The organism is Mycobacterium sp., from assembly GCF_965277065.1.
GTDB lineage: Bacteria > Actinomycetota > Actinomycetes > Mycobacteriales > Mycobacteriaceae > Mycobacterium.
The window spans coordinates 168,484-281,951 of record NZ_CBDIBT010000015.1; the positions used below are offsets into that span (position 1 = coordinate 168,484).

Consider the following 113,468-nt stretch of genomic DNA (forward strand, 5'->3'; position numbering starts at 1 on the left):
CTCGTATCCGAGCCACGTCAACAGCGTGGTGTTCACGTTTCTGAGGCGTCGGTCCGGACCCGCGACAACATAGCCGCACGGCGCGTTCTCAAAGAGGTCCACGGCGCTTTCGCTGAGGATCGGCTCCGATGTCACGGCGTGCCGGCGAACGCCGCGATGGCCTGTGCGGTGCTGTCGGGGGCACTGAGCTGAGGGCAATGTCCAATGGCGTCGAGCGTCACCAACTCGCTGCCTGTGATCCGCTGCTGGATGTAGGCGCCGACCTCGCGGGGCGCCAACGTGTCGTGTGCGCATTCGATCACCAACGTCGGTACCGTTACCCGAGCCAGATCGGCACGGTTGTCGGAGAGGAACGTGGTACGCGCGAACACCCGGGCGTACGCCGGGTCGGTGCGACAGAAGCTCTCCGTGAGCTCCTCGGCAAGTTCAGGCTGATCCGGCGTTCCCATGATCACCGGTGCCATCGATCGCGACCACCCCAGGTAGTTGCTTTCGAGCGAGTCCAAAAGCTCGTCGATGTCGTTGCGGGAGAAGCCACCGCGGTAGTCGCCATCGTCGATGTAGCACGGTGAGGGGGTGAGCAGCACGAGTCTGGCGAACCGGCCCGGATCGGTGGCGACGGCGAGCACTCCCATCATGGCGGCAACCGAGTGGCCCACGAATGTCACGTCGCACACGTCCAATTCGTCAACGATGCCGAGGATATCGTCGGCATAACCCTGTAGGGACTCGTACCGCGTCGGGTCCCACGCCGACGGATCCGAAGCACCGCAGCCGACGTGATCGAACAAAATCAGTCGGAACCTGGATGCCAGACGAGCTTCGACCAGTCGCCACAGATTCTGGTCGCACCCGAAGCCGTGAGCGAGCATGATCAATGGACCGCCCTCTACTCCGGCGATCCGCACGTTGTTCTGCGCCTGCGAGCTCACGCCCTCATACTGCCACCGCGGTATCTCGGTACCGTCGGCACTGTGCGGTGGATCGTCGACGCCATGAACGTCATCGGGACTCGACCGGATGGCTGGTGGAAAGACCGCGCACGCGCCAGAGAACGGCTGGTCGAACACCTCGAGCGCTGGGCGGTGCCACCCGCCCATGTCGTGACCGTGGTGTTCGAGCATCCGACGTCCATTCACTCGTCGGCGATCGACATCCATTACGCGCCGAAAGCCGCAGCGAATTCGGCTGACGATGAGATCGTTCGGCTGGTCGGATCCGATGATCGCCCCAACGAGATCAACGTCGTGACCTCAGACGCCACATTGGCCCAGCGGGTCCGACATGCGGGCGCCGTTGTCTACCCGGCGGCGAAATTCCGCGATCTCATCGATCCGCTCAACGCCACTTGATGCCGCATCCGATCGACGGTCGTTGGTCGGCGTCGACGGCCTTGAGGCGAGTCCGATGCTGCCGCCGGCCGCGTCGTTGGGTTTGACCTTCTCCTACCACGTCACGATCGGGATCCCGCTGTACGTGGAAATCTCGCGTCCGTCGGGCATTGGTTCGGGGTTTCCTGAGAAGCTGAAGTCGCTGTAATGCACTGCGCCCCGCGAACTTTCGCTCGCGGGGCGCAGTCTCTATCGAAGGCTACTTCAGGTCGAACCGATCGTTGTTGACGACCTTGACCCAAGCGGCGACGAAGTCCTCGACGAACTTGCCCTTATTGTCGTCCTGGGCGTACACCTCGGCCACCGCGCGCAGCACCGAGTTAGAGCCGAACACAAGGTCGTTCGCGGTCGCCGTCCACTTGAGCGCGCCGGTGGCCCGGTCGTGGCCCTCGTAGACGTTCTCCTGGTTTTCCGACGGCTTCCACTCGGTGCTCATGTCGAGCAGATTGATGAAGAAGTCGTTGGTCAACACGCCCGGCCGGTCGGTGAACACGCCGTGCTTGCTGCCACCGTGGTTGGCGCCGATAGCCCGCAGCCCACCGATGAGCACGGTCAGCTCCGGCCCGTAGACGCCCAGCTGATAGGCCCGCTCCAGCAGAAGCTGCTCCACTGGGGCCTTTTCGCCCGGTCGTACATAGTTCCGGAACCCGTCGCCCCTGGGTTCGAGCACCGCGAACGCCTCTGCGTCGGTGTTCTCCTGAGAGGCGTCGGTACGACCCGGCGCGAAATGCACGTCGATGTCGTAACCCGCCTCCCTGGCTGCCTTTTCGACTGCCGCCGAGCCGGCCAGGATGATCAGGTCGGCCAACGAGATCTTCGTGCCTCCGGAAGCAGAGTCGTTGAACTCGTGCTGGATCTTCTCCAGCGCCGCCAGCGCCTTGCTGAGCTCGGAGGGCTCGTTGACCTCCCAGTTCTTCTGCGGCTCGAGGCGAATCCTCGCACCGTTGGCACCGCCGCGCTTGTCGGTGTTGCGATAGCTACTTGCCGACCCCCACGCCGTCTTGACCAGTTGCGGTACCGACAGGCCGGACGACTCGAGGATCTTCTTCTTCAACGCCGCGATGTCTTTGTCGTCGACCAGCGGGTGATCCACCTCCGGCACCGGGTCCTGCCACAGTTGCGGCTCGGGAATCCACGGCCCGAGGAACCGGGTGATCGGCCCCATGTCGCGGTGCAGGAGCTTGTACCACGCCTTGGCGAATGCCTCGGACAACTCCTCGGGGTGGTCCAACCAGCGCTTGGTGATCTCGCGGTAGATCGGGTCTTCCCGCAGCGAGAGGTCGGTGACCAGCATCGTGGGTGCCCGACCCGACCCGCCGAACGGATCGGGGATGGTGCCCGCCCCGGCACCGTCCTTCGCGGTGAACTGCCACGCTCCCGCGGGGCTCTTGGTGAGCTCCCACTCGTAGCCGTACAGGTTCTGCAGGTACCCGTTGCCCCACTTGGTCGGAGTCGAGGTCCACACCACTTCCAGCCCACTGGTGATGGAGTCTTCGCCCTTGCCGCTGCCGTAGGAGCTCTTCCACCCGAGCGCCTGCTGTTCGATCGGGGCGCCCTCCGGCTCGGGGCCGACCAGGTCGCCGTTGCCGGCGCCGTGGGTCTTGCCGAAGCTGTGGCCGCCGACGATCAGCGCTGCCGTCTCCTCGTCGTTCATGGCCATCCGGCCGAACGTCTCGCGGATGTCGTGGGCGGCGGCGACCGGATCGGGCTTGCCTTCTGGCCCTTCGGGATTGACGTAGATGAGGCCCATGGTGGTCGCGCCGTAGGGCTCCGCGAGCTCGCGTTTACCGGTGTAACGCTTGTCGGTGCCCAACCACTCGCCCTCTTCGCCGAAGATGACCTCCTCGGGCTCCCAGATGTCCTCGCGGCCGAATGCGAATCCGAAGGTCTGGAAGCCCATCGACTCGAGCGCAACGTTGCCGGCCAGCAGCAACAGGTCGGCCCAGGAGATCTTGTTGCCGTACTTCTGCTTGAGCGGCCACAACAGGCGACGGGCCTTGTCCAGGTTCGCGTTGTCCGGCCAGCTGTTGAGCGGAGCGAAACGCTGCAGACCCTGGCCGCCGCCACCACGGCCGTCGAAGATCCGGTAGGTGCCCGCCGCATGCCAGCTCAACCGGATGAACAGGCCGCCGTAGTGGCCATAGTCCGCCGGCCACCAGTCCTGCGATGTCGTGAGCACCGAGATCAGGTCGGCCTTCAGAGCGTCGACGTCAAGTCCGGCAAACGCCTCGGCGTAGTCGAAATCGTCGCCGAGCGGGTCGGATTGCGGGTGGTGTGGGTGCAGTCGCGACACGTCAAGCTGGTTGGGCCACCAGTCCTGGTTGGTGCGAGGGCCCGAATTTTTCGGCTCGGGCGCGTCGATCGCCGGATTTTCGCTCTCGCTGCCCTTGTGGGCGGTATCGGAGGACACTGAATTCCTTTCAGGGGTGGGGGGTTGGGCCGTGATCACGGGTGTGATCGGGGGTTGCATTCGAACAGTTGGGACACAAACCCCAGTAGATGACTTCGGCCTCGTCGAGAACGAAGCCCTCCAGGACGTTGTCGTCGTCGGACGGAGTCAGGCATGGCGCATCGCCAACCGCGCAGTCGATGTCGGCGATAACGCCGCACGACCGACACACGACGTGGTGGTGGTTGTCGCCGACCCGAGATTCATACCGGGCAACCATCCCCAACGGCTGGATCCGGCGGACCAGGCCGACGGCGGTGAATGCGTTCAGAACGTCGTACACGGCTTGGCGGGAGACGTCGGGAAGTCCGGTGCGGACCGCCGACAGGATCGTCTCGGTGTCGGCATGCGGATGGGCGCTGACCGCTTCGAGCACGGCGACCCGCGGGCGGGTCACGCGCAGATCGGCCATTCGCAGCTGAGCCGAGTAATCCGTCGACGTCGACGACACGACTCCAAATATGCCGCTCTTATCTGGAGTCAGTCAAGACCTGAATTGGAATTGATCAAGAAATAAGCGATCAGGTTCGCGCATCGGCGCAAAAAAGACGATCGACGCGAAATATACCGGCGTCTGGGAACTTCCGGCCCTTCGCGTAATTACCGGCCCGGCGGCGGTGTTGGTCCGGCCCGACGGCTATGTGGCCTGGGGGGGGATGGCACACCGACGCCGGATTGACCGACGCGCTCGCCACCTGGCTGGGACCGCCTACTTAGCGCTCTGCACTTGCAAGACTCGCTTCCGCAAGCCGTCGGTGGCCGTCTCCATCAGTCCCTTGGCTCCCTTTTTGATCAGGAACCCAGGGATGGGAATGGTCGGATCGACCGTCAGCTCGAAGTGGACCGTGGTGGAGTCCCTGTTGGGAGTCAACGTGTAGCGACCTTCCTGTGCACGCTGCTGCTTGGAGCTGACCAACGTCCAGCTGATGCCGTCGTCGTGGACGGCATAGTCCAGCACCTGCTCATCGGTGATTCCGACGATCTTGACGACCTGACGAGATTTGGTCGGGTGTCCGTCTTCGTCCCGCGCGAGTACCTCGACCTCCTGATGAGTCGAGGACCATTCGGTCAACGACTCGAGGTCGAACAGCACATCCATGATCTCGTCGGCCGATGCCTCGATGACAACCTGGCGAGATTCCGTGACAGCCACGCCGCCAATACTGCCAGCGGCTGGTCGCGCACAGCGCGTCAGCCCTCGATCGAACGCTTGAGGACGAACCAGTACGTTCTGTGGGAGGCGCCAGCCCGCGACGCGGGCCGCAATACCCAGCAGCGGTGCTGGTTGGATGTATTCCGGAACAAGCACGAGGGAGACAAGGTGGGCAAACCCGCGGCCATGCCCGAGTCCGACCGCGCGTGGATGATCGATACGCTGCTGGCTCTGCTGCAGACCCCCAGCCCGTCCGGGCGCACCGACGCGGTGATGCAACTGATCGGCGACATCTTCAACGACTTCGGCGTGCCGTTCTCGCTGACCCGTCGTGGCGCACTCATCGCCGAACTCCCGGGTAAGTCGAAGAACACCGACCGTGCACTGGTGGTTCACGCCGACACCATCGGCTGCATGGTGCGCCGGCTCAAAGACAACGGCCGCCTCGAGCTCATCCCGGTCGGAACCTTCTCGGCCCGATTCGCGACGGGTGCCCGGGTACGCATTTTCAGCGACGACCCTGACGAATTCATCACCGGAACGGTGATGCCGCTCAAGGCCAGCGGCCACGCCTTCGGCGATGAGATCGATACCCAACCCACCGACTGGGAGCACGTCGAGGTCCGCATCGACCGCAAGGTCTCATCGAGGGAAGACCTGATCAAGCTCGGCCTCGCCGTCGGGGACTTCGTCGGGCTGATCACCAGCCCGGAGCTCGCCGCGGACGGCTTCATCGTCTCGCGTCATCTCGACGGGAAGGCTGGCGTCGCGGTGGCGCTCGCCCTGGCCCGGAACTTCTCCGAGCAGAAGACCGTGCTGCCGCACCGCACCACGATCATGGTCACGATCACCGAGGAAGTCGGCCACGGAGCAAGCGACGGGCTGCCTTCTGATGTCGCCGAGCTTGTCTCGGTCGACAATGCGGTGTGCGCCCCGGGCCAGCACTCGATCGAGGACGGCGTGACGATCCCGATGGCGGATCTGCACGGCCCGTTCGACTATCACCTGACCCGCAAGCTGTGCCGCCTCGCCGAGGAACAGAAGATTCCCTATGCGCGAGATGTGTTCCGCTACTACCGATCTGATGCCGCCGCCGCCATCGAAGCCGGGGCCGGAACGCGCGCTGCGCTGGTCGGCTTCGGGCTGGACGGCAGCCACGGCTGGGAGCGCACCCACATCGAGTCGCTAGAAGCGACCTACAACCTGCTGCATGCCTGGCTGCAGACGCCGCTGACCTTCGCGAAATGGGATGCGCAGCCGTCGGGCAAGCTGCGGGACTTCCCATCGTCGAAGCAACCCGCTCCCTCCGAGCAGTGGGTGCCGTTGGCGCGCGGCGAGCATGCCGAACCCGGCCACGTGTCCCCAGGCTCGCACTGGCCGCCGTCAGACGTGCCCTAGTCCGGCGGCGACCTTCACGGATTTATGGCGCTGACCCTAGATATACTAGACTATACTCAGCTATTGGGCTCGACAACCCGAGGCAGCGCCGGCCACATTCGAGGAACCCGTTAAGCGACAACACATCACGGCACTTGTCATGTCCCGTCAACCCGACGTTCATGACGGAGCGCGACATCAGCTGCGGTCTGGATTATGACCGTGGTTTCCATCAGGATGAACTCATGCGAATTCGCGTGGCACTTCTGTGCTCGGCCCTGTTGGTCGGGGTCGCCGCACCGGCGCACGCCGACCCCACGGACCCCGACGCACGGTTCCTGCGCGGGCTCAACAACGCCGGAATCACCTACCACAACCCGCCTGACGCCATGGCCACCGGTCATCGGGTGTGCGAATTGATGGACCAGGGAGCCCCGGAAGCTAATGTGATCACTGCCATGACGCAGCAGAATTCCGGGTTCAACAACGACCTCGCGGCGAAATTCGCCAAAGTCGCGGAGGCCGTCTACTGCCCAGTGCACCTCGGGGGAGCACCAACACCGCCGGTTCCGTGGTCCCCGCCGATAGATTTTCCGTGGTTCCCACTACCCGCGGCGCTGTAGGGCGGTGACCGTGCTCGCCAGTAGTTCGGCACCGCGCCTCGCGCCGTTGGCCCTCGGCACCGTGATGCTGCTTCTTGCCGGCTGCTCGCACCCGGCGGGGCCGCGGGTGCCGACAGCGGCGGCGGACCCCATCCCGCCGAACACCATGACGGTGGCCGCGACACCGAAGACGCCCGACGGTGCGCAGCCCCGGCTCGCGCCGAATCCTGCACAGATCGCTGACGACCTCGTCGCCGACGACCATGCGTTGCGCGACCCGTCGACAGGGGAGCCGGCGCTCGCGGCGGCGGCGCATCGGCAACAGGCCGCGTATCGCGCCATCGGGCAGCATCCCGAGTGGGATGCCACCACGCGGCCGCACATCCCCGCGGCGCTGCTCGACACCTACGATCGCAACGTCGACGCCCGCCGCGCTCTCAACGCGATAACCCCGGCCCGCACAACGTTGCCCGCCTGGCGCATCGTGCCGCCGGCTCCAGCCGAGGAGTTACTAGGCTTCTATCACCAAGCGGAGTCGGAAACCGGCGTCGCGTGGAACTATTTGGCCGCGATCAACCTCGTCGAGACCCGTCTGGGCAGCATCGACGGTGTGAGCACGGCTGACGCCCAAGGCCCGATGCAGTTCTTACCGTCGACATTCGCGGCCTACGGTCAGGGCGGCGACATCCACTCGCCGCACGACAGCATCATCGCGGCGGGCCGCTATCTGGCCGCGAACAACTTCGCCAACGATCACGACCACGCCATCTTCCGTTACAACCACGCCAGCGACTACGTTCGCGCGGTCAATCAGTACGCGGCGTTGATCGGCGGTGACCCTGCGGCGTTCGCCGGATACTACCGGTGGGACGTCTACTGCCGCACGACGGCGGGAGATGTGTTGCTGCCCATCGGTTATGCCGTGGCAGCACCGATTCCGGCCGCGGACTACGTCGCCTCTCACCCGCAGTGAGCTAGACGCTGGCCGGATCCTTGGTCAGTGCTTCGTCGGTCAGCTCTTCTAGCTCCTTGCCCTTTGTCTCGGGTCCGAGCAGATAGCCGATCAACGTCAAGACCCAGAGACCTCCCAGCGCCAGGTACGGCGTTTGCAGTCCGTAGCGAGTGATCGCCCAGCCGATGACCGTCGGCGCGGCGATCGAAACGACCCGACCGCCGCCGACCGCGATCCCAAAGCCGGTGCCGCGCAATATCGTTGGAAACAGCTCTGAGATGTACGTATCGCCGACTCCCCACAACCAGCCGAGCGTGGCGATCGCGACCGCCCCGTATATCTGGTACTGCGCCAGCGAGTCAGAGGTCGCCGCCAAGATGGTGGAGGTGACTTCGATGACCACCGCCACTACCGCCGAAGGCCTTCGCCCCACCCAGTCGGCCAACGCGGTTCCGAGAAAGGCGAAGACGGCCTGCAGCAAAAAGAACACCAGTGCGTAGCGAATCGCCTCGATCGGCGAGGCATGAAACCTCTTTACGATGTAGGTGGTCAGAAACAGCGTCATACCCCAGTAGCCGACCGCGTTGGCGGTGTAGATCAGCCAGCCGGCTACCAGTCGCCGCCGTACGCCGGGAAGCTGCCAGAGTCGAGGCTTCGTCGTCGTGTGGGCCCGGACATCGACGTAGCGATGCGACTCGGCGATGCCGCGTCGGACGAGGAACAGGATCAGTGCGGGGAAGATGGCGACGATGAATGCGGACTGCCAGCCGAACCGCGGCACCAGCACCAGCGCAACGGCCGCGGCCAGAACATAACCCAGCGAAAACAGTGAAAAAATCACGCCGCCAACGCCGATCGCGCGGGTTTTGGCCGGCCAGACCTCGGCGGTGTAAGGCGCGCCGACGGCAAGTTCACCGGCGCCTCCCACACCGGTCAGAAATCGCAGTCCGGCGAAAGCGGCGATGTTGCTGGTGAGTCCGGCCAGGGATGTCGTCACGCCGTACAGCAGAATCGACGCGCCCAGCGTGGCTTTGCGTCCCCACCGGTCAGCCGCAAGGCCGAATCCGATGGTCCCGATCGTGTAACCGAGCAGGAAGATCGATCCGATGTATCCGGCCTGAGCGTCGGTGATGTGCAACGTCCGCTTGATCTCGGGCAACACCAAGCCGTAGATGTTCACCGCGTAGGAGTCGAAGCCGTAGCCGAGACCCGCTGTCACGGCGACGAACAGCGCTTGCCTGAACGTGGCGGGTGTCGCTCGGGGGACACGGGCCGGGATCCTGCCGACGCTTAAAGCCACGCGAGCACGGTATGCGGCGGTTCAGCCTGACAGAAGATTCACGATCTTGATGATCGGAACGAACCGAACCCCGATGCCTCACAGCGACTCTAGGACCCAGCGCCGCCCGGCGCCGCAGCCGGGTCCGGACACCGTTCAGCACGCGCAACTGGTCCACTTGGGCGGCGGCGGCCGAGGACCTGGTTGGGGAGGGCGCGGTTTCCGCGGCGGACCTAGCTGGGGCGGCCCGGGCTTGGGTCCCGGGTTCGGTGGGCCCGGACCGATCGGGTGGGGTGGCCCGCTGGTTCCGCCGTGCCTGATCGGGCTCTGCATCTGAGTCCAGAACGCGACAGACTCCTGAATACTGAAGTCGCCGTGCCGAATACGTCGGCACGGCGACTTTTGCCGGGGTAGGGTGCCGCCGTGTCTGTATACGCGTTGAACCTTTTCGATGTTGCCGATCGCGCTGAGTACCTGGAATACGCCCGACGTTCTCCCGCCGCGGTGACGGCTCACGGTGGACGTGTGGTGGCGTTGGGGGATTTTCACGAGGCGATAGTCGGTGACATCACCCCGCGCCGGGTGTTGATCCTCGTCGAGTGGGAGTCGAGGGACGCCTTCGACTCATACTGCAACGACCCACTGCTCGCGGATTTGCATCCGCACCGCGAAGACGGTTCTTCGGGCTACATCTGGCACCTGTTCGACCGACTGGATGACCTCCGGCCGATCCTCAAACAGAGCGACTAGCCGGCTCAGGCGCCGGCGCTGAGGATTCTGATCGCGAAGATAAGGCTGTCGCCCTTCTGGATCCCCGCCTGGGGTTGACCTTCGGGGTAGCCATCCGCCGAACTGATCGCCACGCCGACGGTCGAGCCGACCTTTTGCCCGGCGATCGCCTTTTGAAAACCGGGTACGACCCCATCGAGCGGAAATTGGGCAGGGGTGCCGCGTTCGTAAGAGCTGTCGAACACTTTGCCGTCGCGTCCGTCGACGCCCATGTAGCAGACCGAGACGGTGGCGGTGGGTGCCACGACCGGGCCGTCGCCCGGGTGCAGGGTGTGCACCTGGGTCTCGGTCACGCTGAACGGTTGCGTCACGGTGATGAGCGGCGCGGCCGTATCCGTCGAACCCGTCACGGCGACGCTGCCGGTGGCCCCGCCCAGCGTCCAGTCCGGCGTGCCGGCGTTGCCGGGCGCCTGGGTGGGGCAGCCGCTGTCCGCGGTGGCAGGCGGGGACTCGGCTGCCGTCATCGCCGGAGCGGCCGCCAGGGATGTCGTGCTCGGCGACGAAGCCGGCTTGTCGGATGTGCATGCGGCGGTGGCAAGGACGGCCGATGCGGCGTACGCCGCGAGCCCAACCGAGGACCAGGTACGGGGGAGATTCACGGTCGTCACGTTACAGCTGAGCTTGTGATCGGCGGTGTCGGAGGGCCGCCCATGCCCCGGTGCACCATAAAGCCCATATCACCAGCAGCGGCTGAAACAGCAGGCGGATTCCGCGCGACAGGTCAGAGTTGAGGCCGAAAGCTTTTGCATGCGTGATGAATTGAGAGATGTTCCCGGGAAAGATCAGAACGAAGAAGAGTGCGACAATGCATCCGACCGGCACTCGCCAACGCGTCAACGCCGCCAGGCCGACTGCGAGCAGGATCTCCACGACGCCTGAGGCAATGATGACGAAGTCGACGTTGAGCGGCAGCCACGGCGGCACTTGAGCACGGAAGGCGCTCCTGGCGAAGGTGAGATGGCTGACGCCGGTGTAACCCAGGAAAGCGCCAAGCACAAGACGTGCGATGGTTCGCGCGGGGGAGTACGCGCGTCGATCAGGGGCGGGATGGCTCATCGGAACATTTTCCCTCGCATCGTGGATTGCAACACGGACTGCGGCGCGCCTCGAGGCAGCTGTGGTGCGAAATGGGCATGATGACAAACCGAGACGGTCCCACCTTGGTCTGGATCTCCGTGCTTGCGGCTGGGCGTCGGGCCCGCCGATCGCATACTCGTCACCTCAGGAGAGGCAGATCATGTCAACGTCAACACTGGGCCGGTCAACGTCCGCCCAGAGTGGGTCCACACCGGCCGGTGCGCCGCGCCTGCCCAGCGTGGCGAGGCTGAGTTCGCTGGCGCTCCTGGTCATTACGCTCACCGTCTTGAGCATCTCGCTGTATTGGATGGAGCATCATAAAGCCCGCCACGCGCTGGTTCTGGGCGAGACGACCAACCCGGACTACATGACCGTCACCGTCCTGATCCAGAACATCGACCCGTCCACGGCACGCATCAGCGCTCAGGTGGAACTCAAGGGAGCAGGGTCACTGGTCGACGACCGCACCCACGATCTCACACAAGACGCAACGCTCATCAGCAACGCGGTAACGAACCCCACCGTGGTGGCCAAGGCCAGCGAGCGCCCAGAATTCGTCTCGGTCCAGTTCGCGCTTCGTGATGGGATCATCACCGACTACCCGCTCGACAGCTACACGACGAACTTCCACTTCCGGGTACTTGTCGGCACTGGGGCGAATCAGCACTCGGTCCCGATCCGGGCGGTGTTCGACAACATCGACGCCTTCTTCAAAGTGAACCCGCACCAAGAAGAATCCATCCAGGTACACCGCGATGGCGGAACAGCCAAGACCATCGCCACACCCCAATCACTTTTCGCCGCAACGGCAACGGTGGACCGCTCGACCAGCACCGTCATGTTCGCCGTATTCATCATGGTGTTCATGTGGTGCCTCACCATCGCCGCGCTCATCGCGGCCTGGTACGTCGCCAGCGGCAGGCTCGGCTTGTTCTGGTCCGCGCTCGGCTTCCTGGGCACACTGCTGTTCGCGCTCATCCCGTTGCGGAATGCGGTTCCGGGCGACCCGCCGATCGGTTCGCTCATCGATTTCGCGGCCTTCTTCATCGCCGAAGGCGTCGTCTCGATCTCGATGATCGTGACCGTTCTGCACGGCTACCACATCGAGATCTCCAACAAGAAGCAGAAAGCAGCGCCCGACGACGACTGATCTCGGCGCGAAAAACGGGTATGTTTCGAACGCGTGTGCGAAGGCTATTCAGACGCCGGAGGTGATCGCATGAGCGACGACGCGCAGCAAGCGCCGAACGAAACGGCGGAGAAGGACCCCGCAGATTGGGTGACGGGCAACGAGCCCATGACCGGGCCGCAGCGAAGCTACCTGCACACGCTGGGGCAAGAGGCGGGCAGCGACATTCCGGATGATCTGAACAAAGCTCAAGCATCCGAGCTCATCGACAAGCTTCAGGAGAGCACTGGTCGCGGAGGGGACTGAGCCATGAGCGGCCCTGCGACCACCGAGGACGGTCACTACGTCGTCATCAACGGTCGCAGGTGGCGTGCCACCGATCCGGCAATTCCCGAGGACCGCCGCGACGAACTCGTACGGACACTGATGGCGTGGCGCCGAGAAGTGCGCACGGCCAAGGGAACACCGCGGGAGTCGGACGCCCGGGCGGGTGTGCAAGCCGCGAAAGTTGCTCTCGGCGAGCGCGGCTCGCCGCCGTGGTGGGAGCGGACCAACGAGCAACGCCGCAATCGGTGGCAGGCCCACGTGGCGATGCCCGGCTAGGGGTGAGATCAGCCGGTCAGCTCAATGCATTCGTAAGGCGCCGATCCCGTGCCGCGCGCCGTAGGGTCGGGGTAATGGCCCTGAAAACTGACATCCGAGGCATGGAGTGGCCCTATCCCGACCCATTCGTCGTTGGACGGGAAGATGTGCGCGTCTTTGCCCAAGCGGTGAAGGCGACTGATCCCGCCACCCTTGACGATCAGGCTGCTGGGGAGTTGGGCTACTCGGCGGTCGTCGCCTCACCAACGTTCCCGGCGGTCTTCGCAGCCCTTATCCAGCGGCATTTTCTGAGCAACGTCGACTTGGGCATGGACCAGATTCAGATGATCCAGGTCGAGCAACGCTTCCGCTATCACCGGCCGATCGTTGCCGGCGACGTGCTGCGCGGGACGATGTACGTGGAGTCCGTCGACGAGCGTTTCGGCGCCGACATCGTCACCACGCGAAGCGTCTGCACCGACCAACACGGCGATGTCGTCCTCGAAGCATCGACGACCATGATGGGTCGCCACGAAGACATGTCGGAATATCTGACCTGGGATCCAGATAGTGGCCGGCACATGAGAACGCCGGGCTGGCACGGGCCCGACTCACAGTAGCGCCCTCCATCGCTCGTTCCATCATCTCGTGCGATGAGGCGAAATCCTCACGGCTGATAGCGGTTACGAAGGCTCGTCGTCGACAGGGGAGTCGTAGTTGTTGGCCATGTGGTGCAGGACGCGTTCATTCAGGGCGGCGAGCGGGTCGAACTCAGCCGGGGTCAGCACGTCGACGAAATTCCTGCGGAGGGTCCGGCTGGCAAATATCGGCACGCGGTTGCGGAAGGGAAATCCCGTTCCGCGGGATCGCCGAGGCCATTGGCAGCCATCTGGACCTGCCCGCCGTGAGCGTTCCCATGGACGTCCTGATGCTGCCCGGATACTTCGGGCAATTCACGAATCTGGTCACAATGGACCTCCCGGCAACGAACCTCATCACCCGCCAGACCTTTGGCTGGGAACCCGCTCAGTCCACGCTGTTGACCGATTTGGACAACGGCAATTACTTCTCCGGCCAGCGAACGGCCTAGGCGTGCCGGGCCGTTCGTCTATCCCGTAATCGCCCGCGCTGCGCGCTCCGCGATGAGCATGACCGGCGCATTGGTATTGCCGGAGATAATGGTGGGCATCGCCGACGCATCAACCACTCGAAGGCCGGCGACGCGATACACGCGGCAGTCGGTGTCGAGCACCGTGGCGGCCGACCGTGGCCGACCGCGGGCGTCGAAGCTTCCCATCGCGCTGGTGCCCACCGGGTGGAAAATGGTCGTACCGAGTTCACCGGCCGCTTGCTGGAGCTCTTCGTCGCTCACCAGTTGCGGGCCGGGAAGCAACTCTTGCGGGCCGTAGCGGGCCAGAGCAGGCGCGGCCATGATCTGGCGGGTCATCCGGAGGCCCCGCACGGCGATTTGCCGATCGGCGTCAGTCGACAAGTAGTTGCAGAAAATCTTGGGGTAAGTCAGGGGATCTGCACTGGCCACGCGCACATGTCCTCGCGAGGTGGGTCTCAAATTGCAGACCGAGGGAGTGATCGCTCCGAAGGGGTGCAGCGGTTCGCCGAACTTCGGCAAAGACAAGGGCTGCACATGCCACTCCAGATCGGCGCTGTCGAGCGCGGGGTCGCTTTTGGCGAAAGCCCCCAGGGTGGAAGGCGGCATGGTCATGGGTCCCGATCGCGACAGCAGGTACTGGAGTCCCATGCCCGCACGGCTGATCCAGTTCCGGTACAGCGTATTGACGGTCCGGGCACCCCGGATCCGGTAGACCGTTCGAAGCTGCAGATGGTCCTGGAGGTTTTCGCCCACTCCTGGCAGATCGACGGCCACCGGCACTTGATGCCGGGCAAGCAGACCTGCCGGTCCCAGGCCCGAGACTTGCATCAGATGCGGCGATCCGATCGTTCCGGCGCTGAGGATCACCTCCTGGCGGGCTCGGACTTCGACGATGTGTTCGCCTCTGAGGAGTTGCAGGCCGGTGACGCGTTGCTGCGCCGTGGTCCAGGCGCCGCGACGCTGATCCTCGTGGACCTGGTCGTCCATCACGAGCCTTACAGCCTGCGTCTGTGTGTAGACGGTGAGGTTGGGTCGGTGGGCGATGGGATGCAGGAAGGCATCGGCCATCGACCAGCGACGACCACGTCGTTGGTTCACGTGAAAGTACGCAGAGCCGGCGTTGACACCCCGGTTGAACTCATCGATCGGCGCGATGCCCAGCTGAGCGGCGGCGGCCTGCCAGGCGTCCAGAATCTTCCAGCGCACGCGAGGCCGCTCGACGCGGATCTCACCACCGACGCCGTGCCAGTCGTCGGCGCCGCCGAAGTAGTCCTCCAACTTCTTGTAGATCGCCAGCGTTTCGCCGGGAGAGTCCGAGCCACCCCAGCGCCATCTTTCGTCACCGGTCGCCTGGGCCCACAGGTCGTAGTCGCTTGCCTGTCCGCGCATGTGGATCATCGCGTTGATCGACGAGCAGCCGCCGACCACCCGACCTCGCGCGTAGTGAATGCTGCGGCCGGCCAGGCCGGGGTCGGGCTCCGTCGTGAAGCACCAATCGGTGCGAGGGTTGGCGATTGTGTACAGATAGCCCACTGGCACCTTGATCCAGAACCAGTCATCTTTGCCGCCGGCCTCGACAAGGAGCACGCGGCGGTCAGGATTAGCGCTGAGCCGATTGGCGAGCAAGCAGCCTGCGCTGCCTGCTCCCACGATGATGTAGTCGAATTCGGCGGCCGGGCTCATTCCGGTTTCAGCCCTCCCGGCGTCGGATGCGTGTCCTAGTGTGCGCGATGACCACGTCATCTCGTCGGGGAATGATTGGCCCGAACAGATGCAGACGTCGACCACGCACAGCGCGTTGCCTGCGAAGTCTGAAAAATTTTGGGCCACAACCGAAACGGGGTAGGTCTACCGGTAACCGGCCATATTTGATTTCGCCGTATTCCTCCTTGAGCGACCTGGCGATGCTGGTGCGCCGGGGAAGACTGGAGCCGAGGCCCTGCAAGTGCTGCGCGACATGGAGACGCTGCGTGCGTGGTGAGGTCTTTCGGTTGCATGCCCCGCGGGGGAGTCGAAGTCACGAGCAATCCGGGTCCCGATACGCCGTAGTAGTCCAATCAGATCACTTGCCGCTGTCGACCTGGCTAATTGCGCCAACATCGACGTCGGCTCGCGCCGCCAGCTTCCGACCCGAGGTTGAGATCGACGGCGTCAACACCCGGGTTCTTGCCGAGCAGACTACTGCGGTCGACCCGGGCCGGCTCGGCAAGAGCGTCGGGTTCCTAAGCTTCAACGAACTGCGCCGCGTTGATGCGGCCTTACGCGTCATCCTCGATCCGTGAGCGCTACACAGTGCGACAGTGCTCGATCCATCCCTGGATGGAGTTATCGGTGATCACAGCAAACACAAAATATGTTGGGGCACAACATAATAGGGAATGCGCGGTACTCTGCCGGTAAAGCCGCATATTCGGTTTCCGGATAAACTCTGACCGGCAGTCGGGGGCCGGGTTCTCCGTCGTAGAGGCGTTGCAGTCCCTGACAGTGTATATACTAAATCGAATTCGGGTATATACACATGGAGGCTTGTGACATGACAAAGCGCCTAATCGACCTAGACGACGACCTGTTGGCCGCCGCGCAAAAGGAACTGAGCACAAGCGGTGTATCGGACACCGTGCGCATCGCCTTGCAGCAAGCAGCAGCATCGTCTGCTCGCGCACGCCAGGTCGCATGGTTGCAAGCTGGTGGCCTAGGGAAGATGGCTGATCCCGATCAACGTGGTGACGTGTGGCGCTGATCGCCCGCCACCTCATCGATACCAGTGCCGCAGCACGCATGACACAGCCTGAGGTCGCCGCCTGGCTTGCCCCACTCATCGAGGCCGGATTGGTTGCGACCACAGCTCAGCTCGATGCCGAGGCGCTCTACAGCGCCCGCAATGCTGCCCATTACGAGCAGCTCCGGTCGGATCGTCGGTTGGCGTACGAATATCTGCCAACCAACGACGAAGACTGGCAGACCGCATTGGAGGCGCAACAGCAGTTAGCCAGCACTGGCCGCCACCGTGCGGTCGGCATGGCCGACCTCCTGATCGCCACTCTCGCCAGTACCCACGACGTGACACTGGTTCACTATCATGCCGATTTTGAGATTGCCGCAGAAGTACTGCCGTTCCGGCATCAATGGGTGGTGGAGCGGGGCGCCATCTGAGCCGGAAACCTCAACGGGCGGCGGCATACGGCTCGCAATCCCTTGGCGCACAACGTAATATGCGGGATGATTACTGGTAAAGCCGCATATTCGATTCCCGCATATTCGCGTGATAGTTGGTGCAGCCAAGTCCCTGCGCCAGCCGTCTCACCGGTGATACACTTGCCGTATGGACACGGTGACGGTGCGCGATCTTCGGAACAATGGGGGAGAAGTCCTGCGACGCGTCGAGCACGGCGAACACATCGTCGTTACTCGCGACGGCACGCCGGTGGCCGAGCTCCGCCCCTTGCCCCGATCCAGCGCCGGCCCGGCAGAACTCATTCGTCGCCGCAAGAATCTTCCGCAGGTGAACCCAGATGCGCTCCGGCGCGACATCGACAACCTGATCAACCCGTCGGCGTGACGGAGACTTCGGGCCAGGGGATGCTGGACACGTCCACGGTGATCCTCCTCGGCCAGATATCCGACCCAACCGAGCTTCCCGACGAATCGGTGATCAGCGCGATAACGCTGGCCGAGCTTTCCGTAGGTCCGCATGTAGCGCTCGACGATGCCGAGCGCAGTGCGCGTCAGCAGCATCTGCAGCAGGCCGAGGTCGACTTTGATGTTCTTCCGTTCGATGGTGATTGCGCGCGGGCATTTGGCGCTGTGGCGGCGGCACTGCGCGCATCAGGGCGCAAACCGGCGGCGCGCGCGTATGACGCGCTCATCGCGGCGAGCGCGATCGCGCGTGCGCTGCCGCTCTACACGTGCAATCCAACCGACTTTGCAGGAATCCCGCGGCTTGAGCTCCGGTCGGTCACCCATCCTCATCACCAGTAGGGATGCTGCTGGGCTGCTGCTCGATGTCGAAAAGCGTTGGGCAACAGGGCAATATGCGGGAGCATGACTTGACATAATGTCGCTTATCGGCAAAGAACTGTTGAGGGTTGCATCAGATGAAAGCGCTCGCACCCCTTGACGGTTGGCCGACCTGAGGCACGTCACGGCACTGATTCTCTGTACTCATTCCCTGACGGGTTTGCAGCTTGTCTCGTGATTTCATTCCGACACCGTGGGTCGCATGTCCCGCTGCTCGGTTTGCCGCATTCACCCAACGCCCCTGTGGGCCGGCGCCTTTCTTAATTCTTAGCATACGTCACTGTGACGTTTTTGAGGCTGGAAGACGATGACGCGCAACCGCTTTGCAAATGGTCAGTGACCCCCTCTTAGGACGTCGATCATGCAGGTCGGTCCATGCGCGCGCGCAAGCCGCTCATCCATCGTCACCAGAGTCGCATCGAATGCCTCCGCGAGTGCCACGTAGAAGGCGTCCCATCCCCGCACCGAATCCCGCAGCTGCCACGCACGCTCCAACAGCCACCGGTGCCCGACACGCTCACCCGGCCAATCGCGCAAGTCCGTGACGGCCTGCCGCGCAGCCGTGCCGTCCAATCGCCCCCGCAAGTACTGGGCCCGGACGACCCCCATCACCTCGACGTCGATCACGTGCGGTGCCATCTGATCGACGTCTGCCGCCAAACGCGCCCCGATCGCGCCCGCTCGGGGCGTGTCCGCGACGACCTCGAATAAACAGGACGCGTCAACGACCAGCATTGGGCCACTCGCCGCGCCACTCATCCAAACTCTCCAACACCTCAGCCGTGGACACCTCCGAGGGTCGACGACCGGTCCGCGTCAACCACTGCGCAATCGAGGGCCGCGCCGCCAGCCGGGCCGCCTCACGGCGCAGCAACTCGGGCACCGTGATCCCCTCTTCCGCGGCACGACGGACCAACGCCGCATATATATCGTCGTCTATGTCGCGAATCTGAACCGTCTTAGGCATAGCAGCATCGTATCATGCATATACGCATGTGCTTATGCGATGACGCATGATTATCCTCAGCAGTTCGCACCAGTCGAGCACGCAATCGTGTCCGGTTAAAGGACGAGGTAGCCCAAACGCTTTGCGGCAGCTGTGATTCGGGGAGCGAGTCCTGGGTGGGTCAGGGGTAGTGACAGTGCGGGTCTGGTGGGCATGGCGTTGCTGGCCGATGTGAAGAGGGCCATGCATCCTTGGCCGGAGAAGCGGCTGTTGTAGTGGATTCCGTCGAGGTCGGGGAAGGCTTCGACGATGCGCCGGGCCCAGCGTTGGGCGATTGAGTGCGGCCCGGTGGATAGTGCGTAGGCGCCTCCGGAGCGGATGGCCCAGGAGCCGGTGCTGTGGGTGGACAGGTCGAGGAGTCGGATTTCGCGGGTAAATTGCAGTCCGGTCAGGAACGGCATTTCGCGGAATCGGTCCATGGTGCGGTCGGTTTGGAAGGCTTCCGCGAGTGCGGCGAGGGGGTTGGACGCGCCGTACCAGATGCCGTGGGTGGCGTGGGTGCGGGCCGGCGGTGGGTGCGGGTCGAATCGCAGCACTGGGCCGTAGCTGCGAAAGGCGTTCCACGCCAACACATGCGCGCCCTGGGTGCGGTGGATGCGCCACCATATCTCGGCTGGTGTGATCGTGAGGTATTCGTCGGCGAGGATGCCGATGGCACGGAGGTCTGAGGTGCGTGGTGGACCGGGTAGGCCGGAGGTCAACGGCTGTACCAGTCGGCCGCGGTGGCGGACGCGACTACGGCGTCGACGTCGCCGCCGTCGCGGAGCCAGTCCAGTGGTGATTGTGGCTGGCCTTGGTACAGGTCGGGTTGCGGTGTGTGGAGGAATCCGTCGACGGCGACTGGGTGTAGGTCGGGCGGAAGTGCTTTGAATACTTCGGCGAGGCCGCGGACCTGGCGCAGTGGGGCGCCGGTTTCGCGGTCGACGTCGAATTGAGACGCTGGGAACAGCCAGGATTGGCCGTCGGGGATTGCCCAGAGTTCGCCGGCTGCTCGCTTTTGGCGGACTCGAGAGTCGCTGATGCCCAGGCCGGTGCGGACTTTCTCGGGGGTGAAAGCGGTGACTGCGAGGCGGCCGGTGTGGCCGGCGATCTCGGCGCTGGCCGCGATGTAGGAGTCGGGATCTTCGGAGAAGTCGGCGTGGTCGAGGAGTCGGGCTTCCTCGGCGGTCAGGGTTGTGGCCCATGGCCGCAGGGCCGGGAGGGTTTTCAGTGCGTCAACGAAGTCTGCGCGGCTGATCTCGAACCGATCGCGGATGATCTCGTCGAGTTCTTCGCTTGTGCTCACCGGGCGCCACCTCTCTTGCTAACGTAGATTGACGGTACGCTATCGCCGTGAGTTTCGCTATTGATGCAGTTCACAACTACTCGGAGCTGTCCAAACCTATTTTGATGCCAAGTGCACACATCGAAGATTGGCAGGAGCGCCTCCTGTTTCCGCGGTTCGACACCGGGGCCAATCAGTTCGAAGGTCTACCCGACGATGGCTACCCAGGGTGGCAGCTGAGAACCCTTAAAGTCCCGGCTTACTCCTCGTCAGCGCAAACACAGGTTCGTGGATAACCGGGATTACCAGTAAACCGGCTGCGAGTTACGCTGTGGCAGAAGCTAGGGGTGCCACCAAGGGCGCAGTGGCAGGGCGTCGGTGCCGTGCTCGGCGAGCTTGGACGCCAGCACATGGTGTAGCTGAATATTGTTCTGTTCAAACGCCACCCGGGATGCCGCCATGTACAGGCCCCACACCTTCGCTGTGGCGATGCCAACCTCGGCGACAGCGTCGTCCCAGTGCGCGACGAGGTTGCGGGACCAGTCACGCAACGTCATGGCGTAGTGGTGACGAAAATTCTCGGTGTGCAACACCTCGAATCCGGTGTCTTGGATGTGCGAGAGGATGCGGCCTGAGCCGGTCAGCTCGCCGTCCGGGAAGACGTAGCGATCGGTGAAGCTGCTCGCGCGATAGTTCGACTTGTTGTTGTTGCGGGTGATGCAATGGTTGAGCAGCAATCCGTCGGTGCGCAACTTGGACTTGAGGAACTCAAAATAGCTGGGATAGTTCTTGACGCCGATGTGCTCGGTCAATCCGATCGAAGAGACTGCGTCGAAACCGGTTTCGCCGACGTCGCGATAGTCACAGTGACGCACCGCGGCCAGGTTGCCCAGGCCTTCGGACTCGATGGCTTTTTGAGCCCAGGCAGCCTGCTCCGCGGACAGAGTCGCGCCGATCACGTGGACACCGCGTCGGGCCGCGTAGCGCACCATGCCACCCCAGCCGCAGCCGACGTCGAGTAGCCGGTCCCCCGCCCGCAGCCTCAGCTTCTCGAAGATCAGCCGGTACTTGTTGTCCTGGGCGACCTCCAGCGTTGCTCCGGACTCCGGGTAGACCGCACACGTGTACGTCATCGACGGCCCCAAGACCCACTCATAAAAGAGGTTGGAGACGTCGTAGTGGTGTTGGATCGCCCCGGCGTCGCGAGTCTTGCTGTGCCGCAGGCCCTCGGCCATTCGGCGCCACCGGGGCAGCATCTCCTGCGGTGGCGGCGCTGCCGGCAGAAGATGCTCGATACCGACCGCGCGGATGATGCTGGCCATCAGACGCGCTGAGGGCCTGGTGAATTCGACCTTTTCGGCTAGCAACTTGAGTACGTCGTAGGGATCGCCTGGGTGGACACCGCGCGCCTCGATGTCACCGGCGACATATGCCCGGGCCAGGCCGAGCTCACCCGGCGCAGTGGCCAGATAGGTCGTACCGCGAGGAGTCAGCAGGTCCATTCCCAGCGCGGCGTCTTCGGCTCCGGCGCAACTGCCGTCGTAGGCAGTGAACCGTAGTGATTCCGTGGCTCCGCGGGTGAAGACCGCCAAGACCTCGGCGAGGCTCAACTTGCCCGTCGCGGTCGACACCGGGTCCTCGGTAGCCGTCATCGTCGTTGCACTGCCTTTGCGTAGAGATCGAGGAAGCGAGAATCCGGATCGTAGGCCTTCTTCGCGGTCTTATAGGTCTCGCCGCCGTAGAGTTCGTCGAACTCTTCTCTGCCGTAGTAGGAGTCGGAGTACAGCGACTTGTGTCCGTCCAGCGACCCGACCTTCTCCTCGATCAATCGATTCGTCGCGCCATCGGTCGCGCCCACTGGAACCGACGACCAGAAGCCGACATTGACGTAGCTGTGACCCGGCCGGATCGGATACAGCGACCATCCTTCGCGATCACGTAAGCGTAACGGGCACAACCAGATCGGGGCGATCGGTACGGTATTGAGGAACCATTCCAAGAACTCTGTCGTGCGTTCCAGTGGGAGCTCCACATCCTGGACCACCCGTTCACGAGGCCGACGGCCATTACGCTTTTCGATGCAGTCAGCGATACCGAACCGACGGTCGAGTGCCACCAGCTTCCAGTACACGCTGCTGCGGCGGTAGCGCCGCGGCCACCATCGTCGCAGACGGGGATTCTGCGCGCCGAAAGCACCTGAGCACCAGAACCAGTCGGTGTCCCATCGCCAGAAGTAGTCGTGCATCGTCAACCAGTCTTCTGTGGTGCCGGTGTCGTGCTGGATGGAGCGGTAGTAGATGCGTTGTCCGGTGTAGTCACTGACCGGGCCGGCAGCCTCGGTGCGCTGACCGAGAGTCAGGTAGCTTTCGGTGGCGCTGAAGACCACGCCGTCGAGATAGTCGACAGAGACATCCTCGAACTCACCGGTGTCAATGATCCGATCCATCGCCGCCATCAGGTGGTCTAGCGAGTGGAACCGCACATGCCGCAGCCCGACGAACGGGTTGACGGCTTCCAACTGGATGCGTAGCCGTGTGGAATATCCCAGCGTGCCATACGAATTCGGGTACGCGCGGAAAAGATCAGGGTGCTGCTGGGGTGAGACCGTGAGCAATTCTCCTGTGCCGGTGAGGATGTCGAGCTCCAGCACCGACTCATGAGGCAGGCCGTTGCGGAATGAGGCCGACTCGATGCCCAACCCGGCGACCGCGCCGCCCAGCGTGATGGTCTTCAACTGCGGGACTACCAGCGGCGAAAGGCCATACGGCAGCGTTGCCGCCACCAGATCTTCGTAAGTGCACATCCCGGCCACATCGGCGGTGCCCGCGTCGGGGTCGACCGAAATGACGTTCGTCAGCCCCGCAACGTCGAGTCCAGGGGTGCTGAGTTTCGCGCGGTCCCGGAACAGATTAGAAGTGGGCTTCGCCAGTCGGACAGCAGCCGTCGAGGGAATCGAACGGTAACTGGTCAAAAACCGTTCGACGCCCTCCACATGAGCCGCGGCTGCGGACGCGGGGACAGGCATCGCGTCAACGATAGCCCCCGACAAGTACCAGCGCAGACACCCAAGCCGTTACGGTCCGTGGCGCGTCGTCGTGGTCTGTCACCAAGCTGCAAGTACGGTCATAGGTATCAGTGTCGTGATGGTTGGAACGGAGAGCGGCTTGCCGCCCGTGGGGTCGCCGGTTGAGAACGGTTTCCGGCTCGCTCGAGCACGCCCACCAGCGACGATATCGTTATGACAGCGCGCCGCGCAGACCCGAAGACAGCTTCTTCAGCGGGCGAGTTGGTGGTCCCGGCCGTCGATGACCTGCCCCAGGGCTTGGCCGATACCGTCGCCGAGCTCATCGGGAGGCCACGTGCACGCGGATGGATCCACCTCTGCTGCGCGGCCATCGCCACAGTGGGTGGACTGGCGCTAGTGTCGGTAGCCGGCATCACGTCGTCTCAGAAGGCCGTATCTGCGACGTTGATCTACGCCGTCACGATTGTCGCGATGTTCAGCGTCAGCGCCATCTATCACCGCAAGCACTGGCACAATCCGGTGGCCTTGAAATGGATGAAACGGCTGGACCATTCGGCGATCTTCATTTTCATCGCCGGTAGTTACACCCCGTTCGCGCTGTTGGCGATGCCGCCGCGCACCGGAGCCGAAGTACTGGCGATCGTATGGACGGGCGCGGCAGCGGGCGTGGCTCTGAAAATGTGGTGGCCGTCCTCGCCGCGGTGGGTTGGGATACCGCTCTACCTTCTGCTCGGCTACGTGGCGCTATGGTTCGCCGGCACCTTGCTCGACGGCGGAGGTCCGATCGTCGTCGGCCTACTTGTCGCGGGGGGGTTGCTCTACAACATCGGCGTTATCTTCTTCGCCCTTCGTTGGCCGAACCCGTGGCCGCGCACCTTCGGCTATCACGAGTTTTTTCACGCCTTCACCGCAGCCGCTGCGGTGAGTCACTACGTCGCCGTGTGGTTCGTCGTCTTGTGATTTCAGCCGCGATCGGTCGCCGTACCTTCTCCCTGGCCGACCATTCGGCAAAGCCATTGCCTCGCAACAGTTCTGATGACTCGACTAACCGCGCGCAAGAGGACCACTGAAGTGGTTCGCCACGGCATCGAATGCGCGCAGCGTGTCCAACAACATGTGCGGGTCGTGCGAATGCTGGGTGGATAACTTGGCGGCGACCACCTCGGCGGCGCGGTTGACGTAGATCGCCTGACCACACATGCCCTGGCACAGCACGACGTCGTTGCCTGGGTAGGGAAACCACACTTGGTTGGGTCGGCCTCTTCAACTCCAGCCTTGACGGAAACACCCGCCGTGCCATCGACATTCATGAAGGCGACCAGATCAACCAAACGGCATTGAAGGCCTTGATCCGCGCGGTCGTAGCGTTGAATATGTCCTGATCACTGGGTGACAATGGCTGAGTGGAAGTTCGGAGCCCACGCCTGCTCGAAGGTCGCGATGGGGACCTTCTCGTCGCGCCCGGTGTCGATGGCGCTGTCGTTGAGATGGACAACCCCGGATCTGGTGTCGATACCGGTCACCACTACGAAGTGATTTCCAGCGTTTCGCTTCCGGGACCGGTTCCAGATGGTTTCGGCGTTGAGAATGGCGATGATCTTGTGGCCATCTCTCAGCTTTTGCTTGAGGGCGTCGATGTCGCTCTGCACATTGTCGGCTTTAATTCCGTAGTGCCAAAGCAGAATCGGAAGGTCTCGTATATCTGTAAATCCCGCTGGCTTCCATATTGGCCCGGGACCGACTGTGCTGGAGGAATTTTCGGCTACGTCAATGATCTGCTGCTCGGTCGGCTGGCGTCCCGTCACCTGGCCAACCACATCGGCTACCGCCATTTCCCCGCAGTCCGAGGCGTGTTGCTCGCGCCAGTACGCCGCGGCGAAAGCGGGCTCGCCATACATCTCCGTAGCACGGCCAACACGCTGCACGGGAGCGCCGGGGTTGGCGTGGACCGCGGCGGGCGATATAACCGGCGCGGCGGCGGTGATGGCGTACAACAATGCGACAAGACCGAGCGTGCGCGCGGTAGCGCCGACCTTGTTAGCCGCGAAGATGGTCAGCCAGTTATCCAAACTCGCTCCAAGGGCAGAATGAGCGACCGACAGAGACGCCGTGAGCGGGTCGATGATCGTGTCCAGGATGTGCCGAAACGTACGGCGCGAGCCTAACAGCCAGAGGGCCGAGACCCCGTGAGCGACGCGCCAGCGTCACGCAGCTTCGTCGATATCGGCTTCGTCCTCGAAATGCTGCACATACGCCGCGGCTCGCACGGCCTCGTCAGGTTCCAACGCCGCACCCAGTGCGCCACCGATCATTGCCAATGACGAAGTAAGCCAAGCTAATCCAAAGTAATCACGCAGCGAGGCCGGATGGCCGACCTGGTCACGCCAGATCTGCGGAACCACGAACCAGTATGCGGCGATCAGCGCCAACAGATACAAGGCGACATACAGCACGGTCACGCCTATCAACACCGTCAGCGCGGTCGCGATGTTGAACAGGATCACCTGCTTGCGCACCGCGCGGCTGACGATGGGTTCCCAGAGCTCTGCGCCGATGATCAGGGTCGCGACCGTCGCGAGGATCGACACCAGCGCCGTACCAGCCAGCCGGTCCCATCCATATGCGTCCGAGAGCCGCCATATGTCTGCGGTCACCAACCCGAACACTCCCGCGGCCACGGCGCCGGTCAATGCGCGTGAGAGTCGCAGTGACAACCGCCACGGCTCATTGGCGGCCACCATCCCGCTGATCAACGTCAGATTGCCGGTCAGCACGCGGGCGGTATAGAAGAAGGCCTCGTCGACCGGATCGCTACCGAGCTCCCGCACCCGCTGCACGGTCACCCGACGTGACCGGCGACCCGCGCGTTGCGCATCGGCACCCCGTTCTTCAGCCGACCCGAGCAGCCGCACCAGCAGTCGGCCGATCACCTCGCGGGTCCGATTGCGCGCCCCCATCGCTCCCAGCGCGGGCACCGACACGATCGCGACGTTGCTGACCGGATTGGCATGAGCCACGACCGGATGTTGGTCAACGTGCAACGGCAGATCCGTCAACACGACGACGACGTCCCACTGCTTGTGGAGCAGTGTCTTGCGGGCGGCTCTGACGATCTCAGCGTCGGTCGCGGGCGGCTGGACCAATCGCCCTTCCATGACCTCGATGCACCAGCGAGCGCCGGGTAACCGCGTCTCGAGCTCGGCGTGCAGCGCAGTCTCGGCGAGTTCGCGCGCCAGCGCGGCTGCCGCACCGGGATCACCGACCAGCCCGAGCACGATGTGTGGTTCTGAGTCGCGGTGCGCCAGTTCAGGTGTGGACGTCATGGGTCGATCGTTGCATCTGGCCGCTGGTCCGGGCGCGGCGGCAAGACGGCTAGCCACGAATCCGGGAGCAGCTCGAGCAGTTGCCCGTCCGGGTCGCGAATCATCGCCGAGCGATCGGAGACGCTTTCGGGAACAACTGAGCCGCCGAACTCTTCCACTCGCGCCAGCGCCGCACCAAGGTCGGATACCGACAGCGACAGGTGGGTGAGTCCGACCTGATCCATCGTGCGATCCGACCCGGCCTGCAGGGTGCGATGGGAATAGGCAAGCAGTTCGAGCACCAGGCCGTCGCGCACGAGGTAGGTCGCATGCAAGCCGATCGGTGCGTTCAGTTGCAGCAGTTGGCCGGTGCCCTCGTCCGGTGGCGCGAGTTCCCACCAGAAGGTGAAGTCCAGCAGGCCCTCGTAGAAGCGACGCGATCGGGCGGTGTCGGCGACACACAGCCCGATGTGATTGAAAACCGTTCGCTGACCGGCCATTGCAACCTCCTGCGGATAAGCGCCGCCGCTCTACGGAATCTTCGGCGGGAAGGGATCATTGGCAGCGTGCTGCGCGAAATAAGTCGACTGCCGGGCGAGTGGGCGTGAAATTATCTGATAGGTAATGGCTTTCAAGCGCCTGTGCCGCCAGCCCCACGACGGAGGGCCAGTTGAGATGATCGTCGCCCCAGTGGCTTTCGAATTGGGTTGGCTCGAATTCGCCGCTCTCGGCCAGAGTGAAGTGCGCGGGTATCACAGCCAGTCCCCTGTTGTTTCCGCTAGGCCGCGCGGATGAGGTCCACAGCTTTGACCAGCATGCCGCTCAAAAGATCTTCCGCGTCAGGATTTCCGGGAAGAACGCCCTCGGCGGTGACGGCCACGGTATCGCTGAGGAACGCGGCGAAGACGTAGGACTTAGTGGCACCTTGGGCGGCCTCTGCAATGGATTCGGTGGTGACGATTCCATCGATGGGCGGCCCAGGCTGGCGGGTGACGTTCGCGACGACCACCCGCCCGGCTACTCGCTGGGTGACCGCGACCTGCTCACAACCTTTGGGGACGATCGCCTTCCCCAGCGGGGTGGGCGAACTCACGGCGCCGACCAGGATCGCTCCCTTCCCGAGCCCGCCGATCATGGTGTACTGCGCATCCTGGGGCGGCCGCACCGGTTGGAGCACCGATCGGCACAGCGGAGGGTCGACCTTCACGATGTCCCCGACCCCGACGGCGAAGAATTTCTCCGCGTCGGGTCCCAGGGGCGCCAGAGCGGTGTTCTGTATTTGGTCGAAACCCGGCGGGAATTGGCCTTCCAGCTGGCTGAGCCGACTGATGTCGTAGTACTTCGCGTGTTGTGGGGGCGTGATTTTCGCCTTGGGTAATGCTGGTGGCAAGGCGGCGGCGCCGGGCGGGCTCACCGGCGTTCCGTCGACGGAGCGTGCGCATCCGAGCATCAGGGTGAACGCCAGCACCATCGCTGCCCAGAAGAGTGATCGTCGGGAGCATCGCTGCATCAGGCGGCCGGTTTGTCCAGGGTGAAGCTGATGACCACGTCGCTCATCAGCGACGCATACCGGACCACGTGGTCTTTTGCACGACCAGAATCATACCGTCAAGGAATTTCGCAGCTTATTCAGTATGCCTACTGGTATCGGGAGATCGCCGCAGATCGGTTTGCCTCCGTATGGATCGACGAATTCCGCTATCGCCGAGGCATTTCCAGAAATCGCGGACGACCTACTGCATACCCTTCGAACGCATTCGATGCGCAGGCTAACATCAGCCAGATCATCGACCTGCATCCAGAAAGACGAGAGAGCACCTGCATGACACATCGTCAACGGCGACGCGTTCTGGTCGCCGGCGGCACTGCGGCAATGGCGTTGCTGCTCGTGGCGTGCGGCAGTCACACGCCATCGTGGTTTCCGGTGCAGCCGCAGAAAACCTCCAAAACGCACGCTCCCGATGCGGCACCGGCTACCCCGGCGTCATCCCCAAAACCTTTGTCCGCCAGCAGTATCAAAACACTGATCCTTCCGGACGAAGACGTCATCGAGATCGCAGGGCTGCAGCTTCAAGATCGGGCTCAGTTCGACTCCCCCAACGCCTCGTCAGGCGACTACAGCAAACCTGAGTGTGCCCTGACGCTCGGGATCACCAAGGAGGCTCTCGGGGACGGAGAATTCACTGCTTATCGCTCCGTCCGGAACCAAGCGTCTAAAGACGACGGCTTGATTGGGATGTTCTCACAAAACGTCGCGCTTTTCGAAACGTCCGACAAGGCCAGCGAGATTTTTCACAATGCATATGCGTCGCTGGGCCGCTGCGATTCCGCCACCATTGCCGCGAAGAATAATCCCGCCAACTGGAAAATTTTGGCGCCCGGCCCATTCAACGGCGACACCGTGAAATTCGGCGCATTGCAGTTCACTGACAAGAACCAACCCCTCGGATGGCGCTGCGATCATCAGGCGCACGTCAAGGACAACGTCATCGTCGAAGCGTCGATGTGCGCGTGGGCGAACGGCGCGCCCGCTGCGGCGGCCGCTGTCGACCAGATCAGCGCGCGGATACCGCCCCCAGACAAGCCCGCGCCCCCTGCGCCGACAGACTTCCTCTCAGCCAGCAAGATCAAGTCTCTGATCGTGGGAGTGCCCGAGGCCAGCAAGATCCTGGGCGCCAACCTCGGCGATAGCAGCACGGTGTTCTATCCCCCGGCCGCTCGAGACTTGGGCGATAAGTCGAAATGCAGCGTGTTGGTAGGTCCGGATGCGAACTCTTTCGGGCCCGACGTCGATTACACGGCTTATCGCGGCACGGACTACCGCGAGGCGAAAGACAATTACCAGCACATCGTCGACCAACAGGTAGCGACGTATCTTGATGCCGAAACGGCGTCTCGCTATTTCCGCGACGCTTTCGAAGGTCTCGATGGATGCGACGGGGCGTCGGTGTCCAGCGAAACAGGAAGTCATGTCGAGTTTGAGGTAAAGGCCCCCGATATCGCCGACGATCGAGCTCAATGGGTGATCACCGGGATGACCAACGGTCAGCCGGACCCGTGGCGCTGCGCGTTCAATTTCCGCATTCAAAGTAATGTCCTGTTTGTCGCCAAGGTTTGCCAAAACGGCGATCCGGCATTGATCGCCAGTCAGCTGGCCGATCAGATGGCTGCCCACATCCCTAAGTGAGCGGTCAACGCGCTACAGCAGTCGGCCGCCGTCGGCGCCGAAGAAATGCAGGTGCGCCGGTTGTGGATGCACCCGCACCCGGGAACCGCGCGGCGGGGGGTCCTGGCCGTCGGTGCGGGCGACGATTGAGTGGGTCAATGCGTTGTTGGCGTTGGTGATCCGCCCGTACAGATAGGCGTCCGCGCCGAGCTCCTCGACGACATCGATCTGCATCTCGACACCGGTTGCACCGATTTCCAGGTGTTCCGGCCGAACGCCGACGACGATTTGCTCTGCCGCAGAACTGATCTCGCGTGGCAGTGGGATCGACCAGTCTCCCAGGGCAACGCGGTGATCGACCACTGGGACGGTCAGCAAGTTCATGGCCGGCGACCCGATGAACTCCGCCACGAACATGTTGACCGGATTCCGGTACAGCTCACGAGGTGCCGCGCACTGCTGCAGGACCCCGTCACGCAGCACCGCGACCCGATCCCCCATCGTCATCGCCTCGACCTGGTCGTGGGTGACGTAGACGGTGGTGGTGCCCAGCCTACGTTGCAGCCCGGCAATCTGATTGCGGGTCTGCACCCGCAGTTTCGCATCCAGGTTGGACAGCGGTTCATCCATCAAGAAGACCTGCGGTCGGCGAACGATCGCGCGTCCCATGGCAACTCGCTGGCGTTGCCCGCCGGAGAGTTCTTTTGGTTTACGGTCCAGATACGGTTCGAGGTCGAGTAACCGGGCCGCATCCACAACCCGTTCCCGGATTTCACTTTTCGGGATCCCGGCGATCTTGAGGGCGAAGCCCAAGTTCTGCGCGACCGTCATGTGCGGGTAGAGCGCGTAGTTCTGGAAGACCATCGCGACGTCGCGGTCCTTCGGATCGTCGTCGGTGACGTCGCGGGCGCCGATCAGGATGCGCCCGGAGTCGACCGGCTCCAGGCCGGCGATCATCCGCAACGACGTGGTCTTGCCGCACCCGGAGGGTCCGACAAGCACCACGAACTCACCGTCGGCCACGCTCAGGTCCAGGTCGTCGACGGCGGGCGACGCCGCACCCGAATAGCGCCGCGTCGCTTGATCGAAAGTCACCGGAGCCACCGGCTACCCACCCAGCCCGGTGACGGCGATGCCGCGTATGAACGCGCGCTGCGCAATCGCGTACACGAACAGCAGTGGCAGCAGGATCAGGATGGATGCGGCCATCAACACCGGCCACCGCGACACATATTCACCCTGCATTCGAACCAGCCCCAGCGTGAGTGTCGAAATGCTGTTGCGCTGAATCATCAACAGTGGCCAGAGAAAATCGTTCCAGACGTTGACCCAGGTGAGCACCGCCAGCACCATCACCGCCGGCCTTGCATGCGGAAGCAGTATGCGCCAATAGATCTGCCAAGGGGTACAGCCGTCAAGGATTGCGGCCTCTTCGAGTTCGTCGGGCAGGGTGCGGAAGAACTGGCGCATCAGGTAGGTGCCGAACGCACTGCCGAACAACCCGGGCACGATCATCGCCCACGGTGTGTCGGTCAGTCCGGCGATCCGCATCAAGATGAACTGCGGGATGACCGTGACCGTCAGCGGAACCATCAACGTCGCCAAATACAAGATGAATAACGTATCTCGGCCGCGAAATCGCAATCGCGCGAACGCGTAACCGGCCAGCGAGCAGAAAAAGACCTGCCCGGCACTGACACACCCGGCATACAGGACTGAGTTGAAGAACATCCGCCAGAACGGCATGAGGGCGAATACTTCTCGATAGTTCGACCACTGCGGCTGCGCGGGAAACAGTGTCGGTGTGGTCACTTCGCCCGCCCGTTTCAACGACCCCGACACCGCCCACAGGATCGGGAAGAGCGCACAGGTCGCGATGGCCGTTAGGGCCGCGTACACCGCGACACCGCGCAGCGCTTTGGGTCTGAGCACCCGAGCGATCACGCCCACGATTTTTCCTCCTGCGCCGCTCGGCGGCGCCCGAGCCGCAGCTGCACCACGGTCAGGACCAACAAGATGCCGAACATCACCCACGCCAAGGCCGAGGCATAGCCGAATTCCAGAAAAGCGAAGGCATGCTGGAACAACATGATGCCGAGAACATAGGTCGCCGTTTCCGGTCCCCCGTTACGTCCGGTGAGCACGTACACGAGATCGAACGCCTGGAACGCATGAATGATCGAGATGACGACCACGAACGACACGGCCGATTGGATCAACGGCACCGTAATCGACACGAACTGGCGTACCTCCCCCGCACCGTCGAGCCGGGCGGCCTCGTAAAGGTTTTCCGGCACCCCTTGCATGGCGGCCAACAAGATCACGGTCGCGAACGGCACGCTGCGCCAGACGCTGACCATGCACAGGGACGTCATCGCCCACTTCGGATCCACCAGCCACGGGATCGGGCTGATACCGACCCAACCGAGCACAATGTTGAGCAACCCGTTGTTGGTGTTGAAGACGAACTGCCAGACGACGGCAATCACCACCGATGACACCGCCAACGGCGTGAAGATGATCGTCCGGAAAACGCCGATTCCCTTGATGTTCCGGTTGAGCACGCCGGCCACCGCCAGGCTGATGAGGACGGTCGGCACGACCGTGCCCACCACATAGACCACCGTGTTGCGCATGGCGATGCTGAAGAGCGGATCTTCGGTGAACAGGTCGCGGTAATTAGAGAGGCCGGCGAATGTGGCAGGAGTGAACAAGTCCCAGTTGTGCAGGCTCATGTACAACGAAAACCCAAGCGGAAACAGCATGAACACGACGACCGCGACCAGATTCGGTGCGACGAACAAGCGCCCGGCCCGCGCGCGTCGCCTCGACGGCGGGCGACGCTGCGTCACTGCGGTAGACGTATCGGCGGCAGTCATGGAGTTCGGAGCACCTCGTCGATGTGGTTCGACAGCGCGCCGGTCAACGTTGTCGCGGGACGCACACCGCGCAGCACCGGGCTGATATTGCGATCTATCAGTGCCGCGATCTTCGGCCAGTCGGGAGTGACCGGCAGACCCTCGGCGTGTGCCGGCCCACCGGTAAGCACGGCGATATTTCCAATTCGGCTGTGCGCCTTGGCGAAACCTGCCGAGTGAATCGCCGACTTCAACACGGGCACGAATAACCCGGTTTCGGCGATCACGGCCTGTCCCACTGGGCCGGCGGCGAACTTCACGAACTCCCACGCCTGTTTCTTGCGCGGACTGCTCGCTGCGATCGCCAGCCCGGTGGTGCCGATATTCGATTTAGCACCATGCCCTTTCGGCCCGGCCGGCAGGACGGTGATATCAAAATCCAGACCGGTCGCGCGGTCGAGTGTCTGGTAACGCCAATGCCCGCCGAGTGCCATCGCCGCGTGACCGGAGGTGAACAGGTCCGTCGTCGCCATCGACTGCGCCTCCGACGCGGTGGGAGCGACATTGTGCCGATTGGCCAGATCGGCGTAGAACTGAATTCCGTCGATGAACGCGGCGTCATCGAAATTGAGGTGCGTCGGGTTGACCCGCGGATTCGACCACGGGACACCGTTGTTCATGCCGAACAACAGGGCCGAATAGTACGGAGCCCAGGTGTCGACGAATCCCCATTGCGTGACCCGGCCCGTCGTCTCACGCTTGGTGAGCGCCTTGGCCGCGTCGAGAAATTCGCCGAAACTCCACGGCTCATCCCACCGCCCGGGAGGCAGGGGAACACCGGCCTCGGTGAACAGTGTCTTGTTGTAGAACAGGAAATTTCCCGACCACTGCTCCGGAAACGCGTACTGTCCGCCGTTATAGGAGAACGTCTCGTAGAGCGCGGCCACGCTGTCGGACGTGATCTCCGCGGCGAACTTGTTGTCGTGGGCCAGCATGGTGTTGAGGTCGAGTAGCACGCCCCGCTCGGCCAATCCGGAGTAGGTGAATTCCCACGCCATCAACACATCCGGGCACTTACCTCCCGCACAGTAGATCGACTCGTGCAGCAGCGCGTCCGCTCCGGATAGCACCGTCCGTACCTTGATCTCGGGATGCCGGCGCTGAAACGCATCGATCACCCGCAGCCGGGCGTCTGCCTCTTCGGGATTGGCCGCGAAGAAGAACGTGAGCGCGTCGTCATCCGAGCTGCAAGCGGTGGGCCACAGCGCCATCGACGCCGCACCGATCGCGCCGGCACCGCGTAGCAAGGTCCGCCGATCGAAGGGTCTACCGCGACCAAAGCTGGTGTTCGTGATGTCTCTCCGGCTCGCAGTGACGGAAACGTAGTTCTTTCGTAGTAGGTCCGGCTGTGGTGTTCCTGGGTAAGCCGCGGCGGCCGTCACTGCGCGAAATAGCGCACCCGCTGAATTCCGGTGCCACCACGGGCGACGTCGGCGAACAGAATGCCGCGCCGCTGGACCGACGCGACCGAGGCCGCGACGGTGGCGCCCGCGGCGATCAGCTTCGTCACGGCCGCGCCCGAACATCGCCCGATGAGCTCGCTGACATCGGCGGCCTCGTCGTCACCGAAAGTGATTGTCGCACCGGATGACAATGCCTGGAGCGCGGCGAATCTGTCACCTAGTCCCACGGCGTGCGGCCGCGATCCCACCGGATCTTCGACGCGTCCATCATCGGTGAACAGACCTACCCAGCCCCGGCGATCGTGGGCGGCCGCGGCTGCCGGCGAGCGCTCCACTGCAGCCAGCAACGCCGACTCCATCGGGCCCGTCATCGGCTTGCCACGATCGCGACACCCGCCGCGCGCAGGGCGTCAAGAGCCGCCGCGGTGGACTCCTCCCCGACGCCGACGGTCAGATCCACCAGCACTCGGGTGGTCAGGCCCTGCCGCGCCGCGTCCGCCGCGGTCCATCGCACGCAATGATCGGTGGCGATGCCCACCACGTCGACCTGGTCGATCTTCCGCTGCCGCAGCCAGTCGGCGAGCAGCGTGCCGCTGTCGTCGTGGCCGCTGAACCCGCTGTACCCGGCGTCGTAGGCACCCTTGCGAAAGACCGCCTCGAAACGGCCGGCGTCCAGATCAGGGTGGAAATCCGCGCCGACGCTGTCGACCCGGCAGTGCGGCGGCCACGACGAGATGTAATCCGGATGATCGGAGAAGTGGTCTCCCGGATCGACGTGCTGATCCTGCGTGGCGATCACGTGGAGGTAATCAGCGCCATCGGCCAGATAGTCCCGGATCGCGCCCGCCAGTTCAGCCCCGCCGGCCACGGCCATCGAGCCGCCCTCGCAAAAGTCTTTCTGAACGTCGACGACGACCAGCGCGCGCATGACACCACGTTAACGTCGAACAGGACGGTGCTCGACTCACCGCAACCATTCCGCTGGGTAGGATCGGCAAAGCTGACGCCGCTAGCTGCGCGTTGCATCGGGTAGTTTGTCAAACTATAGTCCAGACACGTGTCCAGAAAGCTGGTCGAGGCCCCGCCCGAACGTTTCACGGTGCTGATTCTCGGCACCTCCACTTCAGATCGGGCGTGAGTATGCGGATTGCGCTGTTGTCGTATCGCAGCAAGCCGCACTGCGGCGGCCAGGGCGTTTACGTCCGGCATTTGAGCCGGAGCCTGGTCGACCTGGGACACCACGTCGAGGTGTTTTCCGGCCAGCCCTACCCCGAGGAACTCGACCCACGGGTGGTGCTGACCGAGGTGCCCAGCCTCGACATGTACCGCGAACCCGACCCGTTCCGCATTCCGCATCCCCGCGAAATCCGGGATCGCATCGACCTCCTCGAGTTGGCCGGAGTCTGGACCGCGGGCTTTCCCGAACCACGCACCTTCAGCCTGCGGGCCGCGCGACTGCTGGCCGACCGTCAGGATGACTTCGACGTCGTGCACGACAACCAGAGCCTGGGTGTCGGCCTGCTGAAGATGGCGGCGGCCGGCCTGCCGGTCGTCGCCACCGTGCACCACCCGATCACCCGCGACCGGCTGGTCGACCTCGCCGCGGCACGCTGGTGGCGTAAGCCGTCGGTGCGCCGGTGGTACGGCTTCCTGGGAATGCAGGAACGGGTAGCCCGCGCCATCCCCGAGTTGCTGACAGTTTCATCGTCGTCGGCGACCGATATCGCCGCCGACTTCGGTGTCCACCCGGACCAGCTCCATGTGGTGCCGCTGGGCGTCGACACAGACATGTTCGCGCCGTCATCCGAACCGCGAGTTCCGGGCCGCATCATGGCGATTGCCAGCGCGGACGTGCCGCTCAAGGGCGTCGGGCACCTCCTGCAGGCGGTCGCCAAGCTCCGCCACCACCACGACCTGGAATTGCAGCTGGTCGCCAAACTCGAGCCGAACGGTCCCACCGAGAAGTTGATCGCCGAGCTCGGCATCTCCGACATCGTCCACATCTCCAGCAGACTGTCCGACGACGAATTGGCCCGGCTGTTTGCATCGGCTGAACTTGCTTGTATCCCTTCGCTTTACGAAGGTTTCTCGCTTCCGGCGGTGGAAGCGATGGCGAGCGGAACCCCGATCGTGGCCAGTCGCGCCGGCGCGTTACCCGAGGTGCTGGGTACCGACGGCGGCTGCGCAAGGCTGGTTCCGCCCGGTGACGCCGCCGAGCTGACCCGGGTCATGGGCGAGCTGCTGGACTCCCCCGCCGAGCTCACGCGGATGGGCGCGGCCGGTCGGCGTCGTGCTGTCGAGGTGTTCAGCTGGGGATCGGTGGCCGCACAGACGCTGCGCGTCTACGAGCAGGCCATCGCCCGCACCGGAACGGCCGGTGATCCGAGCGAGCCGGTGGACGAGCCGTGCTGACCGTCGATTTCGACCGCCTCGGCATCGGCCCCGGCTGCAAAGTCATCGACGTCGGCTGCGGTGCGGGTCGGCACAGCTTCGAGGCCTACCGGCGCGGCGCCGACGTCGTGGCATTCGATCAGAGCGCAACCGACATCGCCGACGTCGACACGATGTTCCACGCCATGGCCGACGCCCACGAGGTGCCCGCATCGGGCCACGCGGACGCCGTCGTCGGCGACGCCCGGGCACTGCCCTATCCCGACCAGACCTTCGACTGCGTCATCGCCTCGGAGATCCTCGAACACATTCCCGGCGACGACGCCGTCATCGCCGAGCTGATACGCGTGCTCAAGGTCGGCGGCATGCTGGCGGTCACGGTGCCGCGATGGCTTCCCGAGCAAGTCTGCTGGCTGCTCTCCGACGACTACCACAGCAACGAGGGCGGCCACATCCGCATCTATCGGGCCAACCAGCTGCGCGGCAAAATCACCAACCGCGGCATGACATTCACCCACACCCATCACTCGCACGCGTTGCACTCCCCATTCTGGTGGCTCAAATGCGCTGTGGGAGTTGATAAGTCGGACCATCTTGCCGTTACCGCCTACCACAGATTGTTGGTGTGGGACATGATGCAGCGCCCCCTGCTGACCCGGCTGGCGGAATCGACGTTGAACCCGTTGATCGGCAAGAGCGTCGCGCTGTACTTCGAGAAACCGGTACCCGCCTTTGAGTTGGTCTAAAGTACCGGGCGTCGACGGCGTCCTGTCCCCCGAGCAATGCCGCCAGACGGCTGAATCTATTGCTGCACTTCAGTATTCCTCGGGCGAGATCCCGTGGTCCGCCGGTGGCCATACCGATCCGTGGGACCACGTGGAATGCGCGATGGCGCTCACCGCGGCCGGGCTGATCGAACCGGCACGGCGCGCCTACGACTGGTGTCGCCGTCAACAACGTGCCGACGGGTCCTGGCCGATCCAGCTACGCGCGGGAGTCGTCGAAGACGCCAACAGCGACAGCAACTTCTGCGCGTACGTGGCGGTCGGGGTCTGGCACCACGTGCTGGTCACCGGCGATCGGACTTTCGCGACGACGATGTGGCCGACGGTGCGCGCCGCCGTCGAATTCGTGTTGGATCTTCAGCTTGAGGGTGGTGAGATCGGTTGGGCGCGTAGCCCTTCCGGACCGTTGACGGAGGCCCTGCTGACCGGCTGCGCGAGCATTTTCCACAGCATCCGGTGTGCGCTCGCGTTGGCGAACATGCTCGACGAGCCGCAACCCGAGTGGGAGCTCGCACTCGGCCGGCTCGGACATGCGATCGCCGTTCATCCCTCCGCCTTCACCGAGAAGCCGCATCACTCGATGGATTGGTACTACCCGATCCTCAGTGGCGCGTTGCGTGGCAGCGCCGCGACGGCCCGAATCGCCGACAGGTGGCACGATTTCGTCGTCGACAGGCTTGGCATCAGGTGCGTCGACAACCGGCCGTGGGTGACCGGCGCCGAAACCTGCGAGCTGGTGTTGGCCCTCGACGCGATGGGTGAGCGGCAGGCGGCGCTGACGCAGTTCGCCGCCATGCAGCATCTGCGGGAGAAGGACGGCTCGTACTGGACGGGGCTGGTGTTCAGCGATGGAAAGCGTTGGCCTGTCGAGCGCACCACCTGGACGGGTGCCGCGGTGATCCTCGCCGCCGACGCGCTGTCCCGCACCACCGCGGGCAACGGCATCTTCCGTGGCGCCGATCTGCCGCGTGGCCTGGAAAGCGACTACGACTGCGAGTGCGCGGCCAGCCCGTCGGATCGCTAGACCGCCACCCCGGCGTCGCCGGTGGTCCGATGCAACACCCGCATCGACCCGGTCGCAGATTTCTCCGTGAATGCGCCGCTTTCCAGTGCGCGGCAATAGATCTCGTAAGGTGGCCGTCCGCCGTCGCGCGGATCCGGAAAGACGTCGTGAATGATCAGCGCGCCGCCGGCACCGACCCACTTCGCCCAGCCGTCGTAGTCCTTGCGTGCGGCCTCCTCGCTGTGGCCACCGTCGATGAACAGCAGCTGTAGCGGTGTGCGCCACCCCTGCGCAACCACCGTCGACTTGCCGACCACCGCCACCACGTTGTCGTCCAGCGCGGCATCGTCGAGGGTGTGGCGCAATGCGGGAAGCGTGTCGAACCGCCCGGTGACGGGGTCCACCAACGACGTGTCGTGAAACTCCCATCCGGGCTGATGCTCCTCGGAGCCGTGGTGGTGATCGACGGTGTAGAGCACGCTGTCGCGGGCTCGCGCCGCCGCACCCAGCAGCACTGTCGACTTGCCGCAATAGGTGCCGATCTCCACGCCGACACCGTGGTCGAGATAGCTCATCGCCACGTCGTACAGCGTGCGGCCCTCGTCAGCGGGCATGAAGCCGGTCACCCGATCCGCCAGCGCAAACAACCGGTTGGTCAACTCGTCGGTGGCAGTGCGATCTGCGGAGGACACCATTTACTGAACGTAGTGCACGGAGCCTGTCAGCCAGTTGCCGCACCTAGGTGGGTGTAGTAGTGTCCGGACACGTGTCCAACCCGATGGTTCGGGAATCGACCAGACGGCGCCTGACCGCTAAGCAAGCCGAAACCGTTGACCGGCTGGGCAACGCGGCAATCGGTGTGCTGAGCCGAGAAGGCTTCTCCGGGTTGACGATTCGTATGGTCGCTGCGGAGGCCGGCGTGGGCGCGGCCACGGCCTACACATACTTTTCCTCGAAAGAGCACCTTGTCGCGGAGGTTTTCTGGCGGCGGTTGGCGTCGAGTCCGGTGCAGCCGACTGACTCGCCGGATCTGGACGTCCGCGTGATCGCCGTGCTACGACAGATCGCATTGCTGGTCGCCGACGAACCGTCGCTGGCCGGTGCGGTCACCAACGCGCTGCTCAGCACAGATCCCGAGGTCGAGCATCTACGGCTGCGTATCGGCCGCGAGATACATCAACGCCTGGTCACCGCTTTGGGCGACGGACACGCGCCTGACCTGGTCGAATCACTCGAGCTGCTGTACGCGGGAGCTTTGGTGCGGGCCGGGATGGGCTACGCCTCCTACAGCGAGATCGCCGATCGGCTAGAGACCTCAGCGCGACTCCTGTTGGCCCAGAAGCCATAGCAGGATGTGGCGGGCTGGCATGATCAACGCCCATGGACGCCGCCGACCATCCTGAACGCGATCAGGCCTGGGACACCACGGCGCGATCGGAAACTGAAACCCAACGGTTAGATCGCAACTGGCTCAGTCTGTTGCAGGAATTGCGCGTCGTCCAGACCGGGGTCCAGTTGCTCACCGGCTTCTTGTTGACGCTGCCGTTTCAGCCCCGATTTGACGGGCTGAGCGCGATCATGCGGATCGTCTACCTGGCGACGGTGGGCTGCTCGGTCGGTGCCACCGTGTTGTTGGAAGCTCCGGTCGGGATGCATCGCATATTGTTTCGCCGGCACCAAACCCGGTTCCTGGTATCCGCGGCGGACCGGCTCGCGTATGTCGGTTTGCTGCTGATGGGCTTGGCGCTGATCGGTGTCACCGTGATCATTTTCGGCACGGTGGCCGGTACCCCGGTGGGTGTCATCGCGGGGGCGTGCGCTGCCGTCGCTCAACTCGGTTTCTGGGTAGTGCTGCCGCTGTGGGTGCGCAGTCAAGCACCCCCACCAGCGCCTTAAGCTGTCTGCCGGCCCGGTTTGCATGGGGCACAAGCTGGGTAACACACCCGTCATGTTGATCCGCAGAATCGCGCGCCCTTTGCTGTCCGCAGTGTTCATCGGCCAAGGCATCGAAACGCTACGCAACCCATCGATATCCCTTGAAGCCACCGAGCCCACCGTTGCGGCGCTGCGCAACCTGCCAGAGCCCTACGCAGACAAGGTTCCGTCCGACCCCGAGACGGCTGCGCGGATCAACGCCGCCGTCCAGGTCAGTGGCGGACTGCTGCTCGCAACTGGAAAGCTGCCGCGAATCGCTTCGGCGGCACTCGCGTTCACGGTGATACCGGGCAGTCTTGGCGGACATCTGTTTTGGACCGAGAGCGACCCCGCACGCAAGACCGAAAAGCGCCGCGCCCTGCTGACTGATCTGAGCCTGCTGGGCGGGCTGATCATCGCTGCGGCCGACACCGCGGGTAAACCGTCGCTGGGATGGCGCGGCAGGCAGGCAGCCGGTCGGATCTCAGACAAGGTGACGTCAGCGCTACCACTGGCGGGATCCGATGATTCGGTGTTCGATTCCGAACTGGCCGAGCGGATCTCGCACAGCCTGCACGCCGGCGCCGAGCGCAGCCGGGAACTGGCCAGCGCGGCCGCCGAACGAAGCGCACCGGTGGTCGAGGCCGCGCGCAAACGCGGCGAGGAGCTGGCCAGCACCGCCGCCGAGCGCAGTGCGCCCGTCGTCAAGAAAGCCCGCAAGCGCGCGAAGAAGCGTGGCGCCGAATTGGCCGAAGCGGTGCGCGAACGCGGTGCCGAGTTGGCCGAAACCGCCCGTGATCGCGGCAGTGACCTTGGCGAGAAGGCTCTCGAGCGCGGCACCGAATGGGCCGACATTGCGCGCGATCGTGGCAGCGATTGGGCAGAAGTCGCGCGAGACCGCGGGGTCGAGTGGGCGGACACCGCCCGCGAACGCGGCGCTGAACTCGGCGAGCGCGCTTACGAACGAGGCAGCGAGTTGGCCGACACGGCGCGCGAACGCGGGGGCGATCTCGCCCACAAGGGACGGGTCAAAGCCCGCCGTTGGCACTAGCCCGGCCGCACCCGAGTGATCAAGGTTTAGCCGCTAGATACTGCATCATCGTCTCGACGATGGTGTTGACGCTGTGCCCAACGTCGATCGCCAACCCGTGCTCGTCGGAATCGAGCGGCTCCAGGGCGTCGAATTGTGACTGAACCAGCGACGGCGGCATGAAGTGTCCGCCTCGTTCGGCTTGCCTGCGGACGATCAGCTCCGGTGAACCCGTCACGTGCAGGAACTCGAGAGTCGCTCGGTGCGAACGCAATTGGTCGCGGTATCGGCGTCTGAGCGCAGAACAACTCATTACGCCGCGGTCAAGGTCCGCGAGCCACTGCCCTACGGCGGCCAGCCACGGGTAGCGGTCGTCGTCGTCCAGCGGCACGCCCGCGGACATCTTCGCGATGTTGGCGGCCGAATGAAAGGTGTCGGCATCGGCGAACGGGACACCGAGCCGGTGGGCCAGCGCCGCGCCCACCGTCGACTTGCCGGAGCCGGACACCCCCATCACCACGATCGATGTGCCAGGCGAACAATTCTTTTCAGTGGACACGCGGCTCGCTACGGCAGTGGCAGATTACGGTTCCACTCCAGCCAGCCCACGCCGGCCCGCCCGTCGGCCGTGCTCACGGTGGCCCAGACCCGCGGAAATTGGCTGACCCGGCCGTCTTTGGCGACGAAGCGAAGTGGTGCGTGTCCGAGCACGTCGACCGTCGCCGTGATGCCACCGGGATTGAGCGCCAGGGTCGCGGCAGTCGGCAGACCGTTCGTGTCGAAGGCCTGTGTCGCAGAGATGGACTCCACCTCGGTAACCGTTCCAGGACGGTCCTGGACGTATCCGACACTTATCGGCGGAACCCCAGGGATTGTGAGGTCGACCCCGTGCACGTGTGTTCCGTCGTCGAGGTGCAGCGCGCTCCAGAGCCAGTCCATGCTCCACCAGTCCCGCACTCCCCAGGAGTGGTCACGCTGGCCGGGCACCGCGTCGAGGACGTAGCGACGTCCATCGACGGTAACGGATCCTGTTACCGTGCAGGGAATTTCGTATCGAGTCGCAACCCGGTACTGATACGGCGTGCCGTCGGTGGTCCATTCCAGTTCCAACTCGACGTCGGCGGGTTCGCCGGCCTCGTCTCGCAGCAACGCGGCCGGATCGACATAGGACTGACCGTGGCCGCGGAGCGCTACCCGGTAGGTGCGCAGCGGGTCGGCGGCCGAATGCGTGAAATCGATCGCGCCGGTGCGCACCGCCCACGGGTCCGTCGGCATCGGAACCTCGAAGTCGACGACGGCGACGGTGGGCAGGCCCGGGCCGCACAGCAGGGCATGCAGCCAGGCCGTCTGCTGATTGGGGATCAGCCCGAGACGTATCCAACCGCCGAATCCTTGTGCAGTGTCGGCGAAGTCGGCGTACCAGCTCTCGTTCCACAGCGGCTCACCGGTCGGGGCGTGGGCCGACTCGTCATCGGTCGACGGGCGCAGCGGCTCGACTGGCGCCGGGAGGATGGTCAGTGCGTCGGTATCCAGCACATGCTCGCAATGCCGTTGCAGCATCGTCATGAACATCGCGTCGCCACGTTCGGTGCGCTCCACCAGCATCGACGACACGATGGCCATCATCACCCCGAAGAAGCTCTGCCGGCGCACACCTTCGCGCACATCGGCCAGGCTGATCGGCGCATCCGACCCGAGCGCGCGGTGGTAGGCGTCCAGCAGCGCCTCGTAGTTCTCACGGCGATCCGCGACCGACAGTGCGCAACCCACGAAGTAAGCCAGATCGGTCATCGCGGGACCCCAGGTGACCGTCTGCCAATCAACCACGGTCAGTGGGCGTTCCGCGCCGTCAGCACCGAACAGCAGGTTGTCCAACCGGTAGTCGCCGTGAAGTAAACCGTGAACGCGATCTGGTGCCGCCTCGGCGGCCAGATAGCCGTCGAATCCGCCGACCAGTCGCTCGCACACCAAGCGATGTTGCGGTGAGATCTGGTCGCCATAGCGATCGATGAAGCCAGCGAACAGTGCAGTGATCAACGCCTGGCTGACCGGCGAGTCGCGATTGAGCCACGACGCCTCGGCGAGCGTGGTGTCGCCCAGCAGCGGACCCTGCAAGCGACCCAGTTCTGTGACGGCGGTGTGAGCTTGCTCCAGTGTGGCGCCGCGGATTTCATCGCCGACGACAGCCGGGGTCGCATCGCCCAGTAGCACATCGAAAATGCCGGACGACGCGTCGAACGCAGTGTGGTAGCACGGCGCGACCGGACCGTGCAGGCGTGGAGCGATGTCGCGGTAGAAGCACACTTCGTGCTCGTAGAGGCCCAGCGTCATCCCGGTCTGTCGACTCATCGGGTCGGTGGCCGCGACCTTCAGCACCACCGAGTCGGGCCGGACGGCGTCAGCGGCGTTGTCGGCATAGGTCAACTGAACCCGGTAGCACTCGCTCATCTGGCCCGTGCCGATCCGTTCGGCGGTGAAATCGGCGACGGTTCCGGCGCCCAGGGCTGCCGTCAGCCAGGCAGCGGTGAGGTCGGCCGGCCGTTCGACGACGTTGTCGGTGTGCGGTGTCATGGCTCATTTACGAAACCACATCGACCGTCATCGCGCCAGGGAAAAGCCTTCCCAGGCCAGCCGCCGTTCGGGGTGCGGGTCGAATTCGAGATGGGACTTGCGGTCGAAGACCATCACCGCGCGGTCGGTGTCGGTGTAGGCCGGCCAGTCCTCACCCGGGCTACCCGTGCGACTGAATGATCGCCAGCGCCTTTGCACTTCGCGGGTGACCCGCAAAGCCGACCGGCGATCGACCGGTGCGGTCAGCAACGCGCCGAGCTTGGTGCGGTAGAACCCGAAAACCGCGAGCAGCTCGGTGGCATGTGTAGCCCCCAGCCCCGACCAGCGCAGCACGCGGGGCGCGTAGTCGTACCGGTAGGAGTAAACGGGCGCGTGCCTGCCATGGGCCTCGGCCATCGCCCAGGCCGCCGAACCGAAGGCGAAATCGCCGCCGAGCCGGATGCATGCCGATCGCTCAGGGTAGTCAGGGTAGGCACCGGTAATGCGTTCCCGGGCAATCGGATCGACTCCGGCCAGCAGCGCTTCGATCATCGGCTCGTTCGTCGGCAACAGTTGCAGGAAGCGGGTGAACAGCCGCCCTTCGTCGGCGTTGGTCCCGACGATCAGCGGAACGCGATGCGCCTTGCCCTGTTGCATCGCGTCGACCGGGTCCAATGGCAACACATCGTCACCGAACACCGGCCCGATGGGGAACGCGCCCAACATGTCTCGCACACCGTCGTTGATCAGCCGGTTCTGCGCCGACACCAACTCCGCCGGCGTCGCCTTCATCAGCGCATCGGCGGCGTCCTGCCCGCCGGCTCCCAGCAAGGTGGCGAACCGCGCCGCGAACTCGGCGGCGACATCGGTGGGTCGCGTCATCCCGCTGGCCGGGCTCTCTGAAATCACTTGAGCAAAAAGGCCTTCGGCGTCCGGTGCGGTCATCAATGCCGCGACGGCATGCGCACCGGCGCTTTCGCCGAACACTGTCACATTGGCCGGGTCCCCGCCGAACACCGCGATGTTGTCTTTGACCCAGCGCAGCGACAGGATCAGATCGCGGAGAAACAGGTTGCTGTCGACGGTGACGTCCGCCGTCGACAGCGACGACAGATCCAGACAGCCCAGCGCGCCGAGCCGATAGTTGACCGAGACGTAGATGCACCCGCGCTTGGCCAGCGCCACCCCGTCGTAGATCGGCGTGGCCGAGCTGCCCATGATGTAGCCGCCGCCGTGCACAAAGACCATGACGGGTAGCGATTCGGCGTGCGGTTCCTCGGGCGCCGTGACATTGAGGGTGAGGCAGTCCTCCCCCATCGCCTGATATTTGCCCACGCCGAGGATGGCGTAGCGATGCTCCTGCGGCGCGCATTTGGTGAAGCCGTGGCAATAACGCACACCCCGCCACGGCTGGGCCGGCTCGGGCGCGCGGAACCGCAGCGCACCCACCGGCGGCCGGGCATACGGGATGGATCGCCAGCGGTGGACGCCGTCGCAGGTGAAGCCTTCGACGGTGCCGGCGGCGGTCGTCACGCGAACCGTGTGTTCGTGCATCTCCTGACGGTAGCGAACGTCAGTGGTTGGCGCTCGGCAGGTCCGGTTCGAGCACCCGGATCGTCCCGCTGGTGCCGTCGACCTCGATCAGCGCCCCGGGCGGGAGGCGTCGGGTGGCGTCGTGCACGTCGACCACACAGGGAATCCCGAATTCGCGTGCCACCACGGCGGCGTGGGACATCGGTCCGCCGAGTTCGGTGACGACGGCGCCCGCGTAGGTGAATGCTGCGGTATAGCCGACGTCGGTGACCTCGGCGACGAGGATCTCGCCGGCTTGCAGCTCGTCGATGGTGTCCGGCCGAACGATCCGGACCCGGCCGCGGACCCGGCCGGCACTGACGCCGGCACCGGTCAGACCCTGGCCGGCGGACAGCACGGACGTTGCGGCGGTGGTAGGCCGCCAGTCGCCGCTGAAGACCGCGGGCGGCACCACCCCGGCGAGCCGGCGCTGTTCGGCGCGGCGGCGCGCCACCAGGTCGGTCGTGTCGGTGGGTAGCGCGTCGAGTTCGTCGACCAGCAGATAGAACACGTCATCGACGGTCTCGAGCTGTCCCGCCTCCACCAGCCTGCGTCCGAACTCGCGAAGTAGGTTGCGCAGCAACCAGTTCGCGCGCACCATCCGGTCGCGGCGGACTTCCCGGTCGCGAATCTGATGGGCGGCCAGCAGCGCCACCGGCCGGGCTCGACGCGGGATGAGCGGCCGACGTGTCTCCGAACGGGTCGGTGACTCAAGTGATTTCGAGGCCATGCGGAGCATCAGCTCCGGATCGTCGGCGTAGCTGGATGAGCGCATCTCCAGCTCAGCGGGACCGCGGTGGCCGAATTCTTTCAGTTCGGCGAGCAGGGTGGCATGGAACTCCGGGGCCTGGGCGGACAGCTCGTCGAGGTGGTCACCGGCACCGGCCAGAATCCGGAGCACGTTGGGATCACGTCGCGCGGCATCCGCGATTCGATACACCGCGCTCAGCGGACCCGCACTGGCCAGCTCCTGGCCGACCGGCAACACCATGTCGCGCCCGTTCAAGCCGCGCAGGATCACGCTCAGCGCGGCGAACGCCAGAAATGACCCGGACGCCAGGATCCAGCCATCGACGACGTGGTCGCGCGCCAACAGGATCAGGCTCTGCAGTCGCGGTTCGGAAAGCTGCGAGAGGTCGCCCGCAACAACCTCTTCCAAGCGTTCGACGTCGTCGACGAAGTCACCGGTGTCGCGGCCGGCACCGACGATCAACCCGGCGAGGTTGACGCCGAACACACCCAGGTTGCGGACAATGCGCAGCGGGCCCGCGGCGTTGCGTGATTCGGGGGGTAGCTGCTGCTCGCCGTGTATCGGCATGGAGGCCACGCTCGGGCCGAAGAACTGGCTCTGCCGGACCACCGTGCCCGGCTTGACGAAGGGCACCACCTCGGCCATGTAGTGCGCGGTCGTGATGGCGCCATACAGCCGGTGGGCGAACACTCCGACTGTGCGCGTGGCCATTTCGCGCTGAATGAGTCCACCCGGACGGAGGCGTCCGGCGATGACCGCACCTGATGCGCGTAAACCTTTGACCGTCACCGACGCCGACGACGGCGAGAAAGGCCCGGGCAGCGCCTCGGACAGGTTGGTGGCCAGATACGTCGGGAAGCGGCGGTCGATCGGTGTATCGAACTCACCGTTGCCACCGTCCGGACCGGCCAACTCCGTGGCGAGCCCGTCGGCGGCCGGTACATCGACGGCCGGGATGTCCTGCACGCGCGTCAACCGCCACGGCAGCGATCTCGTCCACCGGCCGATGCTCAGCTGGCCACGCACCGCCAGCGCGACGTCATCCAGACAGCCCTGGGCGGTCCAGGCCGGATCAATGTTCCATTTGTCCTGCAGCAGAGCAGTGTTCATTGGTGGCGCACTCAGCAGGAGGGCGAGCTCGGCCGCCGCGCTCAGCTTTCGAAGCACTCGGGGCGCCACCGGCCGTCCGAGCTTCGCGGCCATCTCACCGAGGGTGAGCTCGCCGGGTGCGGCGAGGTTCACCGCTGCGCTGCCGATGCCCGGGTCGACGGCGGCGCGGACGAAGGTCCGGTGCACGTCGTCGCTGTGCACGACTTGCAGAGTCTGATTCCGGGTACCGGGGAAGAACGCGGAAGCCAATGCTCGTCGTACCCAGTTGTCGACGGCGCGGCCGAAGATCGCCGCGACACGGATCGTCACCCACTCGGCGCCGGATGCGGCGATCAGGTCTTCGGCGCGCGCCTTGTCCAGGCCGAGCGTCGACACCGGCTGCAGCGGATCATTTTCCGACCTCCAGGCACCGGTTTCGCCCGTGCCGTAGACATGGGCGGACGAGGCGAAGACGACGCGCCGGGTCCCGCTGTGGCGCATAGCGTCGAGCACGTTGACCGTGCCGCCGATATTGACCTCATGATGGTGAGGCTGACCCGAAGCGGGGTCGGGCGTCCACGCACAGTGCACGACGACCTCCGCGCCCGCAATGGCCCGCTGCACCGCGGCGGCGTCGCGAATGTCGCCCGGTACCAAGGTCGCTCTGCTCGGCCAGCTTTCGGGCTGATGGCGAGACAGGCCCACGACCTCGTGGCCCGCACTGAGCAGGCGTACCACGAGGCCGCGACCAACTACTCCGCCGGCCCCGGTGACAGCGATCCTCATGGGCTAGTCGTCGTCGTCGAGAAACGCGGCATTGACCAGGTCGTCGAGATCCATTGTCGCCAGGTCTTTTTCCTTGTCCTGATCTGCTTCTGCGCCATCGGCCTCGTTGGACAGACCGAGTAACAGGTCCAGCACACCGGCCTGCCGAAGCCGTTTGACCGGGATGGAGGCCAGCACCCGCTGGATCTCCGCTTCACCGGGTGCAGCTTTGTGAGCTGTCGCGGCCGACGCACCGATCAGCTCCTGACGGAAGTATCCCGCCAGGGCGGCCGAGTTCGGGTAATCGAAGATCAGCGTCGGCGACAGCGGCAGCCCGGTGGCGGTTTTGAGCCGGTTACGCATCTCGACAGCGGTCAGCGAGTCGAAGCCCAGTTCCTGGAACGCCATGTCCGGGTCGATGGCATCCGGGGTGCTGCTGCCCAGCACGGTCGCGATGTGCGAGCGCACCAGATCCAGCAGCACCGACTGCTGCTCGTCCTCCGGAAGACCGTCGAGCCGTTGCAGCAGTGCGGACTTCGATGTGGCGGCGGCCAGCGAGTCGTCAACCTGACGACGCGCCGGCGCGCTGATCAGGTCGACGAACATCGGCGGCAGGGTGCCGCCGTCGAACTTCACCCGAAGGGCGGCGGTGTCGATGTGTGCCGGCAGCAGGAACGGCTCGTCGATCACCATCGCGGTGTCGAGCAGTTGCAGCGCCTGCGTCGAGGACATGGCCACGATGCCGTCGCGGGCGAACCGCGCGAAGTCGACCGCCTCGAGGTCACCCGTCATGCTGCTGGTCTGATCCCATAGGCCCCAGCCCAGCGAGATCGCCGGCAAGCCGCGAGTCCGGCGGTGCACGGCCAGGCCGTCCAGGAAGCTGTTGGCCGCCGAGTAATTCGCCTGGCCCGACGATCCCACCAGACCGGCCATCGACGAGAACATCACGAACGCCGACAGGTTCGAATCCTTGGTCAGCTCATGCAGATTCCAGGCGGTGTCCACCTTGGCCCGCAGCACCGCATCCATCCGCTCCGGCGTCAGCGACGTCACCACTGCGTCGTCGAGCACCCCCGCGGTGTGAATCACCGCGGACAATGGATGCTGGACCGGAATGTCAGCCAGCACCTTGGCCAGCGCCACCCGATCGGCGGTGTCGCAGGCGACGATCGATACCTCGGCACCTCCGGCGGACAATTCCGCGGCCAGCTCCGCGGCACCGGGCGCGTCCGGACCGCGTCGGCCGATCAGTAACAGGTTGCGCACACCATGATTGGCCACCACGTGACGCGCCAGCGACGAACCGGCCATGCCGGTACCGCCGGTGATCACCACGGTGCCCGGCCCAAGGACACCACCTGGCTTGGTAGGAAGGGTCAACACCACCTTGCCGGTGTGGCGGGCCTGGCTCAGGTACCGCAGCGCCGCGGGCGCCCGCCGCACATCGAAAGTGGTTACCGGCAAAGGGCGCAACGTCGCGTCCTCGAACAGCGCGGCGAGGTCGGACAGCATCCGTGCGATCTGATCCGGCCCCGCCTCGAACAGGTCGAAGGCGCGGTAGCGCACGCCGTGTTTCGCGACGACCGCACCGCCGTCGCGGATATCGGTCTTACCCATTTCGAGGAAGACCCCGCCGGGAACGACCAGACGCAACGAGGCGTCGACGAAATCGCCGGCGAGGGAATCCAGCACCACATCCACGCCGCGACCACCCGTCGCGGCACGGAACTTGTCCTCGAACTCCAGCGAGCGGGAGTCACCGATGTGATCGTCGTCAAAGCCCATCGCCCGCAACGTGTCCCACTTGGGTCGGCTGGCCGTTGCGAAGACCTCCAGCCCGAAATGCCGCGCCAGCTGCACCGCGGCCATACCGACCCCACCGGCGGCGGCATGGATCAGAATCCGTTGGCCCGCCTTGACATCGGCCAGCGCGGTCAGCGCATAGTAGGCCGTCGCGAACACCACCGGCACGGTGGCGGCTTCGGTGTAGGACCACCCGGACGGAATGTCCATCAGCAGACGCGCATCGGTGACTGCCATCGTGCCGGTACCCTCGGGGAACAGCCCGGTCACCCGATCACCGACCGCGAAACGTCGCACGTCCGGGGCGGTTTCGATGACGACACCGGACGCCTCCACTCCCATGACGGCGTCTTCGTCAGGGTACAGACCGAGCGCGATCATGACGTCACGGAAGTTGGCCGGCATGGTGCGAACCGCGACCCGTACCTGGCCGGCGCGTAAAGCTGCGTCGGCGTCCGGGATCGGTTCGAGCACCAAGTTCTCGAACGTGCCCTTGGTGGACATGCCCAGTCGCCACGCGTCGCCGCCCGGCGGTACCAGCAGCGCGTCCACCGCCCGGCTGCCGTGCACGCGGCCGGTGTAGACAGTTTCCATGCGGACCACGACCTGCGGCTCACCGACGGCCAGCACCGCCGCGATCGTCGTATCGTTCAGCGGTGCATCGGAATCCACCAGCACGATGTGGCCAGGATGCTCGGTCTGCGCCGCGCGCACCAGGCCCCACACGGCGGCACCGGCCAGGTCGGTGACGTCCTCCCCGGGCAATCCGATCGCACCGCGCGTCGACACCAGCAGCCTGCCGGAGTCGTTCTCGGCGAGCCAGGCTTGCAACGCGGCCAAGGCGTCGTGGGTGCGGGCGTACGTCGAGCCCAGCGCATCGTCGTCGGCCGGCTGAGATTCGAACACGTCGTACGACGGTGTCTCGGCGGCTGATTCGGGCGCCGCAGGTGACCAGACCAGTTCGAAGATCCGGTCGGGGCCAGACCCCGACACCGCGGCCATCAACTGCTGCTGCGACACCGGACGAGCCACCATGGAGGCCACCGACAACACCGGAAGCCCAAGTGCGTCAGCCAGTTCCACCGATACCGAGGACGGGCCGGTGAGCGTGATGCGCGCCCGTACCGACGATGCGCCCGCCGCGTGCAGCGACACGCCCTGCCACGAGAACGGCACCAACACACCGTCGTTGCCGTCGTTGTCGGCCTCGGTGGCGGTGATCATCGCGTGCAGCGTGGCGTCGAGAACCGCCGGGTGCACCCCGAATCCGGCCGGCGACACCCCGGCGTCGTCGGGCAAGGACACGTCGGCGAAGATCTCGTCGCCGCGGCGCCACACAGCGGTCAGCCCTTGGAACGCCGGGCCGTACCCGTAGCCGCGTGCCGCCAGCCGTTCGTAGAGCCCGTCGATGTCGACCGACGTGGCACCAGGTGGCGGCCAGGCACCCAGGTCGGTGCCGGGCTCGGCGACGCCCGGTCGCACGATGCCCTCGGCGTGCAGCGTCCAGCCCGAGTGCACGTCTGCGCGGGACAACACCGACACCGCACGGTGGCCCGATTCGTCGACGCCGTCGACGACCACCTGCACCGCGACCGACCCGGTTGCCGGAATCACCAGCGGCGCCGCCAGCGTCAACTCGTCGACGACCGAGCAGCCGACCTCGTCACCGGCGCGGATGGCCATCTCGACGAAGCCCGCACCGGGGAAGATGACAACGCCGCCGACCGCATGATCGGCCAGCCAGCCCTGCGACCCCGCCGAGAGCCGGCCGGTCAGTGCCACCCCGCCCGAGGTCGGCAGGTCGACCACCGCGCCCAACAGCGCGTGCTCGCTGGCCGCCAAACCGAGACCCGCGGCATCGACCGTGGCGTCATCGGCGGACAGCCAAAAGCGGCGTCGCTCAAAGGCATAGGTCGGCAGTTCGACGAGCGCAGCACCGGGCATCGTGGCACGCCAATCCACGCCGACGCCCGCCACGAACGCCCGGGCAACCCCGGCCATCAGGCTGTCAGCTTCGGGGCGGCCTTTGCGCAGCAACGGCACCGACGCGATGTCGGCCTCGGCCAACGACTCCTCGATCGAGGAGGTGAGACCGCCCCCGGGACCCACCTCCAGGAATCGGCTGGCGCCATTCGAATTCGCGTGACGGATGCTGTCGGCGAACCGCACCGCCGCGCGGATGTGCCGGGTCCAGTAATCGGCCGTCGCGAAGTCGTCGCCGGCCAGTTCTCCGGTCACATTGGAGATCACCGGAATGGTGACCGGGTTGACCGTCAATTCCCGTGCCGCTGCTTTGAATTCGCCGATCATCGGCTCCATCAACGGCGAGTGGAACGCGTGCGACACCGCGAGCTGGTGAACGCGCCGACCTTGCGCACGGAGCTGCCCGGCGACGGCATGCACCGTGTGCTCGTCGCCTGACACCACGACCGACGACGGGCCGTTCACCGCGGCGATCCCGACGTCGTCGGTCAGCAGCGGGCGCACCTCGTCTTCTCCTGCGTGCACGGCGACCATGGCACCGCCGGGCGGCAGGGCCTGCATGAAGCGGCCGCGTGCCACTACCAGCAACGCGGCATTCTCCAACGACAGCGCACCGGCGATGTGCGCCGCGGTCAACTCGCCGACCGAGTGCCCCATCACGAAATCGGGCCGCACTCCCCAGGATTCCAGCAGGCGATACAGCGCAACCTCGATGGCGAACAGCGCCGGCTGGGCGAATTCGGTGGTGTTCAGCAGGTCTTCGTCGTGGCCCCACATCACTTGCCGCAGTGGACGCAGCAGGTGGCGGTCCAGTTCGCCGATCACGGTGTTGAACGCCTCCGCAAAGACCGGGTAGGTGGCGTGCAGCCCCATCCCCATGCCGAGCCATTGCGAACCTTGGCCCGGGAACACGAAGACGGTCTTGCCGGGCAGACCGGTGCCGGTGATCATCGACGCAACGAGCTGACCGTCAGCCAACTCAGACAGACCAGCCAGCAGTTGCTCGCGGTCGGCACCGAGCGCCACGGCGCGATGCTCGAACGCGGCGCGGCCCGCCAGCGACCACCCCACGTCGGCGGCGGCCAACTCGCCACGCGCCCGGACGAATTCGGCCAGCCGCGCGGCCTGCAACTCCAGCGCCGCGGTCGACTTGGCGGTGACCACCCAGGGCACGACGGTCGGAAGCACGGCCGGGCTTTCCTCAGCGGTTGGTTCGACCGGCGGGGCGGACTCGATGATCACGTGCGCGTTGGTCCCGCTGATGCCGAACGACGACACCCCCGCTCGACGCGGATGTCCGTTGGCCGGCCAGGGCTGCTGGTCGGTGAGTAGTTGCACCGCACCCATCGACCAATCCACATGCGGGCTGGGCGCATCCACGTGCAGCGTCGCCGGCAGCACTTCGTGGCGCATCGCCAAAATCATCTTCATCACCCCGGCCACGCCTGCGGCGGCCTGGGTGTGGCCCATGTTCGATTTGATCGAGCCCAACCACAGTGGCGTCTGCCGGTCCTGCCCGTAGGTCGCCAAAATCGCTTGAGCCTCAATCGGATCACCCAGCGTGGTGCCCGTGCCGTGCCCTTCGACCACGTCGACGTCGGCCCCGCTCAGACCCGCGCTGGCCAATGCCGAGCGGACGACCCGCTGCTGCGAGGGACCGTTGGGTGCGGTCAGTCCGTTGGACGCACCGTCCTGGTTGATCGCCGATCCACTCACGACCGCCAGAACCGGGTGCCCCAAGCGTTGCGCGTCGGACAGCCGCTCCAACACCAGCATGCCGCCGCCCTCGGAGAATCCGGTGCCGTCGGCGGCGCCGGCGAAGGATCTGCAGCGGCCATCAGTGGACAAACCGCGCATGCGGCTGAATTCCACGAAGATGTCCGGTGTTGCGTTCACGGTGACGCCACCGGCAAGCGCCAGGTCGCATTCCCCGGACCGCAACGACTGAGCGGCCATGTGCAGCGCCACCAATGACGATGAGCACGCGGTATCCACCGATACCGCCGGGCCTTCCAGCCCCAACACGTACGACACCCGCCCGGATGCCACACTCGACGACTGCCCGGTGAGCCGGAAGCCCTCCGCAGCGCGCGCGGCGCCCATGCCGTAGCCCTGGGCATAGATACCGGCGAATACGCCGGTGGCGCTGCCTATCAAGAGGGTCGGGTCAATGGCGGCCCGTTCCAACGCTTCCCACGTCAGCTCGAGGAACATTCGCTGCTGGGGATCCATTGCCAGCGCTTCTGACGGGCCGATTCCAAAGAATGCCGGGTCGAAGTCCGCGACACCTTCGACGAAGCCTCCGGTGCGCGTGTAGCAGGAGCCGGGAACGTCGGGGTCGGCGTTGTACAGGTTGGCCAGGTCCCAGCCGCGGTCACTCGGGAAGTCGGTGACGACGTCAATGCCGTTGATCACCATGTCCCACAGGTCCTCCGGGGAGTCGACTCCGCCCGGGTAACGGCAGGCCATTCCGACGATCGCGATCCGGTCGTCACCGGTGATCCGCACCGCGGGGACGTTCTTGACTTCCTGCGGGACACCGGCGAGTTCGGTGCGGAAGTAGGACGCCAGCCGGCTCGGTGTCGGGTAGTCGAAGATCAGAGTCGGTGAAAGCGCGAGCCCGGTGGCAGTTTTCAGCCGGTTGCGCATTTCCACGGCGGTCAGCGAGTCGAAGCCCAACTCTTGGAACGCCTTGTCCGGATCGATGGCCTCCGGGGTGGCAGTGCCCAGCACGGTCGCGATGTGCGAGCGCACCAAATCCAGCAGCAGCGCGTGCTGCTCGGCTTCGGGCAGACCGTGAATACGTTGCGTTAGAGCCGACTTGGACTTGCTCGCGGCCAGGGAGTCGTCGACCCGCCGACGAATCGGCGCGTTGATCAGATCGACGAACATCGGTGGGACCATGGCGGCGTTGGCTCGCAGAGCGGCCGTATCGATGTGGGCCGGCAACAGAAGCGGCTCGTCGACGATCATCGCGGTGTCGAACAGCTGTAGCGCGTCCACCGACGACAGCGCCTTCACGCCGGTGCGGGCCAACCGGGCCCGACCGGCGTCGTCGAGCCCGCCGGTCATCTTGCTGGCCTGCTCCCACAGACCCCAGCCCAGCGACATCGCCGGCAGACCGTGTGCGCGACGTTGAGCGGCCAGCGCGTCGAGGAAGCTGTTGGCCGCCGCGTAGTTGGCCTGACCCGACGATCCCACCAGGCCGGCCAGCGAAGAGAACAGCACGAACGCCGACACATTCGAATCTTGGGTCAACTCATGTAGATTCCAGGCCGCGTCCACCTTGGCTCGCAGCACCGCGTCGACCCGATCCGGGGTCAGCGAGGTCAGCACCGCATCGTCGAGCACACCCGCGGCATGGATCACCGCCGACAACGGATGCCGCACCGGAATGTCGGCGATCACTTTCGCCAGCGCAGCGCGGTCCGCGGCGTCACACGCCACCATTGACACGTCGGCTCCGGCGGCCGACAACTCTGCCGTCAGCTCGGCGGCAGCTGGTGCATCCGGGCCGCGGCGGCCGAGCAACAACAGTTGCCGCACACCATGATTGGCCACCAGGTGTCGGGCTACCGCCGAACCGGCCATTCCGGTGCCGCCGGTGATCAGCACCGTGCCCCGTGTCCACGCATCCGGCATGGTCAGTACGACCTTGCCGGTGTGACGGGCTTGGCTGAGGTACCGCAGAGCCGCAGGCGCGCGGCGCACGTCGAAGGTCGTCACTGGCAACGGCCGCAGCACACCAGCGTCGAAGAGCTCGGCAAGGTGCAGCATGTACTGGTGCATGCGTGGCCGGCCGGGCTCGAAAAGGTCGAAGGCGCGGTAGCGCACACCGGGATAGTCTTGGGCGATCTTTCCCGGATCGCGGATGTCAGTCTTACCCATCTCCAGGAAGATCCCACCGGGCTTGACCAGGCGCAGCGAGGCGTCGACGAACTCCCCGGCCAGCGAGTCCAGCACGACGTCGAAGCCGCCGTCCCCGACGATGGCACGGAACTTGTCTTCGAACTCGCACGTCCGGGAATCACCGATGTGGTCGTCGTCAAAGCCCATCGCCCGCAACGTCTCCCACTTGGGTCGGCTGGCTGTGGCGAAGACCTCCAGCCCGAGGTGTCGCGCCAGCTGCACTGCGGCCATTCCCACACCACCGGCACCGGCGTGTAGCAGCAACCGCTGGCCCGGTTTGACGTCGGCGAGGTCGATGAACGCGAAGTAGGCCGTGGTGAATACGGCCGATATCGCGGCGGCTTCGGCGTACGACCAGTCTGACGGCATGGGCAGCAGCAGCCGGACGTCGCCGGCGACCAGCGTGCCGCTGCCGTCCGGGAAGAACCCGTACACGTCATCCCCGACCGCGAAGTCGGTGACGCCGGGGCCGATTTCGGTGACGATGCCGGCACCTTCGCCGCCGATCAACGCGTCGTGGGTGAACATGCCCAGCGTGATCATGACGTCGCGGAAGTTGGTGGCGATCGACCGCAAGGCGACCCGCACCTGGCCGGGCTCGAGCGGCGCATCGGCGTTCGGCACTGGCTCGAGCTGCAGGTTCTCGAACGTGCCCGCGCTGGATAGGCCGAGGCGCCATGGTCCCTCGGCCGGCGGCACCAGCATGCCGTCGACGGCGCGGTTCCCGCGGACCCGCGCCGTGTAGATCGTCTCGTCGCGGACCAGTACCTGTGGCTCGCCGACCGCCAGCACCTTCGCAATCGTCGAATCGTTCAGCGGCGCATCGGAATCCGCCAGAACAATGCGACCCGGATGCTCGGTCTGCGCTGAGCGCACCAACCCCCACACGGCGGCACCGGCGAGATCGGCGACATCCTCACGCGGCAGCCCGACCGCGCGGCGGGTCGACACCACCAAGACCCCCGACTCGTGTTCGGCAAGCCAGGACTGCAGCGCTGCCAGCGCCGCATGCACCTGATCGTAGGTCGCGGTGACCGGATCGCCGGTAGCCGAAGCAGATTCGAACACCTCGTACGCCGGCGTCTCGGCGCGCAACGCTGGCGATGCTGATACCGGCGACCACACCAGCTCGAAAAGCCGATCGCCGGCGGCGCCGGACATCGCCGCCGCCAACTGCTGCTGCGAAATCGGGCGCGCGACCATCGACGTCACCGTCAGTACCGGCAACCCCAGCCCGTCGGCCAGTTCCACCGACACCGCCGACGGGCCCGACGGTGCGATCCGTGCCCGTACCGCGGACGCTCCCGCCGCATGCAGCGACACGCACTGCCACGAGAACGGTAATGCTATCTCTTTGCCACCGGCGCCCAAGTGGGTGACCGCGGCGGCGTGCAACGCCGCGTCGAGCAGCACCGGGTGCACTCCGAATCCGGTTACGCCGCCGGCCGCTTGAGGCAGCGTCACCTCGGCGAAGAACTCGTCGCCGCGCCGCCACACCGCGGTCAGACCCTGGAACGCCGGGCCGTACTGGTAGCCGCGCTCGGCCAGCCGCTGATAGCCGTCGGTCACGTCGACGGCGATCGCGCCCTCCGGCGGCCACACAGAGAGATCCGCTGCCGGCTCGACCACACCGGGCGACAGGATGCCCGTCGCATGGCAGTTCCACGCGGAATCTGCTGTCTCCCGGGCGAACACCGACATGCTGCGCTGGCCGGACTCGTCTGCCGTGCCGACCACCACCTGCACCGCCACCGAGCCCGACGCGGGCAAAAGCAACGGCGACTGCAGATTCAGCTCGTCGACTCTGCCGCAGTCGACTTCGTCGCCGGCGCGGATGGCCAACTCGACGAAGCCCGCACCCGGGAACACCACGACCCCGTCGACGGCGTGGTCGGTCAGCCAGCTCTGGTTGGCCGTCGACAGCCGACCTGTCAGCACCACTGCGCCGGAGTCCGGCAGTTCGACCACCGCGCCCAGCAGGGCGTGCTCGCTGGCGCCGAGCCCCAACCCGGCCGCGTCCACCGCGGCCCCGTCGCCGGAGAGCCAAAAGCGCTTCCGTTCAAAGGCATACGTCGGCAACTCGACGAAGCCGCCCGCCGGAAGCGCCGGACGCCAGTCCACCTTCACGCCCGCCACGAAGGCCAGGGCAGCCGAACTGAGGAAGCGCCGCAGGCCGCCGTCCTCGCGACCTAGAGTCGGAACGACCGTTGCATCCGCGCCGCCCTCGGTGGCGGTGTCCTCGATACCGGCGATCAGCGCCGGATGCGGGCTGGACTCGATGAACGTCCGGTAGCCGCTCTGGGATGCTGTGCGCACCGCAGAGTCAAACTCGACCGTCTGCCGGATGTTTCGGAACCAGTAGTCGGCGTCGAGGCCGGCGGTGTCCTGGATGGCACCGGTGACGGTGGAGAAGAAGACCGTGCGGGCCGACTGCGGTTCGATGCCTGCCAGCGCCTCGGCGAGCTGGTCGCGGATCTCGTCGACGGCCACCGAATGCGACGCGTAATCGACGTCGATGCGACGGGCGCGGATTTCGCCCTCGGTGCACAGCGCGACGATCTCGTCGAGTGCGACTTCCTCACCGGAGAGCACGACGGCAGCTCGCCCGTTGACTGCGGCGATGCTGACTCGATCGCCAAAGGGCACCAACATTTCTCGCGCCTGGTCAGGCCCGCACGCCAGCGACGCCATTCCACCTCGGCCGGACAGCGCCAGCAGCAGTTTGCTGCGCAGCGTCACCACCCGTGCGGCATCGCGCAGCGACAGGCCGCCCGCTACGTAGGCTGCGGCGATCTCGCCCTGGGAGTGCCCGATGACCGCTTCCGGGCGCACACCGATGGAGCGCCACAGTTCGGCCAGCGAAACCATGATCGCGAACAGGGCCGGCTGGACCACGTCGACGCGGTCCAGGCCCGGCGCACCCGGTGCGCCACGCAGGACGTCGATCAACGACCAGTCGACGAACTCGGCGAACGCGTCCGCGCACGCGTTCATCTGCTCGGCGAACACCGGTGCGGTGTCCAGTAGTTCGACACCCATGCCGATCCATTGCGAGCCTTGGCCGGGAAAGACGAAGACGGTTCTACCCGCGGGAATGGCGCGTCCGGCGATCACGGACGCGCCCGGCAACCCCTGCGCTAGTTCGCCCAGGCCGGCCAGCAACGAGCCGCGATCGTCACCGAGCACCACTGCCCGATGTTCGAAGGTCGACCGCCCCGCCAACGACCAGCCCACGTCAGCTGCGGCCAATTGCCCATGGGCGGTGACGAATTCAGCCAGGCGCCGGGCCTGAGCCTCGAGTGCCGCGGCGCTCTTGGCCGACAGCACCCACGGCACCACCGACGGCTGCGCGGCCGCGCTTTCGGCCGGTTCGACCGACGGGGACTCCTCGATGATCACGTGCGCGTTGGTGCCGCTGATCCCGAACGACGACACCGCGGCGCGGCGGGCATGGCCGTTGGGCGACCCGCTCTTCCACGGCTGTGCTTCGGTGAGCAACGACACCGAGCCGACCGACCAATCCACATGCGGGCTGGGCACATCCACGTGCAACGTCGCCGGCAGTACTTCGTGGCGCATCGCCTGCACCATTTTGATCACTCCGGCCACACCAGCGGCGGCCTGGGTGTGACCCATGTTCGACTTGATCGAGCCCAGCCACAAAGGTTTTCCAGGGTTTCCGGCCTCCGCTCGATCCTGACCGTAGGTCGCGAGCAGCGCTTGAGCTTCAATGGGATCGCCCAAAGTCGTTCCGGTGCCGTGGGCCTCGACCACGTCCACATCCCCGGCACTCAGCCCGGCGTTGGCCAACGCCGTGCGCACCACCCGCTGCTGGGAAGGACCGTTGGGCGCGGTGAGCCCGTTGGAGGCGCCGTCTTGGTTGACCGCCGTGCCGCGCACCACCGCGAGCACCCGGTGGCCGAACCGCTGGGCGTCGGAAAGCCTTTCCACGACCAGCATTCCGCCGCCCTCGGACCAGCCGACCCCGTCGGCGGCACCCGCGAAGGGCTTGCACCGGCCATCCGGAGACAGGCCCCGGTGCCGGCTGAATTCGACGAAAACCGTTGGCGTGGCGTTGACGGTCGCGCCGCCGGCCAGCGCCAGATCGCACTCACCGGACCGCAGCGACTGCACCGCCATGTGTAAGGCCACCAACGATGAGGAGCACGCGGTGTCGACTGACACCGCCGGACCCTCCAACCCGAGCACGTAGGCCACCCGGCCGGTCGCGACGCTGGACGTCATACCGGTCAGCCGGTAGCCCTCGATCTCTTCGGCGAGCATCCCGTAGCCCTGCGCGATGATTCCGGCGAACACTCCGGTGGCGCTGCCGCGCAGCGACGTCGGGTCAATCCCGGCCCGTTCCAACGCTTCCCACGACAACTCCAGCAGCATGCGGTGCTGCGGGTCGGTGGCCAATGCCTCGCTGGGAGCCACCCCGAAAAAACTGGCGTCGAAACCGGCCACGTCGTCGACGAACCCGCCGGAGCGGGCGTAGCACTTATGCGGGGCGTCGGGGTCATCGTCGAACAGTCCGGCCAAGTCCCAGCCCCGGTCGGCGGGAAACTCCGACATCACGTCTCGCTGGTCTGCGACCATGTCCCACAGGCTGTCCGGCGAATCCACCCCGCCGGGGAATCGGCACGACATACCGACAATGGCAATCGGCTCACCGGAGCGTTCCAGCAGCGCGCGGTTCTTGCTTTTCAGCCGCTCGACCTGGACCAGCGCCTTACGCAACGCCTCGGTTGCATGCTGAAGTTGGTCAGCCATGTCGTTACCCCTCGCCTAACGTCGGTCGTCGCTCAGCACAAGTGCGGCCCGAGATGAGGAGCAGAGTCACTCGCCGCGAGGACGGCGGCATACCTGCTCTTCGGCCCGAGAACATCGTTGGCGGGCGCCGACTCGCCCACCCCGCCCATGACCTGGCTCCGCAATTGTTTCCGGTGCCCAGCGATCCATGGCGAGACTGTACCCGCCACAAGTCAGCCGAGCCTAAGCCTGGTCAGCGCCACCCGTCGGCGGCCTTGGCGGCCTGCATCAGCACCGTGCAGAGCTCACGCAATTCGGGGGTGCCGGCACCTTCGTCCAAGGCGGTGGCCACGTCCTCGGCGGCACATCTCACCTGATAGACCCGGTCAGAAAGGTCAGCGGCCTCGTCGGCGGACAGCACGACCGCGTCCGCGGGCGGTGACATGCCCTTGACCCCGTGCATCGAGGCCCGCTGCTCGTAAGCGCGCTGTCGGCAGGACTGCCGACAGTATTGCCGGCGGCGACCCAACCCGATGTCAGGGACGTCACGGCCGCACCAGCGGCACGGCTGCGGGCGGACGCGTCGTGGCACGGAGCCGACTTTAGTCGGGGGTCAGCCGAATCCCGGTATCATGGACATTCGAGTCGCCAGGCAGCCCCGGCGACCGCTGGGAACTACGCCGCCCCCGATGACGTTGTTCAAAGCGCTAGCTGCTGAGAAGACATTAAGAGGAGTGCTAACCAATGGCCGATCGCGTCCTGAGAGGCAGTCGCCTTGGAGCCGTAAGCTACGAGACTGACCGCAACCACGACCTGGCGCCGCGTCAGATCGCGCGCTACCGCACCGAGAACGGCGAAGAGTTCGACGTGCCGTTTGCCGACGACGCCGAGATCCCCGGCAACTGGCTGTGCCGCAACGGCATGGAGGGCACCCTGATTGAGGGTGACCTGCCCGAGCCCAAGAAAACCAAGCCGCCCCGCACCCACTGGGACATGCTGCTGGAGCGCCGTTCGGTCGAAGAGCTCGACGAACTGCTCAAAGAGCGTCTCGACCTGATCAAAACCCGCCGGCGCGGCAGCGGCGCCTAGGTCAGAACAGGAAGTCGAACGTCGGCGGAATGAGCCCGTCCGCTGGGAAGCTTCCGATGTCGAAGTACGACGGGTCGAACATCTGGGCAGCCAGGCTCGCCCACGGCGACACGTCGATGTCACCGTACGGAGTCACCAGCCAGGCTCCGACGGCGTCCGAAGACGACCCGGTCAGGTCGAGGTTGATGGAGTCATAGCTGAAGCCATCGCCGAGGCTCTGCAGCGTGATCACGCCGTTGTCGACGTTGGTGCCCTCGATGGCGGGCAGGAAGAGCTGCTGCGCCGAGAACCCGTTGTCGATACCCGTGTAGTTGAGGCTATCGATGATGTTGGCGTGAGACACGTCCAAGGTGCTGGTCGGACCGAACGCCTGGCCGCCGATCGTCACATTCTCGTCAAAGAACTTCTGCGCGAATGGCGCCAGTGAGTCCGACTCGAACTTGACGTCCTGGGAACCGTAGGCAGTGTTACCGAAGACGCCCGCGGTTTGATAGTTGAAATCGGGGTTGCCCGTCAGCTCGATGCCGAACGGGTTCGCCAACGGCTTGGAGAAGTCGAACAGCTGGCTCTCCAGGTAGGCCAGCCCGCCGTAGTCACCACCGTTCTCCACATGCGACACGTCGAAGGTGCCGGTCGGCGTCACCAGGAACGCGCCCACGGCATTGTCGACGCCGTCGCTGTTCACCGAAGTGACGCCGGGGCCGACCAGGTCGATGTAGGCGTACCCGTAGCCGCCGCCGAAGTCGTGGATGCCGATGACGCCGCTCTGTATGTTGGTGTCCGCGATGTGGGGTAGCAGAATTTGTTGCTGGCTTCCGAGGCCGTCCTGCAGCTTGTCGATGACGTCGGTTTGCACATTGCTCGCGGCCAACTCATTCATGCTGGTGATCGGCGCGCCATTCACGGTCACGTTGTTGAGGAAGAACTGTTCGACGGGTTGCGAGAGGTTGGCCGAATCGAAGTCAATCGACTGGTGGCCGTAGGCGATGCCTTCCGCGGCGTCACTGGCCTGGTAGGTGAAAACCGGCGAGCTTGGGAAAGTGACGCCGAATGGGTCGGGCACCGCAACAGTCGTCGCGTCCGGATCCGCCGCGGCAACGGCGGCAGACAGAGACGTCGCTGTTGCAGCGCCCCCGAGGACGAGGAACGTGAGGATGCGCTTCACAACTGACCTCCATTTGCAGGCTGCAAGTACGCAACCCGGGCGTGGACTGAGATTACGGTATGATCTTGTTTTGTTGAGAATCTCAGTTATTGGGTGACCGGAGTCACACGCTTGCCCCTGTGCAGGCGGCCGTCGATCCCCCACTGCGCGACCTTGACTACGGCTTCGCGGATGTTGGAGCCGCTCATCTTCGATACGCCGAGTTCCCGCTCGGTGAAGGTGATCGGCACCTCCGCGACGACAAACCCGTTGGTGATGGTGCGCCAAGTCAAGTCGATCTGGAAACAGTAGCCCTTCGAGTCGACGTGGTCGAGGTCGATCTTTTCCAGGACCTCGCGGCGGTAGGCGCGGTAGCCGGCGGTGATGTCGTGGATGCCGATGCCCAGCGCCAGCCGGGCATAGGTGTTGGCTGTCCAGGACAGCGCCCAGCGCCGCCGCGGCCAGTTCTGCACGTTCCCGCCCTCGACGTAGCGCGAGCCGATTACCAGGTCGGCGCCACCGTCGATGGCCTCGAGTAGCAGGTTCAGTTGCTCGGGTGCGTGGCTGCCGTCGGCGTCCATCTCGACCAGCGTGGTGTAACCGCGGCAGAGCCCCCAGGCGAAACCGGCGAGGTAGGCCGCGCCCAAACCGTCCTTGACCGTGCGGTGCATGACGTGAATGACGTCGGGGTTGGCCGACGCCAGGTCCTCGGCCAACTGCCCGGTACCGTCTGGGCTGTTGTCGTCGACGATTAGCACGTCCACGTCCGGCAGAGCCGTGCGGAGACGCTGCGTAATGAGCGGAAGGTTCTCCCGCTCATTGAAGGTGGGGATGATCACCAGGGTGCGCAGGCTCGGACGCTCGCGCGAATCGCCGGCGGTCATAGCTCTCCTCTTTCTGGCCCTCGGTGGGCGGAATCTCGGCCGCCGTCGTCGAACTCGGCATCGGCTGACTCCTCGTCGGCGCCGGCCACTGCGTCGTAGCCGGGCAGGGCGTCGTCGGAGCCTTCCGACGCGGGGGCACCCCTGTTTGCCAACTCGGACAGCCGTCGGTGGATATCCGCGAACCAACCATTGTGCAGTATCGCAGCGAACAGGACCGTCAGAGCGGCCAGCACCAGAGCGCCCTGCACGATCGGGCCCCACCTGGCGGCCGGGGTCATCGATGTCTTGAGGCGCACCTGGTTGTCCAGGTAAGCGGGTGTGAAGAACCGCGTCCGCTGCAGCTCACGGCCATCCGGGGTGACCAAAGCGGAGATCCCGACGTTGCTGGCGACGACGGCGTAGCGGTCCAGTTCCACGGCGCGCAGCTTGGAGAAGGCCAACTGCTGCTCGCTCATCGTCTGGTTGAAGTTGGCGTTGTTGGCCGGCACCGCGAGCAGTTGCGCGCCGTTGCGGACCGAATGCTGCAACGCCCGGTCGAAGCTGACTTCCCAGCAGGTGGCGATCCCGATCGGGGTGCCTCCGGCCCGCACGACACCGGAGCCCGTGCCCGGGACGATGTAGCCGGCCATGTCGGCCATCCCGGACAAATGCCGGAAGAATCCGCGCCAGGGCAGGTATTCCCCGAACGGCTGCACGATCCGCTTGTCGTGGCGATCACCCGGTCCCGACTTCGGATTCCAGACGATCACCGTGTTCGTCTGAGCCGGCTCATGAGCCGGCCGATCCGCGAGGTCGAGCACCGTGCCGACCAGGATCGGCGCGCCGATCGCCTCGACGGCTACCGCGATCTCTTGCGCCGCGTCGGGGTTGTCGATCGGATCGATCTCCGACGCGTCTTCGGGCCACACCACGAAGTCGGGTTGCGGCGCGCGACCGGCACGCACATCGTCGGCCAGCCGGCGGGTTTCCCGGACGTCGTTGCCCAGCACCGCAAGGCGCTGCGCGTTGAACTCCAGGCCGAGTCGGGGCACGTTGCCCTGAACCACGGCCGCGGTGACAGTGGGTTCGTTGCCTGATCCGGTGCCGGAGTGGCGGACCTGCGGCCAGACCGCGGCGGCGAGGAAAAACATCAGGCAGATGCAGATGGCGGGCAGCACGACGGCGGGCGGCGCGTCGGCGATCCGGGAATCATCGGCGGTGGGCCGGTCGGCAGTGTGGTGGCGCTGCGAGGCCCGCCACCAGGACATCGCCTCCATCGCCAACGCGGCGGCGCCGCAGCCGGTGAGCACGATCGCCAGTGAGAGCAGCGGGACGCCGCCGAGCCGGACCAGCGGCAGGAACGGCCCTGACGTTTGACCGGCGGCCACCACGCCCCACGGGAACCCGCCGAACGGAATGGTGCACTTCAGCCATTCCTGCGTCGTCCACAGCAGCGCGAACCAGATCGGCCAGCCCGGAAGGCGCCGAACGGTCACGGCCGCCAGCCCGAAGAGTGCCGGGAACAGCGCGCACAACACCACCAACGCCAGCAGCGGGACGGCGCCCACCAGAATGCTGATCCACCGGATCAGCGGCAGATAGAAGGCCAGGCCGAACAGGAACCCGTAACCGAAGCCTCCGAAAGGTGTGGTCGCCGGCCGGGTCAGCACCCAGGCCAGCACGCCGAAGGCAAGGATCGCCGCCCACCACCAGTCGAACCGCGGATAGCTCGTACCCAACGACAGCCCGGCCACGACCGAGGCGCCCAGGCGCGTCAGCCGCGGCCGCAGCCATCGGCCAGCCTGTGGCGCGCGGATCTGCGTTTCACGGATCAGCCAAGCCACCAGAACCGCGGTCAGGTGGACCAGCCGTTGCCACAGAGACGTGCCGATCCGGGCGGCCTGCTCGCGCATCTGTGCCAACCGGTCCACACCGTCGGCCGGCCGCTGGACCTGCTCGTCCGCCGACTCGACATCGTCAGCGGCGTCGTCGACATTGTCGTCACCGTCATGGTCTGGCGCGGTATCCGGAATCGGCGGAACCTCGCCCGTGACGTCAGCGGCCGCCGAGACGGGGATTTCTCCGGTGAAGCCTTCTTCGTCTTTGATCGGGTCCTCGATCGCCGGGAACACGTCGGTGCTTTCGGCGCTCTTCAGGGACCGGCTCCGGCGGTCGAACCGCCCGACGCCCCTAGCCATGAATCATCGCGCCCCGATGCACCGTCTGCCGGCAGCGCGGCAGCGGGTCGGCTGGGCCCAACCGCGGCAGCGCCGGCACCCGAGATCGAGGATCGGTCGACCACCGGCGCAGGGCGTCATTGGGCGCGCCGCTTTCGAGGTCGCCGATGTCCCAGACGGCGTACGACGCGGGCGCGCCCGGGACCAGGCTGCCTGCGTGACCATCTCCGCCGCCGGCCGCCCGCCATCCACCGCGGGTCGCGGCGGCGAACGCCGCCCGCGCCGAAAGTGCGCTGGCTGGTGTGTGGTGGTGCACGGCGGCCCGGATCGTCGCCCATGGGTCGAGGCCGGTGACGGGGGCGTCGGATCCGAACGCGAGGGCCACGCCTTGGGATGCTAGCAGCGCAAACGGGTTGAGACGCCCGGCTCGATCGATACCGAGACGACGGGCATACATGCCGTCACGACCACCCCACAGCGCGTCGAAATTGGGCTGCACGCTGGCCGTCACCCCCCATGCGCCCAGCTTGACCGCCTGCTCGGCGGTGACCATCTCCACGTGCTCCAGGCGGTGGCCGCACCGGGCTACCGCGGGTACGCCGAACTCGTCGACCACGTGTTCCAGGGCGGCAACCACGCTGGCGACCGCGGCGTCGCCGATGACGTGAAAGCCAGCCGTCACACCGGCTTCGGTGCACGCCCGCAGGTGGGCGGCGACGGCGTCGGCGTCCAGGTGGCAGGTTCCGCAGTGGTCGGCGTCGCTGTACGGATTGTGCAGCCAGGCGGTGCGCGACCCGAGCGCGCCGTCGACGAACAGGTCGCCGGCCAGCCCAGCCGCGCCGGTGTCGTCGAGCAGCGCGCGGGCCTGGGCCGGGCTGCTCACTGCCTCACCCCAATAGCCGATCACCTCGACGCCGTGGTCGAGTGCCCGCACTTCGCGCCAGTCGTCGGGGCCACCGATCTGCGGGCCGGCGCATTCGTGCACCGCGGCAATCCCGTTCGCGGCGACGGCGTGCAGCGCGGCCAGCCGGGCTTCCGCACGCTGGCCCTCGGTCAGCAGTTCGCGCGCGACGGCACGAACCCGGTGATGGGCGTTGGCGACCAGCGGGCGCTGTTCGTCGAAGCCGGTCTCCGACGCCAACCCGTCGACGCGCTGCCGCAGACCGGTCGATGCCAACGCCGAGTGCACGTCGACCCGCGCCAGGTAGGCGGGCCGATCGCCGAGCACAGCGTCGAGGTCGGCGGTGCTCGGCGGGGTGTTTTCCGGCCACGACGACTCGTCCCATCCGTGGCCCCAGATGGGTGCACCGGGGTTGGCCGCCGCATGATCGGCAACCAGCCGCAGGCAATGCGGCAGCGATTTCGCAGCGCGGAGGTCGAGACCGGTGAGCGTCAGCCCGGTGGCGGTGAGGTGAATATGACTGTCGACGAAGGCCGGGGCGACGAAGCCGCCGGCCAGATCGACGATGTCGGCGCCCGCGAACTGCTCTCGGCCGACGTCGTCGCTGCCCAGCCACACCACAGTGCCGCCGCGCACCGCCATCGCGGTGGCATCGGGATGGCTTGGGCTGTGCACCCTGCCGTCGAGCAACAGGGTGGTCGGGACGTCAGTCACGCCGATAGAACCTACGGGGTGGGGTGCAGCGGCTATTCAGGCCGCAAACGCGGCAGGGCCGGCGGATCAGACACCTCACTGACGTCGGCGGCATCAATGACCTCGCCGTCGATGTAGTCCGGTCGCCGCGGGCGGTGGTACGGGCCGACCCCGGTGACCGTGAACAACGGGACGCGCCGGCCGAGGCCGCGGACGGCCATCGCGCCGAGCAGCGGGCGGACGGCGGCCCGGGTCGGCGGTAGCAACAAAAACACGCCCGCGACGCTGGTCAACAGGCCGGGCGTCACCACGAGCAAGGTTCCGGATGCGACCGCCATACCGTCGGCGGCCAGCGTCGACTGGCCGGCATTCATCCCGGACCGCAGCCGGTTGAGCTGCACCTTGAGTTGCGAGCCCGCGAGCGCCAATCCCCCGGCGAACGCAACCAACAGCAACAGCAGGGTCCATCCGAGCCCGATCGTCGACGCCAGCGCCACCACAACGGCGAGCTCGGCGACGACGTAGAGCAGAAACAGTCGCGACACCATGAGAGGGCAACGTCGCAGACCACCGGTGGAGTTCCGCAGATTCTCCCCGGCGCGGTTAGATGTCTGACGTGACGACAATCGAGATCGATACCCCGGCCGGCCCCATCGACGCGCTGCTCGACGTCCCCGACGGCTCGGGCCCCTGGCCCGGTGTGGTGATCATTCACGACGCGATCGGTTACGGACCGGATAAAGAGTCGATCAACCGCCGCGTCGCAGCGGCGGGGTATGTCGCGCTGACCCCGAACTTGTTCGCCCGTGGCGGCTGGGCGCGATGCATGACCAAGGTCATCCGCGAAGTGATCGCCCAGCACGGGCGCTCGCTTGACGACGTGCTGGTTGCCCGCGACCACCTGAAGGCCCTGCCGGAAACCACCGACCGCATCGGCATCGCGGGATTCTGCATGGGCGGGCAGTTCGCACTTGTGATGTCGCCCAAGGGTTTTGACGCCTCAGCACCCTTCTACGGCGCACCGTTGCCGCGGGAGCTCAGCGAAACGCTGGACGGGGCCTGCCCGGTGGTGGCCAGTTTCGGCCGCCGGGATCCGATCGGCCGCGGGGCATCCGAGAAGCTGCAGCGGGTGCTCGACGACAAGGGCATCACCAACGACGTCAAGTCCTATCCGAAGGTGGGGCACGGCTTCGCCAACAAGCTTCCCGCCCAACCGCTGCTACGCATCACCGGGTTCGGCTACAACCAAGAGGCCACCGACGATGCATGGAAGCGCGTCTTCGCGTTCTTCGGTGAGCACCTAGGAAGCAGCGCGTAGTCCGATTGCGCGGCTCCTCCTCAGGCCGCTACTCGGCCCGCGTCGTCGCAGCGCGTAATTCCAGACCGACGTTGTTCGCCTTGCCCCCGCGCAGCTTGCTGAACACGTTGAACACCTTGCCGACGATGCCGTATTCGCTTCCGATGGCGTCGTAGACGAGGCCGGTCTGCGATGAGTCGAGGATCGTCGCAGTTGCCTCGATGGCCTCGCTTTTCGGGTGTCCGCCGCGATCGCAGATCGCCAGCGTGACCCGCGGGGTATTGCGAATTCGCTTGACTTTCCATGATTTTGCCTGCGTGATGACCAGCAGGTGGTCGCCCTTGTTGGCGGCCCAGATCGCGGTGGGCTTGGGCCGGCCGTCCTTGGTGAAGGTGGTCAGCAGAACGAATTCCGCTTTGGCGATGTCGGCGAAGGTCGGTGACATCCCGTCAGTCTAATGGCGCTGACGACGCCTAGGCTTCAACCCAACAAGAAGGAGCAACCGACGATGAAACGTTCCTCTGTTGCCGACAAGGTGGTTGCCATCACTGGTGGTGCGCGTGGGATCGGTCTGGCGACCGCGACCGTTCTGCACGGTCTGGGCGCCAAGGTTGCGATCGGCGATATCGACCGATCGGCAGTCAAGGAAGCGACCAACGACGTGGGCCTCGAGTTCGCGCGGCGATTGGACGTGACGCATCGACGGTCCTTTACCGAATTTCTCGACACCGTTGAAGAGCGCCTCGGGACCGTGGACGTATTGGTGAACAACGCCGGGGTCATCGCGGTCGGCAGCGCGGTCGACGAGGCCGATGCCGCCACGCAGCGACTGCTCAATGTCAACGTCTACGGCGTGATTCTCGGAACCAAGCTGGCAGCCCAGCGAATGCTGCCGCGCGGTCACGGTCACATCATCAACATCGCGTCACTGGGCAGCCTGCTGCCGACCGAGGGCATCGCAACCTATTGCGCGACAAAGCATGCCGTGCTGGGCTACACCGACACTGTTCGCATGGAAAACCGCGGGAGCGGTGTCCACTTCTCAGCGATCATGCCAACTCTGACCAATACCGAAATGATCACCGGCATCGGGCATGCGAAGGGGTTCAAGAATGCCGAGCCGAATGATGTCGCCCAGGCGATCGCCCGGGTGATCGCCAGACCGAAACCACGCGTGCTCGTCCCCCGTGCGATCGGCGCGACCGTGACGGGCCAGCGGCTGATGCCGCTACGGGTGTCTGAGGCGTTGGGGCGCGCGCTGGGCACCGGGCGCGTTTTCACCAGCGACGTCGAAGTCGAGAAGCGCAAAGCCTATGCGCGGCGGGCGGGCACGTCCTGAACCGTGCAACCGGCGGCTCGCTGGCACGAATCAGGCTGCCCGGCGGCAGGTTGACGGCCGGCCAGTTGGTAGCGCTGGCACATGCGTCTGCGGCTTTCGGCTCGGCAGCGCTGGAGCTGACCGGCCGAGGGAATCTGCAGATACCCGACGTCAGCGATACCGATGCCGTAGTTGCGGCGGTGGCGGAGGCCGGTCTGTTGCCGGGCTGCTCCATCGTCGCCTCACCGCTGTCCGGGAGGGCGGGCGGTATCGCCGACGTGCGGGCATGGGTCGCCGAACTGGACGCTGCTATCCAGACGGAGCCGGTTTTGGCACAGCTACCGGAACGCTTCCTGTTCAGCATCGACGACGGACGCGGCGACGTGTCCGGGCTGGGTGCCGACGTTGGTGTTCACGTCGAGGACGACCACGCCGCACTGGTGCTGGCCGGGCGCGACACCGGAGTCCGGTTGACCACCCGCGAGGTGGTCGACACGATGATTGCCGTTGCGGCGCGGTTCGCCGAGGTGCGCGAAGAGGCCTCGCGAGTAAGCGAATTGGCTGACCCGTCGCTCTTGTGGCCTGGCGTCGAGCTCGGTGATGGCTTTCGGACGCTCCCCCGCTCGCCCGTGGGCTGGATCGAGCAGGACGACGGCCGGGTGGCGTTGGGCGCCGCGGTGCCACTGGGCGTGCTGCCCGCGCGGGTCGCGGAGTACTTGGCCGCGATCGAGGCGCCGCTGGTGGTCACCCCGTGGCGCTCGATACTCGTCTGCGACCTCGACGAGGCCGTGGCCGACACGGCACTGCGGGTGCTGGCTCCGGTGGGACTGGTCTTCGACGAGAACTCGCCGCGGCCAGCCGTTGGCGGCGATCCCGGCGACGAGGATTTCTAGCGCGGCATCCGGCGCCAGACGAACTGCGGCAGCTGTCGCATCACGCCGGCCGCTGGTCCCAACGCCCAGGGAATCCACACTGTCCGTCGGCCGTTGGCCAGCGCCCGCGCCGTCGCCGCAGCCACCTGCGCCGGTGTGCTGGACAGCGGCGCCGGCGTCATGCCTTGCGTCATCCGCCCGATCACGAAGCCGGGCCGCACGATCAACAACCGCACACCGGTCCCGTGCAGCGCGTCGGCCAGACCACAGGCGAAGCCGTCCAAACCGGCCTTGGCCGAACCGTAGACGTAGTTTGCCCGACGCACCCGGGCACCGGCGATCGACGAGAACACCACCAGCTTTCCCCGGCCGGCCTGCCGCATCGCCGCGGCCAGATGGGTGAGCAGGCTGACCTGGGCGACGTAGTCGGTGTGGACGACGGCAACGGCGTGCGCGGCGTCGGTCTCGGCGCGATGTTGATCGCCGAGGATGCCGAACGCCAGCACCGCGGTGTCGATCGGACCGTGCCCGGCAACGATCGAATCGACCAGCGGGCCGTGCGATTCCACGTCGTCGGCGTCGAATTCGACGCACGCCACCCGCACCGCTCCGGCCGCGCGGATCGCTGCGATCTGTTCGTCGAGCCGGTCGGCGTTGCGGGCCGCCAGCACGATCGACGCGCCGGGGGCCAGCCGCACCGCGAGCTCGACGCCGATTTCGCTGCGGCCGCCGAGAATCAGCACTGTCGGCGTGCCCGTGTCATCCACGGCTGCGATTATCTCCTGCGCTAGCGTGGGCGGTGATGGCGAACTCCACGGCCCGGCTGACCAATGACGCGCTGGCATTTCTGACCGAGCGCCACCTCGCCATGCTGACCACGCTGCGCGCCGACAATTCGCCGCATGTCGTGGCGGTCGGCTTCACCTTCGATCCGAAGACCCACATCGCCCGCGTGATCACCACCGGTGGCTCGCAGAAGGCGGTCAACGCCGACCGCGGCGAGGTCGCCGTCCTCAGTCAGGTCGACGGGGCGCGATGGCTGTCGTTGGAGGGTCGGGCGAGCGTCAACCGCGACCCCGCCGCCGTGCGCGACGCCGAGCTGCGCTACGCGCAGCGCTACCGCACGCCGCGGGAGAACCCCCGACGGGTGGTCATCGAAGTTCAGGTCGAGCGGGTGCTCGGGTCCTCGGATCTGTTGACCCGCAAGTCCGACTAGCCCGCTAGACGAGCGTGGCGCCCGGCGCCCGGATCACCAACGGCACCGCGGGGAAATACGCCGCCAGCTCCGGTCGTGACTTGGACAGGGCGGCCGTGCCATAGCCACGGTGTCGGTAGTCCGGGTGGATCCAGATCCGGACGTGCACCTCATGGCCCTCGAGCTCGCCGAAAACCATGCCGACCTTGTCACCGCCGTCGACCGCGACAAACCAGGCCGCCTCTTCAGCGTCGAATCGCTCCTCTGCGGAACGGATTTCGTCTTCGAGGTCAGTGGCGGGAGCGCCCGAGCCGTCGCCCTTGGCGCCGATGTCCTTGGTGCGTGCGGAGAAGATGTCGTGGTCCGATTTGCCGGAGAACGCCCGTAGCGCCATCGAGTCGCCCGAGCTGGCCGGCCGGTCCTTGAATGTGAAACTCAAGATGTTGTTCAGGTCTTCGAGCTCGGCGGCGATGATCTTGCGCGAGTCCTTGGTCAGTTGATCGAACGACATGCCGATCACCGCTTCAGCACCCAGCCGCGACGTGCCCAGCAACTCGACGATGCCGTCGACCGCGGACGGTCTATCGTCGGCGCCCACGATCAGGTCCAGCACATCGTGGCGGCGTTCCAGAGCGTTCATGAAAGCGTTGGTGATTTCTCGGCGTGCGGCGGCGCGGTCGTGGTCGGTCATCGTGTGAGCCTAATACTCAGAGCGGTCAGACGGACACCACGATCAGTTCGTGCGGACGGTGATTCACCGACTGGGCACCGTGTTCGGCCACCACCACGATGTCTTCGATGCGGGCTCCCCACTGGCCCGGGAAGTAGATCCCCGGTTCGACGGAAAACGCCATACCCGCCTGCAGCGGCAGATCGTTGCCCGCGACGATGTAGGGCTCCTCGTGCACCGAGAGTCCGATGCCGTGGCCGGTGCGGTGCACGAAGTATTCGGCGAGCCCCGCTTCGGCCAGCACATTGCGGGCCGCGGCGTCGACCTGCTCGGCGGTCACCCCGGGACGCACCGCCTCTACGGCCGCCCGCTGCGCCCGCTGCAGAACTGAATACTGTTGCGCTACTTCGGGACTCGGCTCGCCGATGCTGTAGGTACGCGTCGAGTCGGAGTTGTATCCCGGCGCATAGGGGCCGCCGATGTCCACGACCACGAGGTCGCCCACCTGGATCTCGCGATCGGAGTACTCGTGATGCGGGTCGGCGCTGTGCGGGCCGGAGCCGACGATGACGAATGCCACCTCCGTATGTCCTTCGGCGACAATGGCTTCGGCGATGTCAGCGGCGACGGCGGCCTCGGTCCGGCCGGGCAGCAAGAAGTCCGGCACCCTGGCGTGCACCCGGTCGATGGCCGCGCCCGCCTTGCGCAGCGCGTCGATCTCGGCGGCGTCCTTGACCATCCGCAGCTCGCGCAGCACGTCGGTGGCCAGCACCGGCAGCGTGCCAAGCACATCGGCCAGCGGCAACAGGTGCAACGCGGGCATCGAGTCTGTCACCGCCGTCGCTGCCGGCGCGCCACCCACGGCCGCGGCGACCAGCCGGTACGGGTCGTCGCCGTCGACCCAATCCCGCACCGTCACGCCAAGATCGGCGACCGCGGACTGTTTCAGCGACGCCAGTTCCAGTCGCGGTATGACAATCGTGGGGTCCCCGGAGACCGGCAGCACCAGCGCAGTGAGGCGTTCGAAGGTCTGCGCGCGCGAGCCGATCAGATAGCGCAGGTCATAGCCAGGGGTAATCACCAGCCCGGCCAGGCCGGCCTTCGTGGTGGCGGCGGTCGCCGCCGCCAACCGGCGGCGGTAGACCTCGGCGTCGAAGCGGTCAGAACCCATGAGCTTCAGGCTAGCCGTGCGACGATGCAGTGGGGGCACCGCGCGATGAGGAGGAGCGCGGCAACCGAACCTGGCCGCATGCGTTGAGTCTGCACTCCGGGCGAAGACATAGGAGTAGTAGGCGCCGTCAGCGCAGAATCAACGACGAATAGGCTCACGGACATGCCCGCGCCGCTGCTGCTCCTCGACGGCGCCAGCATGTGGTTTCGCTCGTTCTTCGGCGTCCCGTCCTCGATCACCTCCCCCGACGGCCGACCGGTCAACGCGGTCCGCGGCTTCCTGGACTCGATGGCCACCGTGATCACCCGGCACGAACCGGGCCGGCTGGTGGTCTGCCTGGATCTGGACTGGCGTCCGCAGTTCCGGGTCGATCGCATCCCGTCGTACAAAGCGCACCGTGTCGAAGACGAAAAGCCAGGCGGGCAAACCGATGTCGAGGAAGTGCCGGACGACCTGTCGCCGCAGGTCGAGATGATCGGCGAGATTCTCGATGCGTTCGGCATCTGCACCGGCGGTGCCGAGGGCTACGAAGCCGACGACGTGATCGGCACGCTGGCCGCCCAAGAGCGCCACGACCCGGTGATCGTGGTGAGCGGCGACCGCGACCTGCTGCAGGTGGTTCGCGACGAGCCGGTCGCGATTCGGGTGCTCTACCTCGGCCGTGGCCTGAGCAACGCCAGCCTGCTGGGTCCCGCCGAGGTCGCCGAACGCTACGGCGTTCCCGCCGATCGGGCCGGCGAGGGCTACGCCGAGTTGGCCTTACTGCGCGGCGACCCGTCCGACGGGCTGCCCGGTGTGCCGGGCGTCGGCGAGAAGACCGCCGCGACGCTGCTGACGCAACACGGCTCGCTGGAGGCCATCCTGGCGGCGGTCGACGACCCGAAATCCTCACTGGCCAAAGGCGTTCGGGCCAAGTTGCGAGCGGCTGCCGACTACATCGAGGTGGCCGGACCGGTGGTGGCTGTGGCCACCGACGCGCCGGTCACCTTCTCCACCGCCTCCGACGCGCTGCCGCTGGTCGCGGTCGACCCGCCACGGGTGGCCGAACTCGCGACCCGACTCGCGGTCGGGTCATCGGTCGCTCGGCTGCAGAAGGCGCTCGACGCGTTGCCCGCGTCCTGAACCGGCGCTATTTGGGCCGGCCCACCTCGTAGGTGCCCTTGTTGTCCTGGAACGTCACGGTCAGCGTCCGCTTGGTGCCGTCGATGCTGACGTCGCAATCGAAGGTGGCACCCTTCTTCACGGTCGGGTTCTGACCGTTGTTGCACTTGACGTCCTTGACGTTCTTCGCGCCGTAGCCGTTGGTGTTGTCGGTGAGGATCTGCTGCACGCCGGCCTCGGCCTTGCCGACGTCCAGCTTGGTGGTCACGAAGAATCCCGGCGCCCAGAAACCCAGCACCAGGATCACCGCGACGACGGCGGCGGCCAACAGACCGAGGACGATGCCGATCGTCTTCCTGGGACGCTTCGGACCGGCCGGCGGCTGTCCGTAGGGCCCGGCGTACTGACCGGGCTGTGGGTACTGGCCCGGCTGACCGTACTGGCCCGGCTGACCGTATTGCCCTTGCTGGCCTGGCTGACCGTACTGGGCCGGCTGGCCGTACTGGCCCGGCTGCTGGCCGTAGGCAGCGGTCGGATCGGGGTACTGGCCCTGCTGCGGGTAACCCTGCGGGTACGTCTGCGACGGCGGGTAGTACTGGGTGGCGGGCTGCTGGTACTGCCCGTACTCGGTGGGCGTGTACGCGGGGGCCTGCCAGGTCTGGTGCTCGCCGCCCGAGGCCTGCCAGCCCTGGTCACCGCCGGGCTGGTGCTGCCAGGGTGACGCCTGCTGGGTCTGGTCCCCGCCGGAGGTCTGACCTTCACCCTGAGGCGGCTGCCACGGCTGCGTCGGGTCGGTTCCCTGCGGTCCGCTCATCGTGTCTCGGTCCTCTCGGTGCTGAATGCAGTCTCGCGTCGGTCGCCGTAGGCAACCGTAACCTCGGCTCAGCCTACCCGGCGTCAACTGCCACGACGCCGCGCCGGATCGCGTCGATCGCGCGTTTGGCGGTCGCCCGCAGCTCTGGTCGGGGGGCGGCATTGCGGACCTGGTCCAGCAGGTCGAGCACCTGCCGGCACCACCGCACGAAATCCCCGGGCGACAGCGCGGATCCGGTTCCCTCGGCGTCGGCGGCGGCCAGGGCGGTGACCAGGTCGCCGTTGCTGGCCCAACTGTGGATGGCCGCCACGAATCCGTCATCGGGCTCGCGGCTCAGCGCGATGCGATGACGGTGCTCATCGGCGCGCAGCTGGGCCGAGAGACGCCGCGTCTGGGCCAGCGCCTGCCGCAGCCGCGGCGTCGGGATCTGCTCGTGGCGCGGCGCCCCGGGTCCGTCGCCGCCGCGCGTCTCGTACAGGACCGACGAGAGCACACCGGCCAACTCGGCGTCTTTGAGCCCGGCCCAGGCATCGGTGCGCAGACATTCGGCGACCAGCAGGTCGCTCTCGCTGTAGATCCGGGCCAGGAGCCGGCCGTCGTCGGTCACCGTGGGACTGCCGTCGGCGACTGCGATGAAGCCGCGCTCGGTGAGCAGTCCCACGATCCGGTCGAAGGTGCGGGCCAGCGAGTTGGTGGCGGCGGCGACCTTCTGCTGCAGGGCGGTGTTGTCGCGTTCGATCCGCAGGTAGCGCTCCGCCACCCGCATCCGGGCCTCGAGGTCGGCTTCACGGTGGGCCGGGTGACGACGCATCTTCTCCCGCAGCTTGGCGAGTTCTGGATCGGCGTCGCGGCTTTCGGTGCGCTTACCGCGACGGCCACCGGGCGCGGACAGGTCGGCCGCGGCCGAACGCAGCGCCGATGCCAGGTCGCGACGAACCCGGGGTTGCCGATGTTCGACGCGCTTGGGCAACGTCATCGACCCGACCGGCGCCGACTCACCGGAATAGTCCGCCGATGAAATCCTTCCCGCCCAACGGTTTTCGGTTAGCACCAACGGCCGCGGATCGGTGCTGTCGCGAGCCGCCGGCTCCAGCACCACGGCCCACCCGCCTCGTCGACCGTGGGTGATCGTGATGATGTCGCCACGACGCAGGGCCGACAGCGCATCGTTGACGGCTTGCCGGCGCTGCAGCCGCGATGCCCGCGCCTGCGCACGCTCCTGCTGGCTGATCTGCTCGCGCAGCCGGGCGTATTCGAGGATCGGCGCGTCGTTGCCACCGAGCTCGGCCGCGACTTCGTCGAGCAGCTGTTGTCCGCGCTCGACGCCGCGGACCAGGCTCACCACCGACCGGTCCGCCTGGAACTGCGCGAACGACTGCTCCAACAGCCGATGCGCCTGCTCGGTGCCCACCCGGTTCACCAGGTTGATCGTCATGTTGTACGACGGCGCGAATGAGCTGCGCAGCGGGAAGGTTCGGGTCGACGCCAGGCCCGCGACCTCGGCCGGTTCGGTGGTCTCCTCGCCCGGGTGCCAGAGCACCACGGCGTGACCCTCGACGTCGATGCCGCGCCGGCCGGCCCGGCCGGTGAGCTGGGTGTACTCGCCGGGCGTCAGCGGGAGATGCTGTTCGCCGTTGTACTTCACCAGCCGCTCCAACACCACGGTGCGGGCCGGCATGTTGATGCCCAATGCCAGTGTCTCGGTGGCGAAGACGGCCCGGATCAGCCCGGCGGTGAACAACTCCTCGACGGTGTGCCGGAATACCGGCAACAAGCCGGCATGATGCGAGGCGATGCCGCGCAGCAGCGCCTCGCGCCATTCGTAGTAACCAAGCACGGCCAGGTCGGAATCCTCCAGATCGCCGCAGCGGTGGTCGATCACCTCGGCGATCTGCGCCCGCTCCTCTTCGGTGGTCAGCCGCAGCGACGAGCGCAGACACTGCGACACCGCGGCGTCGCAGCCGACCCGGGAGAACACGAAGGTGATCGCCGGCAGCAGACCGTCCGCGTCGAGCATGCTGATCACGTCCGGCCGTGACGGCGGGCGGTAGAAACCCGAGCGTCCCGATCCTCCTCGGCCACCTCCGCGGCGCGGACCCCGCCAGTCGGACAACCGATCGGCCTCACGGCGATTGGCGATGTGGCGCAACAGGTTTGGGTCGACGACCGCGTACCGCCGATCCCCTGGCTCATGAGCCTCATAGTCGAACAGGTCGAAGAGTCGTTTGCCGACCAGCATGTGCTGCCACAGCGGGACCGGTCGGTGGTCGTCGACCACCACGGAGGTGTCACCGCGCACGGTCTGAATCCAGCCGCCGAATTCTTCGGCGTTGCTCACCGTCGCCGACAGGCTGACCAGTCGCACCTCGTCGGGCAGGTGCAGGATCACCTCCTCCCACACCGCCCCACGCATCCGGTCGGCAAGGAAGTGCACCTCGTCCATCACCACATACGAAAGTCCGCGCAGCGCAGGCGAATCCGCGTACAGCATGTTCCGCAGCACTTCGGTGGTCATCACCACCACCGGGGCGTCGGCATTCACCGACATGTCGCCGGTCAGCAGCCCGATCTGCTCCTTGCCGTAGCGCGCGACGAAGTCGTTGTGCTTCTGGTTGCTCAGCGCCTTGATCGGTGTGGTGTAGAAACACTTGCCCCCGGACGCCAACGCCAGGTGCACCGCGAATTCGCCGACGATGGTCTTGCCGGCTCCGGTCGGCGCGCACACCAACACGCCGTGGCCGCTTTCCAACGCCGCGCAGGCCCGTCGCTGGAAGGGGTCGAGCTCGAATTCCAATTCCGCAGCGAACCGGGCCAATTCACCCGGTTCGTCAGGTGATGTCGTCATGAGGTCCGGCGATGCTCGACGGCGCCCCGACTGCAGATGGCGTTTCGACCGCGGATGGCGGGTCGAGGACCGAAGCTTCATCGTCGTCGAGGGTGGTCAGCGCTTCGCGTTTGGCTTTGCGTTTGTCGTGCACGCGGGCGATCTGGATAGCGAGTTCGAGCAGCAATGTCAGCGTCAGCCCCAGCGCCGTCATGGAGAAGGGGTCGGAGCCCGGCGTGAAAACCGCTGCGAAGACGAACATCCCGAAGATCAGGCCACGCCGCCACGACTTCAGGCGCTTGTAGGGCAAGATGCCGACGAAGTTGAGCATGACCACCAGCAGCGGGAATTCGAAGCTGACCCCGAACACCAGCAGCAGGTTGATCAGGAAACCGAAATAGCGGTCGCCGGACAGCGCCGTCACCTGGACGTCGCTGCCCACGGTCAACAGGAATTGCAGAGCTTTGGAGACCACCACATACGCCAGCACCGCGCCGGCGATGAAGAGCAACGCCGCCGGAACCACGAACGCGACCGCGAAACGCTTTTCCTTCTTGTACAGACCCGGGGTGATGAACGCCCAGAGTTGGTACAGCCACATCGGGCAGGCCAGCACCATGCCCGCCGTCAGCGCGACTTTCAGCCGCAGCATGAACTGGTCGAAGGGCGCGGTGGCCAGCAACCTGCACTGGCCGTTGGCGATGTCCGCCCGTGCGGACGCCGGCAGCGCGCAATACGGGTGGCGCAGCCATTCCCCGAGGCTTTCCAGCCCAAACACCGAGCGCGAGTACCAGACGAAGCCGAACGCAGTGGTCAGCAGGATCACCGCCAGCGAGACGAGCAGCCGAGACCGCAGCTCGGTGAGATGTGCGACGAGCGACATCGTCGCGTCAGGATTGGTACGGCTGCGACGGGCTCGCGGATCGAGCCGTCTGAATAAACCGGTGGTGCGCACGGTGATAGGCGCTCGGGCGCCGTAGCGGCGGTGCCGGGCTAGGCCGAGCGACCGTCAGCCGCCGGCGGCTCTACCCGCTCGGAATGCACCGGCTGAGCCGGCGCGGCTTGGGGGGCGGACGTTTCGGGCTTGGAATCGCTTTGCAGTTCACGGACCTCGGACTTGAAGATCCGCAGCGATTTGCCCAATGAACGTGCCGCGTCGGGAAGTCGTTTGGCGCCGAACAGAACAATCACCAGGACCGCGATGATAGCCAGGTGCCACGGGCCGAGAGCGTTCACTTGTATTTACCTCCACACGTCTCCACGATGCTACCGCAGCCGCGGTTCGATCAGCCGGAGCGCGCCACGGCCTGGTAGGCCTCCAGCGCGGCCGCGGCGTCATGGGCCACCCGCGCGACCAGTGCGTCCGGACCGAGCACGCGCACTGCCGACCCCAGCCCCAGCACCTGGCGGGCCATCCAGTCCTCGGAGGCGTAGGTCATGGCCGCCTCGCAGTAGCCGTCGGGCAGTTCCTGCAGCAGACGCATCGGGTAGTACTCGAACATCCACGAGGCCGCGGGTGAGAGACGCAGGGTCGCCGACGGCAGCGCCGGATCGGCGTCGAACAGCGACGTGTCCGGCGGCGCCTGGATCGCGGGTTCCGGTGGCGCAGAGGGCTCGTCGAGCACCGACGCGTCGACGATGCGGTCGAACCGGAACAGCCGCACACCTTCGGCTTCCCGCGACCACGCCTCCACGTAGCTCTGGCCGCCGACGAGCACGATCCGGATGGGGTCGACGATCCGGGTGGACAGCGTGTCGTGCGAGGCGGCGTAGTAGTCGATGCTCAGCGCCCGGTTGTCGCGGACCGCGGCCCGCACCGCGGCGGAGGCCTGGCTCTCGGCCGACGCCGGCTCCTCGACTGCCGAGACGTCGTTGCCGTGCCCGGCTGCTCCCGCGGCCGTCTCGATCTTGGCGATGGCACTGCGCGCCGCCTCGGGGTCGACCACGCCGGGGATGTCGGCGAGCGCGCGCAGGGCCACCAGCAGCCCGGTGGCTTCCGGCGAAGTGAGCTGCAGCGGGGTGTCGATTCCCGCGGAGAACGTCACCTCGATGGTGTCGCCGGTGAATTCGAAGTCGATCAGGTCGCCCGGGCCGTATCCAGGCAGCCCGCACAGCCACAGCTGGTCGAGGTCCTCACCCAGCTGCTTGAGCGAAACACCGAGGTCAGAGGCGGCTTGAGCGCGGGTAACCCGCGGGTTGGCCTGAAAATACGGCACCATGTTCAGCAGGCGCACCAGCCGCGTCGACACGGGTGTCACGGGCGCTCCCCCCCTGCGTGAGCGCGCAGCAGGCCCAGCACCTCGTCACGCAGCGTTGCCGGCTCCAGGACGATGGCATCGGCGGCGTAACCGGCGATGTCGCGCGCCAGTTGGCCCGTGGTTCCGATGTCCACCGCGATGGTGTCGCCGTCGCGGCCGTTGACCGACCGCGCGCCCACCGGCGTTCCGGCACGCCGCAGTGCGGTGGCCCGCCCTTCGGCGACCCAGACCTGCGCCTGCACACCCGTCGGTGCGTCGCCTACAGCTTTGGCAACGATCTCGCGCAGATCGGCGTCCTTGGGACTGGTGACGGCCCCGGCGGAGCCGATCGGGGTAACCCCGGGGCCGATCCGGGACAGCCGGAACGTGCGGGTGGCGTCGCGGTCGCGGTCGTGCCCGACCAGGTACCAGCGGCCTTTTTCGGTGATCACGCCCCACGGCTCGACGGTGCGCACGGTGTACGGCTCGACGCGGGACGGGCGGTGCGGAAACTGCACGGCCTGCCCTGCGGTGATCGCCGCGAGCAGCGCGTTCAGCACGTCTTCCGATCCGCGCAGTCCGACGCTTCCGGCCGGCGACGCGATGGCGACCGGCGCGTCGGGGTCGACGTCGACACCGGCGGCGCGCAGCTTCAGCAATGCCCCCTGGGTGGCGGTGATCAGCTCAGGCGACTCCCACAGCTGGGTGGCCACCGCGACCGCGGCGGCCTCGTCGCCGGTCAGCTCGACAGCCGGCAGCGCATAGGCGTCGCGGTTGATCCGGTAGCCCTCGACCGGGTCGTAGGACGACACCCGGCCGGTTTCCAGCGGGATGCCCAGATCGCGCAACTCGTTCTTGTCGCGCTCGAACATTCGCGAAAATGCTTCATCGCTGACGCTGTCCGCGTACCCGGCCACGCTGGACCGGATCTTCTCCGCGGTGATGTAGGTGCGGGTGGACAGCAATGCGATGACGAGGTTCATCAAGCGTTCGACTTTGGATACCGCCACTGTTGCAGCTTAGGGGTGCGTGAAGTCCGGAGTGCGCAGCCATCGGCCGCTCGCCATACCGCTCTCCGGCGAGTAGCGTTGCCTGAGTTGTCAGTCAATGAGTCCGCCGGGGTTCAGCTGCGAGCCTCGGGCATGCGCCCGCCGCTAGACATACTTTCCGACGTCATCAAAACCCTTGGTTGCCAAGCGGTTTGACGGGCGGGCCGATCGGCAGGGCCGACGGATTTAGCTCAGCACGAGCAAAGCACGAGCTCCCACACCCGGGCTTGACCGGGCGTGGGTCAGCTAGGAGCCCAACCTGGGTTCCTGGCAGGCCATCCGCAATCTGCGGTTGGCCATGGAAGGGACACCCTCATGGGACTCACGGATAAAGCAAAGAACGCCGCTGAAGATGTTGCCGGCAAGGCGAAAGAAACGGTCGGTAAGGCTACCGGCGACAAGGACACCGAGGGCGAAGGCAAGAAGGACCAAGCCAAGTCCAGCGTGAAAAAGGCGGGCGAGAACGTCAAGGATATTTTCAAGTAACGGTTCTGCCGCGGGCCTGCCGCCACCACGGCGGCAGGCCGCACCACCCGACATGGCTTTTACCCCAACGCGATTCGAAACGATCGCGTTGGGCTACATGCTGGCGATCAGCCTTTTGACCCGCTCGTCGACCGACCGGAACGGATCCTTGCACAGCACCGTGCGCTGCGCCTGGTCGTTCAGCTTGAGGTGCACCCAGTCGACGGTGAAGTCGCGTCCAGCCGCTTGGGCGGCGCTGATGAACTCACCCCGCAGTCGGGCCCGGGTGGTCTGAGGCGGCTGGTCGACGGCCGCGTCGATCTCCTCGTCCGTGGTGATCCGCGCCGCCAGCCCCTTGCGCTGCAGCAGATCGAAGACACCTCGGCCACGTTTGATGTCGTGATAGGCCAGGTCGAGCTGGGCGATCTTCGCGTCGGACAGCTCCATGTCGTAGCGGTCCTGGTAGCGCTGGAACAACTTCCGCTTGATCACCCAGTCGATTTCGGTGTCGACCTTCGCGAAGTCCTGGCTCTCCACCGCGTCGAGCTGGCGACCCCATAGGTCGACGACCTGCTCGATCTGGGCGTTGGGCTCGCGCGTCTGCAGGTGCTCGACCGCGCGGGCGTAGTACTCCCGCTGGATATCCAGCGCGCTGGCCTGACGCCCACCGGCCAAGCGCACCGGCCGCCGGCCGCTGGTGTCGTGGCTGACCTCGCGGATGGCGCGGATCGGGTTGTCCAGCGAGAAGTCCCGGAACGCCACGCCGGCCTCGATCATCTCCAGCACCAGGGACGCGGTGCCCACTTTGAGCATGGTGGTGGATTCGCACATGTTGGAGTCGCCGACGATGACGTGCAGGCGCCGGTACTTCTCGGCGTCGGCGTGCGGCTCGTCGCGGGTGTTGATGATCGGGCGGCTGCGGGTCGTCGCCGAGGAGACACCCTCCCAGATGTGCTCGGCGCGCTGCGACAGGCAGAACGTGGCGGCCTTCGGGGTTTGCAGTACCTTGCCGGCGCCGCAGATGAGCTGGCGGGTGACCAGGAACGGCAGCAGCACGTCGGAGATCCTGGAGAACTCACCGGCCCGAACGATCAGATAGTTCTCGTGGCAGCCGTAGGAGTTGCCCGCCGAATCGGTGTTGTTCTTGAACAGGTAGATGTCGCCGCCGATGCCCTCATCAGCCAGCCGCTGCTCGGCGTCGATCAACAGGTCTTCGAGCACGCGTTCGCCCGCGCGGTCATGGGTGACCAGCTGGACCAGGCTGTCGCACTCGGCGGTCGCGTATTCAGGGTGGCTACCGACGTCGAGGTACAGCCGGGCTCCGTTGCGCAGGAAAACATTGGAACTCCGGCCCCAGGAAACCACTCGTCGAAACAGGTAGCGGGCCACTTCGTCGGGCGACAGGCGCCGGTGTCCGTGAAAAGTGCAGGTGACACCGAATTCGGTCTCGATGCCCATGATTCGCCGCTGCACAATTCGAGCGTACTGGTTGAACGGGCGACGGGTGCGCAAGCCCCCGCCGACGTGGCGTGGCTCGCTGATACCGCGAGTCTCCCAGACGATGGTGCCGTCGGGCCGTTGCTGATCAGACCAGCCTGTCCAGAAAGTTTTGAGCAGATGGTGGCACCGACTTTGTGAAAAAGACTTCACTGAGCAGCAGTTTGTCCCGGCGGATAGTCAGTGAATCTCACGAGTCGATCGTTGGATTCGAGAACCAGCGGCCATGTTCAAGCTTGTGGCCTGCGTGGGTCAGCACGAGAGCCAAGGCGCGGGGCAGTACAGGTGTGGCTAGTTTGAAGGCGAGTCGCGGCTTGCTGCCAATGTCAACACGCAACTGAGTGCCATCGGGACCGTCAGGCTCGAAGTGGTAGTCCTCAACCCAGGCGTGAAACGCCGGAGCGGTTGCGCCGTCAACCCGGAATGCAAACCGCGCGCCTTCATCCCAGGCGAGAACCGTCTCGTCCACTTTGATGCCGGTGACCCGCTTTGTGCAGCGAGAGCCAACGCCGTGTGGCCCCGAACCGTGATAACTGCCGGTTGTGTCGAAGCCAGGGAAGAACTCGCCCCAGTTGGCCGGGTCATGCGCAAACGCGGCAAAGACCTCGCTAGGCGGTCGGGCCACTTTGACGGAAGCGCTAAGCCTGTTGGGAGCCGTTTGGAGAAAGTCTAAATCGACGGCTTCGCAGGCGAACATGCGCGTCTCCCTACTTGTGTGACGTGAGGGGAATATACGGCGCTAGGCCATGGCCCGGGAGGTACTCACGCGATCATGGGTGCGGAGAAGCACTTGAGGATTTCTTACAAGTCGAACAGATCGGGCGGTGCGAGGCATCATGGACCTCAACATCCTCATCTACGCGATGGACGAATCCTCGCCGCGGCACCAGTCGGCCCCGGGGCTGGCTGGATGAGACGCTCTCGGGGTCGCGCACCGTCGCGTTCGCGTGGCACGTGCTTATCGGGTTCGTCCGCCTATCGACGCGCGCAGCGGTGTTCGAGCGCGCGTCAACCGTCGACGGCGCCTTCGACGTGGTCGACGGATGGCTGGCACAGCCATGCGTCACGGTCGTGCATCCCACTGACGACACGCCCACGTCCTGCGCGGACTCCTGACCCCGGTCGGCGCCGCAGGCAACCTGACTCGTGACGCTCACCTCGCCGCGCTGGCCGTCGAGCACGGTGCCGAACTGTGTTCCACCGACGCGGACTTCGGCCGGTTCTCGGGCGTGCGGTGGGTCGACCCGCTACGCGCGTCGTAGACCGCTACCGCTCGGTCGACCACTAGCGACGAACCCCCCGATCCTCGACTCCTATCTTGTATCTTGACGCAAGCGTCGCAGGCATTTCAGGTTCGAGCGATGGGTCAGCCGAGCGGGTAGGACACTGTCGATATCGCAGAATTCCGCGGGTCGAGCCGCCGTCCACCAACAACGCGCCGAAAGGCATCGGTTCGGTGTTCGCCGCAACGCGAAACTGGTTGACATCGGTCAGGACTCGGCAGGCTCGGGGGCCTCGCCGAATCGGCTGAGCGCGAGCGCCGCGACGACGGCGATCGCGAACCCGGCCTCCACCATCCAACCCAGGCCCGGTCGCGTGCGGTCACCCAGCCAGGCCACTCCGACCAGGGCTGGGCCGACCGTTTCGCCGACCACCATCCCGGCGACGGCCGTGGTCACCGAACCGCGGCTCAAGGCGGAGGTGAGCAGCAAAAAGCCCGCGGCCCCGCCGGCTATCAGGGCATAGATGGCCGGATTGGTGTAGAACGACGCCTGGGTCAGGTCGATCGAATCAATCAGCCGAACGGCGATTTCGACGACACCGAAGCCCGCACCGGCCCCGAACCCCAGCACGAGCGCACGAGTCCGGTCACTCAACCGACCCGCGACCGCGCCGGCGGCGAACACGATTGCGGTGATCACCAGCAGCGCCCAGCCCAACCCCGACGGACCGTGTCCAGTGCCCTCGGGTCCGGCAGCGACGCCGAGCATCGCCAGGCTCGCGCACACTACCGCCACGGCGGCCCACTCCATCGCCGACAGCCGCGTGGACAGCACCCAGGCGGCCACGATCGCGGTGACGGCGAGTGACGCGGCGATCGCCGCGGCGACCACGTAAATCGGGACCAGCCGGAGCGCGGCGACCTGCAACAGGAAGCCCAGGCCGTCCAGCCCGATACCCACCAGGTAGCGCCATTGCCGTAGCGCCCGAAGCAACAGAGCGGGGTCGACTCCGGAATCACTGTCCCCGGAGTTCACCGACCGGGTCGCCGCGGCTTGCAGCACCGTGGCGGTGCCGTAGCACACCGAACATCCCAGCGCGAACAGCAAGCCGATCAGCATGGCACAGAGCCTATTTCGATGATTCCTCCGCCGAGTCGTCCGACGACTCGGAAGCATCGCGTTCGGGCAGCAGCCGTTCCAGCGCGGCACCGGTGATCCGCCGGAACGCTCGCCGGGGCCGACTGGCGTCGAGGATGGCTACCTCCAGCGTCGAGACGCTCAACGTGTCCTCGTCGCCGCCGTTGCCGGCGCCCGCCTTCAATGCGTTGACGGCGATGTGCACCGCGTCGGCAAGATCGGCGTTCTCGGCGTAAGACTCCTTGAGCGCGGTGGCGATCGGCTCGGTGGTCCCGCCCATCACCACGAAGTGCGGCTCATCGTTGATCGACCCGTCGTAAGTGATCCGGTACAGCTCAGGCGCTTTGGTCTCGCCATAGTGCGCAACTTCGGCCACGCACAGCTCGACCTCGTACGGCTTGGCCTGCTCGGTGAAGATGGTGCCCAGTGTCTGCGCGTACACGTTGGCCAGTTGCCGGCCGGTGACGTCCCGGCGGTCGTAGGCATAGCCGCGGGTGTCGGCGAACTGGATCCCGCCGCGGCGCAGGTTGTCGAACTCGTTGAACTTCCCGGCCGCGGCGAAGCCGACGCGGTCATAGAGCTCGCTGATCTTCTGCAAAGTACGCGAAGGGTTTTCGGCGACGAACAACACACCGCCGGAGTAGACCAGTGCCACCACGCTGCGGCCGCGTCCGATGCCCTTGCGCGCGAGCTCGCTGCGCTCGCGCATCGCCTGCTCTGGCGAGATGAAGTACGGAAAACTCATGAATCACTTCCCGCGCGATCGGCATCGGGTCCGAAAGTATCAGTGCGCGAACGCGTTTGGATGACCTCGCGGGCCAGCTCAGCGATGCGCCGCTCGCCTACGTTGATGGCGCCGTCGACGCCGATGGTGACGGCGGTCGGAAAGATCCCGCGAACCAGGTCCGGGCCGCCGGTCGCGGAATCGTCATCGGCGGCGTCGTAAAGGGCCTCGACAGCGACTCGTAGCGCCGAATCCGCGTCCGTCACTTGCGAATACAGCTTCTTGATCGATGACTTGGCGAAGATCGAGCCCGACCCGACCGACTGGTAGCCCTCTTCCTCGAGATTCCAGCCCCCGGCAGCGTCGAACGAGACGATGCGGCCCGCCTTCTCCGAATCCGGGTCGTCGATGTCGAATCCGGCGAGCAACGGTAGCGCCACAAGACCCTGCATCGCGGCGGCGAGGTTGCCGCGAACCATGATCGCCAGCCGGTTCACCTTGCCTGCGAAGGTGAGTGGCACGCCTTCCAGCTTCTCGTAGTGTTCGAGTTCGACGGCGTAGAGACGGGCGAATTCGACCGCGATGGCCGCGGTGCCGGCGATCCCGGTCGCGGTGTAATCGTCAGTGATGTAGACCTTCTGCACGTCTCGCCCGGCGATCATGTTGCCCTGTGTCGAGCGCCGGTCGCCGGCGAGCAAGACTCCGCCCGGGTACTTCAGCGCGACGATCGTGGTGCCGTGCGGCAGCGCCGAGGTGGGCGTGACGGCGTCACCGCCAGCCATGTGCCCAGGCAGCAGCTCCGGCGCCGTGTGGCGCAAATGATCAGTGAATGAGGAAAGGCCGCCGGTGGCGATTCCGGGAAGTGCAGAGTTGCTGGCCGGGCGAGTGTGGAAGGGCCAGGTCACTGGCCGCCCTTTTGGACGTATGCACGGACGAAGTCTTCAGCGTTCTCTTCCAGAACATCGTCGATCTCATCGAGCAGGTCGTCGGTTTCCTCGGTCAGCTTTTCGCGACGCTCCTGGCCCGCGGCCGTGCTGGTTGTGGGGTCGTCATCATCGCCGCCGCCACCACCGCGCTTGGTCTGCTCCTGGGCCATGCTGCCTCCTGCGTCATCATCGGCCGTGAGACACGTCCGTCTGTTTCTCCACACTACCGGTGAATGGCGGCAATGCCCTGGCTTAAACCGTCATGTCCGGCTCCGGCCGGACGGTCAGGTGGTCAGCTGCTCGACCAGCTCGACCGCGCTGTTTACCGAGTCCAGCAGGGCTCCGACGTGCGCTTTGCTGCCGCGCAGCGGCTCGAGCGTCGGAATGCGGACCAGGGAATCACCACCGAGATCGAAAATCACCGAGTCCCAGCTTGCCGCGGCGATGTCCGCACCGAAGCGGCGCAGACACTCCCCACGGAAGTAGGCGCGGGTGTCAGTCGGCGGGTTGTCGACGGCGTCGATCACCTGCTGCTCGGTGACCAGCCGCTTCATCGAACCGCGGGCTACCAGCCGGTTGTACAACCCCTTGTCCAGCCGGACGTCGGAGTACTGCAGATCGACCAGGTGCAGTCGTGGTGCCGACCAGGCCAGGTTCTCGCGCTGCCGGAAGCCTTCCAGCAGACGCAGCTTGGCGGGCCAGTCCAGCAGCTCAGCGCACTCCATCGGATCGCGCTCCAGCAAATCGAGAACATGGGCCCAGGTCTCCACCACCCTCGACGCGCCCGGGTCGGGGTCGCGACTGTCGACCAGCTTTGCCACTCGGTCCAGGTAAATCCGTTGCAGCGCAAGGGCAGTCAGTTCACGCCCGTCGGCCAGCGCGACGGTGGCACGCAGCGAGGGGTCGCGGCTGACCGCGTGCACGGCGTGTACCGGCCGGGCCAGTGCGAGATCGCTGAGATCGATGCCGTGCGCTGGGCCGTCCTCGATCAGGTCGAGCGCCAACGCCGTGGTGCCGAGCTTGAGATAGGTCGACGTCTCAGAGAGATTGGCGTCGCCGATGATGACGTGAAGCCGCCGGTAACGGTCGGCGTCGGCGTGCGGCTCGTCGCGGGTATTGATGATGCCGCGCTTCAGCGTGGTCTCCAGGCCAACCTCGACCTCGATGTAGTCCGAGCGCTGTGAGAGCTGGAAACCGGGCTCGTCGCCGGACGGCCCGATTCCGACTCGGCCGGAGCCGGTGACGACCTGGCGGGACACCAAGAACGGGGTCAGCCCCGCGATGACGGCGGAGAACGGAGTTTGGCGGCTCATCAGGTAGTTCTCGTGCGACCCGTAGGACGCGCCCTTGCCGTCGACGTTGTTCTTGTACAGCTGTAGCTTGGCCGCGCCGGGAACGCTCGCGACGTGACGGGCAGCGGCCTCCATCACCCGCTCACCAGCCTTGTCCCAAATCACCGCATCCAACGGGTCGGTGCACTCCGGCGCGGAATACTCCGGGTGGGCATGGTCGACGTAGAGCCGCGCACCATTGGTCAGAATCATGTTGGCGGCACCGACCTCGTCGGCGTCGACCACGGGCGGCGGCCCGGCCGAGCGGCTCAGGTCGAAACCGCGGGCATCCCGCAGCGGCGATTCCACCTCGTAATCCCACCGGGTGCGCTTGGCGCGCTGGATCCCGGCGGCTGCCGCATAAGCCAGCACCGCCTGCGTGGACGTCAGGATCGGGTTTGCGGTCGGGTCTGATGGCGACGAAATGCCGTATTCGACCTCCGTGCCGATGATCCGTTGCATCCCGCGAGCTTAGGCGCGGTGACTGGGGACTCCGCGGCGCGGGGCGCGGCTGGGGCGAGAAGGAGCCGCGCAATCAGACCCAGCGTGCTCCGGTACCGGCGTTTCGCGACCCAACCGCCACCTCGTCACTCAGTCATCGCCGTCAGCTGTCCAGGTAAGTTATCGTCGGCGCGGCGGGGCAGGGTGGAGGACGAATTGATCAAGCCTGCAGGGCATGGGCCGGACTCCCTTTCGGCGCGCGCCGGCGACGTTCCTCCCGCGACGCACCGGCGGTGGTTGTCGCTGCTGCTGATCGAGGACGATCGCGCCGATGCGCTACTGGTGGAAGAACTGATTGCCGAGTCGGACACCGATATTCGGGTGGTGTGGGCGCCTTCGATGGCGCGCGCTGAGGAATTCCTCGCCGACGAGCGCCCGGATTGCGTGCTGCTGGACCTGCATCTGCCGGACGCAGTCGAGTTCGCTGCCATCAGCCGCATCGCCGATTGGGACCAGACCCTTCCGGTCGTCGTGCTGACCGGATTGAACGACGAAGCATTCGGCGTGTCAGCGGTCGCCAGCGGCGCGCAGGACTACTTGATCAAGGGGCGGGTAGAACCCGACATGCTGCGGCGAAGCCTGCTTTATGCGATCGAACGCAAACGCGCCGAGCTGATTGCGGTGGATCTGCACGCGAGTGATCTGCGCGCCCAGGAGAATTCGCGGCTGGAACGTGGCCTGCTGCCTTCCCCGCTGCTGCTCGACAGTGCTGGAGTCGACGTGGTGACGCGATACCGCCCCAGCCGTGCGCGGGCGTTACTCGGCGGAGATTTTTACGATGTCGTGCAGACGCCGGACCGGACAGTCCACATCGTCATCGGCGACGTGGCCGGGCACGGCCCCGATGAGGCGGCGCTCGGGGTGGCCCTGCGGATCGCGTGGCGCACGCTGACGCTCGGCGGCGTTCACGGTGTAGCGGCGATGCGGCAACTGGAGCGACTCCTGCACGCCGAGAGCGGCGGCAGCGGAATATTCGCGACGATGCTGAGCCTGGCGGTCGCTCCCGACAGTCCGCGGGTTACCTCGGTCCGCGCCGGACACCCCGGGATGCTGGCCCACGGCCTCGGGACCGTGGATTGGGTGGACACGCCCGGCGGACCCGCTCTGGGCTTCGGCGGTGACAGCTGGCCACAATCCGTGACTCAACTCCCGGAGAGCGGTGGTTTGGTGCTGTTGACCGACGGTCTGTTCGAGGGTCATTCCGGGCGTGGGCCGGAACGCCTCGGTGAGGACGGTTTGCTCGAACTGGCCCGACCGCTGGCCGCGCTGCCGGGTCCCGCGTTCGTCGACGCGCTCATCGACCAGGCCGAGGCGCGGGCCCAGCTTCATGGTGGTTTCAGCGACGACGTTGCGGTGGTGCGAGTAGAGCGCAGCAGCGCGTGAAGATCGGATCACGATTGACGGTGGCGGGGTGGCAGACCTCGGTGTTGTCCGTCGTCGGACTGACGGCGCTGGCCGGCGCGGCAAGCGTCGCCGTTTTGTTGCATCGCACGGATACGGTGACCCGCGAGTTGACCGATCAAATCCAGCCCGCGCGCGTTTCGGCCTATCAATTGCAGGGTGCGTTGATTGACCAAGAGACGTCTGTTCGCGGCTACGTGATTGCCGCCGATCGACGGTTTCTCGCCCCCTACGTCGACGGCCAACGCGCCGAAAAGCAGGCGGCTGCAGACATTACCGCTCGGATCGGTGACCGCTCCCAGCTGCACGCCGACTTGACTGCCATCGAGCTCTCCGGCGCGATGTGGCGTAGCTCCTATGCGCAGCCGCTGATAGACAGCGTGGTCCCAGGTGCGCCGGGGGTGGTGAAGGGCGAGACCGCCGACCGCGGAAAGGCCGAGTTCGATCAGCTCCGGGCGCGGTTCGATACCCAGAACGCCCACCTGGCGGCGGCAAAGACCGCGGCGGTGAACGAGCTGGACGCGATGCGCAGCTGGCGTGACCGGCTGCTGCTCGCGATGGTGGCAGTCTTCGTGGCCGGGGCGTTCCTGCTCGCGTTGTTGATGAGGCGCACGGTGACCCGGCCATTGCAGGCGCTGGCCGCGGCGTGTCGGCGGATCGTGGGCGGCAATTTTGCGGACAGCATCGCCGTGCACGGACCCAGAGACATCCGCGCGATCGGGGAAGACGTGGACAACATGCGGCGGCACATCGTCGCTGAACTCGACATCTCCGTGTCGGACCGGGCTCGTCTGGAGACGCAAACGGAGGAACTCGACGCGCAAGCGATCGAGCTGCGGCGATCCAACGCCGAACTCGAGCAGTTCGCCTACGTCGCCTCCCATGACCTCCAAGAACCGCTGCGCAAAGTGGCCTCGTTTTGCCAATTACTCGAGAAACGCTACGGTCACGCGCTCGATGAGCGGGGCATCGAATACCTCGGATTCGCCGTTGACGGCGCTAAACGCATGCAAGTGCTCATCAACGATCTGCTCACTTTTTCCCGAGTCGGTCGCGTCAGGGGTGCCGACGAGATCGTCGACCTCGACACCGCGCTGGACGCCGCGCTCGGCAATCTGGTCATCGCGATAGAGGAATCCGGAGCACAGCTCGTTCGCGGAGACCTTCCGCTGCCGCGCGTCGTAGGTGACGCGACGCTCTACACGATGTTGTGGCAGAACCTGATCGGGAACGCCGTGAAGTTCCGGAGCGCGGACCGCGCGCCAAAAGTTGAAATCGATTGCGAACGAGGCACCGGTGATCACGACGGCCAGTGGGTGTTCAGCGTGACGGACAACGGCATTGGCATTGCGCCCGAATTTGCCGAAAAAGTGTTCGTCATCTTTCAGCGTCTGCATGGCCGCGACGAATACACCGGAACAGGCATCGGGCTGGCCGTGTGCAAGAAAATCGTTGAGCTGCACGGCGGTACGATCGGTATCGAATCCAATAGAAGCATCGGAACCCGCCTGTGGTTCACTTTGCCTATCAGCGCCGCCACTGACAAGAGCCCCGCAAACTCAGCTCAAGGAGCTCAGCGATGACATCGGAGGGCAGCCTCATCGACGTCCTACTGATCGAAGACGACCCCGGCGATATTCTCATCACCCGCGAAGCGTTCGAGCACCATAAGATTCACAACACGTTGCATGTTGCGCGCGACGGACAGGAAGGCCTTGACTATCTCTACCAACGCGGGCCACACGCGGGCGCGCCTAGGCCGGACCTGATCCTGCTGGACTTGAATCTGCCCAAGTACGACGGTCGCCAACTGCTCGAACAAATCAAGTCCGATTCGGACCTGTGTCATATCCCGATCGTCGTGCTCACCACCTCGGCCGCTGAGGAAGACATCCTGCGCAGCTATCGACTGCACGCCAACGCCTACGTGACCAAGCCCGTCGGCTTCGACGAATTCATGAATGTCATCCGCCAGATCGACGATTTCTTTGTCCAAGTCGTGCGACTTCCAGGCCGTTAATCTTTCTGCTGCTGGTTGACGCTGGTCACGGAAGTGATTACCTTCACTTGGTGCCTGCCCACGCTGCGCCAGAGTCCACCAAAAACCTGTCCGGAAAGCGCTACGGCGAAGTCCTTCTGGTGACGCCGGGTGAGGTGGGACCGCAGGCCGCGGTCTACAACACCTTCGGCCTCAACGACTGTCCCGCCGACTTGTGGTCGGCGCTCGACGCGAAAACTATTGCGACCGAAAACGGTGCGGCCACAGCTTTACTCGACGGCCCGCGGTACTGGCTGATGAACGAGATCGAGAAGCCGACCCAGGGTCCGCGGATCATCAAGAACTTCGGCGGGATCGACATGGTGCTGGAATCCCAAACCTTGCTCTCGGCGATGAACCCGGCGCCCTATACCGCGAATCAGGTCCACCGGCATAGCGTCTCCACCTTCGACGCCGGCGAAGAGGTCTACGAACTGCAAGACCCCGCGCTGCGGCGATGGCTGATGCAGACCTGGAGCGGGATCGTCGATCCGAACCTGTCGCGGGCCGACCTGCCCGGACTCGGCGGGCGGCTCGATTTGCCGGAGGGATGGACGTACCAGAGCCGAACGTTGACGGCGGCTTTGCGCATCGACACCACGACGCACACCGCCCAGGTACTTCAGGACGATCTGGCCAACAGCTACTCGCTACTAGCCGGCTGAGTCCTCTCCGGCGGCACCCCAAACTTAAGTCACGGCGCCGCAGTGCGGCGTGTCGTGTGCACCGTTTAAGTGTCGACGAGCCTGAGGGCAGCTACAGGTACTGGCCGAGGTTGGACTCGGTGTCGATCGCCCGCGAAGCACTCGAACTCTTGCCGGTGACCAACGTGCGGATATAGACGATCCGCTCGCCCTTCTTGCCCGAAATCCGCGCCCAGTCATCGGGGTTGGTGGTATTGGGCAGGTCCTCGTTCTCGGCGAACTCGTCGACGATCGAGTCGAGCAGGTGCTGGATCCGCAAGCCCGGCTGACCGCTTTCCAACACCGACTTGATGGCGTTCTTTTTCGCCCGGTCGACGACGTTCTGAATCATCGCGCCGGAGTTGAAGTCTTTGAAGTACATGACTTCTTTGTCGCCGTTGGCGTAGGTCACTTCCAGGAACCGGTTGTCATCGATCTCGGCGTACATCCGCTCGACGACCTTCTCGATCATCGCCCCGATGCAGGCTCCGCGATCACCGCGGAACTCGGCGATGTCATCGGCGTGCACCGGCAGTGTCTCGACGAGGTACTTGGAGAAGATGTCCTGCGCCGACTCGGCGTCCGGGCGCTCGATCTTGATCTTCACGTCGAGACGGCCGGGCCGCAGGATCGCGGGATCGATCATGTCCTCACGGTTGGACGCACCGATCACGATGACGTTCTCGAGGCCTTCGACACCGTCGATCTCGCTGAGCAACTGCGGGACAACCGTGGTCTCCACGTCGGACGAGACTCCCGTACCGCGGGTGCGAAAGATCGAGTCCATCTCGTCGAAGAACACGATCACCGGGGTGCCCTCGGACGCCTTCTCGCGGGCCCGCTGGAAGATCAGCCGGATGTGACGTTCCGTCTCCCCGACGAACTTGTTCAGCAGCTCGGGGCCCTTGATGTTGAGGAAGTAGGACTTGGCCTCACGCGCGTCGTCGCCACGGACCTCGGCCATCTTCTTGGCCAGCGAGTTGGCAACCGCCTTGGCGATCAACGTCTTTCCGCAACCGGGCGGGCCGTAGAGCAGCACACCCTTGGGTGGCCGCAGCGCGTATTCGCGGTAGAGCTCCTTGTGCAGGAACGGCAGCTCGACGGCGTCGCGAATCTGCTCGATCTGCCGGCCCAGTCCGCCGATGTCGTTGTAGGTGACGTCGGGGACCTCTTCGAGCACCAGGTCCTCGACCTCGGCCTTGGGGATGCGCTCAAAGGCGTAGCCGGCCTTGGTGTCCACCAGCAGCGAGTCGCCGGGACGCAGCTTGCGGGGACGCAGGTCGTCGTCGCTCGAGTCGTAGATACCCTCGGGCAGATCCGCGGCGACCAACGGCTCGGCCAGCCAGACGATGCGTTCCTCGTCGGCGTGGCCGACTACCAGAGCGCGGTGACCGTCGGCTAGGAGCTCGCGCAGCGTAGAAATCTCGCCGACCGATTCGTAGGCGCCGGCCTCGACGACAGTTAACGCCTCATTGAGGCGAACCGTCTGTCCCTTCCGCAACGTGCTCACGTCGATGTTGGGCGAGCACGTCAGGCGCATCTTGCGCCCGGAGGTGAACACGTCGAGCGTGTCGTCTTCGTGAGTGGCCAACAGCACGCCGTAGCCGCTGGGCGGCTGTCCGAGCCGGTCGACCTCCTCGCGGAGCGCCAGCAGTTGCTGGCGGGCTTCCTTGAGGGTCTCCATCAGCTTGGAGTTGCGCGACGCCAGCGAGTCGATTCGCGCCTCTAGCTGGTGGACGTCGCGTTGACTGCGTCCGGCGCCGTGCGATCCGGCCGCGCTGTCCAGCTGTTCGCGCAGAAGCGCGGCCTCGCGCCGAAGCTCTTCCAGCTCGGCGGCATCCTCGGCGGAGAGGTCCGGTTCGCGCGGGCTACCGAACGATTCACGGTCAAACTCACCCATGGTGCGCTCCTTTCCCGTCCGGGGACGGTGGTGCGGTGGATACCCAACGCTACCGGCGATTTCCGTTTCATGCGGGAACTCGAAATGGGGCACACTGGCATCAGAGTTAACATCATGTTTAGTCGGCTTTACCGAGAGGACCTCTGTGACCGTGAAATCCCTAGCCACAGGCATGGGGGCGCTGGCCGCCATCGGTGCGGCCGCCGTTGGTGTGACCTGTATTGCATCTGTCACCCCTGTGTCGCCTGACGTTCAGCCCGTCGTTTTCAGCGCGCCGCTGCCGCTTGACCCGGCGGCACCGGTGGGTGTGGACATGCCTACGCCCGACCAGTTGGTCACCGTTCTCAACACCCTGCAGGACCCGAGCGTGTCATTCGCCAACAAGGGTTACCTCGTCGAAGGCGGCATCCCGTATCCGGCCGGCCTCGCCGATCACGAACTGCAGAAGGCCGCCAGCAAAGGCAGCCTTCCCCTGACGTTCAACATCACCAACATCGCGCCCGCCGGCCCTGGCGCCGCGACGGCCACGATCACCGCGTCCGGTCCGCGCCTGGCGCCGACACCGGAGTACCTCCGGTTCGTCGATCAGGGCGGCTGGAAGCTGTCGCACGACTCGGCGATGACGCTGATCTCGGCCGTGCGTTCGCGCTGACGGCCGCCTCATGGGCGCACGCCTGACGGCAGTCTTGAGCACCGTCGCAGTTGCGGCGGTGCTTGGACTTTCAGGGTGTTCCAAGGACGACGACGACGCTTCACCGGAGCCCGCATCGCCGACGACGTCGGCGCCGGCGGCGCCGAGCGTGGCGGCGGATCCGCAGTTCGCTCCGCTGCCGGCACCCGACGCGTTGTCAGGTGTGCTGTACCGGTTGGCTGACCCCGCCGTGCCGGGACCGCAGAAGCTGAACCTGGTCGAGGGCGCCACCCCGGAAAGCGCCCCCGTGTTCGACCAGTTCGCCAACGCGTTGATCAACGGCGGCTACACGCCGGTGAAATTCGATGTGCGCGATGTCAATTGGTCGGACCGGGATCCGGCCGATGTAGTGGCCGACGTCGACGTCAGCTCATCCAGCGCGCACGGTCCCAGGTTCGCGTTCCCAATGGAATTCAAGCCGTACCAAGGTGGTTGGCAGCTCTCGGCGCGTACCGCCGACGTGCTGCTGGCGTTCCGGACTGACACCGCCGAGCAGCCGACAACACCGGGTCGTTGACCTCGGGTGTGGATCGGCTGGCTGGAATTCGATCTGCTGCTCGGTGACGTGCACTCGCTCAAGGAGAAGAGGTCGCTGGTTCGGCCGCTAATCGCCGAGCTGCGCCGAAAATTCAATGTCTCGGTCGCCGAGACCGGGTCGCATGATCTCCATCGCCGGGCCGGGATCGGCGTGGCGCTGGCCGCGGCCGATCGCGCGCATGCCGTGGAGGTGCTCGACGCCGTCGAACGCTTGGTCGCCGCGCACCCGGAATTCGAATTGCTCTCGGCACGAAGGGATCTGCACCGCAGCGACGACTAGAAGTCGGCTACGACGGCTCGGTCGGGCGCTGCTTTCTGTTCATCGGCGTCGGCGTGACCGCGCCCGGAGCCAACTTGCGGGCGAACACCAAAAACGCTGTGTGCCCACGCATGTTGTGTTGAGGCCGCACCGCCAACCCGACGACGTTCCAGCCGCGCTGCATCGTCTCCCACGCGCGGGGCTCGGTCCAGCACTGCTGCGCGCGAAGCGCCTCCACCGCTTTCGACAGCTGCGTCACGGTCGCCACGTAGATCATCAGCACACCGCCGGCTACCAGCGCCCGCGAGACGCGGTCGACCACATCCCACGGCGCGAGCATGTCGAGCACCACCCGGTCGACCGAGCCGTCCGGCAGATCGGCGGCGACGATGTCGCCGACAATCAGTTGCCAGTTCTCGGGGATGCGCCCGAAAAACGTGTCCACGTTGCGGCGAGCGTGCTCGGCGTGGTCGGCCCGCACGTCGTAGGAGATCACCTGCCCGTCGGGTCCGACCGCGCGTAGCAGCGAACAGGTCAGCGCCCCGGACCCGGCGCCGGCCTCCAATACCCTTGCGCCGGGGAAGATGTCACCTTCGTGCACGATCTGCGCGGCGTCCTTCGGATAGACCACCTGCGCGCCGCGCGGCATCGAGAGCACGTAATCCACCAGCAGCGGGCGCAGCACCAGGAAATGGTCGCCGTTGGCCGACTTGACCACGCTGCCCTCCGGCTGCCCGATCACGTCGTCGTGCGCGATCGCGCCGCGATGGGTGTGGAACTCGCCATCCGGGCTGAGCACCATCGTGTAGTGCCGGCCTTTGGCGTCGGTGAGCTGCACTCGATCACCGATGACGAACGGGCCGGTTACAGACACAGCGATCAAGCCTGCCAGCAGACGCGCCGCAGTAAGTGCGCGGGGTTGTCCGAGCTGCCTTCTAGGCTGCGAATATGACTGGCACCTTGAATGCGCCGGGCGAACCGGCCAGGCGGCGCCCCGCCCTGTCGCCGTCGCGGGCGGCCGACTTCAAGCAGTGCCCGCTGCTCTATCGCTTCCGGGCCATCGACCGGCTCCCCGAACCGCCGTCGACCGCGCAGGTGCGTGGCTCGGTGGTGCACGCCGCACTGGAACAGCTCTACGGTCTGCCTGCGGCAGAACGCGGCCCGCAGACCGTTGACGCGCTGGTCGGTCCGGCGTGGGAGCAGGTGCTGGCCGCCGATCCCGAGCTGGCCGAGCAGTTGGACTCCGAGCAGCAGACCCATCTGCTCGGCGAGGCCCGCAAGCTGTTGTCCGGCTATTACCGCCTGGAAGATCCGACCCGGTTCGATCCGCAGAGTTGCGAGCAGCGCATCGAGGTCGAACTCGCCGACGGCACCCTACTACGCGGGATCATCGACCGGATCGACGTCGCGCCCACCGGCGAGTTGCGGGTGGTCGACTACAAGACTGGCAAGGCCCCACCGGAGGCGCGGGCGCTGGCTGAGTTCAAAGCCATGTTCCAGATGAAGTTCTACGCGGTCGCGCTACTGCGTTCGCGGGGCGTGCTGCCGACGCGGCTGCGGCTGATCTATCTGTCCGACGGTCAGTTGTTGGACTACTCCCCCGACGAAGCCGAACTGCTGAGGTTCGAGAAGACGCTGATGGCAATGTGGCACGCGATTCAGTCTGCCGGTGCCACAGGCGATTTCAGGCCGCGACCGTCACGGATGTGCGACTGGTGCGCCCACCACTCGCACTGCCCCGCTTTCGGCGGCACCCCACCGCCGTATCCGGGCTGGCCGGATGCTCCCGACGAAGGCAACGCCGACACCGTCCTGCAGCACAGAGCCGAACCGGCCGCCTGAGCGGCTACTGCAGCGGCGGCATCTCGACCGGAGCTGCCTGAAGGCCAGCCCTTTGAGCCCCGGCGTTTCGACAGATGTTGACGTAGTGCTCGACCGTGATATCGCCCAGCGGCGCAAACTCCTCGCCGCCCGGGTCCGGTCTTGCCTTCAGTTGTCCTACGGTCGTCCCTTCGCCTAGACCATTAAGTTTCACGATGGCGCGAATCCATGTTGCGTTATTCAGACGCGACTCGTTCGCTCGATGACCTGATGCACGGAGCGCACCGCGCTGGCTCCTTCGCCGACGGCAGCGGCGACGCGTTTCATCGAGCCACCGCGCACGTCGCCGACAGCGAAGACGCTCGGCACCGAGGTTTCGAAGGGTAGCGGACGTCGGCCGAGATGCGGCCAGGTCGACACCAACGCTTCAGCGGGTAATTCGGCGTCGGTAAGGATGAATCCGCTGCGATCTAAATAGACGTCGTGCAGCCAGTCAGTTGCCGGGTCCGCGCCGATGAAGCAAAAGAGTGCCCGGCACGGCACGCTGTCGGTGGTTTGTTTGGCGTTGTCGCGGACGGTTATTTCGGTGAGGTGACTCTCGCCATCCAATGCGCTCACTTCGGAAGCTAGCCGCACCGTGATACGCGGGTCAGCAACGATGCGGTCGGCAAGATAGGCGGACATGTCGTTGCGTAGATCGTCGTGGCGAACGATCAGATCTACGGGGCTGCCTGCGCCAGCCAAGTAAAGTGCCGCCTGACCGGCCGAGTTCGCGCCGCCTATGACTGCGACCGGATCGGGCGCGGCCATTCTTACCTCTAATTCGGTTGCTGCATAGTAGATCCCGGCTCCCTCGAACTCCTTCCAGCGCGGCAGCGGCAAAGTGCGGTATCGCGCGCCGGTGGCAATCACAACCGCGCGGGTGGCTACGGACGTACCGTCAGCCAGTTCCACGCGCAACTCGGCGGCGTCCGCGTCGACCGCGACTACCGGGCACGGGCTGTTGAGCTGGGCGCCGAACTTCTGCGCCTGAATCATCGCGCGCCCAGTCAGGTCGGCGCCACTGATGCCAGTGATGAACCCCAGGTAGTTCTCGATACGTGAGCTGGCCGCGGCTTGACCACCGATCGCGACCGCCTCCAACAGGAGCGTGTCCAAACCCTCAGATCCGCCGTAGACGGCCGCGGCCAATCCGGCCGGTCCGCCGCCTACGACGACTAGATCATGAACCCGGGATCGGCCTGGTTGCGGACGACGGGCCAGACCCAGTTCGGCCGAAGCAGTTGCCGCCGTGGCACGGCGGAGGAGTTGATTGGGCGCAACGAGAACCGGCAAATCTCCGGCGCTTAAGTCCAGCCCCTCCGCGCGCGCTGCGCCTTCAGCGGTGTCGGTGTCGACAAAAGTATGCGGGACTTGAAGGCGGGCAAGCCATGTGCGCATTGTCATTGTTTGCGCGGCCCACGCGCTGCCGATGAGTTCGATGCTGCGCGCCGCGGCTCCGGTGCGCAGCCGCTGACGGCGCACCAGAAACACACGCAGAACGAAATCCGACAGCTCGGTGTCGCGATCCATCAGCTCACGAAAGCGTGCTGGGGTAATCCGGGTGATGACGCCGGCTTTGATCACTCGGGTGCTCAGGTAGGTTGCCTGGCCGGTCAAAAGGTTCAGTTCGCCGAGAAAGCGGCCTGGGCCGATACGAGCGAGCACGGCTTCGCCGTGCTCGCTGGTGGCCTCGCGGAAAGTTTCCGCCGTGGCACTGTTGAGCACTATGAAGTCATAGCTGGACTCGCCGGCGTGGAACAGCACCTCGCCGATTTCGACCTGAGACGGTACGCCATAGGCGCACAGTCGCAAAAGCTGATGGTTGTCCAACACCGGAAAGGCATCGTCTTCGATCGACAAGTTCGATCCAATCCTATCGGGCTCAGCGAATCGGCCCGCGCCGGTCGACTTTAGCACCGACACCAGCCAGTCGGTCTGGTCAAGTGGCGCGGCACTAATGGAGCGGCGACATCTCATGCAGCATCGTCGGTATCAGCTCAGAGACCGTCGGGTGAATATGCATCGTGCGCTCCAGCGTTGTGAAGGGAGCCTTGGCCGACATCATGTCGAGAATGCAGTGAATGACCTCGTCGCCGCCAACACCAAGAACGGCCGCGCCCAGTATCTCTTTCGTGTCGGCGTCGACCACGATTTTCATAAACCCTTGTGTCTCACCCTTTTCCACGGCCCGACCGACCATGGTCATCGGCCGTTTACAGATCAGCGCGGGACGGCCGGACGCCCGAACCTGCTCTGCGGTCATCCCGGCACGTCCCAGCGGCGGGTCGATGTAGAGGGCATAAGCGGTAATCCGGTCGCTCACTCGCCGCGGGTCGTCGTCGAGCAAATTGGCGGCGACAATCTCGAAATCGTTGTACGAGGTGTGGGTGAACGCACCCTTGCCGTTGCAGTCGCCCATGGCCCAGATGTGATCGACGCTCGTTCTCAGTTGGTCGTCGACCACGACGTATCCATGGTCATCGGTGTCAACGCCGGCCCGCACGAGTCCGAGATCGTCGGTGTTGGGGCGCCGACCCACGGCCAGCAACAGGTGGCTGCCCGCCACCGATGCGCCATCGGCCTTCGGAGTTAATTCGAATCCATTGTCCCGCTTGGCTATCCGGATATCACTGGCGTCGAGAATGACCTGAACGCCTTCATTCTCCAAAATCGTCCGAATGGTCTCGGAGACATCCTCGTCTTCGCGGGCGGTCAGTCGGGGACCTTTTTCGACGACGGTCACCCGCGCGCCGAACCGGCGGTACATCTGGGCGAATTCCAGCGCAATGTAGCTGCCACCGACGACGACGAGATGTTCGGGCACCGTGTCGAGTTCGAGGATCGACACATTGGTGAGGTAGTCGACGTCGGAGAGCCCGGGAATGTCCGGCACGACCGCGCGGCCGCCGACGTTGAGGAAAACGCGGTCAGCCTGCAACGTGTCGTCGCCGACCCGCAGCGTGTGCGGGTCTTCGAACTGGGCGTGCCCGCGAAAGACGGTGCAGCCGTCCATGCCGTCCAGCCAGTCTTCGACACCCTTGCGGTCATCGAGAACGATGCCGTCCTTGCGCGCCTTGACTTTTGACATGTCGACGCTGACCGGGCCGGTGTTGACACCGTAGTCGGGGCCGCGGCGGGCCATATGCGCGGCATGCGCGCTGGCCACCAGCGTCTTGGTCGGAATGCACCCGGTGTTGACGCAGGTGCCACCGATCAGCTTGCGCTCTACCATCGCCACGGTGTGGCCCGCTGCGGTCAGCCGACCAACCAGCGGGGGCCCGGCCTGGCCGGCGCCGACGACGATCGCGTCGAAACGCTGTGTCACAGAGCGGCTGTGAGCGCGGCGAGGGCGAATCCGCCGCCTACCGCCACGACATCTTCAAGCAGGGCAGCCGGCAGGTCGCGGCCGAACGACGTGGCCAGCCGGGCGCGTGCGTGGTAGCCGCCGAGGGTGCCCAGGACCGCGCCGATCACGCCGGCGCCGAGCGCACTCCAGGTGACGGCCCACGCGGTGCCGACAACAGCCCCCGCGAAGCCACCCGAAATGATCCGACCGATAAATGCCGGCGGTGCCGTTCGGTGCGGTGTTTTGGGCTGTTGGTCGAGAAAGAGCTCACCCAACGCAAGCACGGTGAAGACGATGGCGGTGATCAGGTTGCCGACCCACGACGCCCACGTTCCGCTCAGGTTGATCCAGTGCAACACCGCGGCCCAGGCAACGACAGCCGGGGCGGTGAAGGTTCGCAAACCGGCGATCACGCCGATTCCGAGAGCCAGCAGCAGAACGTAGAAATGCGTCATATGCGACATGCAACCGCTCCTCGGGGTTCGGCAAACAAACGCTGCAGTAGCCGGACGCTAACACAGCGCACCCACCTGCAGCGGCGCATACAAGATCAGAACCGGAAGAACCGGACGTCCGACGCCAGTATCGCTTTCGCGCCGATCGCCGCGAGGTCATCCATGATCGCGTTGACCCCTCGGCGTGGCACCAACGCCCGCACGGCAACCCAGTCGGGGTCGGCCAGCGGAGCGATTGTGGGCGATTCCAGACCAGGGGTGATCGCCGTGGCGTCGTCGAGAACCGAACGCGGGCAGTCGTAATCCAGCATCAGGTACTGCTGGCCGAACACCACGCCCTGCACCCGGCCGACCAGTTGATCGCGGGCGGCGGCGTCCGGCCGGTTTGCAGCATTGGGATCGATCTGTTCGATGAGGACCGCTTCCGAGTCGCACAGCGTCTCACCGAAGGCCACCAGGTTGTGCACGTTCAGGGTGCGACCCGAGCCCACCACGTCGGCGATCGCGTCGGCCACTCCAAGCTGTATCGAGATCTCCACAGCGCCGTCGAGCCGGATCACGGTCGCCTCAATACCGCGGGCCGCCAAATCTCGTCGCACGATGTTGGGATACGCGGTGGCGATGCGTCTACCTGCCAGATCGTTGATCTTCCAGTCGCGCCCGGCCGGCGCGGCGTACCGAAAAGTGGACGACCCGAAGCCGAGCGCAAGCCGCTCGTGCACCGGTGCGCGCGACTCCCACGCCAAATCCCGCCCGGTGATGCCGAAGTCGAGCTCGCCGGAGCCGACGTAGATAGCGATGTCCTTGGGGCGCAGGAAGAAGAACTCGACGTGGTTGTGCGGGTCGATGACGGACAGGTCTTTGGGATCGGTGCGTCGCCGGTAGCCGGCCTCGGACAGAATCTCGAGGGCCGACTCGCTCAACGCTCCCTTGTTGGGGACCGCGACGCGCAGATTGGTCGAGCCGTTGCGGTGGGGCGGCGTCATCAGAGTTTCCGGTAGACGTCGTCGAGCGTGAGCCCGCGGGCGATCATCAAAACCTGAGCCCAGTACAGCAACTGGCTGATTTCTTCGGCCAGAGCCTCGTCGGATTCGTGCTCGGCGGCCAGCCACACTTCACCGGCCTCTTCGAGGATCTTCTTGCCCAGCGTATGCACGCCGCTGTCCAGCGCGGCGACGGTGCCGCTGCCGGGCGGACGGGTGCGGGCACGTTCACCGAGTTCGGCAAACAAATCCTCGAAGGTCTTCACGGCCAGCGATTGTTTCACGGGCAGCTGGGCAAAGTCACGGCGGTTTCAGCTGGCGGCGGGTGCGCCGCCGACATGATGCGCCCCGTCGGGCATGTCTTCCAACGAGACGCCGTTGGTTTCCCGCACCCACCGCCAGACAAAAACGAACGACAGCACCGCGCACAGCGCGTAGAAGCAGTAGGCCGCGCCCAGGGCGTGCCGGAGCGCGGGGAACGTCACCGCAATGGTCCAGTTGGCCAGCCACTGCACGCCCGACGCCAGTCCCAGCGCCGCCGACCGAATGCGGTTGGGGAACATCTCGCCCAGCAGCACCCACAGCACCGGACCCCAGGACACGGCAAACGCGACCACGAACAAGTCGGCGGCGGCCAAAGCGACGATTCCGGAAGCTCCGCCGAGTTGTGGCTGACCGTTGCGGAACGATGCGCCGGCGAACACGACCGTCATGGCGATCAGCATCAGCGACATGCCCGCAGATCCCGCCAGCAGCAGCGGTCTGCGACCGACCCGGTCGATCAGTGCGATCGCCACCAAGGTGATCAACACGTTGACCCCGGTTGTCACCAACGCAATGGTGAACGACGATTTCTCGCCGAATCCCACTGCCTCCCAAAGCAGATCGGAGTAGTTGAAGATCACGTTGATGCCGACGAATTGCTGAAAAACCGCCAGGCCCAGACCGACCCAGACGATGCCGTAGAGACCGCCCGTCGGTTTGCGCAAGTCGCGCCACGACTGCCGCTTTTCCTGTTCGAGGGAGCCGGCGATACGGGTGATCGTCGGCTCCACGTCGCGGGGGCTCAGCAGTTGCCCCAGCACCCGGCGGGCCTGCGAAATCTGTTGTCTGGCAACCAGGTAGCGCGGCGACTCGGAGATCGTGAAGAGCAGCGCGAAGTACAGCAGCGCTAAAATCATCTCGCAGAGAAAGGTCCAGCGCCACGCATGTAGGCCCAACCACAGCGGCTTACCGGCACCGCCGGCGAGCTGGAACGGCACCCAGGTCAGTGCCAGCGAACCGAACAGCCCGCACACGATGGCGAGTTGCTGTAGGGAGCCGAGTCGGCCGCGGTACCGCGGCGGTGAGATCTCGGCGATGTAAGCCGGGGCCGCCACTGACGAGAAGCCGATGCCGATACCACCGATGAGGTGGAAGAGGATGAAAATCCAGACGTCGGGTGCCAAGCCGGCACCGAGCCCGCACACGAAAAACGATGCGGCCGAAAGCTTCATCAGCGTCAGGCGACCCATCCGGTCGCCGATCCGGCCGGCCCACACCGCTCCGATCGCCGCACCCAGTACTCCCGACGCGGCAGCGAAGCCCAGCAGTGCGTTGCCGATGTGAAAATCGGCCTGAAGGGCCTTGACCGCACGGTTGGTCACGGAAATGTCGAAGCCGAAGAGCAATCCACCGACCGCGGCCACCGACGCGAAGCGAACGGCGGACCGGAATGCAGCCCGCGCGGCGCGCGGGTCGACGGGCAGATCTTCGTGTGCAGTAGCCGTCGGCAATTCGCCGCCGGCGTCGTCAGCGGCCATGGCGGTCAGGGTCAGTCCTCGGGGTTGTAGCCGAGGTTGGGGCCGAGCCAGCGCTCAGCCTCCTGCAGGCTCCAGCCCTTGCGCTTCGCGTAATCGGCGACCTGGTCCTGCGCCATTCGGCCGACCACGAAGTACTGCGACTGCGGGTGCGAGAAGTACCAGCCGCTCACGGCAGCACCGGGCCACATCGCCATCGACTCGGTCAGCTCGATACCGGTCCGCTGCTGGACGTCCATCATCTCCCAGAGGGTCGCCTTCTCGGTGTGCTCCGGGCAGGCCGGGTAGCCGGGGGCAGGGCGGATTCCCCGGTACTTCTCACCGATCAGGGACTCGTTGTCCAGCTCCTCGTCGGGCTGAAATCCCCAGAACTCCTTGCGGACCCGTTGGTGCATCCGCTCGGCGAACGCCTCGGCCAGCCGGTCGGCCAGCGATTCCAGCAGGATCCCGTTGTAGTCGTCGTTGGCAGCCTTGAAGGCCGCGATCCTGTCGTGGATGCCCAGCCCCGTGGTGACCGCGAAGGCGCCGACATAGTCAGCCAGACCGGTGTCCTTGGGCGCGATGTAGTCACCCAGTGACCGGTTCGGGATGCTATCCCGGTGCTCGCCCTGCTGGCGCAGGTTGTGCAACGAGGTCAGCGTCTCCGTACGGGACTCGTCGGTGTAGACCTCGATGTCTTCATTACCGGAGCCCACCGCGTTAGCCGGGAAGAAACCGATCACCCCGTTGGCCGTCAGCCACTTCTCTTTGATCAGGGTGTCGAGCATCTCCTGGGCGTCGTCGTACAGCTTGCGGGCAGTCTCGCCCGACACCGGGTTGTTGAGGATGTCGGGGAACCGTCCCTTCATCTCCCAGGCGTTGAAGAACGGCTGCCAGTCGATGTACTCGCGGAGCTCGGCGATGTCGTAGTCGAGAAACTCCCGCACGCCGAGACCCTGGGCGGGCACCGGTGGCGTGTAGCCGTCCCACTCGATCGGCGTCCGGTTCGCGCGGGCTTTCTCCAGCGTCAGCATCGGCCGCTCACTCTTCTGGGCGTGCCGTTCGCGCAGGGCTGCGTAGTCGGTTTCGGTGGCCTCGAGCAGGGCTGGACGCTGCTTGTCGTCGAGGAGTGCCGCAGCGACCGGCACCGAGCGGGACGCGTCCTTGACCCAGACCACCGGACCGCTACGACGCGGCGACACCTTCACGGCCGTGTGCGCGCGCGAGGTGGTCGCGCCACCGATCAGCAGCGGGATCTCCAGACCCTCACGTTCCATTTCGACGGCGAAGTTGACCATCTCGTCCAGGGACGGGGTGATCAGACCGGACAGGCCGATGATGTCGGCGTTGTGCTCCTTCGCCGCGTCCAGGATCTTCTGGGCAGGCACCATCACACCGAGGTCGATTACTTCGTAGTTGTTGCACTGCAGGACGACCCCGACGATGTTCTTGCCGATGTCGTGGACGTCGCCTTTCACCGTCGCCATGATGATCGTGCCGTTGGTGTCTTTATTCGAGGTGGTACCGGACTGCTCCTTCTCCGCCTCGATGAACGGCAGCAGGTACGCCACGGCCTTCTTCATCACCCGGGCCGACTTCACGACCTGGGGCAGGAACATCTTGCCCGCACCGAAGAGGTCGCCGACGACGTTCATGCCGTCCATCAGCGGGCCTTCGATCACTTCGATCGGCCGACCCCCTGCCGCGGCGATCTCGGCTCGCAATTCCTCGGTATCGGCGTCGACGTTGGCGTCGATGCCCTTGACCAGGGCGTGCGTGATCCGCTCGCGGACCGGGAGGCTGCGCCACTCGGCTGCCACCGGGTCCTCAGCCTTCTCATCGCTGTTGAACCGTTCAGCGATTTCCAAAAGTCTCTCGGCCGCATCCTCGCGACGGTTCAGGACGACGTCCTCGATTCGGTCCCGCAGCTCGGCGTCGATCGAGTCGTAGGGCACCAACGCGCCGGCATTGACGATGCCCATGTCCAGGCCGGCCTTGATGGCGTGGAACAGGAACACCGCGTGGATCGCCTCGCGGACGGGGTTGTTACCCCGGAACGAGAACGACACGTTCGAGATACCGCCGGAGATGTGCACCCCCGGAAGGTTCTCCTTGATCCAGGCGCAGGCCTCGATGAAGTCGATCCCGTAGGTTGCGTGCTCCTCGATGCCGGTCGCCAGCGCGAAGCAGTTCGGGTCGAAGATGATGTCCTCGGCCGGGAAGCCGACCTCTTCGGTCAGGATCCGGTAGGCGCGCCCGCAGATTTCCTTGCGGCGCTCCAGGTTGTCAGCCTGACCCTGCTCATCGAAGGCCATCACGACGACGGCGGCGCCGTATTTACGGCACAACCGCGCTTCCCTGACGAACTTCTCCTCGCCCTCCTTCATCGAGATCGAGTTGACGATCGGCTTGCCCTGCACGTTCTTCAGGCCCGCCTCGATCACATCCCACTTCGAGGAGTCGATCATCACCGGGACGCGGCTGATGTCGGGCTCGGACGCGATCAGCTTGGTGAACCGGTCCATCGCGGCGATGCCGTCGATCATGCCCTCGTCCATGTTGATGTCGATGACCTGCGCACCGACCTCGACCTGCTGCAGGGCTACCGACAACGCGCTGTCGTAGTCCTCGGCCTTGATCAGGTTGCGGAACCGGGCGGAGCCGGTGATGTTGGTGCGTTCACCGATGTTGACGAACAACGAGTCGTCGGTGATGTTGAGCGGCTCGAGCCCCGAGAGCCGGGTGGCCACGGAAGCGTGCGGCACTTCCCTCGGTCTCACGCCGTCGACGACCTTGGCGATCTCGGCGATATGCGGCGGTGCCGTTCCGCAGCAGCCACCGACCAAGTTGACCAATCCGGCCTCAGCGAACTCGGCGATGTAGCCGGCCTGCCGCTCCGGGGACTCGTCGTACTCGCCGAAGGCGTTGGGCAGACCGGCGTTTGGGTAGCAGGACACGAAGGTGTCCGCGATCCGCGCCACCTCGGCGATGTACGGCCTCATCTCCGGTGCGCCCAGGGCGCAGTTGAGGCCGACCGCGATCGGCTTCGCGTGCCTGATCGCGTTCCAGAACGCCTCGGTGACCTGGCCGGACAGCGTCCGCCCGGAGGCATCGGTGATGGTGCCCGAGATGACCACCGGCCAGCGGCGCCCCCGTTCCTCGAACAGCGTCTCGACGGCGAACACCGCGGCCTTGGCGTTCAGCGAGTCAAAGATCGTCTCGATGATGATCAGGTCGGAACCGCCGTCGACCAGGCCGTTGGCGGCCTCGAGATAGGCGGCGACCAGTTGGTCGTAGGAGACGTTGCGGGCGCCGGGGTCGTTGACGTCGGGCGAGATCGAGGCGGTCCGCGTCGTGGGCCCGATTGCTCCCGCGACGTAGCGGGGCTTCTCGGGGGTGCTGAACTTGTCGGCGGCCGCCCGCGCCAGGGCGGCGCCGGCGTGGTTCAGCTCGTAACTGAGGTCCGCCATGTCGTAGTCGGAGAGCGAGACCGCGTTCGCGTTGAAGGTGTTGGTCTCCAGGATGTCGGCGCCCGCTTCGAGGTATTCCTGGTGGATCCCCTCGATGATCTGGGGCTGCGTCAGAGTGAGCAGATCGTTGTTGCCCTGCAGGGCGGTCGGCCACTCCGTGAACCGGTCACCGCGGTAACCGGCCTCGTCGGGCCGGTCCCGCTGGATCGCGGTGCCCATCGCGCCGTCGATCACCATGATCCGCTGGCCGAGCGCAGCCGTGAGTTCATCGGTGCAGTCGGGGCGGATGTTCGGCACGAAGGTATCCGACTCAGAAATCGTCTTCTCGGGGACCGTCACGTGCGCTCCTTCCTCAGCGGAAGGCGTCCTTGACTCTGCCGAGCGTGGCGGATACCGGTGGGACCGGAGAACCGTTGCAACGCCTCTCGACCAGAAAAGTCTACGTCGTCAGCCGACGTCCGGACGCCCAGCTGGACCCGACCGGCTCGTCGATCGCGGCGCGGTCAGGCACCAGCTGGCGGATCCTGTCGGCAGTCTCGTAATTACCAGAGGTTAACCAGATTGCCGCCGAACGTATTTCGTCTCGGCCGCGTTGGCGCCGGTTGTCGACGTCGTCCAGCAGCCCCTTCGGCGCAATAAGCACGGCCGGACTATCGAAAACAGCCGCTGCTCTGCGCGCCGCCATGTTGATCAAGCCGTACCCTAATTGCGTGACCTCGCCGGATGTCAGCGCCTCGTTCCCCGAATTGCACAACACGATCGTCGTTGCTGCGTTCGAGGGCTGGAATGACGCGGGTGACGCGGCCAGCGATGCGCTCGAGCATCTGGACGCCATCTGGGAGGCCGATCCGATTGTCGAGATCGACGACGAGGCCTACTACGACTATCAGGTGAACCGCCCGGTCATCCGGCAGGTCGACGGTGTGACGCGGGAACTGGTGTGGCCGTCGATGCGGATCTCGCACTGCCGCCCGCCGGGCGCCGACCGCGACATCGTGCTGATGCACGGCGTCGAGCCGAACATGCGGTGGCGCACCTTCTGCGCCGAGCTGCTGGCTGTCGCCGACAAGCTCAATGTTGACACCGTGGTGATCTTGGGCGCCCTGCTGGCCGACGCGCCGCACACCCGGCCGGTGCCGGTGTCCGGCGCGGCCTACTCCCCCGAGTCGGCGCAACGCTTCGGGCTCCAGGAAACCCGCTACGAGGGGCCGACCGGCATTGCCGGGGTGTTTCAGGACGCCTGCGTGGCGGCCGGCATACCGGCGGTCACCTTCTGGGCGGCGGTGCCGCATTACGTGTCACAACCGCCTAGCCCCAAAGCGACTGTCGCCCTGCTGCGCCGGGTCGAGGAAGTGCTCGACATCGAGGTTCCGCTGGCCGACCTGCCCGCGCAGGCCGAGGAGTGGGAATTGGCGGTCACCGAGATGACGACCGACGACGACGAGATCGCCGAGTACGTGCAGTCTTTGGAGCAGCGCGGCGATGCCGAGGTCGACATGACCGAGGCACTGGGCAAGATCGACGGCGACGCACTGGCCGCGGAGTTCGAGCGATACCTGCGCCGGCGTCGACCCGGTTTCGGCCGCTAGCCCGGCAATCGGGTCTAGGGCTTGTCCAGCGCCCGGTTGTAGGCGCTGGTGGATCGGCCCAGCGCCTTGACTTCCTCGTCCATCCTCGGCAGCAGTTCCGTCGCCGTCTTGGCGACAGCATTCTCGCCGACCGGGGTCGACAGCACCGGTTTGAGCCAGCGGAGCCAGCCCACCCAGCCCGGGCAGTAGACCCGCCGTTTGCGTTGCTCGATGCCCTTGACGAAAGCTGCTGCGCAGTCGTCCACCGAGGTGGTCTTGTTCAGCGGCCAGGGCAGTTTGGACAGCAGTTCAGTGAACGACGGCAAGTCGGCCTTGGTGTCGCGGACCAGCGCCGTGTCGATCCAGGACATGTGCGCCGAGCCGACGGTGACGCCATGGCCGGCGACCTCCAAGCGCAGCGCGTTGGCCAGATGTTCGACGCCGGCCTTGGAGGCGTCGTACGGGATCATGCCGGGCGCCGCCGCGAACGCGGCCAGCGACGAGACGATCAGCACGTAGCCCTGGCACCCGATCACGGCGGGCAGCGTGGCGCGCACGGTGTGGAAGACGCCGACCAGATTGATGTCGATCACCCGCTGGAACGCCAGCGGGTCGACCTGCAGCACTGATCCGTAGCTCGCAATGCCGGCGTTGGCCACCACCGAGTCGATTCCGCCGAATTTGTCGACGGCCTGCTCGGCGGCAGAGTTCATGGCGGACAGGTCGCGAACATCCGCGACCACGGTGAGCACCCGCTCGTCGCCGCCGAGTTCGCCGGAGATCGCCGCCAGTGCGGCGGCATCCACGTCGGTCAGCACCAGCTTGGCGCCCTTGGCGTGCAGGCGGCGGGCGACTTCGGCTCCGATTCCGTGGGCGCCGCCGGTGATGAATACGACTTGCGAGTCAACTGACGTCATGGCGGCAACCTACCTGCTACTGGCGCGCCGAGGACAGTTCCACTCCCAGTAGCGCATCCGTCAACGCGGCCACCGCCGGTGGCGAATCGGCGTCATGTCCGCCGTATTCCAGCGCGTCGGTCGTCCAACCATCCAGTGCGGCAATCGCTTTGGGCGTGTCGAGATCGTCGGCCAGGTATTGCCGGACTCGGGCGATCAGGTCGGTGACGTCCGGCCCGGCGGGCATGGAGGTCGCAGCCCGCCATCGCTGCAGCCGGGCGTTGGCATCCTCGAGCACCCGCGGCGACCACTCGCGGTCGGCTCGGTAATGCCCGGCCAGCAATCCCAGCCGGATCGCGGCGGGCTCGACGCCCTCGGCCCGCAACCCGGACACCAGAATCAAATTGCCGCGGCTCTTGGACATCTTGTGTCCGTTCCAGCCGATCATGCCGGCGTGCACGTAGTGCCCGGCGAATCGCCTTTCGCCGCTGACGGATTCAGCGTGCGCGGCGGTGAACTCGTGATGCGGGAAGATCAGGTCGCTGCCACCGCCCTGGATGTCCAGGCCACTGCCGATGCGGCTGAGCGCGATCGCCGCGCATTCGACGTGCCAACCCGGCCGGCCGGTACCGAAGGGTGAGGGCCAGCTCGGCTCACCGGGCCGCGCGGAGCGCCACAGCAACGCGTCGAGCTGATCGCTCTTGCCGGCCCGGTCCGGGTCGCCGCCGCGTTCGGCGAACAGCGTCAGCATGGTGTCGCGGTCGTAGCCCGACTCGTAGCCGAACTGCGGCGTGGCGTCAGCGCGGAAATAGACGTCGGGGAATTCGGCGTCCTCTACGACGTAGGCAGCCCCGGAGGCCAGCATCTTCTCCACCAGCTCGATGACCTCGGCCACCGCGTCGGTGGCCGCGACGTACTCCCGGGGTGGCAGCACCCGCAGCGCCGCCATGTCCTGGCGGTACAGCTCGACCTCCCGGGCCGCCAGCTCGCGCCAGTCGATGCCGTCGCGGTTGGCCCGCTCGAACAGTGGGTCATCGACGTCGGTGACATTCTGCACGTAGTGCACGTCGTGGCCGAGGTCGCGCCAGATTCGGTGGATCAGATCGAAGGCCAGATAGGTCGCGGCGTGGCCGAGGTGAGTGGCGTCGTATGGCGTGATGCCGCAGACATACATGGTGGCTGTCGCGCCGGCCGCCACCGGACGCACCTGCCGATCGGAGCTGTCGAACAGCCGCAGTTCCGGACCGCGTCCCGGCAACGGCATTACGGGTGCCGATGGCCAGGACTGCATACCGTCGACTTTAGGCGGGCGACGATGCGGGCCGTACCAGGCCCGCTGAGGAACCCGACAATCAAGCCGGGGCGCGTCGCTAGCTCGCCAACCGGATCGCACCCAGCAGCAGATCCGCCAGCTCGGTGCGGCACATCAGGAAGTCGGGCAAGTAGGGGTCCGGACGGTTGTAGATCATCTCCGAGCCGTCCAGCCGCGAGGCGTGCATCCCGGCGGCGAGAATCACGCCCGCGGGCGCGGCCGAGTCCCACTCCCACTGCCCACCGGCGTGGATGTAGGCGTCGGCGTCGCCGCGAATCACCGACATCGCCTTGGCGCCGGCCGAACCGATCCGGACGAATTCGACGTCGAGCTGACGGGCCAGGTAGTACAGCACAGCCGGTGGACGGTTGGAGCTGGCGGTGATCCGAATCGGGCCGGAAAGCTCTGCGGTGGGCGCGGTTACGGTGTCGCTGCGATGCAACTCCCCCATCGCGGGCAAGGAAACCGCGGCGTCGGTGATCGCCCCGTTCGGGCCGCCGTGGCGCTGCCACAGCGCGACGTGCACGGCCCAGTCGTCGCGACCCTCCCAGGAGAACTCGCGGGTTCCGTCCAGCGGATCGACGATCCAGACCCGGTCGGATTTCAGCCGGTTCAGGTCGTCGTAGGCCTCTTCGCTGAGTACTGCGTCGCCCGGGCGCTCGGCGTGTAATCGCCTGAGCAACAACGCGTTGGCCTGGCTGTCGCCCTCGTCCCCGAGCAGCCAGGGGTGATCGAAGCCCACCCGGTCGCGCACGTTGAGCAACAGCCTTCCTGCCTCGT

Annotated in this window: 105 protein-coding genes and 5 pseudogenes (2 of these 110 only partly in view); 41 read left to right on the top strand and 69 right to left on the bottom strand. The window is 65.8% G+C overall.

The window, feature by feature from the left end; translation table 11 throughout:
• Both ACQY5A_RS04980 and ACQY5A_RS04985 read right to left on the bottom strand, forming a co-directional pair.
• Positions 1-135, bottom strand: partial view of a PP2C family protein-serine/threonine phosphatase gene (locus tag ACQY5A_RS04980; RefSeq protein ID WP_428339279.1) — the start only. It extends 1,035 nt beyond the left edge of the window; only the first 135 of its 1,170 coding nucleotides appear in the window; its start codon is at positions 133-135; the stop codon falls past the left edge of the window.
• The gene (locus ACQY5A_RS04985; protein ID WP_428339405.1) at positions 132-872 is read right to left on the bottom strand and encodes an alpha/beta fold hydrolase; all 741 of its coding nucleotides are present in this window, start codon (positions 870-872) and stop codon (positions 132-134) included. The genes ACQY5A_RS04980 and ACQY5A_RS04985 overlap by 4 nt, the downstream gene beginning before the upstream one ends.
• Positions 873-974: 102 nt before the next feature.
• Between ACQY5A_RS04985 and ACQY5A_RS04990 the strand changes: the two genes are divergently transcribed.
• Both ACQY5A_RS04990 and ACQY5A_RS04995 read left to right on the top strand, forming a co-directional pair.
• Positions 975-1,352, top strand: a complete 378-nt coding sequence (locus ACQY5A_RS04990) for an NYN domain-containing protein (RefSeq protein WP_428339280.1) — start codon at positions 975-977, stop codon at positions 1,350-1,352.
• 43 nt (positions 1,353-1,395) lie between these two features.
• Positions 1,396-1,520 (top strand): annotated as a pseudogene (locus tag ACQY5A_RS04995) (sodium-dependent bicarbonate transport family permease); the annotation flags it as partial.
• A 70-nt stretch (positions 1,521-1,590) separates the two neighbouring features.
• On the opposite strand, the gene katG reads toward ACQY5A_RS04995, so the two are convergent.
• From katG to ACQY5A_RS05010, 3 genes are all read right to left on the bottom strand, one after another.
• Positions 1,591-3,861: a catalase/peroxidase HPI gene (gene katG / locus ACQY5A_RS05000; protein WP_428339281.1), complete on the bottom strand. Its 2,271-nt coding sequence runs from the start codon at positions 3,859-3,861 to the stop codon at positions 1,591-1,593.
• Positions 3,812-4,252: a Fur family transcriptional regulator gene (locus tag ACQY5A_RS05005; protein WP_428339406.1), complete on the bottom strand. Its 441-nt coding sequence runs from the start codon at positions 4,250-4,252 to the stop codon at positions 3,812-3,814. The genes katG and ACQY5A_RS05005 overlap by 50 nt, the downstream gene beginning before the upstream one ends.
• A gap of 297 nt (positions 4,253-4,549) precedes the next feature.
• Positions 4,550-4,993 carry an SRPBCC family protein gene (locus ACQY5A_RS05010; RefSeq protein ID WP_428339282.1) on the bottom strand — a complete coding sequence of 148 codons (444 nt, stop codon included), beginning with the start codon at positions 4,991-4,993 and terminating at the stop codon, positions 4,550-4,552.
• Between the two features lie 168 nt (positions 4,994-5,161).
• Here ACQY5A_RS05010 and ACQY5A_RS05015 point away from each other — a divergent pair, with 168 nt between their 5' ends.
• From ACQY5A_RS05015 to ACQY5A_RS05025, 3 genes are all read left to right on the top strand, one after another.
• Positions 5,162-6,391, top strand: a complete 1,230-nt coding sequence (locus ACQY5A_RS05015) for an osmoprotectant NAGGN system M42 family peptidase (protein WP_428339283.1) — start codon at positions 5,162-5,164, stop codon at positions 6,389-6,391.
• Between the two features lie 224 nt (positions 6,392-6,615).
• On the top strand, positions 6,616-6,993 hold the full coding sequence (locus ACQY5A_RS05020) for a DUF732 domain-containing protein (protein ID WP_428339284.1): 378 nt from the start codon (positions 6,616-6,618) through the stop codon (positions 6,991-6,993).
• Positions 6,994-7,138: 145 nt separating this feature from the next.
• Positions 7,139-7,945 (top strand): transglycosylase SLT domain-containing protein, encoded by an 807-nt coding sequence (locus ACQY5A_RS05025; protein WP_428339407.1) that lies wholly within the window; start codon positions 7,139-7,141, stop codon positions 7,943-7,945.
• A gap of 1 nt (position 7,946) precedes the next feature.
• Here ACQY5A_RS05025 and ACQY5A_RS05030 read toward each other — a convergent pair whose 3' ends face one another.
• On the bottom strand, positions 7,947-9,224 hold the full coding sequence (locus ACQY5A_RS05030; RefSeq protein WP_428339285.1) for an MFS transporter: 1,278 nt from the start codon (positions 9,222-9,224) through the stop codon (positions 7,947-7,949).
• A 402-nt stretch (positions 9,225-9,626) separates the two neighbouring features.
• Between ACQY5A_RS05030 and ACQY5A_RS05035 the strand changes: the two genes are divergently transcribed.
• On the top strand, positions 9,627-9,953 hold the full coding sequence (locus tag ACQY5A_RS05035; RefSeq protein WP_428339286.1) for a DUF1330 domain-containing protein: 327 nt from the start codon (positions 9,627-9,629) through the stop codon (positions 9,951-9,953).
• A gap of 5 nt (positions 9,954-9,958) precedes the next feature.
• Here the strand turns inward: ACQY5A_RS05035 and ACQY5A_RS05040 are convergent, their stop codons facing one another.
• On the bottom strand, positions 9,959-10,591 hold the full coding sequence (locus ACQY5A_RS05040; protein ID WP_428339287.1) for an FKBP-type peptidyl-prolyl cis-trans isomerase: 633 nt from the start codon (positions 10,589-10,591) through the stop codon (positions 9,959-9,961).
• 10 nt (positions 10,592-10,601) lie between these two features.
• Positions 10,602-11,048, bottom strand: coding sequence for a DoxX family protein (locus tag ACQY5A_RS05045; protein ID WP_428339288.1), 447 nt, complete (start codon positions 11,046-11,048; stop codon positions 10,602-10,604).
• 181 nt (positions 11,049-11,229) lie between these two features.
• On the opposite strand from ACQY5A_RS05045, the gene ACQY5A_RS05050 reads away from it, so the two are divergent.
• The 5 genes from ACQY5A_RS05050 (at position 11,230) to ACQY5A_RS05070 (ending at position 13,870) form a co-directional block, all read left to right on the top strand.
• A complete protein-coding gene (locus ACQY5A_RS05050) occupies positions 11,230-12,219 on the top strand; it encodes a DUF4436 family protein (protein ID WP_428339289.1) in 990 nt (329 codons plus the stop codon).
• A gap of 69 nt (positions 12,220-12,288) precedes the next feature.
• Positions 12,289-12,504, top strand: coding sequence for a DUF3072 domain-containing protein (locus tag ACQY5A_RS05055; RefSeq protein ID WP_428339290.1), 216 nt, complete (start codon positions 12,289-12,291; stop codon positions 12,502-12,504).
• 3 nt (positions 12,505-12,507) lie between these two features.
• Complete coding sequence (locus ACQY5A_RS05060) at positions 12,508-12,801, top strand: hypothetical protein (protein ID WP_428339291.1); 294 nt, start codon at positions 12,508-12,510, stop codon at positions 12,799-12,801.
• A gap of 74 nt (positions 12,802-12,875) precedes the next feature.
• Positions 12,876-13,400 (top strand): (3R)-hydroxyacyl-ACP dehydratase subunit HadC, encoded by a 525-nt coding sequence (hadC, locus tag ACQY5A_RS05065; RefSeq protein ID WP_428339292.1) that lies wholly within the window; start codon positions 12,876-12,878, stop codon positions 13,398-13,400.
• Between the two features lie 284 nt (positions 13,401-13,684).
• A complete protein-coding gene (locus tag ACQY5A_RS05070; protein WP_428339293.1) occupies positions 13,685-13,870 on the top strand; it encodes a hypothetical protein in 186 nt (61 codons plus the stop codon).
• 18 nt (positions 13,871-13,888) lie between these two features.
• Here the strand turns inward: ACQY5A_RS05070 and ACQY5A_RS05075 are convergent, their stop codons facing one another.
• Positions 13,889-15,574 carry a GMC family oxidoreductase gene (locus tag ACQY5A_RS05075; protein WP_428339294.1) on the bottom strand — a complete coding sequence of 562 codons (1,686 nt, stop codon included), beginning with the start codon at positions 15,572-15,574 and terminating at the stop codon, positions 13,889-13,891.
• A gap of 287 nt (positions 15,575-15,861) precedes the next feature.
• Between ACQY5A_RS05075 and ACQY5A_RS05080 the strand changes: the two genes are divergently transcribed.
• The 5 genes from ACQY5A_RS05080 to ACQY5A_RS05100 all read left to right on the top strand — a co-directional run bounded on the left by ACQY5A_RS05080 (position 15,862) and on the right by ACQY5A_RS05100 (position 17,869).
• Positions 15,862-16,173 (top strand): type II toxin-antitoxin system PemK/MazF family toxin, encoded by a 312-nt coding sequence (locus ACQY5A_RS05080; protein WP_428339295.1) that lies wholly within the window; start codon positions 15,862-15,864, stop codon positions 16,171-16,173.
• A gap of 251 nt (positions 16,174-16,424) precedes the next feature.
• Entirely contained in the window at positions 16,425-16,631 is a 207-nt protein-coding gene (locus ACQY5A_RS05085) for a DUF2191 domain-containing protein (protein WP_428339296.1), read from the top strand.
• Positions 16,622-17,044 carry a PIN domain-containing protein gene (locus ACQY5A_RS05090; RefSeq protein WP_428339297.1) on the top strand — a complete coding sequence of 141 codons (423 nt, stop codon included), beginning with the start codon at positions 16,622-16,624 and terminating at the stop codon, positions 17,042-17,044. Before ACQY5A_RS05085 ends, ACQY5A_RS05090 begins: the two co-directional genes overlap by 10 nt.
• Before the next feature lie 169 nt (positions 17,045-17,213).
• Positions 17,214-17,450 carry a type II toxin-antitoxin system Phd/YefM family antitoxin gene (locus ACQY5A_RS05095; protein WP_428339298.1) on the top strand — a complete coding sequence of 79 codons (237 nt, stop codon included), beginning with the start codon at positions 17,214-17,216 and terminating at the stop codon, positions 17,448-17,450.
• Between the two features lie 20 nt (positions 17,451-17,470).
• Positions 17,471-17,869 carry a type II toxin-antitoxin system VapC family toxin gene (locus tag ACQY5A_RS05100; protein WP_428339299.1) on the top strand — a complete coding sequence of 133 codons (399 nt, stop codon included), beginning with the start codon at positions 17,471-17,473 and terminating at the stop codon, positions 17,867-17,869.
• A 372-nt stretch (positions 17,870-18,241) separates the two neighbouring features.
• On the opposite strand, the gene ACQY5A_RS05105 is transcribed toward ACQY5A_RS05100, so the two are convergent.
• The 6 genes from ACQY5A_RS05105 to ACQY5A_RS05130 form a co-directional block, all read right to left on the bottom strand.
• Positions 18,242-18,643: a type II toxin-antitoxin system VapC family toxin gene (locus ACQY5A_RS05105; RefSeq protein WP_428339300.1), complete on the bottom strand. Its 402-nt coding sequence runs from the start codon at positions 18,641-18,643 to the stop codon at positions 18,242-18,244.
• Positions 18,630-18,875, bottom strand: a complete 246-nt coding sequence (locus tag ACQY5A_RS05110; protein ID WP_428339301.1) for a hypothetical protein — start codon at positions 18,873-18,875, stop codon at positions 18,630-18,632. Before ACQY5A_RS05110 ends, ACQY5A_RS05105 begins: the two co-directional genes overlap by 14 nt.
• Before the next feature lie 95 nt (positions 18,876-18,970).
• Complete coding sequence (locus ACQY5A_RS05115; RefSeq protein WP_428339302.1) at positions 18,971-19,615, bottom strand: RES family NAD+ phosphorylase; 645 nt, start codon at positions 19,613-19,615, stop codon at positions 18,971-18,973.
• Positions 19,612-20,199: a hypothetical protein gene (locus ACQY5A_RS05120; protein WP_428339303.1), complete on the bottom strand. Its 588-nt coding sequence runs from the start codon at positions 20,197-20,199 to the stop codon at positions 19,612-19,614. Before ACQY5A_RS05120 ends, ACQY5A_RS05115 begins: the two co-directional genes overlap by 4 nt.
• Before the next feature lie 320 nt (positions 20,200-20,519).
• Complete coding sequence (locus tag ACQY5A_RS05125; protein WP_428339304.1) at positions 20,520-21,830, bottom strand: class I SAM-dependent methyltransferase; 1,311 nt, start codon at positions 21,828-21,830, stop codon at positions 20,520-20,522.
• Positions 21,827-23,203, bottom strand: a complete 1,377-nt coding sequence (locus tag ACQY5A_RS05130) for an FAD-binding oxidoreductase (RefSeq protein ID WP_428339305.1) — start codon at positions 23,201-23,203, stop codon at positions 21,827-21,829. Before ACQY5A_RS05130 ends, ACQY5A_RS05125 begins: the two co-directional genes overlap by 4 nt.
• A 213-nt stretch (positions 23,204-23,416) precedes the next feature.
• Between ACQY5A_RS05130 and trhA the strand changes: the two genes are divergently transcribed.
• Entirely contained in the window at positions 23,417-24,163 is a 747-nt protein-coding gene (trhA, locus tag ACQY5A_RS05135) for a PAQR family membrane homeostasis protein TrhA (RefSeq protein WP_428339306.1), read from the top strand.
• A gap of 84 nt (positions 24,164-24,247) precedes the next feature.
• On the opposite strand, the pseudogene ACQY5A_RS05140 reads toward trhA, so the two are convergent.
• A pseudogene (locus tag ACQY5A_RS05140) lies at positions 24,248-24,454 on the bottom strand (serine hydrolase domain-containing protein); the annotation flags it as partial.
• Positions 24,455-24,459: 5 nt separating this feature from the next.
• Between ACQY5A_RS05140 and ACQY5A_RS05145 the strand changes: the two are divergent.
• A pseudogene (locus ACQY5A_RS05145) lies at positions 24,460-24,585 on the top strand (DUF1801 domain-containing protein); the annotation flags it as partial.
• On the opposite strand, the gene ACQY5A_RS05150 reads toward ACQY5A_RS05145, so the two are convergent.
• The 4 genes from ACQY5A_RS05150 to ACQY5A_RS05165 all read right to left on the bottom strand — a co-directional run bounded on the left by ACQY5A_RS05150 (position 24,586) and on the right by ACQY5A_RS05165 (position 27,976).
• Positions 24,586-25,272, bottom strand: a complete 687-nt coding sequence (locus tag ACQY5A_RS05150) for a C39 family peptidase (protein WP_428339307.1) — start codon at positions 25,270-25,272, stop codon at positions 24,586-24,588.
• Between the two features lie 135 nt (positions 25,273-25,407).
• On the bottom strand, positions 25,408-26,526 hold the full coding sequence (locus ACQY5A_RS05155) for a hypothetical protein (protein WP_428339309.1): 1,119 nt from the start codon (positions 26,524-26,526) through the stop codon (positions 25,408-25,410).
• Positions 26,523-27,005, bottom strand: coding sequence for a VOC family protein (locus ACQY5A_RS05160; RefSeq protein ID WP_428339310.1), 483 nt, complete (start codon positions 27,003-27,005; stop codon positions 26,523-26,525). Before ACQY5A_RS05160 ends, ACQY5A_RS05155 begins: the two co-directional genes overlap by 4 nt.
• A gap of 278 nt (positions 27,006-27,283) precedes the next feature.
• The gene (locus ACQY5A_RS05165; protein WP_428339311.1) at positions 27,284-27,976 is read right to left on the bottom strand and encodes a hypothetical protein; all 693 of its coding nucleotides are present in this window, start codon (positions 27,974-27,976) and stop codon (positions 27,284-27,286) included.
• Positions 27,977-28,045: 69 nt separating this feature from the next.
• On the opposite strand from ACQY5A_RS05165, the gene ACQY5A_RS05170 reads away from it, so the two are divergent.
• Entirely contained in the window at positions 28,046-29,692 is a 1,647-nt protein-coding gene (locus ACQY5A_RS05170) for a sensor domain-containing protein (protein WP_428339313.1), read from the top strand.
• A gap of 12 nt (positions 29,693-29,704) precedes the next feature.
• Here ACQY5A_RS05170 and ACQY5A_RS05175 read toward each other — a convergent pair whose 3' ends face one another.
• From ACQY5A_RS05175 to ACQY5A_RS05200, 6 genes are all read right to left on the bottom strand, one after another.
• Positions 29,705-30,775 (bottom strand): ABC transporter ATP-binding protein, encoded by a 1,071-nt coding sequence (locus ACQY5A_RS05175; RefSeq protein WP_428339314.1) that lies wholly within the window; start codon positions 30,773-30,775, stop codon positions 29,705-29,707.
• A 3-nt stretch (positions 30,776-30,778) separates the two neighbouring features.
• Positions 30,779-31,621, bottom strand: coding sequence for a carbohydrate ABC transporter permease (locus tag ACQY5A_RS05180; RefSeq protein WP_428339315.1), 843 nt, complete (start codon positions 31,619-31,621; stop codon positions 30,779-30,781).
• Positions 31,612-32,523, bottom strand: a complete 912-nt coding sequence (locus ACQY5A_RS05185) for a carbohydrate ABC transporter permease (protein ID WP_428339408.1) — start codon at positions 32,521-32,523, stop codon at positions 31,612-31,614. The genes ACQY5A_RS05180 and ACQY5A_RS05185 overlap by 10 nt, the downstream gene beginning before the upstream one ends.
• Before the next feature lie 23 nt (positions 32,524-32,546).
• The gene (locus ACQY5A_RS05190) at positions 32,547-33,800 is read right to left on the bottom strand and encodes an ABC transporter substrate-binding protein (protein ID WP_428339316.1); all 1,254 of its coding nucleotides are present in this window, start codon (positions 33,798-33,800) and stop codon (positions 32,547-32,549) included.
• A gap of 167 nt (positions 33,801-33,967) precedes the next feature.
• The gene (locus ACQY5A_RS05195) at positions 33,968-34,363 is read right to left on the bottom strand and encodes a hypothetical protein (protein ID WP_428339317.1); all 396 of its coding nucleotides are present in this window, start codon (positions 34,361-34,363) and stop codon (positions 33,968-33,970) included.
• Positions 34,360-34,920 carry an isochorismatase family protein gene (locus tag ACQY5A_RS05200; RefSeq protein WP_428339318.1) on the bottom strand — a complete coding sequence of 187 codons (561 nt, stop codon included), beginning with the start codon at positions 34,918-34,920 and terminating at the stop codon, positions 34,360-34,362. The genes ACQY5A_RS05195 and ACQY5A_RS05200 overlap by 4 nt, the downstream gene beginning before the upstream one ends.
• A 212-nt stretch (positions 34,921-35,132) precedes the next feature.
• On the opposite strand from ACQY5A_RS05200, the gene ACQY5A_RS05205 reads away from it, so the two are divergent.
• The 3 genes from ACQY5A_RS05205 to ACQY5A_RS05215 are packed head-to-tail and all read left to right on the top strand — an operon-like array spanning position 35,133 to position 38,192.
• Positions 35,133-36,404: a glycosyltransferase family 4 protein gene (locus tag ACQY5A_RS05205; RefSeq protein ID WP_428339409.1), complete on the top strand. Its 1,272-nt coding sequence runs from the start codon at positions 35,133-35,135 to the stop codon at positions 36,402-36,404.
• Positions 36,398-37,129: a class I SAM-dependent methyltransferase gene (locus ACQY5A_RS05210; protein WP_428339319.1), complete on the top strand. Its 732-nt coding sequence runs from the start codon at positions 36,398-36,400 to the stop codon at positions 37,127-37,129. Before ACQY5A_RS05205 ends, ACQY5A_RS05210 begins: the two co-directional genes overlap by 7 nt.
• Positions 37,116-38,192, top strand: a complete 1,077-nt coding sequence (locus tag ACQY5A_RS05215) for a prenyltransferase (protein ID WP_428339320.1) — start codon at positions 37,116-37,118, stop codon at positions 38,190-38,192. Before ACQY5A_RS05210 ends, ACQY5A_RS05215 begins: the two co-directional genes overlap by 14 nt.
• On the opposite strand, the gene ACQY5A_RS05220 is transcribed toward ACQY5A_RS05215, so the two are convergent.
• Positions 38,189-38,866, bottom strand: coding sequence for a class I SAM-dependent methyltransferase (locus tag ACQY5A_RS05220; protein ID WP_428339321.1), 678 nt, complete (start codon positions 38,864-38,866; stop codon positions 38,189-38,191). The genes ACQY5A_RS05215 and ACQY5A_RS05220 overlap by 4 nt on opposite strands.
• Positions 38,867-38,949: 83 nt before the next feature.
• Here ACQY5A_RS05220 and ACQY5A_RS05225 point away from each other — a divergent pair, with 83 nt between their 5' ends.
• Genes ACQY5A_RS05225 through ACQY5A_RS05235 form a run of 3 tightly spaced genes read left to right on the top strand, consistent with a single transcriptional unit; the run spans position 38,950 to position 41,136 of the window.
• Entirely contained in the window at positions 38,950-39,519 is a 570-nt protein-coding gene (locus ACQY5A_RS05225; protein ID WP_428339410.1) for a TetR/AcrR family transcriptional regulator, read from the top strand.
• Positions 39,520-39,551: 32 nt separating this feature from the next.
• On the top strand, positions 39,552-40,067 hold the full coding sequence (locus ACQY5A_RS05230) for a DUF6328 family protein (protein WP_428339322.1): 516 nt from the start codon (positions 39,552-39,554) through the stop codon (positions 40,065-40,067).
• A gap of 52 nt (positions 40,068-40,119) precedes the next feature.
• The gene (locus tag ACQY5A_RS05235) at positions 40,120-41,136 is read left to right on the top strand and encodes a DoxX family membrane protein (protein ID WP_428339323.1); all 1,017 of its coding nucleotides are present in this window, start codon (positions 40,120-40,122) and stop codon (positions 41,134-41,136) included.
• 19 nt (positions 41,137-41,155) lie between these two features.
• On the opposite strand, the gene ACQY5A_RS05240 is transcribed toward ACQY5A_RS05235, so the two are convergent.
• From ACQY5A_RS05240 to ACQY5A_RS05265, 6 genes are all read right to left on the bottom strand, one after another.
• Positions 41,156-41,629: a gluconokinase gene (locus ACQY5A_RS05240; protein ID WP_428339411.1), complete on the bottom strand. Its 474-nt coding sequence runs from the start codon at positions 41,627-41,629 to the stop codon at positions 41,156-41,158.
• A gap of 53 nt (positions 41,630-41,682) precedes the next feature.
• Positions 41,683-43,686 (bottom strand): DUF7065 domain-containing protein, encoded by a 2,004-nt coding sequence (locus ACQY5A_RS05245; RefSeq protein WP_428339324.1) that lies wholly within the window; start codon positions 43,684-43,686, stop codon positions 41,683-41,685.
• Positions 43,687-43,713: 27 nt separating this feature from the next.
• Complete coding sequence (locus tag ACQY5A_RS05250) at positions 43,714-45,219, bottom strand: carboxylesterase/lipase family protein (protein WP_428339325.1); 1,506 nt, start codon at positions 45,217-45,219, stop codon at positions 43,714-43,716.
• 19 nt (positions 45,220-45,238) lie between these two features.
• Positions 45,239-47,863 (bottom strand): NAD-dependent epimerase/dehydratase family protein, encoded by a 2,625-nt coding sequence (locus ACQY5A_RS05255; protein ID WP_428339326.1) that lies wholly within the window; start codon positions 47,861-47,863, stop codon positions 45,239-45,241.
• 3 nt (positions 47,864-47,866) lie between these two features.
• Positions 47,867-60,310 carry a type I polyketide synthase gene (locus ACQY5A_RS05260; protein ID WP_428339327.1) on the bottom strand — a complete coding sequence of 4,148 codons (12,444 nt, stop codon included), beginning with the start codon at positions 60,308-60,310 and terminating at the stop codon, positions 47,867-47,869.
• A 232-nt stretch (positions 60,311-60,542) separates the two neighbouring features.
• Entirely contained in the window at positions 60,543-60,881 is a 339-nt protein-coding gene (locus tag ACQY5A_RS05265) for a hypothetical protein (protein WP_428339328.1), read from the bottom strand.
• A gap of 152 nt (positions 60,882-61,033) precedes the next feature.
• On the opposite strand from ACQY5A_RS05265, the gene ACQY5A_RS05270 reads away from it, so the two are divergent.
• Positions 61,034-61,378, top strand: coding sequence for an RNA polymerase-binding protein RbpA (locus tag ACQY5A_RS05270; RefSeq protein WP_428339329.1), 345 nt, complete (start codon positions 61,034-61,036; stop codon positions 61,376-61,378).
• A 1-nt stretch (position 61,379) separates the two neighbouring features.
• Here the strand turns inward: ACQY5A_RS05270 and ACQY5A_RS05275 are convergent, their stop codons facing one another.
• The 5 genes from ACQY5A_RS05275 to ACQY5A_RS05295 all read right to left on the bottom strand — a co-directional run bounded on the left by ACQY5A_RS05275 (position 61,380) and on the right by ACQY5A_RS05295 (position 67,704).
• Positions 61,380-62,543, bottom strand: a complete 1,164-nt coding sequence (locus tag ACQY5A_RS05275; RefSeq protein ID WP_428339330.1) for a hypothetical protein — start codon at positions 62,541-62,543, stop codon at positions 61,380-61,382.
• A gap of 86 nt (positions 62,544-62,629) precedes the next feature.
• Positions 62,630-63,406, bottom strand: a complete 777-nt coding sequence (locus ACQY5A_RS05280; RefSeq protein ID WP_428339331.1) for a polyprenol monophosphomannose synthase — start codon at positions 63,404-63,406, stop codon at positions 62,630-62,632.
• Positions 63,403-65,583, bottom strand: coding sequence for an apolipoprotein N-acyltransferase (gene lnt / locus ACQY5A_RS05285; protein ID WP_428339332.1), 2,181 nt, complete (start codon positions 65,581-65,583; stop codon positions 63,403-63,405). The genes ACQY5A_RS05280 and lnt overlap by 4 nt, the downstream gene beginning before the upstream one ends.
• Positions 65,576-67,105: an amidohydrolase gene (locus ACQY5A_RS05290; RefSeq protein WP_428339412.1), complete on the bottom strand. Its 1,530-nt coding sequence runs from the start codon at positions 67,103-67,105 to the stop codon at positions 65,576-65,578. The genes lnt and ACQY5A_RS05290 overlap by 8 nt, the downstream gene beginning before the upstream one ends.
• Before the next feature lie 104 nt (positions 67,106-67,209).
• Positions 67,210-67,704 carry an FxsA family protein gene (locus ACQY5A_RS05295; protein WP_428339333.1) on the bottom strand — a complete coding sequence of 165 codons (495 nt, stop codon included), beginning with the start codon at positions 67,702-67,704 and terminating at the stop codon, positions 67,210-67,212.
• 68 nt (positions 67,705-67,772) lie between these two features.
• Between ACQY5A_RS05295 and ACQY5A_RS05300 the strand changes: the two genes are divergently transcribed.
• A complete protein-coding gene (locus ACQY5A_RS05300) occupies positions 67,773-68,474 on the top strand; it encodes a dienelactone hydrolase family protein (RefSeq protein WP_428339334.1) in 702 nt (233 codons plus the stop codon).
• 28 nt (positions 68,475-68,502) lie between these two features.
• Here ACQY5A_RS05300 and ACQY5A_RS05305 read toward each other — a convergent pair whose 3' ends face one another.
• Complete coding sequence (locus ACQY5A_RS05305) at positions 68,503-68,898, bottom strand: PPOX class F420-dependent oxidoreductase (RefSeq protein ID WP_428339335.1); 396 nt, start codon at positions 68,896-68,898, stop codon at positions 68,503-68,505.
• 63 nt (positions 68,899-68,961) lie between these two features.
• Between ACQY5A_RS05305 and ACQY5A_RS05310 the strand changes: the two genes are divergently transcribed.
• Together ACQY5A_RS05310 and ACQY5A_RS05315 are read left to right on the top strand one after the other, a co-directional pair.
• Positions 68,962-69,792 (top strand): SDR family oxidoreductase, encoded by an 831-nt coding sequence (locus tag ACQY5A_RS05310; protein WP_428339413.1) that lies wholly within the window; start codon positions 68,962-68,964, stop codon positions 69,790-69,792.
• Positions 69,789-70,649: pseudogene (locus ACQY5A_RS05315) on the top strand (precorrin-3B synthase); the annotation flags it as partial. The gene ACQY5A_RS05310 and the pseudogene ACQY5A_RS05315, both read left to right, overlap by 4 nt.
• An 11-nt stretch (positions 70,650-70,660) precedes the next feature.
• Here ACQY5A_RS05315 and ACQY5A_RS05320 read toward each other — a convergent pair.
• Positions 70,661-71,410 carry an SDR family NAD(P)-dependent oxidoreductase gene (locus ACQY5A_RS05320; RefSeq protein WP_428339336.1) on the bottom strand — a complete coding sequence of 250 codons (750 nt, stop codon included), beginning with the start codon at positions 71,408-71,410 and terminating at the stop codon, positions 70,661-70,663.
• A 35-nt stretch (positions 71,411-71,445) separates the two neighbouring features.
• Between ACQY5A_RS05320 and ACQY5A_RS05325 the strand changes: the two genes are divergently transcribed.
• A complete protein-coding gene (locus ACQY5A_RS05325) occupies positions 71,446-71,859 on the top strand; it encodes a F420-dependent biliverdin reductase (RefSeq protein ID WP_428339337.1) in 414 nt (137 codons plus the stop codon).
• A 4-nt stretch (positions 71,860-71,863) separates the two neighbouring features.
• Here the strand turns inward: ACQY5A_RS05325 and ACQY5A_RS05330 are convergent, their stop codons facing one another.
• Both ACQY5A_RS05330 and ACQY5A_RS05335 read right to left on the bottom strand, forming a co-directional pair.
• A complete protein-coding gene (locus ACQY5A_RS05330) occupies positions 71,864-72,529 on the bottom strand; it encodes a GNAT family N-acetyltransferase (protein WP_428339338.1) in 666 nt (221 codons plus the stop codon).
• Between the two features lie 25 nt (positions 72,530-72,554).
• Positions 72,555-73,679: a M24 family metallopeptidase gene (locus ACQY5A_RS05335; RefSeq protein WP_428339339.1), complete on the bottom strand. Its 1,125-nt coding sequence runs from the start codon at positions 73,677-73,679 to the stop codon at positions 72,555-72,557.
• A gap of 162 nt (positions 73,680-73,841) precedes the next feature.
• Here ACQY5A_RS05335 and ACQY5A_RS05340 point away from each other — a divergent pair, with 162 nt between their 5' ends.
• Positions 73,842-74,801, top strand: coding sequence for a 5'-3' exonuclease (locus tag ACQY5A_RS05340; RefSeq protein WP_428339340.1), 960 nt, complete (start codon positions 73,842-73,844; stop codon positions 74,799-74,801).
• A 7-nt stretch (positions 74,802-74,808) separates the two neighbouring features.
• On the opposite strand, the gene ACQY5A_RS05345 is transcribed toward ACQY5A_RS05340, so the two are convergent.
• The 6 genes from ACQY5A_RS05345 to ACQY5A_RS05370 all read right to left on the bottom strand — a co-directional run bounded on the left by ACQY5A_RS05345 (position 74,809) and on the right by ACQY5A_RS05370 (position 81,665).
• Positions 74,809-75,594: a DUF4333 domain-containing protein gene (locus tag ACQY5A_RS05345; protein WP_428339341.1), complete on the bottom strand. Its 786-nt coding sequence runs from the start codon at positions 75,592-75,594 to the stop codon at positions 74,809-74,811.
• Between the two features lie 73 nt (positions 75,595-75,667).
• Positions 75,668-78,439 (bottom strand): DEAD/DEAH box helicase, encoded by a 2,772-nt coding sequence (locus ACQY5A_RS05350; RefSeq protein WP_428339342.1) that lies wholly within the window; start codon positions 78,437-78,439, stop codon positions 75,668-75,670.
• Entirely contained in the window at positions 78,423-79,373 is a 951-nt protein-coding gene (tatC, locus tag ACQY5A_RS05355) for a twin-arginine translocase subunit TatC (RefSeq protein ID WP_428339343.1), read from the bottom strand. Before tatC ends, ACQY5A_RS05350 begins: the two co-directional genes overlap by 17 nt.
• 38 nt (positions 79,374-79,411) lie before the next feature.
• A complete protein-coding gene (gene tatA, locus ACQY5A_RS05360; RefSeq protein ID WP_428339344.1) occupies positions 79,412-79,654 on the bottom strand; it encodes a Sec-independent protein translocase subunit TatA in 243 nt (80 codons plus the stop codon).
• A 50-nt stretch (positions 79,655-79,704) separates the two neighbouring features.
• Entirely contained in the window at positions 79,705-80,676 is a 972-nt protein-coding gene (locus ACQY5A_RS05365) for a helix-turn-helix transcriptional regulator (protein WP_428339345.1), read from the bottom strand.
• Positions 80,673-81,665 (bottom strand): helix-turn-helix transcriptional regulator, encoded by a 993-nt coding sequence (locus ACQY5A_RS05370; RefSeq protein ID WP_428339346.1) that lies wholly within the window; start codon positions 81,663-81,665, stop codon positions 80,673-80,675. The genes ACQY5A_RS05365 and ACQY5A_RS05370 overlap by 4 nt, the downstream gene beginning before the upstream one ends.
• Before the next feature lie 354 nt (positions 81,666-82,019).
• On the opposite strand from ACQY5A_RS05370, the gene ACQY5A_RS05375 reads away from it, so the two are divergent.
• Positions 82,020-82,190 carry a CsbD family protein gene (locus tag ACQY5A_RS05375; protein WP_428339347.1) on the top strand — a complete coding sequence of 57 codons (171 nt, stop codon included), beginning with the start codon at positions 82,020-82,022 and terminating at the stop codon, positions 82,188-82,190.
• A gap of 93 nt (positions 82,191-82,283) precedes the next feature.
• Here the strand turns inward: ACQY5A_RS05375 and pafA are convergent, their stop codons facing one another.
• The 8 genes and pseudogenes from pafA to dop all read right to left on the bottom strand — a co-directional run bounded on the left by pafA (position 82,284) and on the right by dop (position 89,469).
• Positions 82,284-83,642 carry a Pup--protein ligase gene (gene pafA / locus ACQY5A_RS05380; RefSeq protein ID WP_428339414.1) on the bottom strand — a complete coding sequence of 453 codons (1,359 nt, stop codon included), beginning with the start codon at positions 83,640-83,642 and terminating at the stop codon, positions 82,284-82,286.
• An 81-nt stretch (positions 83,643-83,723) separates the two neighbouring features.
• Positions 83,724-83,798 (bottom strand): annotated as a pseudogene (locus ACQY5A_RS05385) (hypothetical protein); the annotation flags it as partial.
• 58 nt (positions 83,799-83,856) lie between these two features.
• The gene (locus tag ACQY5A_RS05390; RefSeq protein ID WP_428339348.1) at positions 83,857-84,363 is read right to left on the bottom strand and encodes an SRPBCC family protein; all 507 of its coding nucleotides are present in this window, start codon (positions 84,361-84,363) and stop codon (positions 83,857-83,859) included.
• A 793-nt stretch (positions 84,364-85,156) separates the two neighbouring features.
• Positions 85,157-86,008, bottom strand: coding sequence for a DMT family transporter (locus ACQY5A_RS05395; protein ID WP_428339349.1), 852 nt, complete (start codon positions 86,006-86,008; stop codon positions 85,157-85,159).
• A gap of 10 nt (positions 86,009-86,018) precedes the next feature.
• Entirely contained in the window at positions 86,019-86,771 is a 753-nt protein-coding gene (prcA, locus tag ACQY5A_RS05400; RefSeq protein WP_428339350.1) for a proteasome subunit alpha, read from the bottom strand.
• The gene (gene prcB / locus ACQY5A_RS05405) at positions 86,768-87,655 is read right to left on the bottom strand and encodes a proteasome subunit beta (protein WP_428339351.1); all 888 of its coding nucleotides are present in this window, start codon (positions 87,653-87,655) and stop codon (positions 86,768-86,770) included. Before prcB ends, prcA begins: the two co-directional genes overlap by 4 nt.
• Positions 87,652-87,846, bottom strand: coding sequence for a ubiquitin-like protein Pup (locus ACQY5A_RS05410; RefSeq protein ID WP_428339352.1), 195 nt, complete (start codon positions 87,844-87,846; stop codon positions 87,652-87,654). The genes prcB and ACQY5A_RS05410 overlap by 4 nt, the downstream gene beginning before the upstream one ends.
• 114 nt (positions 87,847-87,960) lie before the next feature.
• Complete coding sequence (gene dop / locus ACQY5A_RS05415; RefSeq protein ID WP_428339353.1) at positions 87,961-89,469, bottom strand: pup deamidase/depupylase; 1,509 nt, start codon at positions 89,467-89,469, stop codon at positions 87,961-87,963.
• A 276-nt stretch (positions 89,470-89,745) separates the two neighbouring features.
• On the opposite strand from dop, the gene ACQY5A_RS05420 reads away from it, so the two are divergent.
• The 4 genes from ACQY5A_RS05420 to ACQY5A_RS05435 are packed head-to-tail and all read left to right on the top strand — an operon-like array spanning position 89,746 to position 93,612.
• A complete protein-coding gene (locus tag ACQY5A_RS05420) occupies positions 89,746-90,891 on the top strand; it encodes a PP2C family protein-serine/threonine phosphatase (protein WP_428339415.1) in 1,146 nt (381 codons plus the stop codon).
• On the top strand, positions 90,888-92,492 hold the full coding sequence (locus ACQY5A_RS05425) for a sensor histidine kinase (RefSeq protein WP_428339354.1): 1,605 nt from the start codon (positions 90,888-90,890) through the stop codon (positions 92,490-92,492). Before ACQY5A_RS05420 ends, ACQY5A_RS05425 begins: the two co-directional genes overlap by 4 nt.
• Positions 92,489-92,929, top strand: a complete 441-nt coding sequence (locus ACQY5A_RS05430) for a response regulator (protein WP_428339355.1) — start codon at positions 92,489-92,491, stop codon at positions 92,927-92,929. Before ACQY5A_RS05425 ends, ACQY5A_RS05430 begins: the two co-directional genes overlap by 4 nt.
• 50 nt (positions 92,930-92,979) lie before the next feature.
• Positions 92,980-93,612 carry a hypothetical protein gene (locus ACQY5A_RS05435; protein WP_428339356.1) on the top strand — a complete coding sequence of 211 codons (633 nt, stop codon included), beginning with the start codon at positions 92,980-92,982 and terminating at the stop codon, positions 93,610-93,612.
• A 91-nt stretch (positions 93,613-93,703) separates the two neighbouring features.
• On the opposite strand, the gene arc is transcribed toward ACQY5A_RS05435, so the two are convergent.
• Positions 93,704-95,530: a proteasome ATPase gene (gene arc, locus ACQY5A_RS05440; RefSeq protein WP_428339357.1), complete on the bottom strand. Its 1,827-nt coding sequence runs from the start codon at positions 95,528-95,530 to the stop codon at positions 93,704-93,706.
• A gap of 172 nt (positions 95,531-95,702) precedes the next feature.
• Between arc and ACQY5A_RS05445 the strand changes: the two genes are divergently transcribed.
• The 3 genes from ACQY5A_RS05445 to ACQY5A_RS05455 are packed head-to-tail and all read left to right on the top strand — an operon-like array spanning position 95,703 to position 97,038.
• Positions 95,703-96,182 carry a hypothetical protein gene (locus ACQY5A_RS05445; protein WP_428339416.1) on the top strand — a complete coding sequence of 160 codons (480 nt, stop codon included), beginning with the start codon at positions 95,703-95,705 and terminating at the stop codon, positions 96,180-96,182.
• A 10-nt stretch (positions 96,183-96,192) separates the two neighbouring features.
• The gene (locus ACQY5A_RS05450) at positions 96,193-96,738 is read left to right on the top strand and encodes a hypothetical protein (RefSeq protein WP_428339358.1); all 546 of its coding nucleotides are present in this window, start codon (positions 96,193-96,195) and stop codon (positions 96,736-96,738) included.
• 6 nt (positions 96,739-96,744) lie between these two features.
• The gene (locus ACQY5A_RS05455; protein WP_428339359.1) at positions 96,745-97,038 is read left to right on the top strand and encodes a DUF503 domain-containing protein; all 294 of its coding nucleotides are present in this window, start codon (positions 96,745-96,747) and stop codon (positions 97,036-97,038) included.
• Positions 97,039-97,045: 7 nt separating this feature from the next.
• Here the strand turns inward: ACQY5A_RS05455 and ACQY5A_RS05460 are convergent, their stop codons facing one another.
• Positions 97,046-97,891, bottom strand: a complete 846-nt coding sequence (locus tag ACQY5A_RS05460) for a tRNA (adenine-N1)-methyltransferase (protein ID WP_428339360.1) — start codon at positions 97,889-97,891, stop codon at positions 97,046-97,048.
• 74 nt (positions 97,892-97,965) lie between these two features.
• On the opposite strand from ACQY5A_RS05460, the gene ACQY5A_RS05465 reads away from it, so the two are divergent.
• The gene (locus ACQY5A_RS05465; RefSeq protein ID WP_428339361.1) at positions 97,966-98,859 is read left to right on the top strand and encodes a RecB family exonuclease; all 894 of its coding nucleotides are present in this window, start codon (positions 97,966-97,968) and stop codon (positions 98,857-98,859) included.
• A 219-nt stretch (positions 98,860-99,078) separates the two neighbouring features.
• Here ACQY5A_RS05465 and ACQY5A_RS05470 read toward each other — a convergent pair whose 3' ends face one another.
• The 8 genes from ACQY5A_RS05470 to ACQY5A_RS05505 all read right to left on the bottom strand — a co-directional run bounded on the left by ACQY5A_RS05470 (position 99,079) and on the right by ACQY5A_RS05505 (position 109,555).
• A complete protein-coding gene (locus ACQY5A_RS05470; RefSeq protein WP_428339362.1) occupies positions 99,079-100,740 on the bottom strand; it encodes an FAD-dependent oxidoreductase in 1,662 nt (553 codons plus the stop codon).
• 94 nt (positions 100,741-100,834) lie between these two features.
• On the bottom strand, positions 100,835-102,205 hold the full coding sequence (locus ACQY5A_RS05475) for an FAD-containing oxidoreductase (protein WP_428339364.1): 1,371 nt from the start codon (positions 102,203-102,205) through the stop codon (positions 100,835-100,837).
• Positions 102,202-102,681 carry a DUF4126 family protein gene (locus ACQY5A_RS05480; RefSeq protein ID WP_428339417.1) on the bottom strand — a complete coding sequence of 160 codons (480 nt, stop codon included), beginning with the start codon at positions 102,679-102,681 and terminating at the stop codon, positions 102,202-102,204. The genes ACQY5A_RS05475 and ACQY5A_RS05480 overlap by 4 nt, the downstream gene beginning before the upstream one ends.
• A 95-nt stretch (positions 102,682-102,776) precedes the next feature.
• Positions 102,777-103,667, bottom strand: coding sequence for an ATP phosphoribosyltransferase (gene hisG / locus ACQY5A_RS05485; RefSeq protein WP_428339365.1), 891 nt, complete (start codon positions 103,665-103,667; stop codon positions 102,777-102,779).
• Entirely contained in the window at positions 103,667-103,948 is a 282-nt protein-coding gene (locus ACQY5A_RS05490) for a phosphoribosyl-ATP diphosphatase (RefSeq protein ID WP_325690770.1), read from the bottom strand. Before ACQY5A_RS05490 ends, hisG begins: the two co-directional genes overlap by 1 nt.
• A gap of 27 nt (positions 103,949-103,975) precedes the next feature.
• Positions 103,976-105,466 (bottom strand): sugar porter family MFS transporter, encoded by a 1,491-nt coding sequence (locus tag ACQY5A_RS05495; protein WP_428339366.1) that lies wholly within the window; start codon positions 105,464-105,466, stop codon positions 103,976-103,978.
• A gap of 11 nt (positions 105,467-105,477) precedes the next feature.
• On the bottom strand, positions 105,478-109,149 hold the full coding sequence (metH, locus tag ACQY5A_RS05500; protein WP_428339418.1) for a methionine synthase: 3,672 nt from the start codon (positions 109,147-109,149) through the stop codon (positions 105,478-105,480).
• A 202-nt stretch (positions 109,150-109,351) separates the two neighbouring features.
• Positions 109,352-109,555: a hypothetical protein gene (locus tag ACQY5A_RS05505; RefSeq protein ID WP_428339367.1), complete on the bottom strand. Its 204-nt coding sequence runs from the start codon at positions 109,553-109,555 to the stop codon at positions 109,352-109,354.
• Positions 109,556-109,622: 67 nt separating this feature from the next.
• On the opposite strand from ACQY5A_RS05505, the gene ACQY5A_RS05510 reads away from it, so the two are divergent.
• The gene (locus tag ACQY5A_RS05510; RefSeq protein ID WP_428339368.1) at positions 109,623-110,501 is read left to right on the top strand and encodes a PAC2 family protein; all 879 of its coding nucleotides are present in this window, start codon (positions 109,623-109,625) and stop codon (positions 110,499-110,501) included.
• Between the two features lie 14 nt (positions 110,502-110,515).
• On the opposite strand, the gene ACQY5A_RS05515 is transcribed toward ACQY5A_RS05510, so the two are convergent.
• From ACQY5A_RS05515 to ACQY5A_RS05525, 3 genes are all read right to left on the bottom strand, one after another.
• On the bottom strand, positions 110,516-111,397 hold the full coding sequence (locus tag ACQY5A_RS05515; protein ID WP_428339369.1) for an SDR family oxidoreductase: 882 nt from the start codon (positions 111,395-111,397) through the stop codon (positions 110,516-110,518).
• A gap of 16 nt (positions 111,398-111,413) precedes the next feature.
• Positions 111,414-112,667, bottom strand: a complete 1,254-nt coding sequence (gene mshC / locus ACQY5A_RS05520; RefSeq protein WP_428339370.1) for a cysteine--1-D-myo-inosityl 2-amino-2-deoxy-alpha-D-glucopyranoside ligase — start codon at positions 112,665-112,667, stop codon at positions 111,414-111,416.
• 79 nt (positions 112,668-112,746) lie between these two features.
• Positions 112,747-113,468: the 3' portion of a 3'(2'),5'-bisphosphate nucleotidase CysQ gene (locus ACQY5A_RS05525; protein WP_428339419.1), read on the bottom strand. Its footprint extends 34 nt past the window's final position; the window shows 722 of its 756 coding nt (coding positions 35-756); the start codon falls outside the window, past its right edge — the gene reads right to left on this strand; it ends in the stop codon at positions 112,747-112,749.

Excerpts from the sequence above, each read along its gene's own strand:
- ACQY5A_RS04985 (WP_428339405.1), bottom strand. The coding sequence starts at position 872 with ATGCTCGCTCACGGCTTCGGGTGCGACCAGAATCTGTGGCGACTGGTC.
- katG (WP_428339281.1), bottom strand. The coding sequence starts at position 3,861 with ATGCAACCCCCGATCACACCCGTGATCACGGCCCAACCCCCCACCCCT.
- ACQY5A_RS05005 (WP_428339406.1), bottom strand. The coding sequence starts at position 4,252 with ATGGCCGATCTGCGCGTGACCCGCCCGCGGGTCGCCGTGCTCGAAGCG.
- ACQY5A_RS05020 (WP_428339284.1), top strand. The coding sequence starts at position 6,616 with ATGCGAATTCGCGTGGCACTTCTGTGCTCGGCCCTGTTGGTCGGGGTC.
- ACQY5A_RS05025 (WP_428339407.1), top strand. The coding sequence starts at position 7,139 with ATGACGGTGGCCGCGACACCGAAGACGCCCGACGGTGCGCAGCCCCGG.
- ACQY5A_RS05045 (WP_428339288.1), bottom strand. The coding sequence starts at position 11,048 with ATGAGCCATCCCGCCCCTGATCGACGCGCGTACTCCCCCGCGCGAACC.
- ACQY5A_RS05050 (WP_428339289.1), top strand. The coding sequence starts at position 11,230 with ATGTCAACGTCAACACTGGGCCGGTCAACGTCCGCCCAGAGTGGGTCC.
- ACQY5A_RS05055 (WP_428339290.1), top strand. The coding sequence starts at position 12,289 with ATGAGCGACGACGCGCAGCAAGCGCCGAACGAAACGGCGGAGAAGGAC.
- ACQY5A_RS05060 (WP_428339291.1), top strand. The coding sequence starts at position 12,508 with ATGAGCGGCCCTGCGACCACCGAGGACGGTCACTACGTCGTCATCAAC.
- hadC (WP_428339292.1), top strand. The coding sequence starts at position 12,876 with ATGGCCCTGAAAACTGACATCCGAGGCATGGAGTGGCCCTATCCCGAC.
- ACQY5A_RS05075 (WP_428339294.1), bottom strand. The coding sequence starts at position 15,574 with ATGAGCCCGGCCGCCGAATTCGACTACATCATCGTGGGAGCAGGCAGC.
- ACQY5A_RS05085 (WP_428339296.1), top strand. The coding sequence starts at position 16,425 with ATGACAAAGCGCCTAATCGACCTAGACGACGACCTGTTGGCCGCCGCG.
- ACQY5A_RS05095 (WP_428339298.1), top strand. The coding sequence starts at position 17,214 with ATGGACACGGTGACGGTGCGCGATCTTCGGAACAATGGGGGAGAAGTC.
- ACQY5A_RS05100 (WP_428339299.1), top strand. The coding sequence starts at position 17,471 with ATGCTGGACACGTCCACGGTGATCCTCCTCGGCCAGATATCCGACCCA.
- ACQY5A_RS05105 (WP_428339300.1), bottom strand. The coding sequence starts at position 18,643 with ATGCTGGTCGTTGACGCGTCCTGTTTATTCGAGGTCGTCGCGGACACG.
- ACQY5A_RS05110 (WP_428339301.1), bottom strand. The coding sequence starts at position 18,875 with ATGCCTAAGACGGTTCAGATTCGCGACATAGACGACGATATATATGCG.
- ACQY5A_RS05125 (WP_428339304.1), bottom strand. The coding sequence starts at position 21,830 with ATGACGGCTACCGAGGACCCGGTGTCGACCGCGACGGGCAAGTTGAGC.
- ACQY5A_RS05130 (WP_428339305.1), bottom strand. The coding sequence starts at position 23,203 with ATGCCTGTCCCCGCGTCCGCAGCCGCGGCTCATGTGGAGGGCGTCGAA.
- trhA (WP_428339306.1), top strand. The coding sequence starts at position 23,417 with ATGACAGCGCGCCGCGCAGACCCGAAGACAGCTTCTTCAGCGGGCGAG.
- ACQY5A_RS05155 (WP_428339309.1), bottom strand. The coding sequence starts at position 26,526 with ATGACGTCCACACCTGAACTGGCGCACCGCGACTCAGAACCACACATC.
- ACQY5A_RS05160 (WP_428339310.1), bottom strand. The coding sequence starts at position 27,005 with ATGGCCGGTCAGCGAACGGTTTTCAATCACATCGGGCTGTGTGTCGCC.
- ACQY5A_RS05165 (WP_428339311.1), bottom strand. The coding sequence starts at position 27,976 with ATGGTGCTGGCGTTCACCCTGATGCTCGGATGCGCACGCTCCGTCGAC.
- ACQY5A_RS05170 (WP_428339313.1), top strand. The coding sequence starts at position 28,046 with ATGACCACGTCGCTCATCAGCGACGCATACCGGACCACGTGGTCTTTT.
- ACQY5A_RS05190 (WP_428339316.1), bottom strand. The coding sequence starts at position 33,800 with ATGGCGCTGTGGCCCACCGCTTGCAGCTCGGATGACGACGCGCTCACG.
- ACQY5A_RS05195 (WP_428339317.1), bottom strand. The coding sequence starts at position 34,363 with ATGACGGGCCCGATGGAGTCGGCGTTGCTGGCTGCAGTGGAGCGCTCG.
- ACQY5A_RS05200 (WP_428339318.1), bottom strand. The coding sequence starts at position 34,920 with ATGCGCGCGCTGGTCGTCGTCGACGTTCAGAAAGACTTTTGCGAGGGC.
- ACQY5A_RS05205 (WP_428339409.1), top strand. The coding sequence starts at position 35,133 with ATGCGGATTGCGCTGTTGTCGTATCGCAGCAAGCCGCACTGCGGCGGC.
- ACQY5A_RS05220 (WP_428339321.1), bottom strand. The coding sequence starts at position 38,866 with ATGGTGTCCTCCGCAGATCGCACTGCCACCGACGAGTTGACCAACCGG.
- ACQY5A_RS05225 (WP_428339410.1), top strand. The coding sequence starts at position 38,950 with ATGGTTCGGGAATCGACCAGACGGCGCCTGACCGCTAAGCAAGCCGAA.
- ACQY5A_RS05230 (WP_428339322.1), top strand. The coding sequence starts at position 39,552 with ATGGACGCCGCCGACCATCCTGAACGCGATCAGGCCTGGGACACCACG.
- ACQY5A_RS05235 (WP_428339323.1), top strand. The coding sequence starts at position 40,120 with ATGTTGATCCGCAGAATCGCGCGCCCTTTGCTGTCCGCAGTGTTCATC.
- ACQY5A_RS05240 (WP_428339411.1), bottom strand. The coding sequence starts at position 41,629 with ATGGGGGTGTCCGGCTCCGGCAAGTCGACGGTGGGCGCGGCGCTGGCC.
- ACQY5A_RS05245 (WP_428339324.1), bottom strand. The coding sequence starts at position 43,686 with ATGACACCGCACACCGACAACGTCGTCGAACGGCCGGCCGACCTCACC.
- ACQY5A_RS05250 (WP_428339325.1), bottom strand. The coding sequence starts at position 45,219 with ATGCACGAACACACGGTTCGCGTGACGACCGCCGCCGGCACCGTCGAA.
- ACQY5A_RS05255 (WP_428339326.1), bottom strand. The coding sequence starts at position 47,863 with ATGAGGATCGCTGTCACCGGGGCCGGCGGAGTAGTTGGTCGCGGCCTC.
- ACQY5A_RS05260 (WP_428339327.1), bottom strand. The coding sequence starts at position 60,310 with ATGGCTGACCAACTTCAGCATGCAACCGAGGCGTTGCGTAAGGCGCTG.
- ACQY5A_RS05270 (WP_428339329.1), top strand. The coding sequence starts at position 61,034 with ATGGCCGATCGCGTCCTGAGAGGCAGTCGCCTTGGAGCCGTAAGCTAC.
- ACQY5A_RS05280 (WP_428339331.1), bottom strand. The coding sequence starts at position 63,406 with ATGACCGCCGGCGATTCGCGCGAGCGTCCGAGCCTGCGCACCCTGGTG.
- lnt (WP_428339332.1), bottom strand. The coding sequence starts at position 65,583 with ATGGCTAGGGGCGTCGGGCGGTTCGACCGCCGGAGCCGGTCCCTGAAG.
- ACQY5A_RS05290 (WP_428339412.1), bottom strand. The coding sequence starts at position 67,105 with ATGGCGGTGCGCGGCGGCACTGTGGTGTGGCTGGGCAGCGACGACGTC.
- ACQY5A_RS05295 (WP_428339333.1), bottom strand. The coding sequence starts at position 67,704 with ATGGTGTCGCGACTGTTTCTGCTCTACGTCGTCGCCGAGCTCGCCGTT.
- ACQY5A_RS05305 (WP_428339335.1), bottom strand. The coding sequence starts at position 68,898 with ATGTCACCGACCTTCGCCGACATCGCCAAAGCGGAATTCGTTCTGCTG.
- ACQY5A_RS05310 (WP_428339413.1), top strand. The coding sequence starts at position 68,962 with ATGAAACGTTCCTCTGTTGCCGACAAGGTGGTTGCCATCACTGGTGGT.
- ACQY5A_RS05325 (WP_428339337.1), top strand. The coding sequence starts at position 71,446 with ATGGCGAACTCCACGGCCCGGCTGACCAATGACGCGCTGGCATTTCTG.
- ACQY5A_RS05330 (WP_428339338.1), bottom strand. The coding sequence starts at position 72,529 with ATGACCGACCACGACCGCGCCGCCGCACGCCGAGAAATCACCAACGCT.
- ACQY5A_RS05335 (WP_428339339.1), bottom strand. The coding sequence starts at position 73,679 with ATGGGTTCTGACCGCTTCGACGCCGAGGTCTACCGCCGCCGGTTGGCG.
- ACQY5A_RS05340 (WP_428339340.1), top strand. The coding sequence starts at position 73,842 with ATGCCCGCGCCGCTGCTGCTCCTCGACGGCGCCAGCATGTGGTTTCGC.
- ACQY5A_RS05345 (WP_428339341.1), bottom strand. The coding sequence starts at position 75,594 with ATGAGCGGACCGCAGGGAACCGACCCGACGCAGCCGTGGCAGCCGCCT.
- ACQY5A_RS05350 (WP_428339342.1), bottom strand. The coding sequence starts at position 78,439 with ATGACGACATCACCTGACGAACCGGGTGAATTGGCCCGGTTCGCTGCG.
- ACQY5A_RS05375 (WP_428339347.1), top strand. The coding sequence starts at position 82,020 with ATGGGACTCACGGATAAAGCAAAGAACGCCGCTGAAGATGTTGCCGGC.
- ACQY5A_RS05390 (WP_428339348.1), bottom strand. The coding sequence starts at position 84,363 with ATGTTCGCCTGCGAAGCCGTCGATTTAGACTTTCTCCAAACGGCTCCC.
- ACQY5A_RS05395 (WP_428339349.1), bottom strand. The coding sequence starts at position 86,008 with ATGCTGATCGGCTTGCTGTTCGCGCTGGGATGTTCGGTGTGCTACGGC.
- prcA (WP_428339350.1), bottom strand. The coding sequence starts at position 86,771 with ATGAGTTTTCCGTACTTCATCTCGCCAGAGCAGGCGATGCGCGAGCGC.
- ACQY5A_RS05410 (WP_428339352.1), bottom strand. The coding sequence starts at position 87,846 with ATGGCCCAGGAGCAGACCAAGCGCGGTGGTGGCGGCGGCGATGATGAC.
- dop (WP_428339353.1), bottom strand. The coding sequence starts at position 89,469 with ATGCAACGGATCATCGGCACGGAGGTCGAATACGGCATTTCGTCGCCA.
- ACQY5A_RS05430 (WP_428339355.1), top strand. The coding sequence starts at position 92,489 with ATGACATCGGAGGGCAGCCTCATCGACGTCCTACTGATCGAAGACGAC.
- arc (WP_428339357.1), bottom strand. The coding sequence starts at position 95,530 with ATGGGTGAGTTTGACCGTGAATCGTTCGGTAGCCCGCGCGAACCGGAC.
- ACQY5A_RS05445 (WP_428339416.1), top strand. The coding sequence starts at position 95,703 with ATGGGGGCGCTGGCCGCCATCGGTGCGGCCGCCGTTGGTGTGACCTGT.
- ACQY5A_RS05450 (WP_428339358.1), top strand. The coding sequence starts at position 96,193 with ATGGGCGCACGCCTGACGGCAGTCTTGAGCACCGTCGCAGTTGCGGCG.
- ACQY5A_RS05465 (WP_428339361.1), top strand. The coding sequence starts at position 97,966 with ATGACTGGCACCTTGAATGCGCCGGGCGAACCGGCCAGGCGGCGCCCC.
- ACQY5A_RS05480 (WP_428339417.1), bottom strand. The coding sequence starts at position 102,681 with ATGACGCATTTCTACGTTCTGCTGCTGGCTCTCGGAATCGGCGTGATC.
- hisG (WP_428339365.1), bottom strand. The coding sequence starts at position 103,667 with ATGACGCCGCCCCACCGCAACGGCTCGACCAATCTGCGCGTCGCGGTC.
- ACQY5A_RS05495 (WP_428339366.1), bottom strand. The coding sequence starts at position 105,466 with ATGGCCGCTGACGACGCCGGCGGCGAATTGCCGACGGCTACTGCACAC.
- metH (WP_428339418.1), bottom strand. The coding sequence starts at position 109,149 with ATGGTGATCGACGGCGCGATGGGCACCGCGATCCAGCGGGACCGGCCC.
- ACQY5A_RS05515 (WP_428339369.1), bottom strand. The coding sequence starts at position 111,397 with ATGACGTCAGTTGACTCGCAAGTCGTATTCATCACCGGCGGCGCCCAC.
- mshC (WP_428339370.1), bottom strand. The coding sequence starts at position 112,667 with ATGCAGTCCTGGCCATCGGCACCCGTAATGCCGTTGCCGGGACGCGGT.